Below are 114368 nucleotides of genomic sequence, written 5' to 3'. Positions count from 1 at the left end.
ACAACCCCGAGGGCACGATCGTCGACTTCCTCACCGATGTGGCGCTCGTGGCGGATGCCGATGACCTCGACGACGAGTCGGGCACGGTGTCGCTCATGACGATGCACACCGCTAAGGGCCTCGAGTACGACGCGGTCTTCGTCACGGGTGTCGAGGAAGACCTCATCCCGCACCGCATCTCGGCCGGCGAGCCGGGTGGTCCGCAGGAGGAGCGTCGGCTCTTCTACGTGGGCATCACCCGTGCTCGCAAGCGCCTGCACCTGTCGCTCGCGATGACCAGGGCGCAGTTCGGCGAGGTGACCGTCGCGATGCCGAGCCGTTTCCTGCAAGAGATCCCGGTCGCTCTGATCGACTGGCGCCAGTCTCCGGGAGACGTCAACTCCCGTGGGGGCATGCAGTCGCGCGCCCTCAACGCGCGCCGTGCGGGCGGATTCGGAGGATCGGGGTCGGGTTCCGGCTCCGGCGATCGCTTCGGAGTCAAGCCGCTGCCGGGCCGCGATTCGCTCAAGCCCCTCTCGACCGCCATGGACCGGTTCCCGAACCGCGTCACGGCCAAGGTGCGCGACAACGGCGACCTCGAACTCACCGCGGGGGACCGCATCCGCCACGTCGACTTCGGCGAGGGTCGCGTCGACGCCGTCACCGGTGAGGGCGCCAAGCGTATCGCGCACGTGCGCTTCGACACCGCCGGGCAGAAGAAGCTCCTCATCAAGGTCGCACCGATCGAGAAGATCTGACGGCACCGGCCCGGTGCTGCCGGGCCGGTGCCGCCGAGGGCGGAGCCGTGGAGGGTTAGGCTGGCTCATATGGCCCTCTTCTCCCGCCGCAAGAAGTCCGCTGACGACGCCGTCACCTCCGCACCCGACGCCGCCGAGGTGGTCGAGACGCCGGCGGATGAGGCTCCGTTCGCCGCGGCGGAGGAAGCCCCCGCCGCTCCGTCGATCGGCATCTCGGTGCAGGCTTTCCGCGGCGTCGGAGCGGAGGCGGGTCCCGAGGTCTCGCTGCCCGACCCCGACGCGAAGCCCGCTCCGGCCGTGCAGACCGCGCCTACGGCGCCGGCCGCCCCTGCCGCTCCCGCCGCCGAGCCGCGTCTGCCTCTCGCCCCCGCGTCGCCGCCCGAGCAGACCGAGTCCGTTCCCGGCATGAAGGACAACGTGCTGCTGCGCGAGGCCCTGAAGCAGGTCGAGAAGGGCGCGAGCAACGAGCAGCTGCTCGGCGTCATGCGGCAGGCGCTGCAGGGACACCTCTTCATTCGCGTGAACGGCGATGCCCGTGCGCAGATCGCCGAGGGCAAGCCCCTCGCCGTCGCCGTCGTGCGCGACGAGGAGCGCCAGTTCATGCTGGCCTTCAGTTCGGCCGCCGCTGTGCGCGACTCGGTGAAGCTCGAAGCCGACCCCTCCTCGACATCGGCCGTGGCGCAGCCCTCGACCTCCGTCATGCAGCAGGTCGTCGCCGGCGACTTCGCGGGCCTCATCATCGACAACGCCTCCGCGCCGCACCGGGTGGTGTTCCCGACCGAGCTGCTGCAGAAGACGCTCGAGCAGGCCGATGCCGAGATGACGGTCAAGGCCATCGTCGCGGCCCCGCGCGAGCAGGACTCCGCGACCCGTGCGGGCGAGGCTCTCGCCGAGACGCGCATGTGGGTGGCCGTGAACGACGGTGGCGCCGACGGCCAGGTGGGTATCGCCGAGGCGCAGACGACCGACGGCAAGCGCTTCCTGCAGCTGTTCTCGCACCCGCTCGAGGTCATCGCCCTCGGCCGCGGCGACCGACCGTTGCCGTTCGAGCCCGCGCAGCTCGCGAAGGTGCTCGCGGGGCACACCGAGATGGCGGGCGTCGTGATCGATCCGGCAGGTCCCACCCTCATCGTCGAACGCGATGCCCTCACGCGCGTGCTCGAACTCGCCCCCGCGACCGAGGACTGACACCACACGGCGGAGAGGTCGCGCTGCGGCGCGCCCTTCCGCGGGCGACAGCCGCGCTCTAGGGTCGTTGCATGGCCTCCGAACGTGTGCCCGTGACCGTGTCCGACCCCGAGGGGGAGCGCGAGGTCGTGCTCTCCAGCCCCAACCGGGTCGTGTGGCCGGAGGTCGGGATCACCAAGGCCGAGCTGGCCGACTACGTGCAGCGGGTCGCCGATCCCTTCCTCGCGTCGAACGGCGACCGACCGGTATCGCTCGAGCGGTTCCGTGACGGCGTGGGGAGCGAGGGCTTCTTCTCGAAGAATCCGCCGAAGGGCACTCCCGACTACGTCGACGCCGTGACGGTGACCTACAACAGTGGGCGGCGGCATCCGCAGATCGTGCTGCACCGACCATCGGCGATCGTGTGGGCCGTGCAGATGAACACGATCGTGTTCCACCCGTGGGCGTCGCTCGCGAGTGACCCCGACAACCCCGTCGAACTGCGCATCGATCTCGATCCGCAACCGGGCACGGACTTCGCGGATGCCGTCACCGCCGCCCACGGCCTGCGGGAGGTGCTGAGCGAGGCGGGCCTCGAGGCGTTCGCGAAGACGAGCGGCAATCGCGGTCTGCACGTGTTCGCGCCGATCGAACCCACCCACGAGTTCCTCGACGTGCGACACGCGGTCATCGCCGCGGGGCGCGAACTCGAACGCCGGATGCCCGATCGGGTCACGATGAGCTGGTGGAAGGAGGAGCGCGGAGAGCGCATCTTCATCGACTTCAATCAGGCCAACCGTGATCGAACGATGGCGGGCGCCTACAGTCCGCGTGCCCTGCCGGGTGCGACCGTGTCGACCCCGGTGCACTGGGACGAGCTCGACGGCCTCGATCCGACGAGGTTCACGGTGCGCAGCGTTCCGCAGCGCCTCGACGAGATCGGCGACCCGTGGGCCGACAAGCAGCAGAAGCCCGGACGCATCGACACCCTTCTCGCCTGGTGGGAGCGCGACGTCGAAGACGGATTGGGCGAGCTGTCGTTCCCACCCGAGTTCCCCAAGATGCCGGGGGAGCCCCCGCGCGTGCAGCCCAGCAAGAAGGTGGCGGCGCACTGGGATGCCGACGGGGAGCCTGCCGCGAAGGACTGAGTCAGCCGATCACGTCGGCGAGGTCGTATCCCGCGACCGAGTCGAGCTGCGCGTAGGTGCACGAGCGCGCCTCGCGATCGGGACGCCAGCGTTCGAACTGCACGGTGTGGCGGAAGCGCGCACCCTCGAGCTGGTCGTAGCGCACCTCGAGGACGCGCTCCGGACGCAGGCGCACGAAGGAGACGTCCTTCGATCCGGTGAAGCGCGATCGCTCGCCCTCGCCGGTGACGGCGTCTCCGGCTTCGTCGCGCTCGACCAGGGGCGCGAGCTCCTCGACGAGGTCGCGGCGGCGCGCGTCGCTCCACGCGGCGACGCCGCCCACCTGGCGCAGCGTTCCGTCCTCGTCGTAGAGGCCGACGAGGAGCGATCCGACTCCCGCGCCGGACTTGTGGATGCGGTATCCGAGCGCCACGACGTCGGCCGTGCGGGCGTGCTTGACCTTGATCAGGGTGCGCTTGCCGGGGGCGTAGGGCTGGTCGAGCGGCTTCGCGACGACCCCGTCGAGCCCGGCGCCCTCGAACTCCGCGAGCCAGCGCACGGCGGCATCGTGATCACGGGTCGTACGGGTGATGTGCACGGGATGCGCCACGTCCGCCAGAAGCGACTCCAGACGAGCCCGGCGCTCCGAGAACGGCCGGTCGAGCAGGTCGTCGTCGCCCTCCGCGAGCAGGTCGAACGCGATGAACATCGCCGGTGTCTCGGCGGCGAGGCGCGCCACGCGGGAGGCTGCGGGGTGGATGCGCTGGCTGAGCGCCTCCCAGTCGAGACGCTGCTCTCCTTCCGCGCCGGTCGCGACGACGATCTCGCCGTCGAGCAGGCACGGGCGGGGGAGCAGCTCCGGGATCGCCTCCACGAGTTCCGGGAAGTACCGGGTGAGCGGCTTGGCTCCGCGGGATCCGATCTCGACGGTCTCGCCGTCCCACGCGATGAGGCCGCGGAACCCGTCCCACTTGGGTTCGAAGAGCAGGCCGCCGGGCGTCTTCGCCGGATCGGGCACGGTCGCCGCGGCCTTCGCGAGCATCGGGGCGGGGATGTCGTAGCGCATGCCTCCATCCTGGCGAGCACGTGCGCGCGGCGGAAGGGGACGCGAGGAGTCACGACATGCCGCGCTGGCGCCGCGAGGCGCGGCGTGTCCTGACCCCTCACGGGAAAGGGGTGTCAGGGGAAGAGGTCGCCGAGCTCGTGCGGCTCGCCGGCATCGGCGAGGGCCGTGCGGGCGGCGAGCCATCCCGACATGCCGTTGACGCCGGGCCCGGGCGGGGTCGCGGCCGAGGCGAGATAGACGCCGGGCATCGGCGTGCGCCACGGGGCCGCGGAGAGCGTCGGCCGCTGCAGCGCCTGGCGCATCGTGAACGCCCCGCCGAGCACATCGCCCCGGATCTCGGCCGGGTTGACGGCCTCGCGTGCGGATGCCGGCACCGAACGATGCGCGAGGATCCGCTCGCGGAACCCCGGGGCGAAGCGCTCGACCTGACGCGTGATCAGCTCGGTCGCGTCGAGGTCCGAGTCGAGGGGAACGTGGATGTAGGTCCACAACACGGCCTTGCCCTCGGGTGCGCGGGTGGCGTCGAAGACGGAGGGCTGGACCGCGAGCACGTACGGGCGCTCGCTCACCCGCCCGCGGGCGACGGCGTTCTCACTCGCCCGCACCTCCTCACGGGTGCCGCCGAGGTGCACGGTCGGCGAATGCGCGACGTCGGCGTTCGCCCAGGGCACCGGTCCGTCGAGCTCGAAGTCGACCTTCGCCGCGGCCGGTCCGTACCGGTAGCGGGAGAGAGCGCGAGCGTACCCGGCGGGGATTCCGGGGTGGGTCAGGGCGAGACGCGGCGAGGTGTTCAGCAGGAGCAGGTCGCCGCGCGCGGGATCGCCCCAGTCGAGGATGCCGAGGTCGCGCACGTGCAGCCCCGTCTCGACGCGACCGCCGTGCGCCTCGAGGTCGGCGACCAGCGCGTCGGCGATCCGCTGGGCGCCCCCGCGCGGATACATCCAGCCCTGCGCGTGACCGAGGGCGGCGAGCAGAAGCCCGGCCGCCGCGCCGGGGAGCGAGGGAACGGGCGTATTGGCGTGCGCGAGCACGCCCGTGATCAGGGCCGCCGCCTCCGGGGTGCGGAAGGCGCGCGAGGCGAGCGGTGTGCCCTGGTCGAGCATCCGCAGGGCGTAACGCGCGGCGGTGAGCGGCTCGTGCGGCCAGCGCGGGATCTGATGGCCGGTGAAGTCGACGACCCCGTCGATGTGCTCGCTCAGCGGCCGCAGTCGGGCGAGCCATGCATCACGGTCGTCCCCGAGGGCGGCGGACGTCTTCTCGATGTCGCGCCAGGCGATCGCCGCACGGCCTCCGTCGAGCGGATGGGCGTAGGAGATCTCGGGACGGATCCAGTCGATGCGGTCGGCGAGGCCGAAGGCACGGAAGAACGGCGAGGCGAGTGCCGCCGGGTGCACGGCGGAGCAGACGTCGTGGCGGAAGCCGGGAAGGATGCCGTCGGTCGTGCGCACGCCGCCGCCGATCGTGTCGGACGCCTCGAGCACCCGCACCTCGTACCCCGCCCTGGCGAGCGACACGGCGCTCGCCAGGCCGTTGGGCCCGCTGCCGATGATCGTCGCCCGCACCATGCCGCCAGTCTTGCACGGCCCGCGCCGGGGGGCGGGGAGCGGAAGCGGTCGAGACGGCCCCGGGATCGTGCGATCCTGGAAGGGATGAACGAAGTACAGGGCCCGACCCCGACCGGCACCTCCCGTCCCTACCGCTCCCTCGCGGAGGCGCTGCGCGCGCACCGCATCGACCCGGTCAACCACGAGTTCATCGGCGCGATCGTCGATGCCGTGGGTGTGACCTCGTTCATCGACCGCGGCCGTTACATCGAGGCCCTGCGCCGCGGCGACCACGCCTCGCTCCACATCGGGCGCACCTACACGAACGGGTTCGCCGAGGACGAGACGATCGTCGTCGGCTCCACCCCGCTGCGCCTGCAGCCCAGCGAGGGGCGTGCGCCGTACTTCTACGTCACCCACCCGAGCGAGTACGCGCCCTCCGTCCCCGCGCGTGCGGCGAAGCGTTCCTCGACCCCGCGCACACCGTCGGTGCCGCGCGAGAAGGCGCCGAAGCCGGTGACCGAGCGCGACTACGGTGTGTGCGACGTGTGCTTCATGGTCAAGACGCCGTCGGGCGGCTGCGGCTGCGACTGAGGCCCGCCCGCAGGCATCCGTCCTCCACCGTCAGGCGAACGCGCTCATCCCGGTGATGTCGCGCCCGAGAAGCAGCGCCTGCACGCTCTCCGTGCCCTCGTAGGTGTGGATCGCCTCGATGTCGGCGAGGTGCTGCATCACGCCGTTCTCGAGCAGGATGCCGTTGCCCCCGAGCAGGTCGCGGGCGGTCGAGGCGATGCGGCGTGCGGCGCGGGTGTTGTGGAACTTCGCGAGCGACGCCTGCGTCGGGCGCAACGCGCCCGCCGTCTCGAGGTCGGCCATCCGGCGGCAGTAGAGCTGCATCGCGGTGAGGTCCTCGAGCATGTGGGTGAGGCGCTCCTGCACCATCTGGAACTTCGCGAGCGGCTTGCCGAACTGCACGCGCTGGGTCGCGTACGCCAGGGCGGCCTCGTAGCAGGCGGTGGCGTGGCCGAGTGCCGACCAGGCGACGCCGGAGCGGGTCGCGTAGAGCACGACCGACGCGTCCTTGAAGCTGTGCGTTCCGGGGAGCACGGCGTCGAGGGGAACGCGCACGTCGTCGAGGCGGATGTGCGCCTGGTGGATCGCACGAAGTGACGCCTTTCCGCGGATGACGGTGCCGGTGTATCCGGGAGTGTCCTGCTCGACGAGGAAGCAGCGCACGGCGCCGTGCTCGTCGGCGGACTCGTCGTCGACGCGCGCCCAGACGAAGGTGATCCCGCCGGATGCCCCGTTGCCGATCCACTTCTTCGTGCCGCTGATGACCCAGGCGTCGCCGCCGCGGCGCGCGACCGTCTCGAGCGAGACCGAGTCCGATCCGTGGTCGGGCTCGGTGAGGGCGAAGGACCCCAGCACGCTCGCGTCGGCGAGAGCCGTCAGCCATTTCTCCTGCTGCGCGGGAGAGCCGAACAGTGCGAGGGTGCGCAGCGCGAGACCGCCCTGCACCGCGAGGATCGTGCCGAGAGAGCCGTCGCCCCGCGAGACCTCCATGTTGACCAGTCCGGCGGCGAGAGGGGAGAGACGCGTGAGGGCGGGGTGCTCGACACCGTCGACGACCAGATCCATCTCGCCCAGGCGGCGAGCGGCGGTCAGCGGGTACTCGGCCCGGTCCCAGGCATCGGCCATCTGCGGGGCGACCTCGTCGACGTACGCCTGCGCGCGTTCCCAGGCGGCACGATCGGCATCCGGGATGTCGGCGAACACGGCGTAGTAGTCGCTGCCCTGCCGTCCCGTGACGTCGTACGACGAGACGCGCTCGCCGGGCAGGGGGGAGGAATCGATGCTCATGGGGCTCCTTCGTGGCACCAAGTATCGTACTCCTCGAAACTGAGTTCCACGACTCCGGGAGCGCGAAAGCGGAACCCTGCCCGAGGGCCCTGCCGCAGAGCGCTCAGTCGAGCTGCGAGCGCAGACGCCGGGTGACCTCGGCGACCGGCATCGACCGCGGGAACACGGCGACGACGACATCGTCGGGAGCGCTCGCCGTGGCATCCGCCGGCACGCCGTAGCGACGGCGCACGTCGGTCAGCGCCGCCTGCAGGGTCGCCAGAGGAACCTTCTTCGTGCCGCGCAGCAACTGGCGCAGCACGTGGTTGTGCACCGCGGTCACCAGGGCCGCGAAGCCGACCGCGTCGAGCGGGTCGACGCCGGGGAGGGCCCCGCGCAGGTACTCGTCGAACAGGCGCTCGTAGCGGAACACCGTGATGATCTCGCGCTCGCGCAGCACCGGGACCTCGCGCACGATCCGATAGCGGCGGCGGGCGAGCTCGGGGTCGTGGGCGAAGTGCGAGAAGACCGACTCGGATGCCGCGCACACCGCGCCCCACGGATCGTCGTGCCCCTCGGCGAGGAACACCCGGAGGCGCTCCAGCAGCGCCTCGTGGTCGGCGAAGACGACGTCCTCCTTACCGCCGAACTGGCGGAAGAAGGTGGATCGCGAGACGCCGGCGGCCTTCGCGATCTGCTCGACCGAGGTCTGATCGAAGCCCTGCGTGTCGAAGAGCTCGAGGGCAGCGGCCACGACGCCGGTGCGCAGTTCAGCGGATTCGTGCATGGCACGAGCCTAGACCTCGCGCTGTCGAGCATGCGGATGGTGTGACGCGGGCGGGCCCCGGCGGAGCATCCGGGCCCGCAGGAGCGTCCAGTCCGAGGTAGTAGGCTGGGGGACTGGTCGATGTCTCGACATCGAGAGAATTACCAGACAGCAGCCCAGTGAAGGAACCACAGTGGATCTGTACGAGTACCAGGCACGAGACGTTTTCGAGAAGTACGGAGTGCCGGTTCTCGCCGGCATCGTCGCCGACACCCCCGAGGAGGTGAAGGCAGCCGCGGAGAAGATCGGCGGCGTCGTCGTCGTCAAGGCGCAGGTCAAGACCGGTGGTCGTGGCAAGGCCGGCGGCGTCAAGGTCGCCAAGACCCCCGACGAGGCCTACGAGGCGGCCAAGGCCATCCTCGGCCTCGACATCAAGGGCCACATCGTCAAGCGCGTCATGGTCGCCCAGGGCGCCCGCATCGCCGAGGAGTTCTACTTCTCCGTGCTGCTCGACCGCGCCAACCGCTCCTACCTGAGCCTCTGCTCGGTCGAGGGCGGCATGGAGATCGAAGAGCTCGCCGTCGAGCGCCCCGAGGCCCTCGCCCGCGTCGAGGTGAACCCGCTCACGGGTATCGACAAGGAGAAGGCCGTCGAGATCGCCCGCGCCGCGAACTTCCCCGAGGGCCTCGTCGAGAAGGTCTCCGACGTCTTCGTGAAGCTCTTCGACGTCTACAAGGGCGAGGACGCGACGCTCGTCGAGGTCAACCCGCTCGTGCGCACCGAAGAGGGCGACATCATCGCACTCGACGGCAAGGTCACCCTCGACGACAACGCGTCGGAGATCCGTCACCCCGAGCACGAGGCTCTGGAAGACAAGGATGCCGCCGACCCGCTCGAGGCCAAGGCCAAGGCATCGGGTCTCAACTACGTGAAGCTCGACGGCGAGGTCGGCATCATCGGCAACGGCGCGGGACTCGTCATGTCGACGCTCGACGTCGTCGCCTACGCCGGTGAGAACCACAACGGCGTCAAGCCCGCCAACTTCCTCGACATCGGCGGCGGCGCCTCGGCCGAGGTCATGGCCGCCGGTCTCGACGTCATCCTCGGCGACCCGCAGGTCAAGAGCGTCTTCGTCAACGTGTTCGGCGGCATCACGGCGTGCGACGCCGTCGCCAACGGCATCAAGGGCGCGCTCGAGACGCTGGGTGCCACGGCATCCAAGCCGCTCGTCGTGCGCCTCGACGGCAACCGCGTCGACGAGGGTCGCGCGATCCTCGCCGAGTACGCGCACCCGCTCGTGACCCTGGCCGCCACCATGGACGAGGGCGCCGACAAGGCCGCCGAGCTCGCCAACGCTTGAGACTGAAGGACTAGAAGAATGTCGATCTACCTCAACAAGGACTCCAAGGTCATCGTCCAGGGCATCACCGGCGGCGAGGGCACCAAGCACACGGCGCTCATGCTCAAGGCCGGCACGCAGGTCGTCGGTGGCGTCAACGCCCGCAAGGCCGGCACCACGGTCTCGCACACCGACAAGGACGGCAACGCCGTCGAGCTGCCCGTCTTCGCCTCGGTCGCCGAGGCGATGAAGGAGACCGGCGCCGACGTGTCGATCGCCTTCGTGCCGGGCGCCTTCACGAAGAGCGCGATGGTCGAGGCCATCGACGCCGAGATCCCGCTGCTCGTCGTGATCACCGAGGGCGTGCCCGTCGGTGACTCCGCCGAGGCCTGGGCCTACGCCCAGAGCAAGGGCAACAAGACCCGCATCATCGGGCCGAACTGCCCCGGCATCATCACCCCCGGCGAGGCGCTCGTCGGCATCACGCCCGCGAACATCACGGGCAAGGGACCGATCGGCCTCGTGTCGAAGTCGGGCACCCTGACCTACCAGATGATGTTCGAGCTGCGCGACCTGGGCTTCTCGACCGCCATCGGCATCGGCGGAGACCCGGTCATCGGCACGACGCACATCGACGCGCTCGCCGCGTTCGAGGCCGACCCCGAGACGAAGGCCATCGTCATGATCGGCGAGATCGGCGGCGACGCCGAGGAGCGTGCGGCCGAGTACATCAAGGCGCACGTCACCAAGCCGGTCGTCGGCTACGTCGCGGGCTTCACGGCTCCCGAGGGCAAGACCATGGGTCACGCCGGTGCGATCGTCTCCGGTTCGGCCGGAACCGCTCAGGCCAAGAAGGAGGCCCTCGAGGCCGCCGGGGTCAAGGTCGGCAAGACGCCGTCCGAGACCGCCGACCTGATGCGCGCGATCGTCGAGTCGCTCTGACGCGTTAGACTGTAGGAGAAGGCCCCGGGCTCCACCCCGGGGCCTTCTTTCATGCCCGGGGCGCGCTGTCAGCGGTCGCGGGCAACGAAAAGAGGGGCGGATGCCGCAGCATCCGCCCCTCCGTCGACTCGCTCTCAGATGCCGATGCCGAACAGTGCCTCGATCGGCCCGCGGGCGAAGAAGATCACAAAGCCCGCGCCGACCACCCAGAGCAGCGGGTGGATCGTCTTGGCGCGACCGGAGAAGGCGTTCACGACGATCCAGCTGATGAAGCCGGCGCCGATGCCGTTGGCGATCGAGTAGGTCATCGGCATGACCGTGGCGGTGAGGAAGACCGGAAGCAGCACGCGGAAGTCACTGAGATCGATGTTCTTGATCTGAGCGAGCATCATCGCACCGACGAGCACGAGTGCGGCGGCCGCGACGGCGCCGGGCACGAGCGAGGTCAGCGGGGTGAAGAACATCGCGACCAGGAACATCGCACCCGTGATGAGCGTGGCGAATCCGGTGCGTGCGCCCTCGCCGATGCCGGCGCCCGACTCGACGAAGACCGTCGCCGACGACGAGGAGGTGCCACCACCGGCGATCGCGCCGATGCCCTCGACGACGAGCGCCGACTTGATGCGCGGGAAGTCGCCCTTCTCGTCGGCGAGGTCGGCCTCCTTCGCGAGGCCCGTCATGGTGCCCATGGCGTCGAAGAAGTTCGAGAACAGCAGCGTGAACACGAACATCACGAGGGCGACGATGCTGACCTTCTGCAGGTCGAAGCCGAAGTCGACCTGGCCGACCAGGCTGAGGTCGGGCAGGCCCACGATCGAGCCGGTGAAGCCGAAGTCGAGGCCGAACGGCCAGATGAGGTTGACGATGCCGCCGAGCACGGTGCCGCCGACGAGGGCGATGAGGATCGCACCCTTGACGCGCAGCGCGGTCAGCACGCCGCCGATGAGCAGCGTGACGACGAAGAGCAGGGTCGGGATGGAGGCTACGGAGCCGCCGATGCCGAGGTCGACGGGCGGCGAGGCGTTGCCGGTCGCCGTCACGAAACCGGCGTTCACGAAGCCGATGAAGGCGATGAAGAGGCCGATGCCGACCGTGATCGCGAGCTTGAGCTGCACGGGAACGGCGTCGAAGATCATCTTGCGCAGGCCGGTCGCGGCGAGCAGCACGATGATGACACCGTTGATCATGACGAGCGCCATGGCTTCGGGCCAGGTCACCGAGCCGACGACCGAGAAGGCGATGAAGGCGTTGATGCCGAGGCCGGCGGCGAACGCGAACGGCAGTCGCGTGATCACGCCGAACAGGATCGTCATCACACCGGCGGTCAGCGCGGTGGCGGCGGCGACCGCAGAGCTGGACAGCACGACGCCGTCGACGTCGGGCGTTCCGAGGATGATCGGGTTGAGGATCACGATGTACGCCATCGTGACGAACGTCACCAGGCCACCTCGGATCTCGGTGCCGAAGGTGGAACCGCGCTTGGTGATCTCGAAGAAACGATCCAGGGCGTTCTTCGGCTCAGCGGCGGTGGGTGCGGGGGACGGGGCAGTTGTCATTCGGGTGAACCTCCGGATGAGACGATATCGTCTCTCCCGCGCCGCGCGCGCCCACCGGCATCCGCCCGGATTCTCGTCGTAGTCTCGAAAGGCTATGCAACGCCTTCTCGTCGCCCTCCTCGCCGCGTTCGACGCCGCCATCGCGGCCGCCGTCGGACTCGCCGTGCTCCTGGCGCCGCTGACCCTGCTGTGGACCCTCGCCTTCGGCGCCGCGGCCGACTGGGGTGCGCTCTGGCCGCTGACGGGCACGCTGTGGGCATTCGGGCACGGGGTACCGCTCGACATCACGATCGCGGATGCGGCGCTGGTAGCGGTCGGTGTTCCGGCGGCGGCGGCGTCCTTCACCGTCTCGGTCGCCCCGCTCGCCCTCCTGGTCTTCACCCTGCTGTTCGCGGCGCGCTCGGGCGGGCGAGCCGCGAACGCCGGCTCGTGGGTGACCGGTGTGCTCTCGGGCACGGTCGTGTTCGCCGCGATCGCCGCCGGCGTCGCCCTCACCTCGCGTCTCGACGCGGCGAAGACCTCCCTGCTCCTCGCGATCCTGCTGCCCGCGGCCGTGTACCTCGCGGGTGCGGTGTGCGGAGCGGTGCGCGTGGTCTGGGAGGACGGCGACGGCGGGCCGATCGATGCGATCCACGACCGTCTGGACGCCTGGACCGAGTGGGCCCCGGTACCCGCGGCCATCGTGCGGGGAGCCGCGTTCGCCCTCGTCGCCGTGCTCGGCGTCTCGGCCGCAGCGCTCGCCCTCCTCACGCTGTTCCGCGGCGGTGAGGTCGTCGCCCTCTTCCAGGCCGCACGTGTCGACGTGCTCGGCGCGGTCGTGATCACCCTCGCCCAATTCCTCTACCTGCCGACGCTCCTCGTCTGGACGGCGTCGTGGATCGCCGGACCCGGATTCGCCGTGGGCGTCGGCACCGCGGTGTCTCCGGCGGGCACGCAGCTCGGCGTCGTGCCCGGCATCCCGGTGCTGGGGCTGCTGCCCGAGAACAGCTCGATCTGGATGCTCATCGTCGTGCTGCTGCCGGTCGCCGCCGGTGCCGTGGCCGGATGGGCCGTGCGCTCTCGCCTGGTGTGGGAGGGGACACCGCTCCGGATGCTGCCGCGCGCCGTGATCGCGGTCGGCATGGGTGCCGTGACCGCCGGTGTCGCCGCCCTCGCCGCGCTGCTCACCAGCGGGTCGATCGGTCCGGGGCGTCTCGCCGAGACCGGCCCGTCGGTCGGCGCCTTCGCGCTCGCCCTCGGGGGAGAGGTGCTGCTGGGCGCCGCGATCCTGCTGCTGTCGCCGCGCAACCGCGACGAGCTCGCCGAGGAGCGCACCGATCGCTGGGTCGCCGAGATGACGGCATCCGATCTCGACGATCTGATCGGTGACGCGACGTCGTCGTCGCCATATGCCGGATCCGCCGATTCACCAGCGGATGCCGCCCCTCTGCCCTTCGCGGAGACGGCTCCGCTCGACGATGTCACCGGGGAGGGGCGCCCTCCCGCGCCCCGGTAGACTGGGCGCGTGCTCACGGTCGCCGTTCTCATCTCGGGCACCGGCTCGAATCTTCGTGCCCTCCTCGAGGCCGCCCGCCACCCGGACTTTCCCGCGCGGGTGGTCGTCGTGGGCGCCGACCGCGAGGCCGACGGCCTGGCCCACGCCGAGGAGTTCGGCATCCCCAGCTTCACCGTGCCGTGGCACGAGCACGAGAGCCGCGAGGCCTGGGGCGAGGAACTCGGCCGCCAGCTCGCCGTCTGGAACCCCGACCTCGTCGTGCTCAGCGGTCTCATGCGCCTGTTGCCCGCATCCCTCGTGGCGCGGTTCTCCCCGCGTCTCGTGAACACCCACCCGGCCTACCTGCCGGAGTTCCCGGGCGCGCACGGGGTGCGCGATGCGCTCGCCGCCGGCGTCGCCGAGACGGGCGCCAGCGTGATCGTCGTCGACGACGGCGTCGACACCGGACCGATCCTCGCGCAGGAGCGCGTGCCGATCCTCGACGGCGACACCGAGCACACCCTGCACGACCGCATCAAGCCCGTCGAGCGCCGCCTGCTGATCGATGTCGTGCGGCGCATCGCGACCGGCGAGCTCGCGCTCGACGCCGCTTCCTGATCCTCTTCCTCCCCTCTCACGCCCGACGCACGAAGGAGCATCACCATGGCCGGCCCCCGCCACGACCCCTCGCTGTACCGCGATCGCGACACGGTGCCGATCCGCCGGGCGCTCGTCTCGGTGAGCGACAAGACCGATCTGCTCGTCCTCGCGAAGGCGCTCGCCGACTCCGGCGTGCAGATCGTGTCGACCGGTTCGACGGCCGCGACCATCCGCGAGGCCGGCTTCGAGGTGACCGACGTCGCCGCGGTGACCGGTGTCGCCGAGATGCTCGACGGTCGCGTCAAGACCCTGCACCCGAAGATCCACGGCGGCCTGCTCGCCGATCTGCGCCTCGAGGACCACGAGCGTCAGCTCGCCGACCTCGACATCGCACCGTTCGAGCTCGTCGTGGTGAACCTGTACCCGTTCGTCGAGACCGTCGCCTCGGGCGCCCAGGGCGACGACGTCGTGGAGCAGATCGACATCGGCGGGCCCGCCATGGTGCGCGCCGCCGCCAAGAACCACGCGAACGTGGCCATCGTCGTCTCGCCGCAGTCGTACCCCGGGATCATCTCGGCGATCGCCGAGGGCGGCACCTCGCTGTCGCAGCGCCGCGAGCTCGCGGCCCGCGCGTTCGCGCACACCGCCGCCTACGACACGGCCGTCGCGTCGTGGTTCGCCGAAGGCACCCTCCAGGACGACGGCGACCTGCCGGCGCACCTGACGATCCAGGCCGAGCGCCTCGCGACGCTCCGCTACGGCGAGAACTCCCACCAGCGCGGTGCGATCTACACGCGCGCGGGCGGTCACGGCATCGCCCAGGCCACGCAGCTGCAGGGCAAGGAGATGTCCTACAACAACTACGTCGACGCGGATGCCGCCCTGCGCGCCGCCTACGACATGATCAAGCCGGCCGTCGCGATCATCAAGCACGCCAACCCGTGCGGCATCGCGACGACCGCTCCGAACGCCCTCGACCCGATCGCCAGCGCGCACCTGCGCGCGCACGAGTGCGACCCGGTCTCGGCGTACGGCGGAGTGATCGCCGCGAACGGCACCGTCACGCTCAAGATGGCCGAGAACCTCAAGGACATCTTCACCGAGGTCATCGTCGCCCCCGCGTTCGAGCCCGCCGCCCTCGAGGTGTTCAAGGCGAAGAAGAACCTGCGTCTGCTGCAGCTGCCGGAGGACTGGCAGCAGGAGCGCATGGACGTGCGCCTCGTCTCGGGCGGTCTCCTGCTGCAGGACGCCGACCGGTTCCCCGACGACATCGTCTCGGTCGCCAAGAACTGGGAGCTCGTCTCCGGTGAGCGACCGAGCGACCTCGAGATGGAGAACCTGATCTTCGCGTGGAAGGCGTGCCGCGCCGTCAAGTCGAACGCGATCGTGCTCGCGAAGGACAACGCCACGGTCGGCGTCGGCATGGGCCAGGTCAACCGCGTCGACTCGTGCCGCCTCGCGGTCGAGCGCGCGGGCGAGCGCGCGGCCGGTTCGGTCGCGGCATCCGACGCGTTCTTCCCGTTCGCCGACGGCGCCCAGGTGCTCATCGATGCCGGTGTGACCGCGATCGTGCAGCCGGGTGGCTCGGTGCGCGACGAGGAGGTCGTGGATGCGGCCCGCAAGGCCGGCGTCACGATGTTCTTCACGGGAGAGCGCCACTTCTTCCACTGAGCATCCGCAGCTCCCTCGAGGCCCTCATCCGCAGACCGCGGGTGGGGGCCTCGGTCCGTCCGGTCTCTCGGCGATCGGCGATCGGCGATCGGCGATCGCGTGAGGAGTCACGACACGCCGTCTCGCGCCGCGCGGATGCGGCGTGTCCTGGCCTCTCACCGCGATGTCCGATTTCCGCCAGTCGATGTCGGAGGCCCGTGACAGCATGGAGTCATGAGCCTCCCCGTGACCGACTTCGACGAGCGGTACCGCGCGATCGACGCGCGAGACACCCGCTTCGACGGGCAGTTCGTGACAGCCGTGCGATCGACGGGCATCTACTGCCGGCCGAGCTGTCCGGCGCGCACGCCGAAGCCCGAGAACGTGACGTTCTACCCGACGAGCGCCGCGGCGCACGAGGCGGGCTACCGGGCATGCAAGCGCTGTCTCCCCGAGGCGGCGCCCGGGTCGCCGGCTTGGAATCTGCGCGGTGACGCCGCGGCCCGTGCGATGCGACTCATCTCCGCGGGCGTGGTGGAACGCGAGGGAGTGTCCGGCCTCGCCGCGCGGCTCGGGTACTCGAGCCGGCATCTGAACCGAGTGCTGGTCAGCGAGCTCGGTGCCGGGCCGCTGGCCCTCGCCCGGGCGCACCGTGCGCACACGGCGCGCATGTTGCTCGTCGGCACCGACATGCCCGTCTCCGACGTGGCGTTCTCGGCGGGGTTCGCCAGCATCCGGCAGTGCAACGACACGATCCGCGAGGTCTTCGCCCTCACGCCCAGCGAGCTGCGCGCGCGACGACGGATGCCGATGGCCGCAGCTCCCGGCACGATCGACCTCGTGCTGCCCTTCCGCGGGCCACTCGATGCCTCGGGCATCTTCGCCTGGATGGCGGCCCGCGCATTGCCCGGGGTCGAGGTGGCCACCGAGACGTCGTTCGCACGGCACCTGCGCATGAGCGGAGGGCCGGCGTGGTTCGAGGTGCGGCAGGATGCCGCCGAGCGACTGCATCTGCGCGCCCGGGTCACGCAGCTGGGTGATCTCGCGCCCCTGGTGGGCACGGTGCGGCGCCTGTTCGATCTGGATGCCGACCCGCGGGCCGTCGACGACGCGCTCGGTGCGCACCCCGAGCTCGCGCCGCTGGTCGCCGCGACCCCGGGGATCCGAGTGCCGGGAGCGGCCGATCCCCACGAGATGCTCATCCGCGCAATGGTCGGTCAGCAGATCACGGTCGTCGCCGCCCGGACGGCGCTGACCGCGCTCGCCGACGCCCTCGGAGAGCGCACCGACGACGGTGTGCTCTTCCCGACCATGACCGCGATCGCCGAGCACGGCGCCGAGGTGCTGCGGGGCCCGGCCGCCCGCATCCGTGCCATCACCGGCGCCGCTGCCGCGCTGGCGGACGGCTCGCTCACCCTCACGGTCGGTGACGATGGGGCCGAGCAGCGGGCCGCGCTCCTCGCGATGCCGGGTATCGGGCCGTGGACGGCCGACTACGTACGCATGCGGGTGCTCGGAGACCCCGACATCCTGCTCCCGGGTGACGTCGCGATGCGAGCCGGCGCCGCGGCCTCCGGTCTCCCGGGCGAACCGCGTGCCCTGACGGCGTGGGCGGAGCGGACGGCTCCGTGGCGGAGCTACCTCACCGCGCACCTCTGGCGCGCGGCCCCCGTCCGCTCGGCGAAGCGCGCGACGACGACACCGATCACGACGACACCGATCACGACGACACCGATCACGACGACACCGATCACGACGACACCGATCACGAAGACACCGATCACGAAGGAGACCCCATGACCGCCCTCATCCAGACCATCGACACTCCCGACGGGGCGTTCACCATCCTCGCCGACGACGAGCAGCGCGTGCTGGCGTCCGGCTGGACGGCCGACCGCGGGGCGATCCTCGGAAGGCTCGCGGCGGCGGTGCGCCCGGCAGAGGTGCGCGAGGGCGAGACCGAAGCAGCATCGGCCGTGCAGGCGTATTACGCGGGCGACCTCGCGGCGATCGACGCCGTGCCCGTGCGTCAGACGGGCACCTCGCTGCAGCTGTCGGGCTGGGCCGCGCTGCGGGAGATCGCCCCGGGCGCTCCGCTCACATACACCTCCTTCGCCGCCGTGCTCGACAACCCGCGCGCCGTGCGGGCCGCGGCGTCGATCTGCGCGCGCAACGCCCCGGCGCTGTTCGTGCCGTGCCACCGGGTGCTGCGTACCGACGGCACCCTCGGCGGCTTCGCCTGGGGACTCGACGTGAAGGAGCGCCTGCTCGCACGCGAAGAGATCGCACGCTGAGAGACCGGGGCCGACGGGTCGCGCGAGAGGAAAGGAGGAATTCCTCTTGCGCACAGCTTGTTCACAGCAATAGGCTGGAGGGCTGTCGCACCAACCGGACGACACCGCCGAGCCCTGAGGAGGACACCATGACCACGATCCTGGTCACGCAGATCGCAGCTCTCGGCACGACTCCGGTGCGCACGTTCCACTAGAGCCGCACCGCGCTCCGCGCCCCGCCTCTTCCCCGCCGGACGCCGGACTCGACGAGTCCGCTGCACTCACCGAGACCGCTCGGCGTCCGCCTGCTCCGCAACCTCTTCCGCACGAACCGTCTGAGAGACATGTCTTCCTCGCAGAATCCCCCCGCTTCCTCCTCCCTGTCGACCGCCGCAGCGCTGTGGCGTCTCAAGCCCTTCGTCCGTCCCGTCATCTGGCGGCTCGCCGGCGGTGCCGCCAGCGCGCTCGCCGCGGCGATCATCGCGCTGATGATCCCGATCGTCCTCGAGCAGATCATCCAGGGTCCGGTGCAGACCGGCGAGCTCGGAGCGATCGTCTGGGGCGCGGTCGCCGTTCTCGGCCTCGCCCTCGGTGAAGCCCTGATGGTGTTCCTGCGCCGCCAGTTCGTGCTCAAGCCCTCGACCGAGGTCGAGTACCGCATGCGCACCGATCTCTACGCGCGCCTGCAGACCCTGCCCGTGGCGTTCCACGACCGCTGGCAGTCGGGCCAGCTGCTGAGCCGCATGATGCAGGACATCGGCCTCATCCGCCGCTGGCTCGCCTTCGGTCTCGTGCTGCTCGTGGTGAACATCCTCACGATCATCATCGGAGCGGCACTCCTGTTCCGGTGGCACTGGCTGCTGGGCACGATCTTCATCGTCACAGCCATCCCGCTGTGGATCCGCGGCTACCTCTTCGAGAAGCGCTACGGCGCCCTCACCCGCCGGAGCCAGGACCAGGCGGGAGACCTCGCGACGAGCGTCGAGGAGAGCGTGCACGGCATCCGTGTGCTCAAGGCGTTCGGGCGCGGCAAGCATGCGCTGAGCCGTTTCAGCCGCCAGGCCGAGACGCTGCGCGAGACCGAGATGAGCAAGGCCGGCGCGATCGCCTCGATCTGGTTCTGGCTCGACCTCATGCCGCAGATCGCCTTCGGCCTCAGCCTCATGTCGGGGATCTGGCTCATCTCGCAGGGCGCGATCGACCTGCCCGAACTGTTCGCGTTCTTCGCGATGGCGACGGTGCTGCGCTGGCCGATCGAGTCGATCGGCTTCCTGTTCTCGTTCATGCTCGACGCCCGCACGGCGACCGACCGCGTGTTCGAGATCTTCTCCGAGACGAACACGATCACCGACCCCGAGAACCCCGTGCACATCGAGAACCCGCGGGGCGAGCTGGCGTTCCAGAACGCGCACTTCCGCTACCAGGACGCCGGCGCGCAGGAGCGCGACCTGCTCGACGGCATCGACCTCGTGCTGCGGCCGGGCGAGACCATGGCGCTGGTCGGTCTCACCGGCAGCGGCAAGACCACCCTCACGACGCTGCCGACCCGCCTCTACGACGTGACCGGCGGTTCCGTGACGCTCGACGGCGTCGACGTGCGCGACCTGCCGCTGGCCGAACTGCGCCAGCACATCGCGATGGCGTTCGAAGACGCGACGCTCTTCTCGGCGACCGTGCGCGAGAACGTGCTGCTGGGTCGCGCCGAGCTCGACGTGCACAGCGACGAGGCCGAGCGCGTCCTGCGCGAAGCCCTCGATGTCGCCCAGGCGTCGTTCGTCGACGCGCTGCCCGACGGCGTCGAGACGGTCATCGGCGAAGAGGGACTGAGTCTCTCGGGCGGTCAGCGACAGCGACTCGCGCTCGCGCGTGCGGTCGCCGCGAAGCCGAAGGTGCTCGTGCTCGACGACCCGCTCTCGGCGCTCGACGTCGACACCGAGGCGCTCGTCGAGGAGGCCCTGCGACACGTGCTCGCCGACACGACCGCGATGATCGTCGCGCACCGGCCGTCGACCGTCGCCCTCGCCGACCGCGTGGCGCTGCTCGAGGCCGGCCGCATCACCGCCGTCGGCACGCACAGCGAGCTGCTGCGCAGCAGCCGCCACTACCGTCACGTCATCTCCAGCCTCGAGGCCGAGGAGGCGGCGCGCACCGGCGCGATCCCCGTGATCCGCGACGACGAGGCCGACGAGGCTCACGACATCGAGGCCGGCATCCGCGCCCAGAACGGCGAGCAGCCCGACGAAGATCTGATCACCGAGAAGGAGGTGCGGTCATGAGCGCCCTCATCGGAACGCAGGACGAAGACCGCTCCCGGTACACCAAGGAGGAGAGCAGGGCCATCCGGCAGCGCTCGCTGCGTCTGCTCGGCTCGCTCGTGCGGCCGCTCAAGGCGCGCATCGTGCTGGCAGCCGTCGTGCTCGTCATCTCGACCGCGCTGCAGGTCGCGGGCCCCATCCTCATCAGCATCGGGCTCGACCGTGCGCTGCCGGCCGTGATCGAGCACTCCGACTGGATGCCGACGTTCATGATCGGCGGCGTCTACCTGCTCGCAGGGGTCGTCGCCGCGGTGATGATCGCCTGGTACGTCATCATCGCCGCCAAGCTGACGCAGGCGGTGCTGCTCGATCTGCGCAAGCGGATCTTCCTGCACACGCAGCGTCTGAGCCTCGAGTTCCACGAGTCGTACACCTCCGGGCGCATCATCTCGCGTCAGACGAGCGACCTCGACTCGATCCGCGAGCTGCTCGACGGAGGCCTCAACGAGCTCGTCTCCGGCGTGCTCTTCGGCCTGTTCACCTTCATCGCGCTGTGCATCTGGGACTGGCAGTCCGGTCTCATCCTCGCGATCGCGGGTGTTCCGCTGTTCTTCCTGATGCGCTGGTTCTACTCGCGGTCGCAGCTCGTCTACCGCGAGTCGCGCGTCATCAGCGCACAAGTGATCGTGCAGTTCGTCGAGACCATGACCGGCATCCGCGCGGTCAAGGCGTTCCGCAAGGAGCCCCGCAACGACGTCGCCTTCCAGAAGATCTCGGGGGAGTACCGCGACGTCAACCGCCGTTCGCTGATGCTGTTCGGCACCTTCGAGCCCGGCCTGATGGGCGTCGCGGCGCTCACGCTCGGCATCGTCGTGCTCTGGGGCGGCGTGCGCGTCGCCGAGGGCGCTCTGACCGTCGGCGTGCTGCTGTCGGCGGTGCTGTACGTGCGCAACTTCTTCGCGCCCATGCAGGAGATCGCGATGTTCCTCAACTCCTACCAGTCGGCCACCGCCGCGCTCGAGAAGGTGTCGGGCGTGCTCGAGGAGGTGCCGACGGTGCCCGACCCCGAGAAGCCGGTCGACCTGTGGGAGTCGCGCGGGCACATCGAGTTCGACGAGGTGACCTTCGGGTACAACGGTGAGAAGACGATCCTCCCGAACTTCTCGCTCGACATCCCCGCGGGGCAGACGATCGCGCTGGTCGGCACGACCGGTGCGGGAAAGTCGACGCTGGCGAAGCTCATCTCGCGTTTCTACGACCCGTCGAAGGGCACGGTGACGCTCGACGGCGTCGACCTGCGCTCGCTGCACCCGAAGGACCTCCGCCGCGCGATCGTCATGGTCACGCAGGAGGCCTACCTGTTCAGCGGTACCGTCGCCGACAACATCGCGCTCGGCAAACCCGACGCCTCGCTCGACGAGATCCGCGCGGCCGCCCGGGCCGTGGGCGCGGATGGGTTCATCGAGGCGCTGCCCGACGGCTACGGCACCGACGTCAATAAGCGCGGTGGCCGCGTGTCGGCCGGTCAGCGTCAGCTGATCTCGTTCGCCCGTGCGTTCCTCGCCGACCCCGCGGTGCTGATCCTCGACGAGGCGACGGCGTCGCTCGACATCCCCTCGGAGCGGCTGATCCAGGATGCCCTGCAGACGCTGCTCGCCGACCGGACCGCAATCATCATCGCGCATCGGCTCTCGACCGTCGCGATCGCCGACCGGGTGCTCGTGATGGAGCACGGCGAGATCATCGAGGACGACACCCCCGATGCCCTGATCGGCGGTACGGGCAAGTTCGCCCAGTTGCACGCGGCATGGCAGGAGACGCTGGTCTGACGCGACGAACCGTCGCACGGCACGATGCGGAACGGCGCACCCCGGGAGATCCCGAGGTGCGCCGTCTGCGTGTGGGGCGGCCGCGACTAGGCCTGGATGAACGCCAGGATGTCGGGGTTGATCACGTCGGCGTGCGTGGTGAGCATGCCGTGCGGGTAACCCTCGTAGATCTTGATCTCGGAGTTCGGCAGGAGCTCGTGCTGCTTCAGCGCGGCATCCTTGTACGGCACGACCTGGTCGTCGTCGCCCTGCAGCACCAGCACCGGAACGGTGATCGACTTCAGGTCCTCGGTCTGGTCGGTCTCGGAGAACGCCTTGATGCCCTCGTAGTGCGCGAGCGCGCTGCCGGTCATCCCCTGGCGCCACCAGTTGGCGACGACGGGCTCGGAGACGGCTGCGCCCTCGCGGTTGAACCCGTAGAAGGGACCGGAGGCGACGGCCTGGAAGAAGTCGGCGCGGTTCGCTGCGAGCGCTTCGCGGAAACCATCGAAGACCGAGATCGGCGTGCCCTCGGGGTTCGCCTCGGTCTGCACCATCAGCGGCGGAACGGCCGAGACGAGCACGGCCTTCGCGACGCGCCCCTGGGGCTGGCCGTACTTGGCGACGTAGCGGGCGACCTGGCCGCCTCCGGTCGAGTGGCCGATGTGCACGGCGTTCCGCAGGTCGAGGTGCTCGACGACCGCCGACGCGTCACTGGCGTAGTGGTCCATGTCGTGCCCGGTGCCGATCTGCGAGGAGCGTCCGTGACCGCGACGGTCGCTGGCGACGACGCGGAAGCCCTTCGACAGGAAGAACAGCATCTGCGCGTCCCAGTCGTCGGACGACAGAGGCCAGCCGTGGTGGAACATGATGGGCTGGGCGTCGCGGGGACCCCAGTCCTTGAAGAAGATCTCCGCGCCGTCTTCCGTGGTTACGAATCCCATGTGGGCCTCCATCGTCGGTGCCGCACCGAATCGTGGTGGGTGCGGCGGTGTGGGCTTGTGCGCCCATCGGGGAGTGATGAGCAGGATCAACGTACCCCCGTGCGGCCCCCCGGGACAGGGGTTTCCGGAAGGATTCGACACCTGTTCAGTGAGGTTCCCTCCCCGGTCCTGCCCAGCGCCCCGGCCAGCGGCTCGATAGCATCGGAGGATGGACCCGTTGATGCTCCTCGGGGAGTGGTGGTGGATCGCGGCGGTCGGCGCCGGCGGTGTCACCGCGGGCGCCGTCGGGCTGCGGCGTCGCAGCACGCGCAGTGGCCGACGCCTCGCCGTGGATGCCGCGCGCCACGACCTGCGGGCGGCGAAGGTCGCGGTGGTCGAGAAGCGCGCAGCCGTGAAGATCGCGCGCGCCGATCACACCCGCATCGCCGCCGAACGCACCGCACGCCGGGCGACGGCGGAGCACGTGGCCAGCGCGAAACGGATGCTGCGCGACGCCGAGCGCGATGCGAAGGCGGCCGCGGCCGATGTGCGCGCGAAGCAGGTGCGCCTGAATGCGGCCCGCGCCGCGCTCCCCGCGGCATCCGCCCCTCGCCCGCTGGAGCGGTTGCGCGCCGACCACGATGCGATCGTCGCGCGCTGGATGACCTACGAGACCGATCCCGGTCTGCAGATCGCCTACCCGGCGATGTCGGACGTGAAGCAGCCGGCGACGGCGGCCTACTTCCGCGCGGCGAATCGTGCGGCGGAGGCGCGGCGCACGGCGGGGGAGCGTCCGACTCCCGCGGAGTTCGCCGACTACCGCGACGCCGTCGACGCGCTCGCCCGTGCCTTCGAGATCGCCGAGCACACCGCGCGCGGGCGGGGGGACACGACGGCGAGCGTCGGATGGCAGGACGCCGCGCAGGACGCGATCTCGCGCTCCGCCGAGGCGATCGACCGGGCGGCGGGAGCGGCGGCATCCGCCTTCGCCGCGTGGTCGGCGCGCAAGCGCCCGCGCGGCGACGACCGGGAGGGCCGGGAGGGCCGGGACGACCGCGATCGGTGAGATCCCGCCAGGATCAGCGGGACCCCACCGCGCTCGCTCAGGGAGCGATCGTGCGGCTGCGCACCAGCTCGCGGTACCAGTGACCGGAGTCCTTCACGGTGCGCTCGAGCGTGTCGAAGTCGACCCGCACGATGCCGAACCGCTTGGCGTAGCCGTAGCCCCATTCGAAGTTGTCGAGCAACGACCAGACGAAGTATCCGCGCAGGTCGACGCCGCGCTCGAGAGCCCGGTGCGCCGCGGTGAAGTGCCGACGCAGGTAGTCGGTGCGCTCCGGGTCGGGAACGGTGCCGTCGGCCGAGACCTCGTCGTCGAACGCGGCGCCGTTCTCGGTGACCATGAGCGCCTGCTCCGGGAACTGCTCAGAGAGTGACACGAGCAGCTCCTCGAGTCCCTCGGGTGCGATGTTCCAGCCCATCGCCGTGTACGGGCCCGGCTGCTCGACGAACTCGACGAGTTGATCGCTGCCCGGCCAGGCGGTGCCGCCCTCGGTGCCCTTGTGGCCGTCGTTCTGCTGCTTCGGCGAGACGCCGTCCCAGAGCCGCACGGTCGCGGTCGAGTAGTAGTTGACTCCCAGCACGTCGATCGGCTGGTGGATCGTGGCGAGGTCGCCCTCCTGCACGAACGACCAGTCGGTGACGGAGGATGTGTCGTCGAGCAGATCGGCGGGGTACTCGCCGCGCAGCATCGGACCGGTGAACGCGCGGTTCGCGAGGGCGTCGATGCGACGTATCGCCTCGGCGGCACCGTCGCCCTGACCGCGCAGCACGTGGAAGTTCAGTGTGACCGAGTAGTCCGGGTCGCCCGTCGAGGTCGCTTGCAGCGCCTGCACCGCGCGCCCGTGCGCGAGGTTGAGGTGGTGCACGGCCGACAGGGCGGATGCCGGTTCGTGGCGCCCCGGTGCATGCCCGCCCTGACCGTAGCCGAGGTAGGCCGAGCACCACGGCTCGTTGAGCGTCGTCCACGTGTGCACACGGTCGCCCAGGGCCGTGCCCATGATCTCGGCGTACCGCTCGAAGGCGTCGGTCGTGGAGCGCGAGGTCCAGCCGCCGGCATCCTCGAGGTACTGCGGCAGATCCCAGTGGTACAGCGTGGCGACGGGACGGATGCCGCGGGCGAGCAGCCCGTCGACGAGGCGCGAGTAGAAGTCGACGCCGGCCTGGTTCACCCCGCCGGACACCGTGGGGACGATGCGCGGCCACGCGATCGAGAACCGGTAGGCCTGCAGCCCCAGGTCGGCCATCAGGTCGAGGTCCTCCTCGGTGCGGTGGTAGTGGTCGCAGGCCACGTCTCCCGTGTCGCCGTTCCACACCTTGCCGGGGGTCTTGCTGAACGTGTCCCAGATCGAGGGGGTGCGCCCGTCCTCGGTGGCGGCTCCCTCGATCTGGTACGACGCGGTCGCCGACCCGAACGTGAAGTCCGCGGGGAAGACGAGTCCCGAGCCTCGGTAGTCGTCGCGGGGGGTGAACAGCGTGGTCATGCGGTGATCTCCTCGAGGTCGGCCGTGTAGGTCTGGGTGCGACCGTCGGGATTCGTGACGGTGACGGCCGCGGTGCCGGTGCCGCCCGCGAAGACGCGCAGCTGCAATCCGTCATGGTAGTCGTAGTCCGGTCGATCGACCCGGGCGCCCCAGGGGAGCACGGTTCCGGGGCGCACGTACAGGGGGAGCGAATCGAAGCCGTGCCGCTCGCGCCGCCACCCGCCGCCGGTCACCGTCTCGCCCGTGAGCAGCGAGGTCCACTCACCGGCCGGCAGGTAGAACTCGACCTCGCCGTCCTCGGTGAACACGGGGGCCACGAGCAGGTCGGAGCCGAGCATGTACTGGCGGTCGAGGTACGCCGTCGCCGGGTCGTCGGGGAACTCGAGCACCATCGGCCGCATCAGCGGCACACCCGTGGCGGCCGCGTCGAGGCCCTGCGCGTACAGGTAGGGCATGAGGCGCATCTTGAGGTGCGTGAAGCGACGCGTGACCTCCACAGCCTCGTCGTCGAACGCCCACGGCACCCGATACGAGCTCGAGCCGTGGAACCGCGAGTGGGAGCCGAGGAGGCCGAACGCGGTCCAGCGCTTGTACACGCCGGCATCCGGCATCCCCTCGAACCCGCCGATGTCGTGGCTCCAGAAGGCGAAGCCCGAGAGGGCGAGCGAGAGGCCGCCGCGCAGGGTCTCGGCCATCGAGGTGTAGGTCGACGTCGAGTCGCCGCCCCAGTGCACGGGCATGCTCTGCCCGCCCGCGGTCGCCGAGCGGGCGAAGAGCACGGCATCGCCCTCGCCGCGCGCCTCGGTGAGCACGTCGTACACGGCGCGGTTGTAGAGGTCGGTGTAGAGGTTGTGCATGCGCTCGGGGTCGGCGCCGTCGGCCCAGACCACGTCGGTCGGGATGCGCTCGCCGAAGTCGGTCTTGAAGCAGTCGACGCCCTGCGCCACGAGAGCGCGCAGTTTCGACTGGTACCAGGCCGTCGCCTCGGGGTTCGTGAAGTCGACGAGCCCCATGCCCGCCTGCCAGAGGTCCCACTGCCACACCGAGCCGTCGGCGCGCTTCACCAGGAACCCCTGGTCGGCCGCCTCGCGGAACAGGGGGGAGCGCTGGGCGATGTAGGGGTTGATCCACACGCAGACGCGCAGGTCCTTGTCGTGCAGGCGGCCGAGCATGCCTTCGGGGTCCGGGAACACCCGCGGGTCCCACTCGAAGTCGCACCAGTTGAACTCGCGCATCCAGAAGCAGTCGAAATGGAAGACCGACACGGGCAGTTCGCGGGCCGCCATCTCGTCGAGGAAGGAGTTGACGGTCTGCTCGTCGTAGTCGGTCGTGAAGCTCGTCGACAGCCACAGTCCGTACGACCAGGCCGGCACCACGGGCGGGCGACCGGTGAGGGCGGTGTAGCGCCCGAGCACGTCCTTGGGGGTGGGCCCCGCGATCACGAAGTACTCCAGCTGTTCGCCCGACACCGAGAACTGCACGCGCTCGACCGCCTCCGAGCCGATCTCGTACGACACGTGTCCCGGGTCGTTGACGAGTACGCCGTAGCCCCTGCTCGAGAGGTGGAACGGCACGTTCTTGTACGCCTGCTCGCTCGAGGTGCCGCCGTCGGCGTTCCACACGTCGACCGTCTGGCCGTTCTTGACCAGCGGACCGAAGCGCTCGCCGAGTCCGTAGATCTGCTCGCCGACGCCGAGGTCGAGCTGCTCGTGCACGAAGACGGATGCCGCCGGCATCCCGCCGCCCTGACGCGCGTTGCTCACGATCCCCGGGTCGACCTGGGCGCCCTCGGCGAGCTGGACGTATCCCTGCGCCTTGTGCCCGCTGCCGGTGACCCGGCGTCCGTCGACCGCGAACGACAGGTCCCACGGGGCACCGGGGGTGACCGTCGCCACGAGGGAGCCCGCGTCGAGGACGCCGCCGGCGTCCGACACCGACACGGATGCCGTGGCACCACCGGCACCGGGGAGGGCGAAGCCGCCGTGCCACCGCCGGCCGGTGTGGTGGGCGATCCGCACCCGGATCACGCCCTCGGCGGGGGAGGAGAGGGTGGTCGTGAGCACGGGCCGGTTGAGGGTGTCGCCGCGCTTGGAGATCACCATCGTCGGAGCGGTGATGACGAGACCTGGGCCGTCGGGGGTCTCGGTGGTCTCGGCGATGTCGTACGCCTCCTGCGCGTACAGCGCGGTGACGCCGGGGCGCAGCTGCCAGAACCCGTCGGTGAACTTCATTACTTGACTGCTCCTGCCGTGATGCCCCGGGTGAGGGTGCGCTGGAAGATGAGGAAGAAGATGAGCGTCGGGATGATGCCCAGCAGGGCCGAGGCGCTCGTGGTGGTGACGTCCATGAGGCGGTCGCCCTGCAGCACGCTGATCGCGACCGGGACGGTCTGGTTGGCGTTCGACGCGAGGAACGTCAGCGGGATGAGGAACTCGTTCCACGTCCAGATGAAGAAGAAGATGAGTAGAACCGACAGCGTCGGGCGGCTGATCGGGAAGACGACGCGCCACAGGATCTGCCAGCGGGTCGCGCCGTCGAGCGAGGCGGCCTCGAGGATCTCCTTGGGGAAGGTGCCGTACACCGACGACAGCAGGTACGTGCCGAACGCGGCCTGGATCACCGTGAACACGATGATGACCGACCAGACGTTGTCGTACAGTCCGACCGATTTGAACATGTAGTACAGCGGGTACAGCAGCGCCTCCTGCGGCAGCAGGTTCGCGAGCAGGAAGAGCAGCACGATCCAGGAGCGTCCGCGCACGCGTCCGATCCCGATCGCGAAGGCGTTGAGCATCGAGATCACGACCGCGAGCACCGAGACGATGCCGGCGATGAAGATCGAGTTCCAGACCTTCTCGGGGAAGTTCACGCGCTCCCAGAACTTGATGATCCCACCGAAGTCGAGGGTCTCGGGGAAGGCGAGGGGGCCGGAGGTCGCGTAGTCGAGCGGCGACTTGAAGGAGTTCACGAGCACGAGGTAGAACGGCGCGATCACGAGCAGCGCGCCGACGATGACGAGCGCCAGCAGGAGCCAGTCGACGGGACGCTTCTTGGTCATGCCGCCGCGCGGACGGCTCGCGGCCTTCTTGCCGGTGACGATGGCGGTGGTGGCGTGCATCACAGACCCGCCCTTTCCTTGCGCTCGAGCGAGTTCTGGACGCGGATGAAGATGATCGACACGATGACCACGACGATCGTGAGCACGGTCGCGATCGTGGCGCCGTAGCCCACGTTCCGCTTGGTGAAGAACTCCTGGTAGGCGTAGTACGCCGGGACGAGGGTGGACCCCGCCGGTCCGCCGCGGGTGATGATGTACACCGGGCCGAACACCTTGAGCGCCGCGATGGTGCAGGTGAGGGTGACGACGAAGATCTCGGGGCGGATGATGCTCATCGTGATCGCCGAGAAGCGCTGGAACCAATTCGCGCCGTCGAGTTCGGCCGCCTCGTAGAGCTCGGGGTCGACGCGCTGGAGCGCGGCCATGAACACCACGACGGGGTAGCCGAGCTGCACCCAGACCATCACGACCATCAGCACGATGAGCGCGGAGGGCATCTGGCCGAGCCAGTCGTAGGCGGGGATGCCGAACCAGGCGAGGATCTGGTTGAGCGCGCCGTCGCCGCCGGGGCGCACGATCCAGCCGATCACGATGCCGGCGACGGCGATCGGAAGGATCTGGGGGAGGTAGTAGGTGGCCCGCAGGAAGCTGCCGACCTTGCCGCCGAACTTGCGTCCGACGACGTCGAACAGGAGGGCGGCGACCATGAGGCCGATGATCGTGGGCACGACGACCATCGCGAGGATCATCCACACCGAGTTGGTGAAGGAGGTCCAGAAGTCGCTGTCGGTGAGGATCTTCTGCCAGTTCTCGAGACCGATGAACTCCGGCGTGCGTACGCCCTTCCACTTCGTGAAGGTGAGGTACACGTTCCAGATCAGCGGGACGATGACGACCACGAGCAGCAGCACGAAGCCGGGGAGCAGGTACATCCAGTAGGCCCCGGTCCCACCGCTGCGCTGCGGGATCGACGGTTCTTCGGGCGGCAGCTTGGTGCGGCGGCCCTCGCGGGTGGCGAGTGACATGTTCATCTCCAGGAGGGTGCGGGGGCGGCGCCGGTCGGGCGCCGCCCCCGCGGGCGGATCAACGGAATTCGGCGGTGCCCTCGTCGTACTGCTCGCCGAGGTTCGCGTTCGTGGTCTCGGCATCCTGCACGCCGGTGACCAGACCCTGCAGCTCCTGCACGATCACGTCGTAGAAGCCGGGTGCGGGCCAGTCCGGGTAGAACGACAGGCCGTCGGCGTCGAGCACGCCGTTGAACGTCTCGATGAGCGCGGCGCTCTTCTCGTCGGTGATGTCGGCGGTGTCGGCGGCGACGGGGAGGCCGCCGTTGTTGCCGATGATCGCTTGGATCTCGGGGCGCATCGTGATGTCGATGAACTCGTACGCGAGCTCCTTGTTGGCGGCGTTCTCGGGAACGACCCAGAGGTTGCCCGAGGAGCCGAGCGAGAGATCGGCGCCCGGGAAGGCGTTCATCGTCCACTCGAAGCCGGTGGCCTCGGCGACGAAGCGGCCGAACCACCACGAGCCCGACACGAAGATCGGCGAGGTGCCGTTGATGAACGAGACACCGGCGTCCTCGGCCTTGACGGAGGAGACGTCGGAGGCGATGTAGCCCTTGTCGACGTACTCCTTCAGGGTCTCGGTCGCGGAGGTGATCTCCGGACCCTGCCAGTCGACCTCTCCGTCGTAGAGCTGGTAGGCGTCGACGAAGCTGCGGTCGCCCTCGAGCAGGGCGAGCTGGTACCAGAGCTGGCCGAGCGGGTACTCGGCGCCGGCCTCGGCCAGCGGGGTGATGCCCTGTGCCACGAAGGCGTCGAGCACGTCGACGAACTCCTCGTAGGTGGTGGGGATCTCGAGTCCCGCCGCGGCGAAGGCATCCTGGTTGTAGTAGACGCCGACGAACTCGCCGTAGTTCGGCACGCCGAACCAGGTGTCGCCGCCCATCACGCCGTCTTCGGAGTACTTGGCCGTGGTCTGCAGCGACGGGGCGAGCTTCTCGTCCCAGCCGTACTCCTCGACGGCGTCGGAGATGTCGGTGATGAGGCCGGTCGAGGCCAGGAAGCCCGCCGTCGCGTTGCCCTTGTTGAATTCCATCAGGTCGGGGGCTGCGTCGGTGTCGAGCACCTGGCTCGCGGTCTTCTGGATCTGCTCGAACGACTTCTCCTCGAACTCGACCGTCGCGCCGGTCTCCTCTTCGAAGATCTTGATCGCTTCATCCCAGGCCTTGCCCATGGCGCTGTCGGCGCCCTCGTAGTGCCAGAGCTTGAGGGTCTGGCCGTCTCCGCCGTCGTCGGACGATCCGGCGGTGCAGCCGCTCAGCGCGATACCGGTCGCGGTGAGAGCCGCCAGGGCGGTGAGCGTCTTCGTCCTGCGTGTCGTGCGTGCCATCGTCGGCACTCCTTTCTCGGTGGCCCCGGGGGGCCGAACACTGCATCGGTGGGGTGTTCAGTTGTGGCGATCGCGTGATCGTCGAAGCGTTTCGATCTCGGCGATACGGAAGGGAGGTGTGAGGGGGAGGTCAGTCCCGGGGTGGTCGGACGGAACCCGCGCCGTGGTACTCGGGCGCGATGAGGTGGATCTCGGGCGGCACGTTCGTCTCGTCGAGGTGGCGCACGGCGATGTCGACCGCGAGCTCGCACGACTGCTGCGGCACGAGCGGGATGGTGTCGATCGGCGCTGCGAGTACGGAGGTATCGAAGGATGCCGCGGCCGAGATGACCGAGGCGTCGACGCCGAGCGCGAGGCCGCGTTCGTCCAGCACCTCGAGGAGCACGTCGTGCACGTCGCCGACGGCGTGCATGACGAACGCACGGATGCCGTCATCGAGAGCCGCTTCGGCCGATCGGCGCACGAGAGCGGGGTCGGTGGCAGCGGCTCCGGTCGCGGTCCAGGTCAGGACGACGCCGCGGTCGGCAGCGCGCTCCTCGACTCCGCGGAGGAGTCGGCGGGGGAAGTTCGACTTGCGGTACGAGACCTCGGTCTGGCCGAGGAGGTGCACCGCGGTGTGGCCGGCGTCGGCGAGTCGATCGATCGCGAGGTGGCCGGCGGCCTCGAAGTCGAGGTCGACGCAGGTGAGGTCGCACTGATCGTCGGGGAGCCCGATGAAGATCGTCGGCGTGCGCACCGAGCGGGCGATGTCGACGCGCTCGTCGTCGGGCGCCACATCGAGCACGAGGATCGCATCGACGAGGTTCGACGCGGCGACGCGGTTCATCCCATCGGAGGTCTGCTCGTCGGTGAGGAGGAGGATGTCGTAGCCGCGGCGGCGCGCGGCGACGGCGGTGGCCAGCACGAACGCCATGTGCGTGGGGGCGTGCGTGTCGGCGCGCAGCGGCTCGGTGAGCGCGAAGATGTGGGTGCGGCGGCCCGCGAGCATCCGGGCGCCGGCATCGGGCTGGTACCCGAGCGTCTGCGCCGCGTCCTCGATGCGGCGGCGGGTCTTCTCCGACACGGGGCGCTTGCCGCTGAGCGCGTACGACACGGTGCTGATCGAGACACCGGCGGCAGCGGCCACCTCGTGGATCGTCGTCATCGTGACTCCATCGTCGCTCTGGATGAGATTGTCGAAGCGCTTCGCTCAGGCTTCTTCAGCGATGATAGACACGGTTTGTGGTCGAGCGCAACATATTTCTGTCACGCCGGGGGAGACGCGCGCGGGCACGGTCGCCCGACGCCCCGGCCGAAGGCGACGGGGTCTCGATGGGGGAGGGGATTCGAGACCCCGCCGCCGGCTTCAGGACGCGATGCGGATCGAGGCGATGACCTCGCCGTACTCCGTCTCGCCGACGGGCGTGAAGCCCACGCGCAGGAAGAACGCCTCGGGGCCGTCGTCTCCGGCCTCGTAGATCACATCGACATGGTCGAGACCGCGGGAGCGGGCTTCCTCAAGCAACTTCTCGACGGCGAACCGGCCGACGCCGCGACCCTGGTCGTCGGCGTCGACGTTGATGCGCCACAGCACCGAGCGGAAGTGATCCTCCGGGGCCTCGGGATCGAAGTTGGCGCTCACGAAGCCCACGACGGCATCGCCGTCGAGGACGACCCGCTGCCACGACGTGGCCGGGTTGATGACGGTCGCCGCGATCCCGTACGAGACCGGAGCGAGGAACTGCTCCTGCCCGGGCTTGAGCGACATGTTGTTCACGGCGACGATCGTCGCAGCGGAGAGTTCGACCATGCGCAGTTCGGACATGACCCCAGGCTAACCCCTCGCGCGCACGCGCACACTCGATCGGGTCGAGATTTCTCCCACAGCGTTGCGGGTATCTTGGTATCGAGACAAATCGCCCTTGTGAACGGAGATCATCCGGTGACTGACGACGCCATCATCTACACCTACACCGACGAGGCACCGGCGCTCGCCACCGCCTCGCTCCTGCCGATCATCACGGCCTACACCGGTCAGGCGGGCATCGAGGTCGAGACCAGGGACATCTCGCTCGCCGGCCGCATCCTCGCGGCCTTCCCGCAGAGGCTCACGCCCGAGCAGCAGGTGGGCGACGCGCTCGCCGAGCTCGGCGGCCTCGCCACGCTGCCCGAGGCGAACATCATCAAGCTGCCGAACATCTCGGCATCCATCCCGCAGCTCAAGGCCGCGATCGCCGAGCTGCAGAAGGCGGGATACGACATCCCGGACTTCCCCGACGACCCGACCTCGCTCGACGAGAAGGACGTGCGCGCGCGCTACGACCGCATCAAGGGCTCCGCCGTGAACCCGGTGCTGCGCGAGGGCAACAGCGACCGCCGCGCGCCCCTCGCGGTGAAGAACTACGCCAAGAAGCACCCGCACCGCAACAAGGCCTTCGCGGAGGGGTCGAAGACCCGCGTCGCGACGATGGGCCACGACGACTTCAAGTCCAACGAGAAGTCGTGGGTCGCGGCGTCCGACGACGTGCTGAGCATCCGCCACACGGCCGCCGACGGCACCGTCACCGTCCTCAAGGAGGGCCTCAAGGTCCTACCGCGCGAGATCATCGACGCGACCTTCCTCTCGGCCGCGGCTCTCGACGCCTTCCTCGCCGAGACCCTCGCCCAGGCCAAGGCCGATGACGTGCTCTACTCGGTGCACCTCAAGGCCACGATGATGAAGGTCAGCGACCCGATCATCTTCGGCCACGTCGTGAAGGCCTTCTTCGCCGACGTGTTCGCGACCTACGGCACGCAGCTCGCCGAGGCGGGTCTGCGTCCGAACGACGGTCTCGGCTCGATCCTGTCCGGTCTCGCCGATGTCGCCGACGGAACCGCGATCGCCGCGGCCTTCGACAAGGCCATCGCCGAGGGTCCGCGCCTGTCGTACGTGAACTCTGACAAGGGGATCACCAACCTGCACGTGCCCAGCGACGTGATCGTCGACGCCTCGATGCCCGCCCTCGTGCGCAACGGCGGCAAGCTGTGGGGACAGGACGGCGGCGAGGACGACACCCTCGCGGTCATCCCCGACTCGTCGTACGCCGGCGTGTACCAGGCCGTCATCGACGACGTGATCGCGAACGGCCCGCTCGACCCCGCCACGATCGGCACCGTGCCGAACGTCGGTCTCATGGCGCAGGCGGCCGAGGAGTACGGCAGCCACGACAAGACCTTCGAGATCCCCGCGGCCGGTGTCGTGCAGATCCTCGACGGCGAGGGCAACGCGCTCATCGAGCACGAGGTCGAGGCCGGAGACATCTGGCGCGCGACGCAGACCAAGCACATCGCGGTCATGGACTGGGTCAAGCTCGCGGTCACCCGCGCTCGCGCGACCGGCGACCCGGCGGTCTTCTGGCTCGATGCGAACCGCTCGCACGACGCCCAGATCATCGCCAAGGTGCACCAGGGTCTCGCGCTGCTCGACACGCACGGCCTGACGCTGACGATCCTCGCCCCCGAGGAGGCCACGCGCTACACGCTCGCGCGCATGCGTCACGGACTCGACACCATCTCGGTGACGGGCAACGTGCTGCGCGACTACCTCACCGACCTGTTCCCGATCCTCGAAGTGGGCACGAGCGCGAAGATGCTCTCGATCGTTCCGCTGCTGGCCGGTGGTGGGCTGTTCGAGACGGGTGCCGGTGGCTCCGCGCCCAAGCACGTGCAGCAGCTCGTCGAGCAGAACTACCTGCGCTGGGACTCGCTCGGCGAGTTCTTCGCGCTGGCGGCCTCGCTCGAGCACTTCGCCGACCGCACGGGCAACGAGAAGGCCCGCGTGCTCGCCGAGACCCTCGACGCCGCGACCGGAACCTTCCTCGAGGAGGACCGTTCCCCGGGTCGCGCGCTCGGCACGATCGACAACCGCGGCAGCCACTTCTACCTCGGCCTGTACTGGGCGCAGGAGCTGGCGAAGCAGACGAAGGATGCCGACCTCGCGGCGGCCTTCGCGCCCATCGCCGCGGCACTGACCGAGAACGAGCAGACCATCGTCGCCGAGCTCAACGCGGTGCAGGGTTCGCCCGTCGAGATCGCGGGGTACTACCGCCCCGACGACGCGCTCGTGGCGGCGGTCATGCGTCCGTCGGCCACCCTGAACGGGATCATCGACGCGCTGAACTGATCGCAGAGACGACGAAGGGGCGGATGCTTCGGCATCCGCCCCTTCGTCGTATCCGCTCGTGGTCGGGAGTGATCCCGGATCAGCCGTGGACCGCGTGGGTCAGTTGTGGACCGAGACCTCGAGGCCGACCGGCGACCAGTCGTAGACGTACTTCGCGAGGTCGATCGGCAGGTTGACGCAGCCGTGGCTCATCCGGTTGCCGTAGTTGTTGTGCCAGTAGGTGCCGTGGAACCCGATGTTGGTCGTGAACCAGGTGATCCACGGGACGTCCTCGGTGCAGTACGGGGCGCCCTCGTAGCAGCCCATGTCCTGCATGCGGGTGTGCGCGAAGACCTTGAACTCGCCCGTCGGCGTGGGCGTGCCGGGGAGGCCCGTCGACACCAGCCAACTGTTGACGACCTGGTCGTTCTCGTAGAGCGTGGCGCGCTGCGTGCTGAGGTTGATGTCGATGTGGCGGTAGAGGTTCACCGACTCGAACGGCACCTCGGAGACCGCGAGCGGGAACACTCCGTCGCCCGCCTCGACCTTTGCGGCGACGTCGTCGGCGATGCCGGTCGTCTCGCCGATCGTGCGGCCGGTGACGCCCTCGGTCTCGGCGCGGAGCACATTGCCGGCCGAGTCGACGATGTTGCTCGCGTTCACGGGTGCGCGGTCGACGATCCCGGGCAGCAGGTCGACGGTCTTCTGGATCTCCGCGGCGTCGGCCGAGACGGCCAGCTGGCCGCCCTCGTCGGTGACGGTGAGCCACGAGGCGACGACGTCGGCCGTGAGCGGCACGGTGCGCTCCTCGCCCACGTAGAACCCGGCGGTGCCGAGCAGGGTGTTCAGCGAGGCGGCGGTGGTCGCGGCGTCGTCGTCGGTGACGGCGGCCGCGGCCTCGGTCGGGTCGCCCGAGAACTCGACGTTCGAGCCGCCGGCGGCGACGGTGTCGATGATCGCGGCTGTGAGGGCGTCGACGTCGATCGCGGTGCCGGCCTCGGCGGGGGTCGTGACGTATGTTCCGCTGGCGGCGTCGAAGGTGACGCCCGCATCGGTGGGGTCGACGAAGCTGGAGGGCACGGCGTCGCGCAGGGCGCTGGTGGCCGTCGCAGCGTCGAGCGTGATGTCTCCGGCGATCGGCTCGCCCATCCAGGCGCCGAGGTTCCACATCGGACGCTCGGCGAAGGCCTGGTTGCTGAGCGCTTCGCCGTCGAGGGCGATGCCCAGATCGCTGCCGGTGAGCACCGTGCCGTCGCCTGCTCCGGTGAGAGTGATCTGCGTGTCGGCGAGGTGCGACTCGATCGCGTCGTTCGCCGCTCCGGGCGTCATCCACCCGACGTTGATGCCGGCGACCGTGGTGCCGGGGGCGATGAGGATCATCGAGGCCGCACCGGCGCCGATGGCCACGACGCCGAGGCCGAGGCCGATCCAGAGGCCCAGGCGGCGCTTCTTGGGGGCCGGTTCGTTCGGAGCCCACGCGAGGGGCTGCTCGCCCGTGGGCGGCTCGGACTCCGCCGCGGTCGGCGCTCCGTCGAGCGCTTCTGTCGCAGCCTCGTGAGTCGAGATCACATCCGTCACGAACTTCACCCCCCGGTTATCTAACGTGCCGTCTTTGACAAGAGTACCGGAGAGCATATAACGGGGAGGCAACGGTCGCCCGTGGCCTCCCCGTGAGAATCAGTCGACGATCGCGATGCCGTCGATCTCGACGAGCATCTCCTCGCGCGGCAGGCCCGTGAAGACCGTGGTGCGCGAGGGCAGCACACCGCTCGTGGTGTGCGCTTCGACGAATGCGCCGTAGGCGTCGTTCATGATCGGGAAGTCCTCGCGCTTGGTGAGGTACACGCGCAGCATGACGACGTCATCGAACGTCGCGCCGGAGGCCTCGACGATCGCCTTGACGTTCTCGAGCGTGCGGGTCGTCTGCGCCGCGACGTCACCGGGGTAGAGGTACTCGTTGGTCACGGCGTCGACCGGGCCCTGGCCGGAGACCTGGACGAAGGGGCCCTTGCGCACGCCCTGCGAGAAGGTGTGGGCGGGAGCGGGGGCGGCGTCGGTGGAGATACGGGTCTTCGCAGTCATGAGGCCAGCCTAGTAGCCTTGTTAGATGCCTCAACAAATTGCGGATGCCGTGGACGGAGCCCCCGGAGAGGCCCTGGTGCTCAGCGCCGACAAGGCCGCGCAGGGTCGAGTGCGCGTGTACCGTGGGGCGACCCTGGTCGACGGCACGGGTGCGGATCGCTTCGTCGCCGACGTCGCGGTCGAGGGCGCGCGCGTGGTCGCGGTGGTGCGGGAGGGCGCGGAGTCGCCGACCCTCGTGCTGCCCGAGGGGGCGATCGAGGTCGACGCCCGCGGACTCGTGCTCGCACCGGGGTTCATCGACATGCACGCCCACAGCGACCTCGCGGTGCTCGCCGGCGCCGCGCACGACGCGAAGATCCTGCAGGGGGTCACCACCGAGGTCATCGGCCAGGACGGACTCGGCTACGCGCCGCTCGACGACGCGACCGCACCCGTGATCGCCGCGCAGATCGCCGGCTGGAACGGGCCGACCACCGCGCCGTGGCGAACCGTCGCCGATCTGCTCGACGCGATCGATCAGGCGTCCGTCGCGAATGCCGCGATGCTGGTGCCGCAGGGCAACCTGCGGATGATCGTGGTGGGTCACGAGAACCGTCCGGCGACGAGCGACGAGATCGCTCGGATGTGCGCGCTGCTCGCCGACTGCCTCGACGCGGGCGCCTTCGGCATGTCGAGCGGTCTCACCTACACGCCGGGGATGTACGCCGACACCGACGAGCTCGAGGCGCTGTGCCGGGTCGTGGCCGAACGCGGCGGATACTGGGCCCCGCACACGCGCAGCTACGGCGGATCCGCGCTCGATGCCTATCGTGAGGCGCTCGACATCGGCCGGCGCACCGGGTGCCCGATCCACCTCACGCACGCGACCATGAACTTCGCCCCGAACCGCGGGCGCGCAGGCGACCTTCTCGAACTCATCGATCAGGCGATCGCCGACGGCGTGGATGCGACGCTCGACACCTATCCCTACCTGCCGGGGGCGACGACGCTCGCTGCGCTCCTTCCGAGTCGGCTCTCCGAGACCGGCTCGCTGCTGCGCACGCTCGCAGACCTCGACGACGCCGGACGCGAGCGCGTGCGGGTCGAGCTCGAGGAGATCGGCTGCGACGGGTTCCACGGGGAGCGGGCGGACTGGACGCAGATCCAGATCTCCGGCACCGCCAACCCGGAGCTGGGCGACCTCGTGGGACGCACCATCGCCGAGATCGCCGCGACCGAGGGTCGTCGCGCGGTCGACGTGGTGCTCGACACGATCATCGCGGATGCCGGAGCGACGGGCATCCTCATGCACATCGGCGACGAGGCCAACGTGCAGGCGATCATGCGCCATCCGCGGCACACGGCGGGGAGCGACGGCATCCTGATCGGTGCGCGACCTCACCCGCGGGGACGCGGCACCTTCGCCCGCTATCTGGGTCACTACGTGCGCGAGCTCGGCATCCTCACGCTCGAGGAGGGCGTGCGGCATCTGTCGGGTACACCCGCGCAGCGCCTCGGCCTCGACCGCGGCGATGCGCCCCGAGGCGTGATCCGCGAGCGGGCGACCGCCGACCTCGTCCTCTTCGACGCACGGACGATCGCCGCGGGGGCCACGTTCGAGTCTCCTCTCCACCCGCCCGTGGGCGTGGTCGAGGTGCTGGTCGGGGGAGTGCCGGTCGTGGCGGACGGCGCGGTCACGGGCGCCACCCCCGGTCGGGCGCTGCGCATGCCGCCGGCGCCCCACCGCGCGACCGTGCCCCGGATCGCCGCGCGCATCGACGAGAACGCGCCGGGGTTCCGGTGGTCCACGCGCACGCCGGTCGTCGGAGCGGACGACCTGGTCGCCGCGATCCGCCGGCTCGGCGGCGGCGAACGGGCGGAGGACCGGGGTGAGGCGGTTCCCGCCATCCGACTCCGCGTCGATGCCGCGCTGGCCGAGGCTCCCGATTCCGAGGGGCGCATCGGCGCCGAGGCCTTCCGCCTGTCGGTCGATGCCGGGGGGATCGAGATCGTCGGCGCGACACCGGCCGGCGTCTTCCGCGGCGCGACCGTGCTGCGTCAGCTGCGCGATCCCGATGCGGAGGCGGAGGCGGACGCCGTGATCCCGGCCGGCGTCTGGCAGGGCTCGCCGGCGTACGGCTGGCGCGGGGCGATGCTCGACGTCGCCCGGCACTTCCGTCCGGCCGACGACGTACGCCGCCTCATCGACCTCCTCGCCGATCACCACCTCACCGTGCTCCACCTGCACCTCACCGATGACCAGGGCTGGCGCTTCGAGGTGCCGGGATATCCCCGTCTGACCGGGATCGGCGCACGGCGCGAGGCCACGCAGCGCGGCCATGGCCCGCTCGCGACCGTGGAGCCGGGCGTGCACGAGGGCTTCTACACGCAGGCCGAGCTGCGCGAACTCGTCGCCTACGCGGCGGAGCGCTTCGTCACGCTGGTGCCGGAGGTCGAGCTGCCCGGTCACATCCAGGCGGCTCTCGCGGCCTACCCCGAACTCGGCAATGTCGACGTGGGCGAGCCGATCACCGGCCCCTGGCAGCGCTTCGGCGTGAACCCGCGCACGCTCGCGCCGACCGAAGCGTCGCTCGCCTTCGGGCGGGCGGCCATCGATGCGCTCTGCGACGTGTTCGACGCGGAGTGGATCGGCATCGGCGGCGACGAGGTGCCGGTCACCGAATGGGCGGAGAGCCCGGCGGCGCAGGCGCGCATGGCCGAGCTCGGTCTCGCCGACCCGCACGACGTGCAGCCCTGGTTCACCGCGCACTTCGCCGCTCACGTGCGCAGCCGCGGTCGCACCGCGCTCGCCTGGGACGAGGTGCTCGAGGGCGATGTTCCCGAGGGAGTGCGCATCCTCGCCTGGCGCGGCCCCGTGGCGACGCGCGAAGCGGTGCGCCGCGGCATCCCGGTCATCGCCTGTCCCGACCTCGAGGTGTACCTCGACTACGCGCAGGCGGATTCGGTCGAGGAGCCCATCCGCGTCGGGCCGCCGCTGACCATCGAGCGCAGCTACACGCTGCGGATCGAGGAGGGCGCGGTCGGCGGGCAGGCGAACGTCTGGACAGAGCACCTGCCCACGCGCGACCGTGTGGACTTCGCGATGTTCCCGCGCCTCGCGGCGATCGCCGAGCGGCTCTGGGAGGGTGGGGATCCCGCGCCGTTCGACGACTTCGCGCGCCGGCTCCCCACGCACCTGCGGCGCCTCGCGGCCGCCGGGGTGCGGTACCGTTCCCCTGACGGTCCCTCGCCGGTGCAACGGCGACCCGGCGTGCCGGGCAAACCGATGACGATCGAGGCCCGCGAGCAGATCGTCGCGGGCCTCGTCGCACGCCTCGTCACGGGGGCGGAAACGGCTCCCGACGAGGCCGTCACACAGAAGTAACGTTTCGGTAACCTCGCGGACTCGCTCGGCGAGCGGGGTTGCGTAAATTATGTTCGTAAGGTCTACTAACAAACATGTCCGTGTCGGATGAACAGCGCCCCGCATCGTCGTCGGAGTACGTCGATGCGAATACGCACGCCTTCGGACCCGGCCGCCACCTGCGCTCGCGGTCGAAGGTCCTCCCCGAGCACGCGCGCGGGCACAATCGCGCCCTCGTGCTGCAGACGCTGTACCACGCCGGCGCGATGAGCCGAGCGGACCTCTCGCGCGAAACGGGCCTCACGCGGGTCACCATCTCCGACCTCGTGGCCGAGTTCATCGCCGACGGGATCGTCATCGAGATGGGCGTGCGCGAGACCGCCGGTCCCGGCAAGCCGCCGATCCTCATCGACATCGACCGCGTCGGTCACCAGATCCTCGGACTCGACCTCTCGGGGCCGCACGCGTTCATCGGAGCCGTGCTCAGCCTCGACGGCGACGTGCTCGAGCGCCGCGAGGTGCCCCGGCCCGAGTCCGCCGACGGCGACGCGGCCTACGCCGCCACGCTCGAGCTCGCACGTTCGCTGGTCGCCGCCTCGACGCGCCCGCTGCTCGGCGTCGGCATCGGCACCCCCGGTGTCGTGCGCCCCGACGGCATCGTGCTGAGCTCGCCGAACCTGGGCTGGACGAGCTTCCCCCTCGAGGCCAAGCTCGGCGCCGACCTCGACCTCCCTGTGCTCGCCCGCAACGACGCCAACGCCGCCGTGCTGGCCGAGTACACCTTCGGCGAGGCGAAGGCAGACTTCATGCTCATCAAGATCGGCCGCGGTGTCGGCGCCGGTCTCATCACCGGCAGCCAGCCGCTGCTCGGCAGCCGCTTCGCCGCCGGTGAGATCGGTCACGTCACGGTCGGCACCGACGGGGGGCCGCGCTGCGCCTGCGGGAAGGACGGATGCCTGGAGGCATGGCTGAGCGAGACGCGCCTGAGCGAGGCCGTCGCCGCCGACCCGTCGGCCCGCGACGAGATCCTCCGCGACGCCGGCACCCGCATGGCGATCGCCATCGCCCCGATCGTCGCCGCCCTCGACCTCTCGGAGGTCGTGCTCTCGGGTCCCGCCGACCTGCTCGACGGCATCCTCATCGACGCGGCCGTCGAGACCCTGCACGCCCGCACGCTGGAAGGCGTGTTCGAGGACGCTCTCATCCGCCTCACCGTGCAGGACGACATCGTCCTCCGCGGAGCCGCGGTGATGGTGCTCTCGGGCCAGCTGGGAGTCTCGTGACCCGTACGACCCCGAGCCCCGGCATCCCGGAGCTCGCGACTCGTCGAGGCGCCGGCGAGTCCGCGGGCGGCGCCGTGCGCGTCGGACTCGACGTCGGCGGCACCAAGATCGATGCCGTCGCGGTCTCGCCGTCGGGCGAGATCATCGGACGCCTGCGGCGCCCCACCGGGTGGGGCGATGACGCCGTGGTCGAGAGCATCGTGCTCGCCGTGCGCGCGCTGGCCGCGGAGAACGCGATCGCGATGGCCGACATCGGCTCGGTGGGCATCGGCATCCCCGGGCTCGTCGACGTCGAGAGCGGGCGGGTCCTGCACGCGGTCAACCTCGGCGTCGAGTCGCTCGACCTCGCCGCCCGCGCCCAGGCCGAGCTCGGCATCCCCTTCCGCGTCGAGAACGACGTCAAAGCCGCAGCGCTCGGCGCCGCCGTGCTGCGCGGAGCGACCGGATCCATGGCCTATCTCAACCTCGGCACGGGTGTCGCCGCCGGCATCGTGATCGACGGCCGCATCCACCGCGGCTCCCGGGGCACGGCCGGGGAAGTGGGGCACATCTCCGTCGACCCCCGCGGACGCGTGTGCGGGTGCGGGCAGCGCGGCTGCATCGAGACCCTCTGCGGCGGCGGCGCACTCGCCAAGGCCTGGGGCAGGCCCGGCGCGCTCCCGGTCAAGGACATCATCGAGGCGGCCGACGCCGGCGACGCCGACGCGATCCGCCTCCGCGCCGATCTGCACCACGGGGGAGCGGCCGCCGTGCGCGTGCTCGTGCTCTCCGCGGATGTCGACACCGTCATCATCGGCGGCGGACTCACCGCTCTCGGCCCACGCCTGGAGGACGGCATCCGCTCGGCCCTGCAGGCGGATGCCGAGACGTCGCCGTTCATGCGATCGCTCCACCTCGATGAGCGCATCGAGATGCTTCCCGCGGGGTCACCCGCTGCCGCCTTCGGTGCCGCACTCGTCGGCGCCGCCGTCCCCGAGAAGGAGATCGTCTTCCATGGCTGAGGTCGTCATCGTCGAGAGCAAGGAAGCCGCCGGCTCCCTGGTCGCCACCGAGATCGTCGAGCTGCTCGACGCACGCGCGGACGCCGTGCTGGGTCTCGCGACCGGGTCGACCCCGCTCCCCGTGTACGAGGCGCTGCGCGTGCAGCTCGCCGGTCGCGACCTCTCGCAGGTGCGCGGCTTCGCGCTCGACGAGTACGTGGGCATCGACCCGCAGCACCCCGAGAGCTACCGCTCGGTCATCACGCGCGAGGTCGTCGAGCCGCTCGGCCTCGACCCCCGCCGCATCCACGTTCCCAACGGCGCGATGGAGACGATCCAGCACGCCGGCGACGACTACGAGGCCGCGATCGCCGCCGCGGGAGGCGTCGACCTGCAGATCCTCGGGATCGGAACCGACGGTCACATCGGCTTCAACGAGCCCGGCTCGTCGTTCGCCTCGCAGACCCGGGTGAAGACGCTCACGGCACAGACCCGCGAGGACAACGCGCGCTTCTTCGACTCGATCGACGACGTTCCGATGCACTGCATCACGCAGGGACTCGGCACGATCCTGAAGGCACGCCACCTCGTGCTGCTCGCGTTCGGTGAGGGCAAGGCCGAGGCCGTGGCCGCCGCGGTCGAGGGCCCGCTCACGGCGTCGCTGCCGGGCTCGGCGATCCAGCTGCACCCGCACGCGACCGTCGTCGTCGACGAGGCCGCCGCATCGCGTCTCGCGCAGGCGGACTACTACCGCTACACGTTCGCGAACAAGCCGGCCTGGCAGGGCATCTGAGCGCGCTCGGACGAGCAGCGGGCGCGCGTCAGGGCTGAGGCGTCACTCCACGCGGAGCGGGCCACGCCTCACTGAGGAGCGGGCCACGCCAGCGGCAGCAGGTGCTCGACGCTGAGGGGAGCGAGGGGGAGCGCCGACACGTCGTCGGGCGTGATCCAGCGCAGCTCCTCGAGTTCGGCCTGCACGCTGACCTCGCTCGGATCGATCGTCGTGCGGAACGCGTCGGCGACCACCTGGTGGCCCGGTTCGTTCGCTGCCGCCGATACGAACCGGCCGAGGGGTTCGATCGCGTTCTCGTCGAGCTCGAGTCCGAGTTCCTCGTGCAGCTCGCGCAGCAGCGTCTGCGCGGGCGTCTCGCCGTGCTCGGGTTTGCCGCCGGGCTGCATGAACCGGGTGGTGCCGCGCTTGCGCACGACGAGCACGCGTCCGGCGCCGTCGTCGATGATCGCCGCGCTCACGTGGATGTCAGGCATCGGGGGCGAACACCTTTCCGGGGTTGAGGATGCCGAGCGGGTCGAACACCCGCGCGATCTGCCGCTGCAGCTCCCACTGGTCGTCGCCGAGTTCGTCGGCGAGCCAGCGGCGCTTGAGGGTGCCGATCCCGTGCTCGCCGGTCAGTGTGCCTCCGAGGGCGATCGCCGCGCGGAACAGGTCGTCGGCCGCCTGCCACACGTGCGCGGGCGTCTCGGCACCCGCGAACAGGAAGTTCGGGTGCAGGTTGCCGTCTCCCGCGTGCGCGACGGTGGGGATCGTGAGTCCGTACTGCCGCTCGATGCGCGCGATCTCGTCGAACATCGCCGGCATCGCACTGCGCGGCACCGAGACGTCTTCGATGAGGGCGGTGCCCAGCGATGCCATCGCCTGGTGCATCGACCGGCGGATCGCCAGCAGGCGCTCGCCCTCGACGGGGTCGTGCGTCACGGCGACGGTGCCCTGGTGGACGCGCAGGATCTCGGCGATCGCATCGGCCTCCGCCTCGGAGGCGGGCCCGTCTGTCTGGATCGTGAGCTGCGCGGCACCCGGCGTGGGGGCGGGGAGGTCGAGGACGGTGTGCACGGCGGCGAGGCTCGCGGCGTCCATCAGCTCCATGATGGCGGGCTGCGCGCCCGAGGCCGTGACGGCGGCGGAGGCGGTCGCGGCGCTGCGGACGTCGGGGAACGTCGCGGCGATCGTGCAGACCGTGCCGACGACGCGGCGGCGCAGCTTGAGCGTGGCGCCGACGACGACGCCGAGGGTGCCCTCCGAGCCGATCACGAGCGAGGTCAGGTCGAGACCGGTGACGCCCTTCACGCTGCGATGGCCGAGATGCAGCAGGCGGCCGTCGGCCAGGACGAGGTCGACCGCCAGTACGGCATCCCGCACCACACCGTACTTGGCGCACAGCAGCCCGCCCGCGCCGGTGGCGATGTTGCCCCCGACCGTCGAGATCTCTCGGCTCGCGGGATCGGGCGCCCACCACACGCCGTGCTCGGCGAGGAGACGGTTGAGATCGGCGTTCAGGATGCCGGGTTCGACGACCGCGAGAAGGTCGTCGGGACGCACTTCGAGCACCGCGGTCATGCGGGCGGTGGAGAGGACGATCTCCCCCTCGCCGGCGTTCGCGGCTCCGGCGAGGCCGGTGCCGGCGCCCCGCACGACGACGGGGGTGCGGGTCGCGGTCGCGATGCGCATCGTCTCCTGCACGTGCGCGACGGTCTCGGCGTGCACGATGGCGAGGGGGCGCCCCTCGGCGGCATGTCCGGAGCGGTCGGCCCTCGCCTCCTCGAGCGCAGCCGCGCGCGTGTCGACGAGATCGCCGAGGGCCGCGGTCAGCTGCGCGAGGACGCTCATCCGAGTGCGCGTCGTCCGCTGATGAGGCCGGTGACGATCGCGACGAGGGCGAAGGCCGACCCGACCAGGGCCTGATCCATCGACCACCAGGCGATCGTGACGCCCACGTAGATGAGCAGCTCGACGGCGGCGCGCAGGAACGGGTGCACCCGCAGCACGGGGCGCGGCGAGAGGAACAGCGCCCAGACGAGGATCACGACGACCGGGGCGCCGATGCCCACCACGATGCTCCAGGGGAGATCCCAGGTGGCGAAGCCCCAGAGCGCGAGAGAGGCGACGGCCACCACCAGCACGACGGCACGGATGACGTCGATGACCGTGATGACGGGGCGCTCGACGCCGGGTACGGGGGTGGGATCCTGGGGCATGGATCCAGTCTATTCGGCGGGAACCGGCTCCTCGTCCGGTACCACGACGACCTCGGGCGTCACCGCGGCGTCGACCCGGGCATCCGTCTCGGCGGGAGCGGTCTCCACTGCGGGCTCGTCCTCGACGGGTGCCGGGGCGGGCTGCTCGACCGGGGCTTCCTCGACGACTGCCGGCTGGTCCGCGGGCGCGGACTGCTCAGTCGTTACGTCGGCCTGACTATCCTCAACCGGCTGTTCGTCGACTGACACGGGGTCGATCTCACCGGGAGCCTCCACGAAACCACACGGCACGTTCTCGGGGTTGACCAAGTCAGCGAGGAACACTGGTTCGGACCGGTCTCCACTCTTGACTTCCTTGTCGTTGTTCACAATGAAGTAGGAAATTGACACCTTGCCAAACACGATCTCGAGAACGGACGGTTGGAACTCGATCGTTCCTGTTCCCTCTGCATCGATCGTGGCGGAGTCTGTCTGACGTTCAGCGTCGAGCAGCCCGAGGTACGGCTGAACTTGAGCGCCTGGCGCGCCCTCCACCTGAAGGGTATAGACAGTGATCTCGAGGTTTCCGCGCTCAGGGGGCAGGCACCTGACCGACGCTGAAAGGATGCTCGGCTCGCCCTCCGGAAGAACGGCCTCGACGGGCGGCTCTTCTTCTTCCTCGTCCGGAGGCGTCGTCGGAGTGGGGGTAGGAGTGGGCGTGGGCGTAGGCGCAGGGGTGGGAACCGTCCCGGGACCCGAATCGCCGCCGGAGCCCGGAGCCGGATTCGCCGGAGTCGTGACGACGGGGGCCGCGGGGACGTCCGTGCCGGTGTCGGCATCCGTCTCGTCGTCGGCCACCGGGGGAACGGTCTCGTCCTTCGGCTTCTCGACGGGCTCGTCGAGCTCGTCATCCACGGGTTCGGTGCTCATCGACGCGTCCGGTCCGACGTCCGAGGAGATCGACGACGAATCGGAGTCGCCGGCACTCGGCAGCGACGTCGACGGGTTCGCCCCGGCCAGGCCGGGGATGATCGTCGCCGCGGCGACGACACCGGCCACCACGAGAGCGGCCGAACCGGCGCCGACGAGGGCGCCCATGCCCGACAGCATCCCGCCGGATGCTCCGGCCGAACCGCCGGCAGACCCGCCGGCACCACCGCCGGCCGACCCGCCTGCTCCGCCGGCACCGCCGGCTCCCGCACCGCCGGCGGTCGAGCCCGCCGCGAGGGCGCCGGATCCGCCGTCGCCGGCGACCACGCCGCCGGGGACGCTGGAGGGCATGGCCGCGAGAGCGACGATCGGTGCGCCGCCTCCCTGCAGGGTCGCCAGGTACCCCGCGGCGCCCGTGACGCCGAGCACGAGGGGGAGCAGCACGAGTGCGAGGCGCTTGGAGACGTCCTTCGCCTCGGCGGCCACGATCATGCAGCGGGCGCACTCGTCGAGGTGCGCCTCGATGCGACGGTGGTCACGCGATCCGAGATTGCCGCGCGAGTAGGCGCCGAGGTGCTCGATCGTCCACTGGCACTCCGAGCCCGGGGCCGAGCTGCGCAGGTGCGCCTGGATCCACGCCTCGCGCAGACCCTCGCGGGCGCGGAACGCGAGCTGCGAGACCGCGCCCGACTTCATTCCCAGGAGCGGAGCGACCTCCTGCGGCCGCATCTGCTCGATCTCGGTGTACCAGAGCACTTCCTGCCAGCGCGTGGGGAGACTGCGGAACGCCTGCGCGGTGAGGCTGCGATCGAGGGCGTCGTTCGATGCCTGGTCGGTGCTGTCGGGGTCGGCGACCGCGTCGAGCTCGTCCATCGCGTCTTCGCGGCGCGAGCGCCCCCAGGCGGCGGCCGTGTTGCGGATGCTGGTGAAGAGGTAGGCGCGGAACGAGCCGTTGGGCCCGCCGCCCTTCACGATCGCCTGGTAGATGCGGGTGTACGACTCCTGCACGAGGTCGTCGGGGTCGATCGACGAGGTGACCGAGCGTGCGACCGCGATCCCCGAGGGGTAGTGGCGACGCCAGAGTTCTCCGAACGCCCCCGTGTCACCCGATCGGGTGCGGAGGATGAGGTCTGCGTCGGCGATCGTGTCGTCGATGTGAGGAGTGTTCTCTTCGTGCACTGTGATCCCTCGGTCGTGGGGCACGGGTATGTGCCTTCACAGAGTGAGACGCGCGATGGGCCGGATCATCACGCGAGTTCTCCATTCTCTCTCGGAACTCGCCCGAGGGCCAGCCCTCGCCGGAGTTCGCCGGCGAAAAAGTCTGGAAAAGAAAAGCCTGTTCAGAAGCAAATATTCACGAGTCTCAGAACTTTTCTCAGATTTTTTCCCAGGTTCGCGTAATGAATCGGGCTGCACGTCGTCTCATCTGTAGAGACAGCCACGACGAACTCCACCGGGGGGCGGGGTTCGGGCTCCGATGCAGGGGGTTCACGCATCGGTCGGGCGGGTCGGGAGCCTCGGGGGAGGAGTTCTCGGCCCCCCTCTCTACGTGGGGGAACCCGAGGGTGCCGATCCGGGGGGATCGGCACCCTCCACTCCCTCCGCGCGAAGGGACCGGAGCCGCCTGCGCTGCGCGTCGGCGCGCGGTGGAAGGATCTAGGCCCTGCGGGGTCGCGCCCCGACCCACACGCGCGCCACGCGCAGTTCTGCATCGAGCAGCACGGCATCGCCCACCATTCCGGTGCGCAGCGCACCCAGCTCCGAGGCGAAGCCCACGGCTCCGGCCGGGGTCTCGGTCAGCGCACGCACCGCGTCGACGAGCGCGACGCCCGCGGCGACCGCGCGCCGCAGAGCCTCGTCCTGGGTGAGCGTCGAGCCGGCGATCGCCCCCGTCTCGACGGTGCGGGCGATGCCGTTCTCGACCGTCACGCTCACCGCGCCCAGGTCGTAGCGGCCGTCCGCGCTCCCCGCTGCGGCCATGGCATCCGTGATCAGGGCCACGCGCCCGGGAGCGGCGTCGAACACGAGCTTGACGACGTGCGGATCGAGGTGCACGTCGTCGGCGATCGCCTCGAGCACCACGCGGTGATCGGCCGCGGCGGCGAGCACGGGCCCCGGAGCGCGGTGGTGGATGCCGGGCATCGCGTTGAACGCATGGGTGAGGATCGACGCCCCCGCCTCGAACGCGGCGACCGACATTGCGGCATCCGCATCGGTGTGGCCGACGGCGGCCGCGGAGCCTGCCGCGACGATCCGGCGGATCGCGTCGAGTCCGCCGGGAAGCTCCGGGGCGATCGTGATCTGACGGATCGTTCCGCGACCCGCGGCGAGCAGCCGGTCGACGTCATCGGGCAGCGGTGCGCGCAGGAGCGACGGGTCGTGGGCACCGTGGTGCCCCGGATCGAGGAACGGCCCCTCGAGGTGCGAGCCGAGGATGTCGGCATCCGTGTGCACGAGGTCGGCGATTTGCGCGGCGCTGTGTGCGAGTTCATCGAGCGGAGCCGTCACCAGCGACACCACGGCGCGGGTCGTGCCGTGCGCGCGGTGCAGGTCGCGCGCGGTGCGGATGGAGTCGACGCCGTCGTCGAACGATGCGCCGGCCCCGCCGTGCCCGTGGATGTCGACGAAGCCGGGCGTGAGAAGCGCACCGGGGCCGGCGACGGATGCCGCGTCGACGACCTCGTCGGCGGGCGCCCAGTCGGCGCCCGTTCCGCGTGCGGCGACCCGGCCGTCGTCGAAGCGCACCCAGGCGTCGTCGACGATCTCGCCGCGATCCACGACGCGCGCGGAGTGGACGACCAGGCTTCCGGTCGCTGCAGGGTGGACGCTCATCAATCGCTCCAGGGGATGTCTGCGACGGGGTGGAATCGGGTCCCCTCAGCCTTCCACAGCGGCGCGAGGGCGCCGAGCCGCTCGCGGAACGACGACCATTCGCGTCCCTCTCCATGCTGCGGCGACCAGGCGATCTCGGCCTCCGCGGCGGCGCGCGGGAAGACGAGCAGCTCGACGTCGTCGATCGTGCGCGTGGTCTCCGACCACAGCGGTGCCTCGGTGCCGAGGACCGCCGCATCGGGCACGTCGAGCACGGCGGTCGGCTCCCACTCGTACGCGGTTCGCACGTCGATCACGGCGGCCCAGGTGAGGCCGAGGGGGAACTCCTCGTCGTACTTCATGTCGAGGTACGTGGCATCCGCGGCCGACATGATCAGCGCCCCGCCGCGTTCCACGAAGTGCGCGGCCTCGGCGGCGTGCGAACCGGTGGGGACCTTCATGCCCCAGTACTGCCCGATCGTGCCCTCGGCGATGCCGTCGGCGGCACCCATCTCGTGCCAGGCGACGGGGATCTTCCCGGCATCCACGACGATCTGCGTCGCGCGCTCGGCGAAGTGGTCGAAGTCCTCCTGCGACGTGCCCAGCGACTCGTCGCCGCCGATGTGGAGGTACGGGCCCGGGGTCATCTCGGCGAGCTCGCGCACGACGTCGCGCACGAAGTCGTAGGTGCGCTCCTCGCGGATGCGCACGCTCGAGTGGCCGACGCCCCAGCCGAGGTACGTCTCTCCCGCGACGGGCAGGGGCTGCCCCAGAGTCTCGGACTGCGCGACGAGGGCGTCGTTGAGCACCGGCGCCTCGACGAGCTCGGGGTAGGCGACGCCGACCGCGTGGGTGTGACCCGGCAGATCGATCTCGGGGATCAGCACCATGTGCCGCGACGCCGCGTGGGCGACGATCTCGCGGTAGTCGTCCTTCGTGTAGAAACCGCCGGGGTCGCCGCCGGCCGACGTCGCCGATGACCGCTCGGTGAGCAGCGGCCAGGAGTCGATGTGCACCCGCCACCCCTGATCGTCGGTGAGGTGCAGGTGCAGGCGGTTGAACTTGAGTGCGCTGGTGGCGTCGATGAACCGCTTCACCTCGGCGACGTCGAAGAAGTGGCGGGCGACGTCGAGCATCACTCCGCGATGCGCGAAGCGCGGGGCGTCGTCGATCTCGACGTACGGCAGGCTCCAGCCCTCGTCGTCCTCGCGGAGCAGCTGCAGCAGGGTCTGCACGCCGTAGAACAGGCCGGCCTCGTCGGCGCCGATGATCTCGACGTGCGTGCCGACCGACAGTCGGTAGCCCTCGGATGCCGCGTCGTCGGCGTCGATGCGCAGCACGATGTCGCCCGGGGCCGGGGTGTGCGCCGGCTCGTCGACGGAGGTGAGGGGAGGGGCGCCGCGCCGTGCGGCCGAGGCCGTCAGGACGTCGGCGGCGGAGGAGGAGCCGTGCACGCGCGTCGTCGCGGTGATCGGCATCCGTCCTTCGTGCACGACGGCTGCGGCGGGCACCGGGACGAGCGGAAGCTGATGTGTAAAGACCATGAACAAACCCTAGCCGCCCGGCGGGGAGTCGACCAGGGGGAATCCGGTATGCTCGTTCTGTCGCGACTGGCGTCTGGGTGGGTTACCACCGGGGAGCGACCGACCACGGAATTCGACCGCGCGCCTGGGCCGATGAGAACACCCTTCGAATCCGTCGTCAGAGGAGCCCGTCATCATGACCGACCGTTACTTCAACGCCCCGCTCGCCGAGGTCGATCCCGAGATCGCCGAGGTGCTCGACCGCGAGCTGAAGCGTCAGCAGACCTTCCTCGAGATGATCGCGTCCGAGAATTTCGTGCCCGTCTCGGTGCTGCAGTCGCAGGGCTCCGTGCTCACGAACAAGTACGCCGAGGGCTACCCCGGCCGTCGCTACTACGGCGGCTGCGAAGAGGTCGACGTCGCCGAGGAACTCGCGATCTCGCGTGCGAAGAGCCTGTTCGGCGCCGAGTTCGCGAACGTCCAGCCGCACTCCGGCGCCTCGGCCAACGCCGCCGTGCTGCACGCGATCGCGCGCCCCGGCGACACGCTCCTCGGCCTCTCGCTCGACCAGGGCGGCCACCTCACGCACGGCATGAAGATCAACTTCTCGGGCCGTCTCTACGACATCGTCGCTTACGGCGTGAACCCCGAGACCTCGGTCATCGACATGGACGAGGTGCGTCGCCTCGCGATCGAGCACAAGCCGAAGGTCATCATCGCCGGCTGGTCGGCCTACCCCCGCACGCTCGACTTCGCGGCGTTCCGCGCGATCGCCGACGAGGTCGGCGCACTGCTCTGGGTCGACATGGCGCACTTCGCCGGCCTCGTCGCCGCGGGCCTGCACCCGAACCCGGTGCCCCACGCCCACGTCGTCTCGTCGACCGTGCACAAGACGATCGGCGGCCCCCGCTCGGGCTTCATCCTCACGAACGACGCCGACATCGCCAAGAAGATCAACACGGCCGTGTTCCCGGGCCAGCAGGGCGGCCCGCTCATGCACGTGATCGCCGCCAAGGCGACCGCGTTCAAGCTCGCCGCGACCCCCGAGTTCGCCGAGCGACAGGAGCGCGTGCTGCGCGGTGCCGCGCTGATCGCCGAGCGCCTCTCGCAGCAGGACGTCAAGGACGCCGGCATCGCCGTGCGCTCCGGTGGCACCGACGTGCACCTCGTGCTGGTCGACCTGCGCGAGGCCGAGATCGACGGCAAGCAGGCCGAAGACCTGCTGCACGACATCCACATCACGGTCAACCGCAACGCCGTGCCTAACGACCCGCGTCCGCCCATGGTCACCTCGGGTCTGCGCATCGGCACCCCGGCGCTCGCCACCCGCGGGTTCGGCGACACGGAGTTCACCGAGGTCGCCGACATCATCGCGCTGGCGCTGCAGCCGGGTGCCGACGTCGAGGCTCTCCGCGCCCGCGTCGACGCGCTCGCCGCCGGCTTCCCGCTCTACCCGGACCTGCAGCAGTGACCGCGGTCGTCCTCGACGGCAAGGCGGCATCGGCCGAGATCAAGGCCGAGCTGACCGAGCGCGTCGCTGCGCTGCGCGCCCGCGGGATCACCCCGGGCATCGCCACGGTGCTCGTCGGTGCGGACCCCGCGTCGCAGCTGTACGTGGGCATGAAGCACCGCCAGTCCGAGGCGATCGGGATGAACTCGATCCAGCGCGAGCTGCCGGCCGATGCCACGCAGCAGCAGGTCGAGGCGCTGATCGACGAGCTCAACGCCGATCCCGACTGCCACGGCTACATCGTGCAGCTGCCGCTGCCGAAGCACCTCGACACCGATGCGATCCTCGAGCGGATCGACCCGGCGAAGGATGCCGATGGCCTGCACCCGACGAACCTCGGTCGTCTGGTGCTCAACGTCAACAGCCCGATCCACACCCCGCTGCCGTGCACGCCGCGCGGCGTGATCGAGCTGCTGCTGCGCAACGACTACGACCTGAAGGGCAAGCACGTCGTGGTCGTCGGCCGCGGCGTCACGATCGGCCGCTCGATCGGACTGCTGCTCACGCGCCGCGACATCAACGCGACCGTGACGCTCACCCACACCGGCACGGTCGACATGCCGCGCTACCTCCGCGAGGCCGACGTGATCGTGGCCGCCGCGGGCGTCGCGCACCTCATCCGTGCCGAGGACGTCAAGCCCGGTGCCGCCGTGCTCGACGTGGGTGTGACCCGCACGACCGACCCCGAGACGGGCAAGAGCGTCGTCTCCGGCGACGTGCACCCCGACGTGGCCGAGGTCGCCGGCTTCCTCTCGCCGAACCCGGGCGGGGTCGGCCCGATGACCGTCGCGCTGCTCATGACGAACGTGGTCGAGGCGGCAGAGCGCCTCGCCTGAACGAAGACGCTGACGGCATCCCGCTCGACGGATGCCGTCAGCGTCGGCGCACGCGCGCCTGCACGCTGTCGTAGACCTCGGAGGCCTTCGCCTGCAGCTTGTCGTCGACCTGGTCGTAGATCATCCACCCGACCAGCAGCAGGAGCGGCGGGATCACGTAGCCCCAGAATCCGCGGGCGTCGACGCCGCTCAGCCACACCGTGAGCGCCCAGACGATCAGTTCGACCAGGTACACGAGCACGTACTGGACGACCTTCTCGCCCGCCTTCGTACGGTCGGCGGCCGACTTCGCGGCGGATCGGCGGAAGGCGGCTGCCAGCGTCGGCTTCACGAACAGCGCGGCGAGGGTGAGGATGATCGCCGCCCAGAACGCGTGCCATCCCACCGAGACGCCTCGCAGCAGCAGTCCGATCAGCAGCAGAACCACCACGTTGAACACGTAGAGCGAGCCGAATCGCACGATTGCCTTCTTCATGGGATCAGAATCCCACAGCCCGCGCGGAGTGCGCATCCCCGGAGCGACCGGGGACGATGTCAGCGCTGGCCGCCGAGCGAGCTCTGCACGTTCGAGATGCGGGCGTGCTCGTCGAAGCTGAAGGTGGCGGATCCCGTCGCGTCGACGACGGTCGCACCCGAGAAGGCCTCGTCGGTCCAGGTGAGGGTCCAGCCGGCGAGCCGGGCGAGATCCCACACCGAGGTGCGCGCGTCGGGCAGGGTGAAGCTCGCGAGCATGCGCGGCATGACGATCATGGCGTCGGCCACGGTGAGCTGCGGCAGCGGCGCGTCGAGGAGGAAGACGGCGCGTGTGCCGCCGCCGACGGGAGCGGAGTAGTACGGGGAGCGGCCGGTGAGCTCCACGGCGACGCCGCCGACGGTGTGCGCGGCCGCGGCGATCCAGTCCTCATCGCCCGAGGCATCCGCGGGGAACGGCACCTCGGCCGAGGTGAGTTCGGCGATGCCGTGCTCCTCTCCGTAGGCGCGCAGCTGCGCGGCGACGCCCTGCGGGTCGCCCTGCGGGTGCGCCCAGGCCCAGAGCATCGAGCGCGGCCCCGGGGCGATCGTGGCGATCAGGTGCGCACGCGTGACGAGCTGACGCGAGGGGTCGGCGTTCGCGGTGAAGGTGAGGGTGCCCGCCGTCATGTCGGCGTCCCAGCGATGCTCGCCCAGCGCATCGGCAGCGGCCGAGAGCTGATCCTGGCGGATCACGGAGTAGAGGGCGGCACGATCGGCGAGAGGCTGGAGCGCAGCGAAGGTCATGCGAACAGTTTCGTGGCTGAGCCTATGAATCCGCCAGTCAGTAGCTCTGTTTCTCACCCCGGTCCGGAGCATCCGAACCACCCGAGGCGATGAAACGCGCGGCGAGAGCCTCGGATGCCCGCGCGAGCAGCGCCACGTCGGCACCGACGGCCACGAAGTCGGCGCCGACGGCGAGGTAGGCCTCGGCAGCCACCGGATCGAAGGCGTTCACCCCGACCGGGGTTCCGGCCGCCTTCGCCGCGGCGAAGACGCGCTCGACGGCGGCGACGACATCCGGATGCGTCTGCTGACCCAGCAGGCCCATCGAGGCCGAGAGGTCTGACGGGCCCACGAACACGGCATCTACCCCGTCGACGGCCGCGATCTCGCCCGCCGCCTCGACGCCCGCCGCGGTCTCGATCTGCACCGTGAGCGACGTGTGCTGCGCCGAATCGCGCAGGTAGCCGTCGACGCGGTTCCAGCGCGCACTGCGGGCGAGGGCGCTGCCGACGCCCCGCACGCCCTCCGGCGGGTAGCGGGTGGCGGCGACCGCGGCCCGCGCCTCCTCGGCGGACGACACCATCGGCACGATCACGTTCTGCGCGCCGAGGTCGAGGATCTGCTTGAGGGCCACGACGTCGTTCGCGGGCGCGCGCACGACCGGTGTCACCGGATACGCGGCGACCGCCTGCAGCTGCAGGAGAACCGAATCGAGGGTGTTGGCGGAGTGCTCCATGTCGATCAGCAGCCAGTCGAGGCCGGAGCCCGCGGCGACCTCGGCGAGCAGCGGGCTGCCCGAGCACACCCACATGCCCACGAGCGGGCGATCGGATGCCGCGAGCCGGTCGCGGAAGGGGGGATCTAGATGAAGCGGCATGCGATCGTTCCCATCGGTCCGTAGTCGCACAGCACCTCGTCGCCGCGCGACACCCACATCGGGCGTGTGAACGATCCTGCCAGGATGATCTCGCCGGCCTCCAGGCGCGCGCCGTGCTGGTGGAACTTGTTCGCGAGCCACGCGACGCCGGTGGCCGGGTGACCGAGCACGCCCGCGGCGACGCCCGTCTCCTCGATCTCGCCGTTGCGCGACAGCACGCCGGGCACCCAGCGCAGATCGATCTCATCGGGACGCTTGCGCACCGAGCCGAGCACCATCGCCCCGTAGGCGGCGTTGTCGCTGATCGTGTCGACGATCGTGCGGCCCTCGAGCTCGATGTGCGAGTTGAGCACCTCGAGCGCGGGGACCGCGTAGTCGATCGCCGCGAGCGCGTCGTCGAGCGTGCAGTCGGGGCCTTCGAGCGGATGCTTGAGCACGAACGCGAGTTCGACCTCGATGCGCACGTTCGAGAAGTGGTCGACGGGGATCTCGGCGCCGGACTCGTGGACCGTGTCGTCGAACATCACCCCGTAGTCGGGCTCGGTGATGCCCGTCGCCTGCTGCATGGCCTTCGACGTCAGTCCGATCTTGCGGCCGACGAGCGTGCGTCCCGCGGCGACCTGCGTGTCGCGCCACACGCCCTGGATCGCATAGGAGTCCTCGATCGTCGCCTCGGGCCAGCGCGCCGTGATCCGGGGGATCACCGTGTGCTCCCGGTCGGCCCGGGCCAATTCTGCGGCGATCTGCGCGATGACCTCTGCTGACAGCATCCGTATCTCCTACAGCTGATGGCCGAGCTTGTACTCGCCCTGCTTGTACTCGGGCATCGATGCCTCGCCCTCGTCCGGCCGCGTGTACGAGAAGCCGTCGGCGCCGATCGTCACCGCCATCTCGCTGGAGTCGGTGCGGGCGATCACCGGCTGAGGGTTACCGTCGAGGTCGAGCACGAGCGACGCCTCGGTGTACCAGGAGGGCACGACGGGGTTACCCCACCAGTCGCGACGCTGGTTGTCGTGCACGTCCCAGGTGATGACGGGGTTGTCGGGGTCGCCGGTGTAGTAGTCCTGCGTGTAGATCTCGACGCGGTGTCCGTCGGGGTCGCGCAGGTAGAGGTAGAAGGCGTTCGAGACGCCGTGGCGGCCGGGGCCGCGCTCGATCGCGTCGGAGCGGCGGAGCGCGCCGAGCTTGTCGCAGATCGCGAGGATGTTGTGCTTCTCGTGCGTGGCGAACGCGACGTGGTGCATGCGGGGTCCGTCTCCGCCGGTCGCCGCGGTGTCGTGCACGGTGGGCTTGCGGCGCATCCACGCGGCGTACACGGTGCCCTCGTCGTCCTGGATGTCCTCCGTGACGCGGAAACCGAGGTCCTGGTAGTGGCGCACCGCGCGGGGCACGTCGGGGGTGACCTGGTTGAAGTGGTCGAGGCGCACGAGCTCGCCCGGGGTGTGCAGGTCGTAGCGCCATGAGAGGCGCTCGACGTGGGTGGTCTCGAAGAAGAACTCGTAGGGGAAACCGAGCGGGTCGACCACGCGCACCGAGTCGCCGATGCCCTGCACGAAGCCGTTCGGCTCGCGGCGCACGTCGCAGCCGAGCTCGGTGTAGAAGGCGACGGCGCGGTCGAGGTCTTCCGCGCTGCGCACCCGGTACGAGAACGCGGCGACGGCGGCGATCGGTCCCCGGCGCAGCACGAGGTTGTGGTGGATGAACTCCTCGGTCGAGCGCAGATAGATCGCGTCGTCGTCTTCGGCGGTCACGTACAGCCCGAGCACGTCGACGTAGAACTGACGCGAGGCGGCGAGGTCGGTGACCACGAGTTCCATGTAGGCGCAGCGCAGGATGTCGGGCGGCGTGCTGGTCGGCGTCGCGACCGGGTTGTCGGAGTGGATCGGTGCCTCCTGCGACACGTAGTAGCCGGAGGAGGTGAGAGTCTTCTGCGTCTTGTCGGTCATGTCAGCGTCCTTGCTGTCGATTCCTGCGTGACAGGAGGGGGTCAGTTCTTGCCGAAGGTGGGGTTGTGGGCACCGCCGAGTGTGATGTGCACGCTCTGCTGGTCGGTGTAGAAATCGATCGAGCGGTAGCCGCCCTCGTGGCCGAGGCCCGAGGCCTTCACGCCGCCGAAGGGGGTGCGGAGGTCGCGCACGTTGTTGCTGTTCAGCCACACCATGCCCGCCTCGACCGACTGCGCGAAGTTGTGGGCGCGCTTCAGATCATTCGTCCAGATGTAGGCGGCGAGGCCGTACTTCGTGTCGTTCGCGAGCGCGAGCGCCTCGTCGTCGGAGTCGAACGGGGTGATCGCGACCACGGGGCCGAAGATCTCCTCCTGGAAGATCCGGGCGTCGGGGGCGACATCGGCGAAGACGGTCGGGGCGACGAAGTTGCCCTCGTCGAAGCCCTCGGGGCGCCCGCCGCCGGCGACGAGCCGGCCCTCGGACTTGCCTACACGTACGTAGCTCATCACCTTGTCATAGTGCTCGGGGTGGACGAGTGCGCCCACCTCGGTCGTCGGGTCGTGCGGGTAGCCGACCTTCACGCGCTTCGCCTGCGCGGCATAGCGCTCGACGAACTCCTCGTAGATCGAGCGTTCGACGAGGATCCGCGAGCCGGCCGTGCAACGCTCGCCGTTGAGCGAGAAGACGCCGAAGATCGTCGCATCCACCGCGGCCTCGAGATCGGCATCCGCGAAGACCACGGCGGGCGACTTGCCGCCGAGCTCCATCGACAGGCCCTTGAGGAAGGGGGCGGCGTTGCCGAAGATGATCTGCCCGGTGCGGCTCTCGCCGGTGAACGAGATGAGGGGCACGTCCGGATGCTTCACCAGCGCGTCACCCGCATCCTCACCGAGCCCGTTGACGAGATTGAAGACGCCCTGCGGAAGGCCCGCCTCCTCGAAGATCCCGGCCCAGAGCGACGCCGACAGGGGCGTGAACTCGGCGGGCTTGAGCACCACCGTGTTGCCGGTCGCGAGGGCCGGGCCGAGCTTCCACGACTCGAGCATGAAGGGGGTGTTCCACGGGGTGATGAGCCCCGCGACGCCGATCGGCTTGCGGTTGACGTAGTTCATCTGGCGGCCCGGCACCTTGAAGGCATCGTCGGACTGCGCGACGATCAGGTCGGCGAAGAAGCGGAAGTTCTCAGCGGCGCGGCGGGCCTGGCCCAGCGCCTGCGTGATCGGAAGGCCGGAGTCGTACGACTCCAGCTCGGCGAGGCGGGCATCGCGCGACTCGACGATGTCGGCGATGCGGTGCAGCACGCGGGAGCGCTCGCGGGGGAGCATGCGCGGCCAGGGGCCCTCGGCGAACGCGCGGCGGGCGGCGGCGACGGCCCGGTCGATGTCGGCCTTCTTGCCCGCGGATGCCGTCGTGTAGGTCGTGTTCGTCACGGGGTCGAGCACGTCGAAGGTGTCGCCGTCGACCGAGTCGACGAAGGCGCCGTCGATGTAGTGCTGGATGTGGTCGGGCAGGTCGGCGGGAATGCGCGGATCGGTCATGACTGGTCTCCGGTCGTCGGGGCGGTGCGGGTGTGCAGTGCGTCGAGGAACGCGTCCATCGTGCGCCAGCGGTGGTTGCGGGCGGCGAGTTCGATCTCGAGCGGATCGGCGCCCGCTCGGATGAGGTCGAGGATCTCGGTGTGCTCCTCGACGGAGTGCTGGGCGCGGCCCGGGATCGACGCGAAGGTCGAATCGCGGATGCCGGAGAGCCGCGACCACCCGCGGTGCACGAGGTCGAGCAGATGCGGGTTGGGGCACGGCTCGAACAGCACGGAGTGGAACTGCCGGTTGAGCTCGGTGAAGGCATGGGCGTCGAGGTGGTCGAGCATCCGGGCCATGCGGTCGTTGATGCGGGCCGCCTCGTCGAGGGCGTCGTCATCGAGCAACGGGGCGGAGAGCGCGGTCGCCGACCCCTCGACGATGCCCAGCGTCTGCATCGTGTGGGCGTACTCGCTCTCGTCGACGAGTGTGACCCGGGCGCCGACGTTGCGCTCGAAGGTGACGAGTCCCTCGGCCTCGAGACGGCGGATGGCTTCGCGCACGGGCACGACGCTCATCTTCAGGTCGTCGGCGATCGAGCCGAGCACCAGGCGGTAGCCGGGACTGAACATGTGCCCGGTGATGCGCGAGCGGATCCACTCGTACGCGACCTCGGACTTGCTGGCGGCGGTGGTCGTCATGCGTTCGTGCCCGTCTCGGTGTGCGGGGCGGTCTCGTTCTGCCGGGCGGTCTCCGCCTCGTATCGGGCGCGCCATTCGGCGTTCAGGGGGAACAGGCCGTCGACGGGATGCCCCGCTTCGACCTGCGTCGCGATCCACGCATCCTCGTGCTCCTGGGCGATCGCGGCGTTCGCGATCTCCTCGGCGAGGGCGGGTGGGATCACGATCACGCCGTCACCATCGCCCACGACGATGTCGCCGGGCTGCACGGTCGCCCCGCCGCAGGCGATCGTGACGTCGACCTTCCAGGGCACGTGCCGGCGACCGAGCACCGAGGGGTGCGCGCCCTGCGAGAAGACGGGGAGGCCGATGTCGGCGACCTGGTCGAAGTCGCGCACGCCGCCGTCGGTGACGACCCCGGCCGCGCCTCGGGTGCGGGCGCGCAGGGCGAGGATGTCGCCGAGCGTGCCGGTGGTTGCATCGCCGCGCGCCTCGATCACGATGACCTCACCCTCCTCGACGGCGTCGAACGCGCGCTTCTGGGCGTTGTAGCCGCCGCCGTGGCTCGCGAAGAGGTCTTCGCGGAAGGGGACGAAGCGCAGCGTCTTCGCGGTGCCGACGATCTTCGAGCCCGGGATGTTCGCGGTGACGCCGTCGATGAAGCACGAGTGGTGGCCGCGCTTGCGCAGCTGGGCCGAGAGCCCGGCGGTCGGGGCCTCGAGGAGCTTCGCGCGGAGGGCGGAGGAGAGCGTGGGGGACGCTTCGACGAGGCCGGCGGCCTCGGCGGAGCCCCAGGCCTCGGTGCGCTGCAGGTCGTCGACCGCGGGGAGCGACCCGACCGTCTCGTCGAAGGCGACGTGGCCCTGCGTGACGGTCGTGACGAGCCGGCCCGAGGTGGGAGAGCCCGAAGCATCGGGAGCATCCACCTCGATCTCGACCACGTCGCCGGGGACGATGACGGATGACCCGGCCGGAGTGCCGGTGAGGATCACGTCGCCGGGCTCGAGCGTGAAGTGCTGCGACAGGTCGGCGACGAGCTGCGCGAGCGGGAAGATCAGCCCGGCCGTCGTGTCGTCCTGGCGGAGTTCGCCGTTGACCCAGGCGCGCACGCGCAGCGCCGTCGGGTCGACCGTGCGGGCGTCGATGAGGTGCGGCCCGAGGGGTGTGTAGCCGTCGCCGCCCTTCGAGCGCACGTTCGATCCCTTGTCGTTCGCTCGCAGGTCGTAGAGGCCGAGGTCGTTCGACGCCGTGACCCACGCGACGTGCGTCCAGGCATCCGCCAGAGCTACCCGCCGGGCGGGGGTGCCGATGACGAGCGCGATCTCGCCCTCGAACGCGAGCAACTCGGTGCCCGCGGGACGCTCGACCGTGCCGCCCGAGACCCCGACGGAACTGGACGGCTTGAAGAAGTACGAGGGGGCGGCGGGGCGACGCCCGCGCTGGTCGGCCCGGGAGGCGTAGCTCAGATGGATCGCGATGATCTTGCCGGGGCGGGCGATGGTATCCGTCACGGGGCGCCTCCTCGCGCATTCTCCGACACCTTGTGCGTCGTATCCGAAATCATATATCATCGCTTCCACCCCCGGCAAGCACCTCCGACCGAGACTCGGATGCACGCCGTGACAATGCAGTCACGAACAAAGGAGACACCGCATGAGCGGTCAGTCACAGGCGGGTTTCACACCCACCGGAACCATCGCGACGGCGGCCGACCGTCGCCGCGTCGTCTTCGCCACGGTGGTCGGGACCACCGTCGAGTGGTACGACTTCTTCATCTACGCCACGGCCGTCGGGCTCGTGTTCGGGCAGCTGTTCTTCGCGCCGCTCGGCGCCGACAGCGCCCTGATCGCGTTCGCCACGGTCGGTGTGAGCTTCCTCTTCCGCCCGCTCGGAGCGTTCCTCGCCGGCCACTACGGCGACAAGCTCGGACGCAAGACGGTGCTCATGTGGACGCTCATCCTCATGGGCCTCGCGACCGCACTTATCGGTCTGCTGCCGACATACGAGACGATCGGCATCACCGCCCCGGTGCTGCTCGTCCTGCTGCGCATCCTGCAGGGCATCTCGGCCGGCGGGGAGTGGGGAGGCGCGGTGCTCATGGCCGTCGAGCACGCCCCGCGCGCCAAGCGCGGCATCTTCGGCGCCTCGCCGCAGATCGGTGTTCCGCTCGGTCTGCTGCTGGCCTCGGGTGTCATGGCGCTCATGACGGTGATCGCGCCGGGCGACCAGTTCCTCGCGTGGGGCTGGCGCGTGCCGTTCCTGCTCAGCGTCGTGCTGATCCTCGTGGGCTACTACGTGCGTCGCCGCGTCGAGGAGAGCCCGGTCTTCGCCGAACTCGCGGAGCGCAAGGAGAAGGCGAAGATGCCGATCGTGCAGCTGTTCCGCAAGCACGCGCTGCTCGTAATCATCGCCGCGCTCGTGTTCGCGGGCAACAACGCCGTCGGCTACATGACCACCGGTGGCTACATCCAGGGATACACGACCAACCCCGAGGGTCCGATCGGACTCGAGCGCGGTCCGGTGCTGTGGGCCGTCGCAGGATCGGCGGTCACCTGGCTGATCAGCACGCTCGTCGCGGGGTGGATCTGCGACCGCATCGGCCGCCGCACGACCTACATCGTCGGCTGGGTGCTGCAGCTCGGCGGCGTGTTCGCGCTGTTCCCGCTCGTGAACACCGGGGAGATCGGGCTCGTCTTCGCGGGCCTCGCGATCCTCACGATCGGCCTCGGCTTCACGTACGGCCCGCAGGCGGCGCTGTACACGGAGCTGTTCCCGGCCAGCATCCGCTTCTCGGGCGTCTCGATCTCCTACGCGATCGGTGCCATCGCCGGAGGCGCCTTCGCCCCGACCATCGCGACGGCCATCGTGGCGGCGACCGGTTCGACGCAGGCCGTCACCTGGTACCTCGCCGGTATGACCGTGATCGGACTCATCGCGACGCTGCTGCTGCGTGACCGTTCCGGCATTCCGCTCGGCCCGGATCACGAGGAGGAGCAGGCCGTGAGCCCGATCCACGGACTCGCCCGGGCCTGACCCGCGGATCCGTCCCATCGCAGTTTCCGTCGGCTCGGTGCACCCGGGCCGACGGAAAAGTGCGACGGGAGCGCAGAAGCCGCGCACAATGAGAGAAGTTCGGAAGGAATCGACGACGATGCAGTTCCACCACCACGGCTATGTCTCCGGCGACCCGCGCGTGCAGGATGCCGCGGGCACGGGTATCGAGCGACCCGACGACCTGCCCGACGAGGTTGACGTGCTCATCGTCGGCTCGGGGCCGGCGGGAATGCTCCTCGCGGCGCAGATGTCGCAGTATCCGGGCGTGACGACCCGCATCATCGAGAAGCGCGACGGACGGCTTGTACTGGGTCAGGCCGACGGCATCCAGCCGCGCAGCGTCGAGACCTTCCAGGCGTTCGGGTTCGCCGAGCGCATCACCGCCGAGGCCTACAACATCGGCTGGATGAACTTCTGGGGGCCCGATCCCGACGACGCCGCCGGCATCGTGCGCACGGCGCGCACCGCCGACTACGCCTACGACATCTGCGAATTCCCGCACCTGATCGTCAACCAGGCGCGCGTGCTCGACTACTTCGCAGAGGCGGCCGCCGACGGGCCCGCACGCATCGTGCCCGATTACGGCGTCGCATTCGAGGGGCTGACCGTGCACGACGAGGGCGAGTACCCGGTCGAGGTGCGCGTGCGGTACGTCGCAGGAGCGCGGACAGGGGAGGAACGGGTCATCCGGGCGAAGTACGTCGCCGGATGCGACGGTGCTCGCAGTCGTGTGCGCGAGGCGATCGGTCGGATCCATGTGGGCGACGTCGCGGCGCACGCCTGGGGCGTCATGGACGTGCTGGTGAACACCGACTTCCCCGATTGGCGCACCAAGTGCGCGATCAACTCGCGCGCCGGGAACATCCTCCACATCCCGCGGGAGGGCGGCTATCTCAGTCGCATGTACATCGACCTCGGCGAGGTCGCGGACGATGACGACCACCGTGTGCGGCAGACGCCGATCGAGGAGATCATCCGTCGGGCGAATGCGATCCTGCACCCGTACACGCTCGACGTGCGCGAGGTGGCGTGGCACAGCGTCTACGAGGTCGGCCATCGCGTGACCGACGGATTCGACGACGCCCCCGAGGATTCCGGGCGCTCGCCGCGGGTGTTCCTGACCGGCGACGCCTGCCACACGCACAGCGCCAAGGCCGGGCAGGGCATGAATGTCTCGATGCAGGACGGCTTCAACCTCGGGTGGAAGCTCGGTTCGGTGCTCACCGGCCGCGCGCCCGAGGCGCTGCTCGCGACGTACGGCGCCGAGCGGCGACCCGTCGCGCAGCAGCTCATCGACTTCGATCGCGAGTGGTCGAGCCTCATGGCGCGCAAACCGGAGGAGATCTCGGACCCGCAGGAGCTCGCGACGTACTACCTCGCGACGGCCGAGTTCCCGTCGGGGTTCATGACGCAGTACTCGGCATCGATGATCACCGGATCGGATGCGCATCAGGGATTGGCTACCGGCTTCCCGCTCGGGAAGCGTTTCCGATCTGCGGAGGTCGTGCGGGTGGGCGACGGGAACGTGGTGCACCTCGGACACCACGCGCGCGCCGACGGGCGGTGGCGCGTCTACGCCTTCGGCGACGCGTCCGGTGAACGGTTGGCTGCGTGGGCGCAGGCTGCGGCACCGCTCTTCGAGCGATTCACCCCGGCGGATGCCGACGCGGATGCCGTGTTCGATGTGAAGGCCGTGTATCAGCAGCCCTTCGAGGACGTCGAGGTGACGACGACGCCGGCGCTGTTCCAGCCGCGGACCGGGCCGCTCGGTCTCGTCGATTGGGAGAAGGTGTACGCGGCGGGGCCCAGCAAGTGGACCGACGTCGACATCTTCGCCGAGCGGGGACTGTCGCGCGACGGCGTCGTCGTGGTGGTGCGGCCCGACCAGTACGTCGCCGCGATCCTGCCGTTGGATAAGGCGGGCGTGCGGGAGCTGGCGGAGTTCCTGGCTGAGGGGATGCTGCCGGCGCGGTGAGGCTGACATTCTCTCCCGCCTGCTCCGGGGTCTGATCTGGCGAATGTCGGAGGCGCGGCCTACCGTGGATGCGGACGGGCGATGACGCCCGCCGTGACCTGAGGAGTGGCGTGATGGACTGGAAGATCGAACTCATCTTCGTGCCGGTGTCGGATGTCGACCGCGCGAAGGACTTCTACGTGAAGATCGGCTTCAACGCCGACCACGACCAGACCCCGACCGAGGGTCTGCGGTTCGTGCAGATGACTCCGCCGGGCTCGGCGTGCTCGATCGCGTTCGGCACCGGGCTGGGTCTGGATCTCGAGCCGGGTCAGCAGAACTCGATCCAGGTCGTCGTTCCGGATGCCGACGAGGCTCTCGCCCACCTGCGGGGCCTCGGGGTCGATGCCCGCGGCGTCGAAGATCTCGACTGGGGGCGGTTCGTGTCGTTCGACGACCCGGACGGCAACACCTGGACGCTGCAGGAGCTGCCCGACTACGGCGCGCAGGGCTGAGGATTTGGGTGGCGCGGGGCTGAGGGGCGCGGTCAGGCTCTTTCCGCGACGATCTCGACCTTGAAGCCTGCGGCGTTCTCCAGCCATCCGGCGTAGTGGTCGGGGCCGCCCGCGTGGGGGTAGCGGTCGTGGTACAGCGGGCGCCAGCCGTTCTCCGAGGCGAGTGACATGATCGCGTCGACGGCCGTTGCGGTGCCTCCTTGGAAGGCGAGGTGGTTGACGCCCGGGCGACGGCGGTCATGGCCTCGATCGTCGACGCCCGGTGGAGTCGTGATCGTGAGGTACGGCCCGCTGTCGGCAGCCCAGGTCTGACCCTCCGGCCATTCCTGCTGCAGCGAGAAACCCAGCCGCGGGAGGAGCCATCCCCAGTCGCGGCGAGCGGAATCGGGGTCGGCGACCCATACTTCGACGTGGTGGAGACCGGGCATGGCATCGATTCTCGCAGGGGCAGGCGCAGGCGCAGGCGCAGGCGCAGGGGCAGGTGCGGGCACAGGGGCGGGGGCAGAGGCAGGCGCAGGGGTGCTGGGGCAGGGGCAGGGCGACGGACACGGTCCTCAACGGGAACACCCTTCTGCTCGACCGTGTTCATGCGCGGATCGGTGTTCGTGTCCGGTGTGTCGCTGGCGCTCTCGAGGTCGCGGTCGCGGTCGAGGTCGAGCTCGCGGTCTCGGTGGCGGTGGCGGTGGCGGTGAGTGGTGCGGGTGCGGGTCGGGGTGTTCGCCATTTTTGGTGGCGGTCCCACCAGGCGGGTCCGCGGATGTGGGGTGTGCCTTTGTGCATGCGTATCTCCCAGCCGGACGTGTCGAGGGTGCGGTGGTGGTGCCAGCAGAGGGTGACGCCGTTGTCGGTGTGGGTGGGTCCGCCGCGGGAGTGTTCTGTGACGTGGTGGATCTCGCACCAGGCGGCGGGGACGTGGCAGCCGGGGATGAGGCACTCGCGGTCACGGAGGGTGATCGCGCGGCGTTGGTGGACGGTGAACACCCGGTCGGTGGTGTCGATGCCGATGATGCGCCCGGTGGGGTCGGAGGTGACGCGTTGGATGCTGCCACCGCACGCGGTGTGTCGGGCGGTGGCGAAGGAGACCGGGGTGTCGGTGCCATCGACGCGCGCCCACCCGCGGCCGGTCGCGTAGTCCTCCGCGGTCACGGAGACGACGAGGGTCGGGGCGGCACCGCCGAGGGAGGGCATGTCACTGTGGCGGGCGGCGATTCCGAGGGCGGCGGCGAGGGCATCGTGTTGCTTCTGCGCGCGGGAACGGTCATCGACCATGCCGCTGGGATCACCCGAGGGCAGGACACCGTCGGGCGGGAAGACAGCGTCGTCCAAAGAGGCGAGGCCGTCGGGCGGGAGGGCGTCGTCAGCGAGGCAACCATGCGCCTCACCAGCCAGCGCGTGCTCATCCGTGCCGAACATCGTCTCGTCGGCGGAGGTAACGAACCGCACCCCACTGGCCATGCCCACAGCAGGCTGCGGTGCCGCGGGGATGGGTGGTCCGTCGACTTTCGGATTCAGATACGCATCCCAGATGCGTTGCAACTGCCCCGCCGTCTCCGGCAGCAGCGACCCGCGGATCGGGATCACCCCGTCCTTCACTCGTCCGAGGACGATCCCGCGGGCGCGCATCGCGCGCTCTTCGGCAGGTTCCGCACCGTCCGGGTCGAGGTAGGTAACGATCACCCGCGACAACAGCTTCAAGTCTTCCGGGGTGGCCGGCGGGCCCGAATCGAACTCGCGCTCGGCATCGGCACCACGGTCTCCGTCCATAGCCTCGTCGCCCTCGACGGCCACTAGTCCCCGGGCGTACTCCGCCAACTCGGTGTCCGCCCGCAACCGGTCCGCCACACCGATCCGCGCCCCGGCCTCCTCCACCGGCCCGGTCGCCGCGAGCAGCCCCGCGACCCCGACCGCCCCGTCCAGCAGCGCTTCCCGCAGGGTGGGCCATCGGGCGGGCAGCATCGCCCCCGAGGAGAAGTCCACCTCCCGCCGGACGACCTTCCCGGCCTTCACGACCCGTGCCGCCCCCGCCGCGTCCGTGCGGAGCACTCGTTCGACGAGTTCGTTCATCGTCCGGCATCCGAACCGACCGCAGAACGCCAACTCGCCCGATCTCGCCGGGCGCTGATCGACCGATCCGACCGTCTCCACCACGACGGCGTCGACGAGACGGGCGAGCTCACCCGCGGCGCGGAGCACCTGCATCTTCCCCGCATCCGACAGCCCCGCCAGCGCGTCCGCGCGCAGCACCGCGGCCAGGTCAGCGGCGACCCGGTCCAGGACTTCGGCGGTGCTGTTCATACGTCCCAGTCCACCAGTAGCCACCGACATTCGGAAGCGAAAAGACCAGGCCAGAGGCAGTATCGGCGTGAATGGTGGAGAACTTGGGGCAACACGACACCGGTGCAGAACGAGTGCATGCGGGGCGGGGCCCTTCGACAAGCTCAGGGACCCAGGTCGTGCGGCAATGCCGCGGCCCTTCGTCTCGCTGCGCTCGCTCAGGAACCGGGAGGCTCGCTGCGCTCGCTCAGGAACCGGGAGGCTCGCTGCGCTCGCTCAGGAACCGGGAGGCTCGCTGCGCTCGCTCAGGAACCGGGAGGCTCGCCGCGCCCGCTCAGGAACCGTCGGCGGGAAGCGGGAAGGCGCCGCCCGCCACGACGATGCCGCCGGACTCCGGGATCGTCACGATCAACTCACTCGGCCGACCGACGTGCGCGCCCTGGCGGATGCGAATCGTCTCTCCCGCGTATCCGTGCTCCCGCAGATACGCGCCGGTCGAAGCCGCCGCGGATCCCGTCGCCGGATCCTCGGTGATGCGTCCGACCGGGAAGAGATTGCGAGCCTCGAACGCGGTCGAATCATGTGCATGCAGCACCGTCACCGTTCCGAGCCAGCCCTGCGTTCGCATCAGATCGGCGACGTCGGCGGGACGGAAGCGGAACTGATGGAACAGCTCCCGATCGGCGACGAAGACGATCGGATGCCAGTTGCCGGCGAACGACTCCTGCACGGGGAACCGCGCATCGACATCGGCCACGGTGAGACCCAGCAGGTCCAGCAAGCGATCGCGCACCGCCGGGTCGAGCTCGCGCACCTGCGGCTCGACGCTCGTGAAGGACACGGTGATCGCGCCCGCGGCATCCGCCACCGACTCCAGGGTCACCGGCCCCGCCGCGGTCTCGAACACGACCGTCCCCGTCCCGACGCGTTCGGCGAGGGCCACCGCCGTCGCCACCGTGGCGTGACCGCAGAACGGCACTTCAGCTCCCGGCGAGAAGTACCGCACTCGGTGATGCGGCACCCCGTCGACCTCGGAACGCTCCGTGACGAAGGCGGTCTCGGAGTATCCGACGTCGGCGGCGATTCGCAGCATCCGCTCGTCGTCGAGACCTGCGGCCTCGAGCACGACGCCCGCGGGGTTGCCGCCGTCGGGCGTCGCGGCGAACGCGCTGTAGCGCAGGATCTCGGGGTTTTCGGGCATGGATCGGAGCCTAACGGACAGGAACGAACGGACAGGAACGAACGGACAGGAACGAACGGACAGGAACGAACGGATGCCGCGCCTACGAGTTCACGCGGATGATCTCCTGCTGGTACGGCGCGATCACGTCACCCGAGATGCGCAGGTCGAGCAGCAGGAAGCGGCGGGTCGCGGGGTCTTCGGCAGCCCACGATTCCAGGCGATCGAGATCCGCGAGCGTGCGCACGACCACGCCCTCGGCGCCGACCGCCGCGGCGAAGGCGGCGAAGTCGACCTCGGGAATGCGCATCGGCGCCTCGGCGAGCCCCTTCAATCCGTACAGGTTGACCTCGGCACCGTAGGCGGCGTCGTTCCAGATCACCGCCGCCCCGCGACCGGCGGCTGCACGCACCGCGGACTCGAGATCGGCGATCGCCATGAGTCCGCCGCCGTCGCCCGAGGTGAGCACGACGGTGGCGTCGCGCCGGGCGAGAGCGGCACCGACGACGCTCGGCCAGCCCTGTCCGATCGACTGGAAGGCCGTGCCGATCATCATCATCCGGTCGGGCGCGGCGACCGGCCAGTACATGTTCGCCCAGCCGATGAAATGCCCGCCGTCCGAGACGACCACGCGGTCCTCGGGCAGCAGCGCGGCGATGCGCCGGGCCGCGGAGCGGGGGTCGAGACGCCCGTCGGGGGCGAGATCGTCGCCGTGGTCGTACGCCCGTGCGGCGGCGACGTCGACGCTCTCACGCCACGGCGCACCGATCGAACCCGTCACCCGCTCCACCAGCGCTTCGGCCGCGAGACGTGCGTCGGCCCGGACGAAGCCACCGACGTGGGCGTGCGTGGCCGCCGGGGCGATGTCGATCTGGAACACCTTCGTGCCGGGCGCGAACAGCGCGCCGAAGCGCATCGTGAACTGGTTCAGTCCCGCGCCGAACACGACGGCGACGTCGGCCTCGCGGATCAGCTCCATCGCCCCCTCGGCCCCGAAACCGCCCGTGACGCCCAGGTCGAAACGAGTGTCGGGGAAGACTCCGCGGCCGAGGGCGGTGGATGCCGTGAGTGCGCCGGTGGACGCGGCGAGCTCGCCCAGCGCCGTGCTCGCTCCCGACAACCAGGCGCCGCGGCCGGCCAGCAGGAACGGCCGCTCGGCCGTGGACAGAGCGGCGGCGATCTCGTCGAGCATCCCCTCGGCGAACTCCCCGCTCGGTGCCAGCGCTGCCGGCACCCGCGGCTCCGGGGCCGGCGGCACGGGGCCGGCCTCCCGCGCCGCGACGTCGTAGGGGATCGCGAGCACGACGGGTACGCGGTAGGTGAGCGCGTGCTCGATCGCGATGACGGTCGTCGCCGCCGCGTCGGCGCGGCCGACGGTATAGGTGCGCGCACCGACCGCCGAGGCGAGGGCGATCTGGTCGACGTCCCACGGACGCGGCCCGGACGTCGGTTCGTCGCCGACCACGAGCACGAGCGGCACGTGCGCCTGCACCGCCTCCGCCAGCGCCGTGAGAGTGTTCGTGAATCCGGCGCCGTAGGTGGAGGTGCCCGCGGCGATCCGGCCCGAGGCGCGGAAGTGCGCGTCGGCGGCGACCACGGCACCCTGTTCGTGGCGTACGGCGGTGAAGACGGCATCCGTCTGCGTCTCGATCGCGTCGAGGAAGTAGGCGTTGCCGTTTCCCATCACCCCGAAGACGGCGTCGATGTGCTGGGCGAGGGTGAGCGCGACGTGCGCGGAGACGGAGGGCATGGCGAAGCCTTTCGAGACAGGGACGGAGAACGAGGTTCCGTATGTGTCTCGCACCCGCGTCGGCGAGGAGTGCTTCGTGCCTCTTTTTCAGGCACCGGTCGCAGGGCGGCCGGACGTGGTCAGTCTATCGCCGCGATGGAGGACAATGGATCGGGTGACTGATGCATCGAACGAGCGCGAGACGCTCACCTGGGACGGCTTCGGCGCCGCCACCCGCGACCTTGCCCGTGACATCCTCGCCAGCGGTTTTGAGCCCGAGGTCGTCGTCGCGATCGCCCGCGGAGGGCTCCTGCCCGCCGGCGCCATCGCGTACGGTCTCGGCGCGAAGAACTGCGGCGCGATCAACGTCGAGTTCTACACCGGCATCGGCACCGTGCTCGACGCCCCCGAGGTGCTCCCGCCCGAGCTCGACATGGCATATCTCGACGGGCGCCGCGTGCTGCTCGTCGACGACGTGGCCGACTCGGGCCGCACTCTCGCCCTCGCGGTTCAGTTGCTGAAGGACAAGGGCGCCGACGTGCGCTCGGTCACGATCTACACGAAGCCGTCGACCATCATCCAGCCCGACTACGCCTGGAAGGACACCGATCTCTGGATCAACTTCCCGTGGTCGTTCCAGGGAACCGTGCGCGAAGAGGACCTCGGGCTCGCGCCTTCGGCCTGAGCGGATGCCGTAGCCGGCGCTCTCGATGCGTGATCACTCCCGCAGCAGGGAGCGGAGCGTCTGGATCGTGTCGGCCTCGCCCGGCGCCTTGTCGGGGCGGTAGCCCTTGACGCGGGCGAAGCGCAGCGCGATGCCCCCGGGATAGCGCGGGGATCGCTGTACACCGTCGATCGCGATCTCGACGACCAGTTCGGGCCGCAGGAACACGGTGCCCTGCGTGCGTCGGGTCTCGAGCGTCGGGAACGTGGCGGTCTGCCAGCGCAGCAGTTCGTCGGTGAGCCCTTTGAAGGTCTTGCCGACCATGACGAGAGCGCCGGGTTCGCCGAATTCTCCGGCGGGATCGAGTGCCCCGAGATGCAGGTTCGACAGCAGACCCTGACGGCGCCCCGAGCCCCATTCGGCTGCGAGCACCACGAGGTCGTAGGTGAGTACGGGCTTGACCTTGACCCAGGACTTGCCTCGGCGACCCGCGGCGTACGGCGAGTCGATGGCCTTGGCGACGATGCCCTCGTGGCCGGCGGCGAGGGCATCGTGCGAGACCCGTTCGGCGGCCTCGGCATCGGCCGTCACCGTTCCCGGGATGCGCCAGGGGCCGGCGACCCGATCGAGCTCTGCGAGCCGCACGCCCAGCGGCTCGTCGATGAGGTCGCGCCCGTCGACGTGCAGCAGATCGAAGAACCACGGGCGCAGGGCGAGCTCGCGCGCGGCGTCGGCCCCGAACCGCGACATCGTCTCCTGGAACGGACGCGGCCCACCGTCTTCATCGAGGGCCAGCGTCTCGCCGTCGAGGATGAGGTCGTGCGCGGGCAGGGCACGCACGATCTCGACGAGCTCGGGCACGCGGTGGGTGATGTCGGCGAGGCTGCGGGTGTACACCGACACCTCGTCGCCGTGGCGGTGCACCTGGATGCGGGCACCGTCGAGCTTGTACTCGACCGAGGCCTCACCCGTGATGCCCAGGGCGTCGGTCGGGGTCGCGGCGGTGGCGGCGAGCATCGGCAGCACGGGACGACCGACGCGGAGCCCGACCTCGTCGAGCGATTCGGCGCTTCCGGTGAGTGCGATCAGCGCCGTCTCGCCGAGGTCGCCCGACAGCATGGCGGCCCGGCGTACGGCGGGCACCGGACGATCGGAGGCGCGGGCGATCGCGTCGAGCAGCACGCCGCCGAGCGCACCGGTGCGCAGCTCGCCGAGCATGGCCCGGGTGAGGAAATCCCACTCCGGCGCGGTCGCCCGCGCGGCCAGCGCCTCGAGGGTGCTGCTGCGCACGCTCGCTGAGCCGGTTCCGGATGCCGCGGCGAGACGCTCGAACGCCTGATCGACGTCGGTGATCGCGAGCGTCGAGGCGTCGGCGTGGGAGACCTCGAGGGTGCTCATTCCTCGCCATCCGACACCGAGGCGCCCCTGACGCGGTGTCGCGAGGAGGAGCCCGGTCAGCGGCGCGATCTCATCGGCGTCGGCCTGGACCAGCAGCCGGGCGAGCGCGTCGATCTTCGCCAGGCGCGAGGATGTGGCGGCGACCTCCTCGGTCGTCGAGACCAGCTGGGAGAGCATCATCTCCGAAGTGTGACACCGGGCACCGACATCCGGGGAGAGCGTTGACAACCCGGGGCCACCGGCTCAGGGGCGCCCCCGTTCACCAGCGTGCCGGCACGCGCTCCCGCCGCCTCACCGTCCGCCGCCTCACCGCCCGCGGAACCGCGGCTTCCGCTTCTGCTGGAACGCCGCGAATCCCTCGCGGTAATCATCGGTATCGCCGAGCTCCGCCTGGGCCGCGCTCTCGAGCTCGACCGACTCCCACAGCGCCAGCCGCTCGTCGCGGATGCGCGCCACGAGGCGCTTGCTGGCGACGAACGCGGCCGTCGGTCCGAGGGCGGCCGTGGCCGCGGCATCCCTCGTCGCTCCGTGCACCTCGTCGTCGGGCAGCACCCGCGAGAAGAGTCCCGCGGTCACGGCCTCGACGCCGGTCATCAGGCGTCCGGTGTAGATGAGGTCGAGGGTGCGGTGCGCGCCCAGGCGATCGAGGAAGAGGGCATGCCCGCCGGAGTCGAGGGTCGCGCCGAGAGCGGCGAACGGCGAGCCGATCTTCGCCGACTCCGCGACGTACACGACATCGGTGGCGATCAGCAGCCCGAGGCCGACGCCGAGACAGGCGCCGTGAGCAGCCGCGAACGTGGGAGCGGGAAAGCGCGACATCCGCTGCAGGAGGGGGGCGACGAGCCCGCCCAGGTACCCGATCACGTCGTCGTCGCGCGGATCCACGCCCGAGATGTCCCGTCCTGCGCAGAACGCGCGCCCCTCTCCGCTCAGCACGAGGGCGCGCACCCCCGCCGTCTCGGCCTCGGCGTAGGCGGCATCGAGGCCGTGGAGCGCCTGCTCGTCGAGCGCGTTCAGTCGCTCGGGAGCGCGCAGGGTGACGTGGGCGACGTCGTCGGCGATGCGGAGATCGATCATCGGTGCGTTCTCCCTCACACGTCGTAGTCGACGACGACGCGGTCGCTGGTCGGGTGGGACTGGCAGGTGAGCACGAACCCGCGCTCGATCTCGTCGGGCTCGAGCGCGTAGTTCTCGGTCATCGTGACGCTGCCCTCGACGACCCGGGCCCGACAGGTGCCGCACACCCCGCCCGCGCAGGCGAAGGGGGCGTCGGGGCGCACGCGCAGCGCCGCGTTCAGCACCGACTCGTGCGCATCCACGGGGCTCTCGACCGTCGACGAGACGCCGTCGAGCGTCACCTCGATCGTCGTCGTGCGCTCACCCGCCCGCACCTGCACCGGTCGTGCGGCACGGGCGGGCTCGTCGCCGGTCGTGAACAGCTCGAAGCGGATGTGCTCGCCGCCCACGCCGACATCGGCCAGGACCTCGCGGCAGAGGTCGACCAGGGCGAGCGGCCCGCACAGGAACCACTCGTCGACGTCGTCGGGCGGGAGGAGGGTCGTGAGGATCGTGCGCAGCTTCGGCTCGTCGATGCGGCCCGACAGCACGGGAGCGGTGCGCTGCTCGCGCGAGAGCACGTGGTGCAGGGTGAGGCGGGTGGGGTAGCGGTCCTTCAGATCGGCGAGATCCTCGAGGAACATCACGTCGAGCGTCGACCGGTTCGTAAACAGCAGGGTGAACCGCGCGGTGTCCGACCGCGACAGCACCGTGTGCGCCAGGGCCATCAGCGGGGTGATGCCGGAGCCGGCGGCGATGCCCACCACGTGCCGGTGATCGAGGTCGGGCAGGGCCGAGGTGAAGGTGCCCTGCGGACTCATCACGTCGATCTCGAACCCCGGCTTCAGACCGCTCTGCGCCCAGGTCGAGAACCGCCCGCCCTCGTCGCGCTTGACCGCCACGCTCAGCCGGGTGTCGGCGCCGTCGGCGCGATGCTCGGGAGCACGGCACAGGGAGTACGACCGCCGCACCTCGACCCCGTCGAGCACGGTGCGCAGCGCGACGTACTGGCCGGGCAGGTGGTCGTACTCGCCGGCGAGCGCGGCCGGCACCGTGAACGTCACCTCGACCGCGTCGTCGGTGAGCGGGCGCACGGCCTCGACGACGAGCGTGTGGAAGCGGGCGCGTCGACGCGCCGTCGGCACCTCGCGGGGCGGGGCCGGGGGAGCGGATGCCGTGGCCGGCGCGAACAGCGACATCAGTGCACCTTGAAATGGTCGAAGGGCTCGAGGCAGGCGCGGCACTCGAACAGCGCCTTGCACGCGGTGGAACCGAACCGCGACACCTCCCGGGTGTCGAGCGATCCGCATCGCGGGCAGCGCACGCTCAGCGTGAGAGGGATGGGTCTGTCGTGCACCGCCGCAAGACCGGTCGGAGGGGCGATGCCGTAGCGTTCGAGCTTGCGCTTGCCGGCATCCGACATCCAGTCCGTCGTCCAGGCCGGGGCGAGCACGAGCCGCACCTCGACCTCGCCGAAGCCCGCCGCGGTGAGCGCCAGGATCACGTCGTCGCGGATCGTGTCCATCGCGGGGCATCCGCTGTAGGTGGGGGTGATGTCGACGCGCACCCGCGCGCCGTCGGACTCGACCGCGCGCAGCACGCCCAGGTCCTCGATGGTCAGCACCGGGACCTCGGGGTCGGCGACGGCGGCGGCGATCCGCCAGGCATCCGTCGTCGTCATCGCCGTCACCATGTCGCCCCCGGATGCCGTCGCGCGAGCACCTGCATCTCGGCGAGGATGTGCCCCATCGGTGTGGCATGCGACCCCTGTCGTCCGCCCGCCGACGACGCCGCGACGTCGGGCATCGCGAGGTCGGCCCGGGCGAAGACCGTGTCGATCACGGCATCGAAGCCCGCGCGCAGCGATGACGGACGCGCAGCCGCATCGCCGAGCCGGTCGATCAGCGGGTCGTCGCGGAACAGCTCGTCGGCGAACGGCCAGACGTCGCGCAGGGCGCGGATCATCCGCGTGCGCGACTCCTCGGTGCCGCCCGCGAGCCGGAGCGTCCACTGCACGGCGTGGTCGCGGTGGTAGTCGACCTCTTTGAGCGCCTTCTCGGCGACGGCCGCGAGGGTCCCGTCGCCGCTCGATCGCAGCGCCGCGTAGAGCTCGACCATGTACGTCGAGACGACGAGCTGGCGCGCGATGGTCTGCGCGAAGTCGCCGTTGGGCTGCTCCACGATCCAGGCGCTGCGGAACTCCGGCTCGTCGCGGAAGAACGCCAGATCGTCTTCGCTGCGTCCGTCGAAGGAGCCGGCGTAGCGCAGCAGCGAGCGGGCGTGGCCGAGCAGGTCGAGGGCGATGTTGCCGAGCGCCACGTCCTCCTCGAGCTCCGGCGCACGCGAGATCCAGGCGCCCAGCTGCTGCGAAAGGATCAGCGCATCGTCGCCGAGACGCAGCGCGTACTCGGCGACGTCGGCGGATGCCGCGCGCTCGCCGGATCCCGCAAGTTCCTGCGCGAGGTGCAGCTCCTCGACGGTGACGTCACCGTGCCCGTCCACGGCGTTCACAGGTGCGGCACCCCTTCGGAGGCCGTGTAGTACACGGCGTGCCGGTAATTCTTGCCCGCGGCGCTCTCGAAGTACGCGCCCTTCGCATCGGGGTCGCTCGTGGTGATGGCCTCGGCGGGCACCGCCCAGATCGAGACCCCTTCGCCGCGCCGGGTGTAGAGGTCGCGCGCGTTGCGGATCGCCATCTCGGCATCCGGTGCGTGCAGGGACCCCACGTGCACGTGGCTGAGCCCGCGGTTCGCACGCACGAAGACCTCCCAGAGGGGCCAGGGCTCGCGGGGGTCGGTGCCGGGGCTCGCCATCAGGCCACATCCTTGTCGAGGGCCGAGGCGGCTGCCTGCCGGCGGGCGTACTCCGCCGCGGCCTCCCGCACCCATGCCCCGTCCTCGTGAGCGGTGCGCCGGCGCTCCAGCCGTTCGGTGTTGCACGGACCGTTGCCGCGGAGCACCTCGAAGAACTCGTCCCAGTCGATCTCACCCATCTCGTACCGCCCGGATGCCTCGTCGAAGCGCAGCTCGGGGTCGGGGAGGGTGACGCCGAGGATCTCTGCCTGCGGAACGAGCATCCCCACGAATCGCTGGCGCAGCTCGTCGTTCGAGAACCGTTTGATCTTCCAGGCCATCGACTGCGCGGAGTTGGGGGACTGGTCGTCCGGCGGGCCGAACATCGCCAGGCTCGGCCAGTACCAGCGGTCGACGGCATCCTGCGCCATGCGTCGCTGCTCCTCGGTGCCCTGCATGAGGGTGAGCAGGATCTCGAAGCCCTGGCGCTGGTGGAACGACTCCTCTTTGCAGACCCGCACCATCGCGCGGCCGTAGGGTCCGTAGGAGGCGCGGCAGAGGGGAACCTGATTGCAGATCGCGGCGCCGTCGACGAGCCATCCGATCGCGCCCATGTCGGCCCAGGTCGGGGTGGGGTAGTTGAAGATCGAGGAGTACTTCGCCCGCCCGTCGATGAGCTGCTGCATCATCTCGTCGCGGGTGATGCCGAGGGTCTGCGCCGCGGAGTAGAGGTAGAGCCCGTGGCCCGCTTCGTCCTGCACCTTCGCCATCAGGATCGCCTTGCGCTTGAGGCTGGGCGCGCGCGTGATCCAGTTGCCCTCCGGCTGCATGCCGATGATCTCCGAGTGCGCGTGCTGCGAGATCTGACGGATGAGCGTCCTGCGGTAGGCCTCGGGCATCCAGTCGCGCGGCTCGATGCGCTGCTCGTTCGCGATGAGCTCGTCGAAGAGGCGTTCCTCGTCGGAGACGCGTTGCTCGTCGGAGACGTCCGCGGTGATCGAGGGGTCTGCGGGGGCGTTCATCGTTGCTCCTCCCGGCCAGCATCTTTACTGACCGATCGTTAGGTAATTCTGTCACGACGGGACGGGATCCTCAAGGCCGGCGCGCGCCGGATCCTCGACTCACTGCGAGCGCGAGACCAGCTCCAGCAGCGCTCGGCCGTACGCCTCGGCGGGATCGGGGTGCTCGAACGAGAGGTCTTCCCCCGATATCCGCACCCGCACACGGAAGGTGTCATCGAGCCGCTCCAGCGAGCGGAAGGTTCCGCGCAGCAGCTCGCGCAACTGGTCCTCACGGGGGAGCCACACGGCATCCGCGAGGGTCACCGCGTCGAGCGCCCACTCGGTCGTGCCGTTGAAGGCGAGGTCGGTGCCGCTCGGCGTCTGCCGCGCCTCGATCGTCATGCCGCTGACGGTGAACACGTCGGCCTCGGACTCGAGCTCCACCTCGTTCGGGAGGTCGAGCTGGAAGCGGTCGCCCTCGATCGGATGCCACACCAGGCCGGCGGCTCGGAGGGCGACGGCGAGGTCTCGGGTGATCACGTCTCCACGCTAGACGACCGGTTGCACGGCGGGGCCGGTGCGCCTGTGCGCCGATCGCGGTGTCGGCGGGATGGGGCAGAGTGAGGGAATGATCTCCGCACCCTCCCTCGGCACCCGCGCGGCCGCTCTCGCCGCCCTCCGCGAGCTGGTCGGCCGCCCCGATGCCGACTTCCACGACGGGCAGTACGAGGCCATCGAAGCGCTCGTCGACGGTCGCCGCCGGGCGCTCGTCGTGCAGCGCACGGGGTGGGGAAAGTCCGCCGTCTACTTCGTCGCCACCCGCCTGCTGCGGGGCCAGGGGGCGGGGCCGACCGTCCTGGTCTCACCGCTGCTGGCCCTGATGCGCGATCAGATCGCGGCAGCCTCCCGGGCCGGGGTGAGGGCGGTCGCCATCGATTCGACGAACGCCCACGAGTGGACCGACGTGCTCGCGCAGCTCGACCGTGACGAGGTCGACGTTCTGCTCGTGTCGCCCGAGCGCCTCAACAATCCGGCCTTCCGGGAAGAGCGTCTGCCGGCGCTCGTGAGCCGCATGGGGATGCTGGTGGTCGACGAGGCGCACTGCATCAGCGACTGGGGGCACGACTTCCGCCCCGACTACCGACGGCTGCGCGATCTCATCGCCGAGATGCCGGCCGACGTCCCGGTGCTCGCCACCACGGCCACGGCGAACAGCCGCGTCATGGTCGACGTGGCCGAGCAGCTCGGTGCGAGCACGGCGGGAGGCGATCCCGGGGCCGGGGTGCTCACGATCCGCGGACCGCTCGCGCGCACCTCGCTGCGCCTCGGGGTGCTCCGGCTGCGCGACTCCGCGAGCCGACTGGCCTGGCTGTTGAGCCACCTCGACCATCTCCCCGGATCGGGCATCATCTACGCGCTGACGGTCGCGGCAGCGGTCGATACGGCGCGACTGCTGCGCGATCACGGGCACGACGTGCGGGCGTACACGGGGCAGACCGACACCGAGGAACGCGCCGAATCCGAGGGGATGCTCCAGCGCAACGAGGTGAAGGCGCTCGTGGCGACGAGTGCGCTGGGCATGGGGTTCGACAAGCCCGATCTCGGCTTCGTGCTGCACCTCGGCGCGCCCTCGTCGCCCGTGGCGTACTACCAACAGGTGGGTCGTGCGGGCCGCGCCAGCGAGAGCGCCGACGTGTTGCTGCTGCCCGGTGTCGAGGACCGCGACATCTGGCACTATTTCGCGACCGCGTCGATGCCCGACCGTGAACGTGCGGAGCGGGTGATCGGCGCACTCGGCGACGCGCCGATCTCGACACCGGCCCTCGAGGCGATGGTCGACATCCGTCGGACCCCGCTCGAACTGCTGCTGAAGGTGCTCGACGTCGACGGCGCGGTGCGCCGCGTGCAGGGCGGGTGGGTCGCGACGGGGGCGCCGTGGAGCTACGACGCCGAGCGATACGAACGCATCGCGGGGGAGCGCGTCGCCGAGCAGCAGCACATGATCGCGTACGAGCAGACCGACGGATGCCGGATGGAGTTCCTGCAGCGCGCCCTCGACGACGACACCGCGAAGCCCTGCGGGCGGTGCGACAACTGCGCGGGCGAATGGTTCCCGCGCGAGATCGGCGCGGCGGCCACCACCCAGGCCTCCCAGTCGCTCGACCGGGTCGGGGTACCGATCGAGCCCCGCCGCGCCTGGCCCACGGGCGCCGATCGGCTCGACGTCCCCGTCAAGGGGCGCATCGCCGCCGACGAACAGGCGGGCGAGGGGCGGGCGCTGGCGCGATTGACCGACCTGGGGTGGGGTGGCACGTTGCGCGCGCTCTTCGCCGCGGGGGCTGCGGATGAGGCGGTGACGCGACAGGTGCTCGACGGATGCGTGCGCGTGCTGGCCGGGTGGGGATGGTCGCAGCGACCCGTCGCGGTGGTCGCACTCCCGTCGCGCTCGCACCCCCGGCTCGTCGACAGCCTCGCCCGCGGGCTGGCCGAGATCGGCCGGCTGCCGTACCTGGGCGAGCTCGGTCTCGTCGGCGGCGGTCCGAGCGGTCAGCCCGGCGGTAACAGCGTCTTCCGCCTCGGCGGTCTCTGGGATCGGTTCAGCGCCGATCACCTCGAGATCCCCGACGGTCCGGTGCTGCTCGTCGACGATCTCGCCGACAGCCGGTGGACTCTCACGGTCGCCGCGCGCACGCTTCGGCGCGCCGGCGCGAGCGAAGTGCTGCCGTTCGTGCTCGCCCTGCGCGGGTGATACTGCGCGGGTGACACTGCGCGGGTGACACTGCGCGGGTGACACGGTGGCGTCGAAGAACGCCGAAGAAGAGAGTTCGTGGCCGGATCCCACGTTCGACCTTGACAAGACCAGCCGTCCCGAGCATGTTCGACAGTGACGGCGGTGTCGCCTGTTCCAGGTCGCCTGCTTTCGCGACGTCGGCCATGCGGCCGGCATCGACACCCGACGGAAGAGATCGAAGGAGATCGGACGATGAAGAAGCTCATCAACGCCCCGGAGGACGTGCTCGTCGAATCGCTCAAGGGAGTCGCGCTGGCGCATCCCGAGCTGTCGGTCGACCTCGAGACGCACGTCATCACGCGGGCCGAGCCGAAGGCGCAGGGAAAGGTCGCGATCGTCTCCGGCGGCGGATCGGGGCACGAACCCCTGCACGGTGGCTACGTCGGTGTCGGGATGCTCGACGCCGCGGTCGCAGGTGAGGTCTTCACCTCTCCGACACCCGACCGCGTGCAGGCAGCGACGAAGGCCGTCGACCGGGGTGCCGGCGTGCTGCACATCGTGAAGAACTACACCGGCGACGTGCTCAACTTCGAGATGGCCGCAGAACTCGCCTCGATGGAGGGCATCGAGGTCGGCACGGTCGTCGTCGACGACGACGTCGCGGTGCAGGACTCGCTCTACACGGCCGGACGACGCGGCGTCGGCCTCACCGTGCTGCTCGAGAAGATCGTCGGCGCGGCCGCGGAGGAGGGACAGGACCTCGCCGCCGTCGTCGCCCTCGCGCAGCGCGTCAACGGCCAGGGGCGTTCCATGGGCATGGCGCTCACCAGCTGCACGGTGCCGGCCGCCGGCAAGCCGACCTTCGACCTTCCGGACGACCAGATGGAGATCGGCATCGGCATCCACGGCGAGCCCGGGCGTCACCGGGAGCCCCTGGCGCCGGCGTCCGACATCGCCCGCCAGCTCGTCGAGCCGATCCTCGCCGACCTCGACTTCGCGGGACCCGCGATCGTGATGGTCAACGGCATGGGCGCGACCCCGCAGATCGAGCTCTACCTGATGTACGCCGAGGTCGCAGCGCTCCTGGAGGCAGCGGGCGTGCAGGTCGTGCGCAACCTCGTCGGCAACTACATCACCTCGCTCGACATGGCCGGCTGCTCGGTCACGGTGCTGAAGGCCGACGACGAACTGCTGCGGTTGTGGGACAGCCCGGTCGTGACCCCCGGTCTGCGGTGGGGCGCCTGATGGCCGCGGATACCGTTTCGATCGCCACCCTGCAGGACTGGGTCACCCGCTTCGGCGCGGCCGTCGCCGAGAAGCGCGAATGGCTCACCGAACTCGACTCCGCGATCGGCGACGCCGACCACGGCGCGAACATGGCGCGGGGGATGAGCGCCGTCACCGAGAAGCTCGCAGCGAGCGCGCCGGCCGCGGCGGACGACCTCCTGAAGACCGTCGGGATGACGCTCGTCAGCTCGGTCGGCGGCGCCAGCGGGCCGCTCTACGGCACGTTCTTCCTGCGGATGGGGATGACGACCGGCGCGGTCCAGGATCTCGACGCGACCGGCCTGGCCGCCGCGCTGCGCGCCGGGCTCGAGGGCATCGTCGCGCGCGGCAAGCCCGAGGCCGGGGACAAGACGATGTTCGACGCGATGTCGCCGGCGGTCGATGCGCTCGACGCGGCCATCGCGGGAGGTGCCGACCTGGCCGAGGCGACGCAGGCCGCTGCGGTCGCCGCCGCCACGGGGCGCGACGCGACGCTGCCGCTGGTGGCCCGCAAGGGGAGGGCCAGCTATCTCGGTGAACGCAGTGCCGGCCATCTCGATCCCGGTGCCGCATCGACCACGCTGCTCTTCGAGACGCTCGCCGCGGCGATCGCGGCGAGCTGATGATCGGCATCGTCGCCGTCTCCCACAGCGCACGACTCGGGGAGGCGGCGCTCGAGCTCGCCCTGCAGATGGTGCAGGGGGCCGGCGCGCGAGTGCGCGTGGCGGCCGGTGCGGGGACGGATGCCGACGGCACGCCGATCCTCGGCACCGATGCCCTGGCAGTCGCCGGAGCGATCGACGAGCTCGCCGGCGACTGCGACGGTGTGCTCGTGCTCATGGACCTCGGGTCAGCCGTGCTCAGTGCCGAGCTCGCACTCGAACTGCGCCTGAGCGACGTGCCGGTCAGGCTCGCCCCCGCACCGTTCGTCGAGGGTCTGCTCGCCGCCGTGGTGTCGGCGGCGGCCGGGGGAGATCTCGACACGGTCGCCGCCGAGGCGTCCGCGGCCCTCGGAGCGAAGACGGGGCAGCTCGGTGCGGAGGAACCGGTTCCGGAGCAGGTGGCTCCGTCCCGACCCGCCGGCGACGCGCAGACCCGCCGTGTGCTCGTGCGCAACCCGCAGGGCCTCCACGCCCGCCCGGCGGCCCTGATCGCCGAGGCTTCCGGCGGCGTCGACGTGCGTCTGCGGCGACTGCCCGACGGCCCGGAGGCGGCTGCGGCGAGTCTCTCGCGGCTGCTGATCCTCGGCGCGCGCCAGGGCGACGAGATCGAGATCTCGGCGCACGGGGCGGATGCCGCCGGTGCTCTCGATCGGATCGCGGCGCTCTTCGACGACGGGTTCGGGGAGGCAACGGACAGTCTCCCCGGCAACGGCAACGGCAACGGCAACGGCAACGGCACCGGCACCGGCACCGGCAACGGCAACGGCAACGGCACCGGCACCGGCGTCGGGACGGGCTCGGCGCCGGAACCGGTCGCGCCGCCTCGGGATGCTGCGGGTGCGGTGACCGCGGGCGATGTGCTGCGCGGACGAGGCGTGAGCCCCGGGGTCGCCGCGGCATCCGTCGTTCATCTCGCTCCCTCGCTGCCCGAGCCCGATGGCGGAGTCGTCGTCGCCGAGAGCGAGCGCGCCGCCGAGGTCTCGGCGGTCGAGCGGGCGACCGTCGCGGTCGCCGAGCACCTGCGTGCGCGCTCCGCGGAGTCGACGGGGGAGGCGCGGGAGATCCTCGATGCCGCACGCCTCATCGCGTCCGATCCCGAGCTACTCGCCGATGCCCGCGCGCTCGTGCTCTCGCAGGGCCGCACGGCCGCGCGCGCGGTATGGGAAGCGGCCCGATCGCACGAGACGGCCCTCGAGGCGCTCGGGGGGCGGATCGCCGAACGCGTCGCCGATATCCGCGACGTGCGCGACCGCGTGATCGCGGTGATCCTCGGACTCGACCTGCCGGGGGTCCCCGAGCGCGAGGAGCCGTTCGTGCTCGTCGCCGTCGACCTCTCGCCCGCCGACACGGCCGCCCTCGGCGGTGGTCGCTGCGTCGCGCTCGTCACCGAGCAGGGCGGTCCCACCTCGCACACGGCGATCATCGCCCGCTCGCTCGGGCTCCCGGCGGTCGTCGGCGTCACCGGTGCGACGGGCATCCGCGAGGGGGAGATCGTGCTCGTCGACGGTGATCGCGGCACCGTCGAGGTCGGCCCGGATGAGGAGCGAGTGGCGTCCGCGCGTGCCGCCGCGGTCGTCGTCGAGTTCGACGGGCAGGGCCGCTCGGCGGACGGCCATCCGCTCGCCCTGCTCGCCAACGTCGGAGGTGCGGCGGACGCCCTCGCGGCTGCGGAGGCGCGCGCCGAGGGTGTGGGACTGTTCCGCACGGAATTTTGCTTCCTCGGGCGCACGGATGCTCCCTCCGTCGATGAGCAGGTCATCGCGTACCGCGGGGTGCTTGCCGCGTTCCCCGGTCGCAAGGTGGTCGTGCGCACGCTCGACGCGGGAAGCGACAAACCCCTGCCCTTCGCGAACGTCGACGACGAGGAGAACCCGGCGCTCGGCGTCCGGGGTCTGCGGATCGCCCGTCGCAGCCCGCGTCTTCTCGACGATCAGCTGCGAGCGCTCGCCCTCGCCGCCGCGGCGGAGTCGGCCCTCGTCGAGGTCATGGCGCCGATGGTGGCGACCGTCGAGGAGGCGGCGGAGTTCGCGGAGCGGGCCAGGGGCGCGGGGATCGACCGTGTCGGCATCATGATCGAGACCCCGTCGGCCGCCCTGCTCGCCACCGAGATCTTCGAAGTCGTCGATTTCGTCAGCCTCGGCACCAACGATCTCGCCCAGTACACGCTCGCGGCCGACCGGCTCCTCAGCGAACTGGGCGACCTCAACGATCCGTGGCAGCCCGCGGTGCTGCGGCTCATCGGCGCGGTAGGCGCCGCGGGGCGCGCGGCGGGAAAGCCGGTCGGGGTATGCGGCGAGGCCGCGGCGGACCCCGCGCTCGCTCCGGTGCTCGCGGGGCTCGGAGTGACTTCGCTCTCGATGGCACCGCGCGCGCTCGGGCGGGTCGGCGCGGCGCTCGCGGCCGTCGATCAGGACGCGTGCCGACGTGCGGCCGATGCGGCCCTCGCAGCGCCGACCGCTTCGGCGGCGCGGGAGGCGGTGGGCGCTGTTCTGGCGGACGTGAGCGGGCTCTGACACCTTCCCTCGCGACATATATGCGCCCACGGGCATGCGATTCGTATCATTCTGATCTCGACCGGTCGTGGAGGCGGGCGGGATGTCCGGAGCAGCCGCTACGCTCGCCCCAGGGGAGGCGTCGGCAGGCGGCGCAGCGGATCATCGGAGGGTCATATGCCGCACGCGCGGTCGTTCACGAAGCTCGTCCTCGGCCTGGTCACGGCCGGGGCATTGTTCGGACTCTCCGGGTGCGCGCCCGAACCCGACTCGACGCCGGATCCCACCCCGACGGCTGCCCCCGAGACTCCGGAGCCCGCGGCCTACGACGGGCCGCTCCACTTCGTCGGTGACGAGCTCGACTGGTTCCTCCCCTCGGAGGACGAGATCCGCGCGCTCCTGCCGGGCATCGCGGAGATGTCCGAACCGTCGAGCGCACTGGAGCAGATCTCCGACGGGGGTGGGCCGGTGCCCGTCCCCTCGATCTGCGGCGCGCTCTCCGCAGAGATGTCCTTGGGATCGGTCGCGGCGCGGACCCTCACGTGGACCCTCGAGGGAAGCGACAACGCCGTGGGACGGCTGCACGTGCTGCAGCTCGCCGACGAGGCGCAGGTCGCAGCGCGGATGGACCAGCTTCGCGCGGCGACGGAGCAATGCGCCTCCTACGTGCTGGAGCGGGAGTCCGGGTTCGACGCCGAAATGGTCGGCGACGGTGACGACGTGCAGGCGATCGCCGGAACGCTGACCGAGGGGTACGTCGATGGCGAGTGGCGGTATCACAAGGGCTACGCGTCGATGGGGAACGTCATCGTCGAGCTGTTCCAGACGGGGGTCGACGGATCGACGATCGACGCCGAGGCGGTGGCGGAGATGCTGCGAGAGCACAGCGGCTCCGCCCGCGACGCCCTCATCGCGGAGCTGACGGCCAATCCGCCGACTCCGTCGGAGACACCGACGGCGGCAGACCCGTCAACGCCGTGGAGTGCGTGGGAGATGAGCACCGCGGCCGTCGGCCCGATCGTGCTCGGCAGTGATCTCGATGCTGCCCTGGCCGCTGTACCGGGTGCTCGGGCGGTCGAGCCGGAGTGGGCGGGGAGCCCGTGGTGGCTGACCGCCGCCGATGGATCCTCATCGGTCGGGATCTGGACCGATGAGAGCGGCGAACTCGTCGAGAGCGTGACGGTCGGAGTGTCGAACGTCTACGGCGAACCGGTCCACCCGGGAGCCTCCTTGCCCTCGGCCGGCGGAGTGCGCGTGGGGGATCCCGTGAGTGCGGCCATCACGGCGTTCCCGCAAGGGACTTTCGTGACCGTCATCGCCTCCGGCGAGTACTTCTACGAGTCGGCCACACGAGACGGCGGGTTCGTGCGGTTCCGCTCCGACCGCGACCCCGCCGATCCGGCAGCGGTCGTGACGGGCATCGGTGTGGAGGATGCGACGTTGCGCGCGCCGTTGGTGTTCGGATGAGCGGGCGGGGGATGCCGCCGATGCGCTCGCTCATGAGACTTCTGGTCGGGATGGTCGCGGCCGGGGCGCTGCTCGGGCTCCCGGCGTGCGCGCCCGAACCCGACCCGACGCCGGACCCGACCCCGACGGCGGCCCCCGAGACTCCGGAGCCCGCGGCCTACGACGGACCGCTCCACTTCGTCGGTGACGAGCTCGACTGGTTCCTGCTCTCGGCCGACGAGATCGCGGCGGTCGTCCCCGGTGCGGCGGAGTTCTCGGAGCCGTCGGCCTCACTGCTGCAGGCCGCGGACGGGTTCGGAGCGACGTTCGATCCGGAGACCTGCGGCGTGTTCTTCCTGGAAGCCTCGCTCGGTTCGATCGGAGCGCGCAGCATCACCTGGCAGGCGGAGAACGAGCGGCAGGGGCGCTTGAGCGTGCTGCAGTTCGCGGACGAAGGACAGGCCGAGCGACGCATGGACGACTACGTCGCCGCGTCGGAGCAGTGCGCGACGTTCACGTTCGACCAGAGCGCGTCGTCGTTCGACAGCGCGGCGATCGACGAGGACGATGTGCGCACGGTCGTCGGATCGATCGAGCTGGGCACGCCCGACAGCGGCTTCCGGCACTACTTCGGGATCGCGTCGGTGGGCAACGTCCTGGTGGAGTTCTGGCACTCGTACACCGGGGACTCCGTCATCGATGCCGACGCGGCCGCTCGTGCTCTGCAGGCACGCGCCGCCCAGGCACGGGATCTCCTGATCGGCGAGCTGACGGCGAACCCACCGGCGACGCCGACCGATCCTCCCGCCGCTGACGCTGCGGCGGCCTGGTCGGACTGGGCGATCGGCTTCGACGGCGTCGGTCCGCTCCGCCTCGGGGAGGACATCGATGCGGCCGTGGCGACGGTGCCCGACGCCGATGTCTCCGCCTCCGAATGGCCCCCGGACGTTCGCACGCTGACGAACCCGGATGGATCCGCGAATCTGCAGGTCCAGGCTCAGGAGGGCGGGACGGCCGTCGCGACGATCCTCGCCGGGAAGATCGCGCTGTACGGTGAACCGCCCGTCGACGGCTCCGGGCTTCCGCGTGCCGGAGCCGTCGGGGTCGGAGATCCGATCGAGAGCGCCATGACGGCGTTCCCGGAGGGAACCTCGGTGCGCGTCGTCTCCGCGGGACTGTACTTCTACGAGGTGTCGACGCGCGAGGGCCGGGTCATGCTCTTCCACACCGATCGCGACATCACGACGCCGGGAGCCGTCGTCATCGGGATCACCGCCGAAGACGGCACCGCGCGTCGCGAGTACACCCTCGACGCTCTCCGGAATCAGGCGGGCACCGTCTCGCCCTGAGGTTGCTTGCTCACGAGCGTGAGCACGTCGTAGGTCGCGACGGTCTCGTCGCGCTGATTGCGGATGACGGCGTCCCAGCGCACCTCGCCGTAGTCGTCGGTCTCGCGCGGCGTGATCTGCTTCGCGGTCAGTTCGACGCGGATCTCATCACCCGGCGATACCGGCGTGACGAAGCGAAGGTCCTCGAGTCCGTAGTTCGCGAGCACCGGACCGGGCTCGGGATCGACGAAGAGCCCTGCTGCCCACGACACGAGCAGATAGCCGTGGGCGACCCGCCCCGGGAAGAACGGATTCGCCGCCGCCGCGGCCTCGTCCATGTGGGCGTAGAAGGTGTCGCCGGTGAAGCGCGCGAACGTCTCGATGTCGTCGAGGGTCACGGTGCGCGATCCCGAGGCCACCTGGTCGCCGACCCGCAGTTCGGCGAGTGATCGGCGGAACGGATGCCGTCCGTCGCTGCGCACCGCGGCGCCCGTGTGCCAGACACCGGTCAGGGCCGTGAGCATCTCGGGCGATCCCTGCACCGCGGTGCGCTGCATGTGGTGCAGCACCGCCCGGATCCCGCCCAGCTCCTCGCCACCGCCGGCCCGCCCCGGTCCACCGTGCACGAGGTTCGGGAGCGGGGATCCGTGTCCGGTCGACGAGCGCGCATCGTCGCGGTCGAGCACCAGCAGTCGACCGTTGAACGGCGCGATGCGGGTCGCGAGCGCCACCGCCTGCGCGGGGTCGTGCGTCGCGATGCTCGTCACCAGCGAACCGCCGCCGCGGGCGACGAGACCTGCGGCCTCCGCGATGGTCGAGTAGGTCAGCATCGAGGCGACCGGGCCGAAGGCCTCGACGCCGTGCACGGCATCCGCCTCGGCGTCGTCGAAGCGCAGCAGCATCGGCGCGACGAAGGCCCCCTCCGAGATCTGCCCCGTGGTTCCGTCGGCGCGACGCACCTCCGGCGTCGCGGTCGTGCCGATCACGATCCGTCCACCGGCATCCTGCAGCGCGGCGACCTGTCGCAGCACCTCGTCGCGCTGGGCGAGCGAGGCGAGCGGGCCCATGGTCACGCCCTCGGCGCGGGGGTCCCCGAGCACCGTGCGCTCCGCGAGGCGGGTGCGCACGGCGTCGATCACGGCATCCGCCGATCCTTCCGGCACGATGACGCGACGGATCGCCGTGCACTTCTGCCCGGCCTTCGTCGTCATCTCGGTGACGAGTTGGCGTACGTAGGCATCGAACTCGGGCGTGCCGACCGTGGCATCCGTGCCGAGTACCGAGGCGTTGATCGAGTCGGTCTCGGCCGTGAAACGCACGCCCCCGGTCTGCACCGCGGCGCTCCGCCGCAGCGACTCGGCGGTCGAGGCGCTGCCGGTGAATCCCACGATGTCGCCGAGGAGCAGGTGGTCGAAGAGATCGGGCACGCTCCCGCTCACGAGCTGCAGTGTGCCCTCGGGCACCAGGCCCGACTCGATGAGGATGCGCACCATCGCCTCGGCGAGGTAGCCGGTCGGGGTCGCGGGCTTGATCAGCGTCGGCATTCCCGCGAGGAAGGCGGGGGCGAACTTCTCGAGCGCACCCCACACGGGGAAGTTGAAGGCGTTGATCTGCACGGCGACGCCCGGCAGCGTGGTGTGCACGTGGCGGCCGAGGAAGGACCCGTCCTTCGAGAGGGGCTCGACCGGGCCGTCGATGCGCACGGTGCTGTTCGGCAGTTCGCGGCGTCCCTTGCCCGAGTAGGAGAAGAGCACGCCGATGCCGCCGTCGATGTCGACCCACGAATCGGCGGCCGTCGCACCCGTACGGGCCGAGAGCGCGTACAGCTCGTCCTTGCGGGCGGTCAGCGCCAGCGCGAACTGCTTGAGCAGCACGGCTCGCTGGTGGAAGGTGAGCGCGGCGAGGCTCGCCTGCCCGATCGTGCGGGCGTGCGCGAGCGCCGCCGCGAGGTCGAGACCCGTGGTCGACACGCGGGTCACGAGCTCGCCGGTCGAGGCGTCGCGCACCTCCGTCGAGGGTGATCCGGTCGAGGGCGTCCACCAGGCGCCCTCGATGTAGCTGGGCAGGTACTCGGTCATCGCGTCTCCTTCGGAGAGTCGGGGTCGGTCCAGTCGTAGAAGCCTGCGCCGCTCTTTCGTCCCAGCCGCCCCTCGGCCACCATCCGGCGCAGCAGAGCGGGTGGCTCGAAGCGTTCACCCAACTCGCGGGCGAGCTCCTGGGCGATCCCGAGACGCACGTCGAGCCCCACGAGGTCGGTCGTGCGCAACGGGCCCACCGGATGCCGGTACCCCAGCGTCATGGCGGCGTCGATGTCGGCAGCCGATGCGACGCGCTCCTCGAGCATCCGAATGGCTTCGAGGCCGAGCGCGACGCCGAGGCGCGACGACGCGAAGCCGGGGGAGTCGGCGACCACGATCGGAGTCTTGCCGAGCAGAGCGACCCACTCGCGCGCGGTATCGACGACGGCCGGGTCGGTGGCCGCTCCCCGCACGATCTCGACGAGCGCCGACGAGGGCACCGGGTTGAAGAAGTGGAGCCCGAGAAAGCGCTCCGGCAGTCGGCGGGCGAGCGCGAGGTCGTCGATCGAGATCGATGAGGTGTTCGAGGCGAGCACGGCCTCGGCCGGCAGCACCTGCTCGAGCCGCGCGAGCGCGTCCTCCTTGAGCACGCGGTCCTCGGGCACGGCCTCGACGACCAGTGCAGCCTCGCTGCACGCCTCGACATCGGTCGTGACCCGGAGGCGCGCGGCGCATTCGCCCGCATCGAGACCGGGGTCGCGGTCGGCGGAACGGCGGAGACTCTCGTCGATGCGCAGCGCCGCGGCATCCGCGCCCTCCGTATCGCGCTCGACGACGACCACTCGCGATCCGGCGAGCAGGAACGCGTGCGCGATGCCCGCGCCCATACGCCCTCCGCCCATCACGCCGACGACGGCCGGCGCGCTCACGAGCGATCCGTGCGATCGAGGAAGGCGGTCATGCGGCGCTCCTTCTCGAGGCTCTCGAACAGCTCAGCCTGCAGTTCTCCGTCGATGTGCGGATGCTCCGCACGCGGCGCGCGGAGGGCGCGCTTGGTGTGCCGGGTGGCGAGCGGGTCGTTCGCGGCGATGCGGTCCGCGAGCGCGTGCGCGGCGGGCAGCAACTGCTCGGGCGGATGGATCGCCGAGATGAGCCCCCAGGCGAGGGCGTCGTCCGCGCCCAGCGCACGGCCCGTGAGCAGGAGATCGGCGGCGCGGGCGTGGCCGACGATCTCGGGCAGGCGCCAGGTCGCGCCGGCAGCGGCGAGGATGCCGAGTCCGGTCTCGGGGTTGCCGATGCGGAGCGACGCGGTGGCGATGCGGATGTCGGCGGCGTAGGCGAGCTCCGCACCGCCGCCCAGCGCGTAGCCGTCGAGGGCGGCGATGACCGGCATCGGCAGTTCGGCCACGCGGAGGAAAGCCGTGGCGTTGATCCCGCGGCGCGCATCGTCGGCGCGGCGCTCGCGCAGTTGGGCGATGTCGGCGCCCGCCGCGAAGTCGCCGCCCGCACCCGTGAGGATCAGCGTGCGGGGGTCGGCTTCCAGCTCGGCGCAGAGCTCGTGCAGGGCATCGATCGTGGCGAGGTCGATGGCGTTGCGGCGCTCCGGTCGGTTGAGCGTGGCGAGCACGCGGTCGTCGCGCTGTTCGATCAGCAGCGGGTCGCTCATGCCACCCGCTCCAGGATCATGGCGGTGCCCTGCCCGACGCCCACGCACATCGTCGCGAGTCCGAGCCCCGCCCCCTCGCGCTCCATGCGCCCGAGCAGCGTGACGACGATGCGGCACCCGCTCGACCCGAGCGGGTGCCCGAGGGCGATCGCTCCGCCGTCGCGATTGACGCGCTCCGGGTTGAGTCCGAGCCGGCGGATCGAGGCGAGCGACTGGGAAGCGAACGCCTCGTTCAGCTCGACGGCCCCGATCGCGTCGACCGCGAGGCCGGTGCGCCGCAGTGCCTTCTCGGTCGCCGGCACGGGACCGAGGCCCATGATCTCCGGAGCGAGTGCGGCGGAGGTCGCCGTGACGATGCGGGCACGGGGTGTCAGGCCATAGCGGCGCACGGCCTCACCCGAGGCGACGATCACGGCGGAGGCCCCGTCGTTCAAGGAACTCGAGTTGCCGGCGGTGACGAGGCGGCCGCCCTCCACGACGGGGCGCAGCGACGCGAGCGCGCCGAGGTCGGTGTCGCGGCGCGGGCCCTCGTCGACGTCGACCTCGCCGGCGCGCGTGGGCACGGCGACGATCTCGTCGGCGAAGCGTCCCGCGTCGATCGCGGCGATCGCGAGCGCGTGGCTGCGCAGCGCGAACGCATCGGCGTCCTCTCGCGTGATCCCGTCGCGCCGGGCGACCTCCTCCGCGGTCTCCGGCATCGAGAGCGTGGTGCCTGCGCGCGCGGAGAGGCGCGGGTTCGTGAACCGCCAGCCGATCGAGGTGTCGACGACGGCGCCCGGTTTCGCCCACGCCCGTTCGGGCTTGGCCTGCACCCACGGGGCCCGGGTCATCGACTCGACGCCGCCCGCGACGAGCAGCTCGGCGTCCCCCGCGCGGATCGCCTGGGCCGCCAGGGCGATGGCCGACATCCCCGAGGCGCAGAGCCGGTTCACGGTCAGACCCGGGATGTCGTCGGGGAGCCCCGCGAGCAGCACGGCCATGCGCGCGACGTTGCGGTTGTCCTCCCCGGCCTGGTTCGCCGCCCCCAGGATCACCTCGTCGATCGCGGCATCCGGTACTCCGGCGCGATCGACGGCGGTGCGCACCGCGAGGGCGGCGAGGTCGTCGGGGCGGATGCCGGAGAGGGCGCCGCCGTAGCGCCCGATCGGGGTGCGGACCCCGCCGATGAGGAACGCCTCGGTCATGTCGGCCTCCTCACACGCGCCCGTAGGCGCGTAACGGCTGTTCGATCAGCGCGACCAGCTGCCGCAGGAAGCTCGCGGCGTAGCCGCCGTCGCACACGCGGTGATCGAACACCAGCGACAGCTGGGCGATGCGGCGGGCGACGACCTCGCCGTCGACGACCCAGGGGCGCTCGAGCACGCGTCCGATGCCGAGGATCGCCACGTCGGGGTGGTTGATGATCGCAGCCGACCCGTCGACGCCGAGTCCACCGTAGTTGTTGAGGGTGAAGGTCGAACCGCGCATCCGTTCGGGCGGCATCGCGCCGGCCCGGGCGGTCTCGGCGAGCTCGCGCAGCGCGGCGTCGAGTCGCGCGACACTCAGCTCGTGCGCGCGGGGGACGACCGGCACGAGCAGCCCGCGCTCGGTGTCGGTGGCGACCCCGAGGTTCACGCCCTCGAACGCGATGAGCTCCTCGCCGCCGTCATCCAGACGCGAGGCGAGCACGGGGTGGTCCTCGAGCGCGAGCAGGGCGAAGCGGGCGAACAGCGCGGTCAGCGACGGCGCGCGCTCGCCGGCCGCGGCGATCTCGCGCCGCAGATCCCAGAGACGCGTTGCGTCGACGTCCACCCAGACGGTCGCCTCGGGGATCTCGGCGCGACTGCGGCTCAGGCGGGCGCTCACGGCCCGACGCAGCGGAGACAGGCGGTCGCGGGCGCGCACGCGCAGGCCGTCGATCTCGTCGGCGGACGACGCCGGACCCGCGGATGCCGGTGCGTGCGCGCCGTCGACGGCATGATCGACCGCGGCCCGCAGCACGTCGGCGCGCGTCACGGCACCGTCGGCTCCGGTCGCGGGGATCGCGTGCACGTCGAGACCGAGGTCGCGGGCGAGCCGACGGACGATCGGCGAGCGCACCGCGACGGTGCGGGCGGAGGGTGCCTCCGCCGGTTCGGCGGGCCTCGCGGCGGAGTCGTGCACGGCCGACCGTCGGCGGCGTCCGCTCGCCGACCGTTCGCTCGTGCCGTAGCCGATGAGCACGTTGCCCGAGCCTGCGCGTTCCTCGACTCGGTAGTCCTCGTGCGCCGCGCTCTCGGGGAGGACGGCTTGGGATGAGGCGCTCGCCGCCGCGGCACCCGACACCTCCAGCACCGGGGCGCCGACGGCGATCGTGTCGCCGGCGTCGCCGTGCAGCGCGGTCACCACCCCCGCGAAGGGGGACGGCAGCTCCACGACGCTCTTGGCGGTCTCGACCTCGGCGATCGCCTGATCGACGGCGATCGTGTCGCCGACCGCGACGAGCCACTGCACGAGACCGGCCTCGGTGAGACCCTCGCCCAGATCGGGCAACCGGAAGACGTGCGCGGTGAGGGTGCTCACGATTCGTCCTCCCAGTGCAGCGTGTCGATCGCGTCGAGCACGCGGTCGACGTCGGGCAGGTACCAGTGCTCGAGCTTCGGCGGGGCGTAAGGGATGTCGAACCCCGTCACCTTGCGCACCGGTGCCTCGAGGTGCTCGAAGCAGCGCTCGAACACCCGGGACTGGATCTCGGAGGCGACGCTCGCGTAGCCCGGTGCCTCGGCGATCACGACCGCCCGACCGGTGGCGCGTACGGCGGCCGTGACCGTGGCGTCGTCGAAGGGCGAGAGCGAGCGCACATCGACGACCTCGACGCTGCGGCCCTCGGCGGCTGCGGCCTCGGCGGCTTCCAGCGCGAGCGGCACGGCCGCGCCGTAGGCGAGCAGCGTCACATCGGTGCCGGTGCGCGCGACCCGGGCGCTGCCGAGGCCGACGCGGTGCGCGGTGTCGACCTCGCCGCGCGTCCAGTACAGCTTCTTGGGCTCGAGGAACACGACCGGATCGGGCGACTCGATCGCCGCCCGCAGCAGCGAGTAGGCATCCTGCGGGGTCGACGGGCACACGACCGTGAGCCCCGGGGTGTGCGCGTAGTACGCCTCCGACGAGTCGCAGTGGTGCTCGACCCCGCCGATGCCGCCACCGAACGGGATGCGGATGACCAGCGGCATCCGCACCCCTCCGCGCGTGCGGTTCCCGTACTTCGCGACGTGGCTCACCACCTGCTCGAACGCGGGCAGCGCGAAAGCGTCGAACTGCATCTCGACCACGGGGCGCATGCCGTTCATCGCCATGCCCACCGCCGTGCCGACGATCCCGGACTCGGCGAGCGGGGTGTCGAAGCAGCGATCCTCGCCGAAGCGCGCGGAGAGTCCGTCGGTGACCCGGAAGACCCCGCCGAGCGCCCCCACGTCCTCCCCAAAGACGACGACCTCGGGGTCGTCGGTCAGGGCGTCGGCGAGTGCGAGGTTCAGCGCCGCGGCCATCGTGAGCGTCACCGGGGCCTGGCCGTCCGCATCGACGCCCGCGCCGATGCCGTCGAGATGCGTGCCGTCCTGCGCGATCGTCATCGGGATGCTCCTTCTCGAGAGGCGGACTCCGCCTGGCCGGATGCCGCCGCCGTGCGCTCGATCTCGCCCCGCAGCATCGCCCACTGCTCCTCGAGCTGAGGGGAACGGGTCGCGGTCACGAATCGGAAGAGATCCTCGGGATCGAGGTCGGCGTCGGTGTTCAATGCGGTGCGCAGCTCGGTCGCGAGGGTCTCGGCATCCGCCGCGAACCGGGCCTCGGTCTCGTCGTCGAGCGCTCCGACCGCGCGGAGGTGCGTGCGCAGCCGCCGCAGCGGGTCGCGTTCGACCCAGGCCTGCACCTCGGCACGCTCGCGGTAGCGGGTGTCGTCGTCGGCGTTGGTGTGCGCCTGCATCCGATAGGTGTGCGCCTCGACGAGCGTGGGGCCGTCGCCCGCGCGTGCTCGCCGCACGGCCGCGCCGAGCACCGAGAGCACCGCGGCGACGTCGTTGCCGTCGACCCGCTGCCCCGGCATCCCGTAGCCGATCGCCTTGTGCGCGAGCGAGGGGGCAGCGGTCTGGCGCGAGAGGGGCACCGAGATCGCGAATCCGTTGTTCTGCACGAAGAAGACCACCGGCACGCGGAAGACCGCCGCGAAGTTCATCGCCTCGTGGAAGTCGCCCTCGCTGGTGGCGCCGTCGCCGCACAGGGCGAGCACGACCGTGTCGTCGCCGCGACGCTTCGCGGCGTACGCGAAGCCGACCGCGTGCAGCAACTGGGTCGCGAGGGGCGTGGACTGCGTGGCGACGCGGTGCGCACGCACGTCGTAGCCCGAATGCCAGTCGCCGGCGAGCAGCACCATGGTCTCCGCCGGCGGGACTCCGCGTCCGATGATGGCGACGGCGTCGCGGTACGTGGGGAACAGCCAGTCAGCGGCGCCGTCGAGCACCCGCGCGGCTGCGACCTGGCAGGCCTCCTGCCCGTGCGACGAGGGGTAGACCGCGAGGCGGCCCTGGCGCACCAGTGCACTCGCCTGGTCGTTGAAGCGGCGTCCCTCGACGAGTCCGCGGTAGGCGTCGAGCAGCGCGCCGCGGTCGGGGAGCGGATAGTCCGCGTCCTCGGTGAGCGTGCCGTCGGGGGCGATGAGCTGCACCGCCTCGTCGCGGGGGAGCATGTCGTCGTTCATCTGGTCGCCTTCCTCGCCGAACCTGATGACGACAGCATGCGCTCTCGCGCGCAGTCGTCCAAGAGGTGCGGCCGAATGCTGGACGATTGCGCGCTCGTTGCGCTCGCGCTCGCCGAAGTGTCAGAATTCGACGCGGGACGAAGGAGTGCCATGACCACGCTGGATGAGATCGACCGGGCCATCCTCGACGAGCTGCGACGCGATGCGCGGGCGTCGATGACCGCGCTGGCGGATGCCGTGCACATCTCGCGGGCGGGCGCCCATGCCCGCATCCGACGGCTCACCGATGCGGGGGTGATCACGGGGTACACCGTGCGCACGGATCCCGCGAAGCTCGGCCATCACGCGAGCGCCTACGTCACGCTCGCGATCGAGCAGGCCAGTTGGCAGCTCGTGCAGGATCGGTTGCGGGCGATCCCCGAGATCGAGCACATGGCGTTGGTCGGCGGAGACTTCGACGTGATCCTTCTCGTGCGGGCGAACGATGCGCGCGATCTCCGCCGGATCGTTCTCGAGGACATCCAGGCGATCCCGTCGATCCGCACCACCCGCACGACGCTGATCTTCGAGGACTTCGAGCGCTGAGCGGCCACCCTCGCCGCGCGGCCCGCGTGCCAGACTGGGGCGATGAGCGCAGCCGACCCCGTCCGTCGCGGGCGCCCCGGGTACGACCGCCGGGGTCTGCTCGACGCGGCGGTGGCGGTGTTCAACGAGTCCGGGTACGACGGCACCTCGGTGGCGGCCCTCGCCGCCCGGCTCGGGCTGTCGAAGGCCGCGCTCTACCACCACTTCTCCTCCAAGGAGGAGATCCTCGACACGGCCCTCGACGAGGCGCTCGACGGTCTCGAGGGCGTGCTGGCGGCCACGGATGCCGTGCGCCCGGGCGACCGTCTGGCCGCGGTGCTCGAGGGTGCCGTCGGTGTGCTCGTGGCGCACCTGCCCTCGGTCACGCTGCTGCTGCGCGTGCGGGGCAACAGCGAGGTCGAACGGCGCGCGCTCGAACGTCGGCGCGCCTTCGATCAGGCCGTGACCGCGATCGTGCGCGCGGCGCAGGAGGAGGGCGCGGTGCGCGCCGATGTGGATGCCTCGGTCGCGACGCGCCTGCTCTTCGGCATGGTCAACTCCCTCGTGGAGTGGTATCGCCCGAGCGGTCCCGAAGGGGGCGAAGCCCTCGCCCGCGACGTTCTCGCCGTGGCCCTCGACGGGCTCCGTACGCGCTGAGCCGCGGCATCCGCCTCTCCGGCGTGCGGCGCGGGTCGTCAGCCGATCGTCAGCGTGAAGCCGTCGTCTGTCGCCGTCACGGCGACGCGGGTGAGGTCGTCGACCTGCACCTCGGGGTCATGCGCGTGGGCGTGCGGGCCGACGCCGACCACGCGCATGCCGGCGGCGTGCGCGGCCTGGATGCCGGCACCCGAGTCCTCGAACACGATGCAGTCGGCGGGATCGACACCGAGCTCCGCTGCGGCGCGGAGGAAGCCCTCGGGGTCGGGCTTCGAGGCCGAGACGCTCTCGGCGGTGATCGTCAGGGCGGGCAGGGGGAGCCCCGCCGCGCCCATGCGCGCGGTCATCAGTTCGACGTTCGCCGAGGTCACGATCGCGTGCGGGTGGGGGAGCAGCGCCTGCAGCAGTGCGGCGGCTCCGGTGATCTCGACGACGCCCGCGACATCGCTGCTCTCGTTCGCGAGCATGACGGTGTTCTCGTGCAGATTGATCGCGTGGTCGCGCTCGGGCAGCAGGATCGACATGCTCTGGTGGCCCTGGCGGCCGTGGATGACCCGCAGCACCGTGGCGGGGTCGAGCCCGTGCGGCTGCGCCCACTCCAGCCAGAGGCGTTCGACGACGGCCGTCGAGTCGACCAGGGTCCCGTCCATGTCGAGGAGGACGGCGCGGGCGTGGAGGGTCTCGGTCACCCCTCCAGGCTAACGGCGCGGCGCCGCGGCATCCGCCCCCATCGGCGAGCGCCGCGACCCTAGGATGGCGGCGGGAGGTGCAGCATGCACGCGATCGCCGAACGGGTCCGCCAGGTGCTCCGGCAGGTGCGGGGGCCGGCGCGCGACGACGCCGTGCTCGAGGCCGCCGCGCTCATCGTCGGGGCGCTGTTCCTCGTGATCGGTTTCCTCGTCGCCTTCCCCGTGTTCTTCGGCCATGAGATGGCGATCAGCGGCACGGGATCGATCGGCAACTTCGCGGCCTACGGGGGAGCGGCCACCGCGGCCCTCGCGTTCGCGCTCGGACGTCTCGTCGCCCGCCCCGAGGATGCTGATCCGGATGCCGTGCGCGACGGGTTCAGCGTGCCGGGCGACCGTCTGCGCTGGTACGACCTGCTCGCGATCGCCTTCGCCCACGCGGCGATCGCCTACCTCGGCTGGCTCGGGATCGCGAAGCTGCTCGAGCAGAGTTTCACGGATGCGCCGGTGTTCGCGTTCCCCGGAGCGGTGCTCATCGGTGTCGCCTTCGCACTCACCGCGTACGTGTCGTTCCTCAGCTCCGTCGCGCTCACCCCGATGACCCTGTCGCTCGTGCTCGCGGTGTTCCTCGTGATCGGCGCCTTCGCGAGCATGCTCGCCTCCAGCGATCCGCACTGGTGGCGCGACAACCTCTCGGCGCTGGGCATGAGCTCCAACAGCGCCTCGTACGCCTTCAACGTCACCCTGATCATCGCGGGCGTGATGGTCACGACGATCTCGCGCTACGCGACCGCGGGCCTTCCCTCGACCGACCCGATCGACCGGCGCGGCCGCACGATCGTGCGCACGGGTCTCATCCTCATCGGCATCTTCCTGGCGTGCGTGGGCATCTTCCCCGTCGACGAGTTCTTCGCGGTGCACAACACCGTCGCGACCGGGATGGCGGTGGCCTTCGCCGTGATCGTCGTCGGGCTGCCGTGGTTCCTGCGCACCATCCCGCGCGTCTTCGTGCTGCTGGGGTGGGCGTACGTGCTGGTGATCGTGCTGCTCGCGGTGTTCTTCGCGACCGGGTACTACAACCTGACCGCCGTCGAGCTGATCGCCGCGGTGCTCATCTTCAGTTGGATCATCGTGTTCCTGCGCACGGCGGGCTCGATCCATGAGCGGTCACCGGAGCCCGCGGCGGCGCCGGACGCCGTCGACACCGCCTGAGAACGGCTACTCGCCGCGCAGCGCCCGGGTCGCGGCGGCGCTGCGCTCGAGGGCGTCGACCGCGACATCGCGGCGCAACTGCGCCGCGCCGATGAAGAGGCAGTCGACGAGGGCGAGCTGGGCGATGCGGCTCACCATCGCGCCGGCGCGGAAGCGGGATTCGCGCGCGTGGGTGAGGAGGAGGTGATCGGAGGCGCGGGCGAGGGGAGAGGTACCGGCGCCGGTGATGCCGATCGTGGTGGCACCGGTGTCGCGGGCGGCCTGCAGGAAAAGCACGGCTTCGGGGGTCGTTCCCGAGTTCGAGAAGCCGATCGCGACGGTGGGCGAGGTGCGCAGGGCGGCGGCGGCGCTCGCCTCGTGCGCATCGTCGAGAGCGATCGCGTTGTGGCCGATGCGCAGCAGTTTGTGGCCGAGATCGGCGGCGGCCAGGCGACTCGCCCCGATTCCGAACAGCAGGATGCGCCCCGAGCCCTCGATGGCCTCGGCGGCGGCTCCGAGCGCGTCGTAGTCGAGGCGCTCGACGGTCTCCTCGATCGCGAGGCGTTCCAGGGCGGCGAGTTTGCGGGCGGCGTCACGCAGGCTGTCGTCGGCGGCGATCTCGGCGCCGAACCCGCTGTTGGTGCCGAAGTTGACCGATTCGCGCCCGAGCTCGGCGGCGAGGGTGCGACGCAGCGCGGCGTAACCGCTCACCCCGATCACGCGGCAGAAGCGCACGACCGACGCGACCGAGGTGTCGCACGACGCGGCGAGCTCGGTGATCGTGCTCTCGATCACCTGGGTGGGGTTGTCGGCGACGGCGCGGGCGATCCGGGCGAGGGAGGGCGGCAGCGTATCGACCGAAGCCGCGATCGTCGTCTGGATGCTCATTCATCTCCCTTTCCGGCTGTGAAGAATTCTTTCATGTCGCCGTCAATCTGCGTAGACTATTTTTATGATCTCGATGTCCCGCGTGCTCGCCGTCGACCTCGGCAAGTCGCGCTGCCGACTGGTGGTCGCCGATCCGACACGCCGGCCTGCACATGAGGGTACAGGTGCGCCGGGGCTCGCCGCCGCCGACGGTGTCAGTGCCGCGCTGGCCGCGGTCGAGACCGTGCTCGCCGAGGTACCGGACGGGATGATCTCGGCCCTCTCCATCGGGGCGGCAGGTGCGTGGGCCGCACCCGCCGCCGCGCAGCGCCTGGCCGGTCTCCTCGCCGCGCGCGTGCTGGCCCCCGTCGCCGTGACCTCCGACGTCGTCACCGCCCACGCCGGAGCGCTCGACGGCGGCCACGGCGTGCTTCTCATCGCCGGCACGGGCGCCGCCGCCCTCGGAACGGATGCCGAGGGCGCCCGTCTCGTCGACGGCTGGGGTCCCGACGTCGGCGACCTCGGAAGCGGCTCCTGGCTCGGCCGCGAGGTGCTCCGCGCCGTGCTGCGCGCCGCCGACGGCCTCGGACCCGTGACCTCTCTCACCGAGGCGATCGCGGCACCGGTGGGCACGGCATCCGACATCATCCCCTGGCTCGCGCACGGCGATCCACTCGCCCGACGTCTCGCGACCCTCGCTCCGCTCGCCCTGGATGCCGCCGAGGCCGGCGATGAGGCCGCCCGGGCGATCGCCGCCGAGGCGACCCGCCTGCTCACCTCTTCCGCCGTCGCGGCGTCCACGACGCCCGATGTCGTGCTGCACGGCGGACTCACCGACCACGCCTGGTTCCGTGCGCAGCTCACCGACGCGCTCGCCGCCGCCGGCCGCCGGGTCCGGCCGCCCGTCGGCGACGCGATCGACGGTGCCCTTCTGCTCGCCACCCGCTTCGATCTCCCTCACGAAAGGTTCGTGCACCGTGCCGAATGACGACACCCGACTCACCGCTCTGATCGAGGAGCTGTCGAAGCTCGACACCGAGGCCGCGACCACCGAGCGCGGCGACCTCGACCTGCTGACGAGCGCACAGCTCGTCGAGCGGATGAACGCCGAGGACGCCCGGGTGGCGGGAGCGGTGGCCGCGGAGGCCGCGCAGATCGCCGCCGCCGTCGACGGCATCACCGAGCGCTTCCGTCGCGGAGGGCGCCTCATCTACATCGGTGCGGGGACGGCCGGTCGCATCGGCGTGCTCGACGCGAGCGAGTGCCCGCCCACCTTCGGAACCGACCCGTCGCTCGTGGTCGGCATCATCGCGGGCGGTGAGACGGCGATCCGTTCGGCCGTCGAGAACGCCGAGGACGACGCCGACGCCGCGGCCGCATCACTGGCGGAACTGCAGCTCACCGCATCCGACACGGTCGTCGGCATCTCGGCCTCGGGACGCACGCCCTACGTGATCGGCGGACTCGACTACGCCCGCGGTCTGGGCGCACTCACGGTCGCGATCGCCTCGAACCGGGCCTCCGCGATCGGTGCCGCCGCCGACATCGCGATCGAGGTCGTGACGGGCCCGGAGTTCATCTCCGGGTCGACGCGCCTGAAGTCGGGCACCGCGCAGAAGCTCGTGGTCAACATGCTCACGACGCTCTCGATGATCAAGCTCGGCAAGACCTACCGAGGCGTCATGGTCGATCTGCTCGCCACCAACGAGAAGCTGCACGCGCGGTCGATCCGCACGGTGTCGCAGCTCGCCGGGGTCGACACCGACGAGGCCGCGCGCGCGCTCGCCGCCGCCGACGGATCGGTCAAGCTCGCGGTGCTCATCCTCGCGACCGGCGCGACGCCCGCCGACGCGGCCTCCGCCCTCGACGCGGCCGACGGTCTGCTGCGCGAGGCGATCTCGGCGCTGAGCTGAGCTCGCCCGTCTGCCGCGGGGGTCAGTGCCCGAACTCGATCAATGCGACGCCGACCGCGATGAGCGCGACGCCCGCGGCCATCATCGCCGAGAAGTGGTCCTTGAAGAGGATGCGGCCCATCACGGCCGTGATCGCCACGCCGGCGGCGGCCCAGATCCCGTAGGCGACGCCCACGGGCATGCCCATCGCCAGGATCGTACCCAGCAGCGAGAACGCGGCGAGGTAGCCGACGACGATCACGGGGATCCACCGGCGGCGGCGCAGGCCCTCCGAGGCACGCAGGCTCAGTGTGGCGGTGACCTCGCTGGCGATCGCGAGAACCAGCAGCAGCCAGATCACGAGACGACCTCCGTCGAGGTCGGGCGGGCGTGCGAGCCGAGCTCGACGAGCAGCACGCCGATCACGATCGCGCCGACACCGATGATCTGCACCGTGCCGAGGGCCTCACCGAACAGCACGGTGCCCAGCACGGCGGTGAGCACGACGCCGATCGCCGACCAGATGCCGTAGGCGACGCCCACCGGCATCCCCCGATCGAGCACGACCGAGAGCAACCACAGCGACCCGGTGTACCCGGCGACGACCACGATCAGCCAGAGCGGATGCGTGAAGCCCTCGGCCGCGCGCAGCGACAGCGTCGCCGATACCTCGAGCGCGATCGCGATCAGCAGGGGCGGCCACGGCGAGCGGTGGGGTCGGTCTGACATCGAGGGCCTTTCGGGAGCGGCGGTGCCGACGGCGGATGCCGGGGCTCGTGCGCCGCAGGGGAGAACGCGTCGGATGCTCGCAGGATTCCCTGTCCGGCAGGTGAACGGGTCTCGCGGGAACGGGTGTCGGGGGTACCGGGCATCATGGGGACATGAACCGCACGTCGTTGCGCCGCGAGCGCCTTCGCTCGCATCGGCTCACCGCCCGCGCCGCGTCGGTCGTCGAGGCGGCGCGGCACATGCTGGCGGTGCAGAGCCAGGATTTCACCGCCGGGCGATGGGCGCTGGCTGCCCGCACGCGCGGCGCCGTCGCCTGGGAAACGGTCGATCGCGCGTTCGATCGCGGCGACCTCGTGCGCGCCTGGACGATGCGCGGCACCCTGCACACGATCCCGGCACGAGATCTGGGGTGGGTGCTGTCGGTCACCGGGGCGCGTCAGTTGGCGGCCGCCGCGACGCGCCATCGCGATCTCGGTATCGACGACGAGCTGTTGCGGCGGGCGGCCGCGATCATCGACCCGCTGCTCCGCGACGGCGGCTGCTCCCGCGCCGAGGCCTTCGCGCGATGGTCGGATGCCGGGATCGACCCGCGGGATCAGCGCGGCGTGCATCTGCTCGGAGCTCTCGCGATGCGGGGCGAGATCTGTCAGGGCCCGGTCGTGCCCGCGACGACCTCCGCGGGGCTCACCCGCGAACAGCGCTTCGTCGCGACCGACGCGTGGATCCGTGATCCCGAGCAGCCGGACGATCCGCTCGCCGAGCTCTTCGTACGCTACGTCGACGGTCACGGACCGGTGCGCGTCGAGGACTTCGCGTGGTGGTCGGGGCTCACCCTCGGGGCATCGCGCGAGGCCGTGGCCCGCGCGGGCGTCCGCGTGGTCGAGGTCGAGGAGGGCACCTATGCAGCGGTCGCACCGCCGCGTCGCTCGCCCGGGGCGCCACAGGTGCAGGTGCTCGGAGCCTTCGACGAGTACTACATCTCCTATGCGGATCGCACGCTCGTGTGCCCGCCCGAGGGGCTGGCCGCGGTCGGTCCGGGCAAGAACGGCATGGTGCGCCCCGTCGTGGTCGTCGACGGCGAGGTGGTCGGGGTGTGGCGTCTGCCGCCGGCATCCGGACGCGGGGGCGGTGAGGCGGTCGTCGAGCTGTTCCCGGCGGGGGAGCGGCCGGCGCTCGATCCGAAGATCGACGAGCAGGTGCGCGCCGCGCTCGCGCGTCATGCGGCATTCCTCGGTGCCGCGGCCTGATCCGCGGAGCGACCCGCAGATGGACGCCGTGGATCACTCCTCGGCGTGACGCCCGAGGAACTCGTAGACCTCGCTGTCGTCGACGCCGGGGAAGGCGCCACGGGGCAGCGGCGAGAACATGTGCGTGTGCACGCGGGCGCTCGGCCATGATTTGCCGTTCCAGCGCTCCGTCAGCTCCGACGACGGGCGTCGGCAGCACGATTCGTCGGGGCAGTTCGACACCGCGCGATCGGTCGTCTCGCGACCGCGCCACCAGCGTGCGTCGTCGAAGGGGACGCCCACCGTGATCGAGAACTCGCCGTCGGCCGACGACCCGGTCTGGGTCGAGCACCAGAACGTGCCCGACGGAGTGTCGGTGTACTGGTGATGCTCGGTCGTGCGGTTCTGTTGCGTGAAGGCCGCCCGTGCCTGGAACTTGCGGCACACGCGCTGACCCTCGACGGCCCCGGTGACGTCCATGGGCAGGGGCAGGTCGTCGTTCTCGTAGACGCGAGTGATCGCGCCGTCGGAGTCCACGCGCAGGAAGTGCAGCGACATGCCCAGGTGCTGGGTGAGCAGGTTGGTCATCCGCATCCCCGCGGCCTCGTGCGTGACACCGAAGGCGTCGCGGAAGTCCTCGACGGCGAGGTTGCGATCCTTCTTGGCCTGCTGCAGGAAGGCGACGGATGCGGTCTCGGGCAGCAGGCAGCATGCACCGAAGTAGTTGATCTCGAGGCGCTGCTGCAGGAAGTCGGCGTAGTCGGTGGGCGGGGTGTGCCCGAGCAGGCGGTGCGCCATCGCCTGCAGCGCCATGGAGCGCAGGCCGTGGCCGCCGGGGATGGAAGCGGGCGGCAGGTAGATGCGCCCGTTCTCGAGGTCGGTGACCGAGCGCGTGGAGTGCGGCAGGTCGTTGACGTAGATGAGCTCGAACCCGAGGCGCTCGGCCATGATGCTCACGGTGCGGTGGCTGAGCGCGCCCTGCACGTGCCCGGCGGCCTTGAGCTGCTTCTCGGCGAGCTTCTCGATGTCACCCAGGTAGTTGTTCTGCGCCCGCATCCGCAGCCGGAGCTCGGTGTTGGCGCGGCGGGCCTCCTCCGGGGTCGCGATGGCCTCGCGCTCGCGGCGCTGGAGCTCGCGGTGCAGGCCCAGCACCGACTCGATCGTCTCGTCGCTCATGCCCTTCGTCACGCGCACGGGGGAGATGCCGAGCTGGCGGAACACCGGGCTCTCCTGCGCGCGGTCGAGCTCGATCTCGAGAGCCGCGCGGCGGTTCGGCGGTTCGCCCGAGATGAGGTCGGTGACCTCGGTGCCCGTGGCCTGGGCGATGGCCTGCAGCAGCGAGAGTTTCGGCTCGCGCTTGCCGTTCTCGATCAGGCTGAGCTGCGACCCCGCGACGCCCACGAGCGCGCCGAGCTCGTCGAGGGTGAACCCCTGAGCCTGCCGGTGGTGACGGATGCGATGGCCGAGGGTCGTGAGATGGATGCCGGAGGACGCCATTCCTTGATCTTAGACGAAAGAATCGCGATATTTACGACCGGGATCGTCGAAAAGTCCCGAGGAATGCCGAAGAAGATGGGTTCAACGCCCCACACTTCAAAGGAGCAGCCCATGGCCATCGCCGAAGTCTTCACCCCTCGCACCTCGCCCGTCGCCGCCGCGCGCACCTTCGGCGCGGTACCGGCCTATGACACTCCCGCGATGGCGGAGCTGGTGGCCTGGGTCGACGAGATGGCGGAGCTGACGCAGCCCGATTCCGTGCACTGGGTCGACGGGTCGCGCGCCGAGAACGACTGGCTGCTGCGCGGCCTCGTCTCCGAGGGCAAGCTCATCAAGCTCAACCCCGAGTGGCGTCCCGGCTCGTACCTCGCCCGCTCGCACCCCAGCGACGTCGCCCGCACCGAGGGGCGCACGTTCATCTCCTCCGAGAAGGAGAAGGACGCAGGTCCCACGAACAACTGGGCACCGCCCGCCGAGATGCACGAGAAGATGACGGACCTGTTCGCCGGGTCCATGCGCGGACGCACGATGTACGTCGTGCCGTTCTCGATGGGTGCGGTCGGCGGCCCGCTCTCGCACATCGGCGTGCAGATCACCGACAGCGCCTACGCGGTCGCCTCGATCGGCATCATGACCCGCGTCGGCGATGCCGTCACCCGGCAGATCGCCGACGGCGCCCCGTGGGTGCGCACTGCGCACACCGTCGGCGCCCCGCTCGCGCCGGGACAGGCGGATGCCGAGTGGCCGTGCAACGACGAGAAGTACATCGTGCACTTCCCCGACACCCTCGAGGTGTTCTCCTACGGCTCGGGATACGGCGGTAACGCGATCCTCGCCAAGAAATGCTTCGCGCTGCGCATCGCCTCGGTGATCGCTCGCGACGAGGGCTGGCTCGCCGAGCACATGCTGCTGATCCGCGTGATCGACCCGCAGGGCACGGCCTACCACGTGGCTGCGGCGTTCCCCTCGGCGTGCGGCAAGACGAACCTCGCGATGCTGCGCCCCACGATCCCCGGATGGAAGGTCGAGACGCTCGGCGACGACATCGCGTGGATCCGTCCGGGCGAGGACGGGCGCCTCTGGGCGATCAACCCCGAGGCCGGCTTCTTCGGCGTCGCTCCGGGTACGGGTGAGGCGACCAACGTCACGGCGGTCGAGACGCTGTGGGGCAACACGATCTTCACGAACGTCGCCCTGCGCCCCGACGGCGACGTGTGGTGGGAGGGACTGACCGACACCGCTCCCGCCGAGCTCACCGACTGGGAGGGCAATGCCTGGACGCCGGACTCCGGCCGTCCCGCCGCGCACCCGAACTCCCGCTTCACCGTCTCCGCGGCGCAGTGCCCGCAGATCGCCGAGGACTGGGAGGAGGCCGTGCCGCTCGACGTCATCCTGTTCGGCGGGCGTCGCGCCAGCAACGTCCCTCTCGTCGTCGAGGCGACCGACTGGACCCACGGCGTCTTCCTCGGATCGAACATCTCGTCCGAGCGCACCGCCGCGGCCGAGGGAACCCTCGGCGAGCTGCGCCGCGATCCCTTCGCGATGCTCCCGTTCTGCGGCTACAACATGGGCGACTACTTCGGTCACTGGTTGAAGGTCGGTCGCGGTCTGCGCTTCGATCGTGCGCCGCGCATCTTCCAGGTCAACTGGTTCCGCCGCGGCGACGACGGGCGCTTCCTGTGGCCCGGGTTCGGTGACAACTCGCGGGTCGTCGACTGGATCATCCGCCGGATCGCCGGCGAGGTGCCGGCCGTCGACAGTCCGATCGGGCGCCTGCCGCGCACACAGGACCTCAACCTCACGGGGCTCGACATCCCGCAGGCCGACCTCGACGAGCTGTTCGAAGTCGACCCCGCGGCGTGGCGGATCGAGGCCGATCGCACCGAGGAGTTCTACGACACGTTCGGTGACCGGCTTCCGGCCGCGCTGCGTGCCGAACTGGCGTCGCTCCGGTACCGCCTCGAGAAGGCGTAGCCGGAGCGCAGGGCCAGGTGCCGGTTCGGGGGAGCCGGCACCTCTGCGGGTCCTCATCGCAGGACGCGCGCACAGACCCGCGACGGCGGGATGTCGGAGACGAACCCATGGCTGAGTGGTCTCCGGTATCCCGCCGTCGCGTCTTTGCGTGCGCGTCGCGCCGTGTGACCGGGTGCAGCGGTCGGATCAGGCGAGCAGCTGGTGGCGGGCGAGGTCCCGGTACAGCGGTGTCGACTCGACGAGCTCCGCGTGCGTGCCCTGACCGACCACCGCGCCGTCCTGCAGCACGACGATGAGGTCGCTGTCGACGACCGTCGAGAGGCGGTGCGCGATCACCACGAGGGTGCGGTCGTTCGAGACGGCGTCGATCGCCTCGCGCATGCGCTGCTCGTTCACGCCGTCGAGCGAGGAGGTCGACTCGTCGAGCAGCAGGATCGGTGCGTCGGTGAGCAGGGCGCGGGCGATCGCGAGTCGCTGGCGCTCGCCGCCCGAAAGCATCACGCCGTCCTCGCCGACCGGTGCCGCAAGGCCCAGCGGGCTGCGCTCGAGCACGTCGCCCAGGTTGACCGCGCGCAGCACCCGTTCGCAGTCCGCATCGGATGCCGCGGGAGAGGCGAGTCGCAGGTTGTCGGCGAGCGTGCCGGCGAGGGTCGGAGCGTCCTGCTCGACGTAGCCGAAGTGCGCGCGCAGCTCGTCGCGAGGGTAGGTGCGCGCGTCGTGCCCGTGCACGCGGATCGATCCGCCCGTCGGGTCGTAGAAGCGCTCGACGAGCGAGAGGATCGTGCTCTTGCCGGCGCCGCTGGGCCCGACGAGAGCGACGCGGGCGCCGCGGGGAACGGCGAACGAGACGCCGCGCAGCACCTCGCGGTCGGGGGCGTCGGCTGCGGGAACGGTGACGAGGGTCGTCTCCGGCTTCTCGACGTGGGCGTCTTCGAGCAGCGTCCGGGCGGCCTTCGCCGCCGCCTCGCGCGCAGCGACCACGTTGTCGGGGTAGCGGAAGTGCACGTCGCGGAACTCGATCGCGGGAGCACCCTGTGCCGTCGCGGTGCGCACGATGTCGGCGGCGATCCGCTCGTCGTCCTGCGTCTCGGTCGGCAGGTCGAGCACCTCCTGGATGCGGCCGAGCGCGCCGAGCGCCTGGTTGACCGAGGTGATCGCCCCGAACGTCGTCGCGAGCGGCATGACCAGCAGGAACAGGAACATGATGAACGCGATCAGCGAGGCGATCGAGAGTGCACCGGCGGCGACCCGGAACCCGCCGACGCCGAGCACCACGATCAACGAGAGCTGGAGGGCGATGCCCGCGACCGGAACCACGAGCGAGGAGATCTTCGCGATCCGCACGCCGATGCCGTAGGCCTCGTCGGCCGTCTGCGACACGGTCGCGGTCTCGCGCTCGGTCGCGCCGGACGCGCGGATCGTGCGGATGGACCCCACCGCGCGCTCGACCCCGGAGGCCAGCTCGCCGACCTTCTGCTGTTGCGCGGTCGAGGCCGTGCGGATGCGGCCGCTGAGCGCCACCACGACGACGACGGAGACGCCGATCACCAGCACGATCAGCAGCAGGAGGATCGGGTCGATGACGAGCATCGCCACGAGGGCTCCCACGAAGAGCACGGCGCTGCCGACGGCATCCGCCAGTCCCTGCGTGAGCACGGCGTAGAGCAGGGTCGTGTCGGTGCCGACGCGCGAGACGAGGTCGCCGGTGCGGCGCGCGTCGAACTCCGAGGTCGGCAGGTGCAGGATGCGGGCGATGAGCTTGCGGCGGCTGGAGAGCACGACCGCGGTGCCGGTGCGCTGCAGCAGGTAGTGCTGGAAGCCGGAGATGATCGACGACACGATCACGAATCCGATCAGCAACCACACCAGGATCCCGAGCGTGCCGCCGGACTGCACGGCTTCGATGACCTGCCCGACGAGCAGCGGTTGCACCAGCGAGGTCGCGGCGCCGAAGACGCTGAGCACGGCCACGACGACGAGCGTGCGCTTGTGCTCGAAGAGGAAGGGGAGGAGCTGGCGGAACGTGGCGCGCGGACCATCCTGCTGCGCGCCGCGTCCGCGTCGGCGCGGTGTCGCCGTCCGGGACATGGAAGACCTCGTTCTGGGAAAAGGGGGTACTACGACCGTACTTCGTGCAGAGGGCGTCCGCGGTCGCTCAGGATCGCCCGAACCGGCGGTGCGCGGCCTGCTTCGATACGCCGAGGGCGCTGGCGATGGCCTGCCAGGAGTAGCCGCCGTTGCGCGCCCGGCGCACTTGAGCCTCCTCGGCGCGCGAGATCTCGCGGCGGAGTGCCGTGAGCCGGTTCAGCTCGGCGAGGGGCTCGCCTTCGGGGTCGGTCGCGATCGCGGTGCGGATGCTCATGCGTCAACGCTAGTTGACACCTGAGCCGGCGTCAAGCCGAATTGACGTTTCGAATCGCTCGCTTCGTCGATTCCGACCCCGCGAAACGGCGAAGTGAGCGATTCGAACCCGTGATTGGCAGACTGGGCGGATGCTCGACACTCCCGCACTCCGACCCGGCGACCGCGTCGCCGTGCTGTCTCCCGCCTTCGCCGCTCCGGCCACCGCACCCGAGATCCACGAGCAGGCGATGAGACGGCTCGCCGAGCTCACCGGACTCGTTCCCGTCGAGTACCCGACGACGCGCCTCCTCGGCGCGAGTCCGGAAGCACGGGCCGCCGACGTCAATGCGGCGTTCGCCGATCCGAGCATCCGAGCGATCCTGGCGACTATCGGCGGCGATGACCAGATCCTCGTCGTGCCGCACCTCGATCCCGCGCTGGCGCTCGCCGATCCCAAGCCGTTCCTCGGGTACAGCGACAACACGAACATCCTCAACTGGCTCTGGGGGCTCGGCATCCGCGGGTACTACGGCGGCTCGACCGCTGTCCACCTGGGGCCGGGCGCCGCCGTCGACGACGTGCACCTGCTGTCGCTGCGTGCGGCGCTCCTCGACCGCGGCACGGTCGAGATCACCGAACCGGGGGAGTCCGAGGACATCGGTCGCCGCTGGACCGATCCGCGTGCGTTGACCGAGTTCGGCGATCGGACCCCGACGGAAGCGTGGACGTGGGCGGGGCCTGCGCGCACGGTCTCGGGGCGGACCTGGGGCGGATGCCTCGAGGTCATCGACAGCCTCGCCCTCGCTGACCGCCTGCCGGTGATCGATGATCTCGCCGGGTCGATCCTGTTGCTGGAGACGAGTGAGGAGCGTCCGCCGGCGAGTTGGGTGCACCGATGGCTGCGCGGGCTGGGGGAGCGCGGCATCCTCTCGGCTGTCGCAGGGGTGGTGGTCGCGCGACCGCCGGTGAGCGACTTCGACTTCTCGCCGTCCGCCGAGGAGGCGCGCGCCCTGCGTGCAGCCCAGTGCGACGTCGTGATCGATGTCGTCGCGCGCTACAACCCGGAGGCGGTGGTGTGCGTCGGCCCGCCCTTCGGGCACACTCGCCCGCAGTGGATCGTGCCCTACGGCGGCACGATGACCCTCGACGGCGTCGCACACCGGATCTTCGCCGACTACTGACTCGCGACCGTCGGGGGAACGCGAGAACGCCCCCGGATCCCTGAGTTCGTCCCAGGGGCCCAGAGGCGTTCTGCGGTGACTGATGCCGTTACGGCTGCGGCGTCGCAGCCACGCCGAGGTCGTCCTCGTAGTCGACGTCCTTCGTCTCCTTCGAGAGCACCAGGGCGATGAACGTGAGAACACCCATCGACGAGAGGTACAGACCCACGAGCCACGGGGCGCCGCCGCCCGCCTGCCACAGCCACACCGCGATGAGGGGTGCGACGGCCGCGCCGAGGATCGACGAGACGTTGTACGAGATCGCCGAGCCCGAGTAGCGCACGTTCGTCGGGAAGAGCTCGGGCAGCAGGGCGCCCATCGGGCCGAAAGTGGCGCCCATGAGCATGAAGCCGAACACGAGGAACGCCTGGGCGAGAGCACCGGTGAACTTCGGGTCGACGGCAGGCAGCAGGAATGCGTTGAACGTCAGACCGAAGATGATGATGAGGCCCGTGACCCAGAGCAGCAGCTTGCGGCGGCCGATCTTGTCGGCGATCGGACCCGACAGCAGGGTGAAGATTCCGAAGAACACGACACCGATGATCTGCATGAGCACGAAGTCCGTGTAGCCGAAGCCGAGACCGGGGTAGAACTGGGCGGCGAACGCCGACGCGTCGAAGTCGTTGCCGGCGGCCTCCGCGGCGGCCTGTGCGGCGGCGGATGCCGTCTCGAGCGAGGCCGCCTTCGTGCCGTACGACAGCGTGAAGTTCGTCATCAGGTAGAACAGCACGTACGTGGCCAGCATGAAGAACGTGCCGAGGATGAGCTGCTTCCAGTGGTGGCGGAAGACGGTCGCGAGCGGGAGCTTGCGGATCGTGCCCTTGGTCTCGGCCTTCTTGAAGGTGTCGGACTCGACGAGGCGCAGACGCACCCAGAGGCCGATGATGACCATCACGGCGGAGAACAGGAACGGGATGCGCCAGCCCCAGGAGAGGAACGCCTCGGACTTCAGCGCCGGGTTCTCGGCGTGGGGGAGCAGCCAGTTGATGCTGAGGAACAGCAGGTTCGCGATGATGAACCCGAGCGGGGCGCCCAGCTGCGGGAAGGTGCCGTACCAGGCGCGCTTGCCCTTCGGGGCGTTCTCGGTGGCGACCAGGGCCGCACCCGACCACTCGCCGCCGAGCGCGAAGCCCTGCGCGAGACGCATGATCAGCAGCAGGAGGGCGGCCACCCAGCCGATCTGCTGGAAGGTGGGCAGGAGCCCGATGAGGAACGTCGCGATACCCATCGTGAGCAGCGAGGCGACGAGCGTCGCCTTGCGGCCGTACTTGTCGCCGAAGTGTCCGAAGACCACCGCGCCGATGGGGCGGGCGACCATCGCCGCGCCGAAGACACCGAACGAGGCGAGGAGGGAGGTGGTGTCGTTGCCGGTCGGGAAGAAGAGGACCGGGAACACGAGCACGGCCGCCGTGGCGTAGGCGTAGAAGTCGTAGAACTCGATGGTCGTGCCGACCAGGCTCGCGGTGATGACACGCGAGCGGGGATTCGCCGGCGCTGTGGTCGTACTCATGCTGCTCCTTAGGAATAAGTGCCTCGGTACACCGAGGCACTCGGGCGAGTTTACGCCTTCCTGAGTGTTCGCTGTACGCCGGGCGGGGTCAGAAGGCTCTGTGTGACGCGATGCGTAGAGTCGGGCCGACGAGGGGACATCTGCATGGCGACCGAAATGCCCGTCTACCGGGCCCCGATGCGTTCGCGCGATGACGCCGTGCCGCGGGGTGTCGGCGCCGAGCGGGGGCTCGCGCTCGGGATCTGCGGCATCGGCGGCCGGGTGTCGCCGTCGCCGACGACTCTGGAGTCCGCGCTCGCCCGCGCCGACGAGCAGAGCGGCATCCGTTTGGCGTGGAGGATCGAGCGCTTCGCCAAGGCGCCGATCGGGGCCTACGTCTGGACGCGCGACATCGACGGCCTGAGCTACCTCGGGCGGCTCACCGGCCCGTGGACCTACGACGCCACGGCGGAGGCGCTCGCCGCGGACCTCGTGCACGTGCGCCGCTGCGACTGGATCCTCGAGCCGATCGAGGAGAGAGTCGTCCCCGGTGCCGTGCAGGCCGCCTTCGGTCGTGGCGGACGCAACTGGCAGCGCATCCGTGCCGAGGGCGTCACGCCGCCCACGGCAGCGATCTGGCAGCAGCACCGCGGCAACGTCTGAGCTCTCGGCTTTCGCCGGGTACGGTCACTCCTCGGTGTCGCCCAGGCACAGTCCGCGCACGAACTCCGCACGCGGCGAGAGCAGTTCCTCGAGTTCGAGCACGACGACGCGGTTCTCCCCGGCGCGGGTCGCCGGCGCGGGAACGAACAGCGTGCGCTGCGGACCGTTGCGCCAGTAGCGGCCGAGGAAGAACCCGTTCACGAACGCGTATCCCTTGCTCCACGCGCCGGTGTCGAGGAAGAGGTCGGCCGGAGCATCCAGCACGAGGTCACCCGTCCAGGCGCGCGGGCCGTCGCCCGATCGGGGGGCAGTGCGGGTCGCGACCTCGTCGGCGATGGCCTGCACGTCGAGCGGAGTCGAGGTCCAGTCGCCGAGGGGCGCACCATCGAGCATCGGAGCGCCGATCAGGCCCTTCTCCTCGCCGAGACGATGGTCGTAGTTCACGCGACCCTGCTCCTCGACAAGGATGCTGAGGGCGCGACCGGCGGGGATCCGCAGCGCCTGGTCGTGCCGCGTGCGCGACAGGGTGCCGACGGGCAGGCCGTCGACGCTCACCCAGGCGAGGTCGCGCACCTCCTCGACCGTGAGCAGCCCGGGGCCTCTCATCGGAGGAAGGGCCAGGTCGTAGCGCACGAGGGCGCTGAGGTGCCCCAACTCATCGAATGTGGCCGGGAGTGGAGCAGGAGAAGCGGATGCCGCGGCATCCGTCCATGCGCCGGCGGGCGTGAGTTCGACGCTCGCGACCGGGGCGGATGCCCGGGGCGCGGGCAGCTCGTCGGGGACGGGTGCGTACTTCGCGATCACGTCGCGGAAGGCGAAGAACTTCTCCGTCGGATCGCCGGCCTCGTCGAGCGGGGCGTCGTAGTCGTACGACGTGACGATCGGGAGGTAGCGGCCCTTGTGGTTCGCGCCGTTCGTCAGGCCGAAGTTCGTGCCGCCGTGGAACATGTAGATGTTCACCGACGCTCCTGCGGCGAGCAGGGCGTCGAGATCGGATGCCGCGGCATCCACGTCGGTCGTGTGGTGCACTCCGCCCCACCAGTCGAACCATCCGTCCCAGAACTCGGAACACATGAGGGGGCCGGTGGGCTGGTGCGCGCGCAGGGTCGCGAGACGCTCGGTGCTGCGCGATCCGAACGAGCCGGTCTTGTGGAGCTCGGGCAGGCTGCCATCGGCGAGCATCTGATCGGTGGGCTGATCGACGGTCGTGAGCGGCACCGTGATCCCGGCCTCGCGGGTGAGGGCGACGAGGGCTTCGAGGTAGGCCTTGTCAGAGTCGTAGGCGCCGTACTCGTTCTCGATCTGCACGAGCACGACGGGACCTCCGCGGTCGATCTGACGCGGGGCGACGATCTCGTACACGCGGCGCAGGTAGGCGCTGATATCGGCGAGGAACGCCGGATCGGAGGAGCGCAGAGCGCGCTCGCCGGCGGTCAGCCAGGTCGGCAGGCCGCCGTTGTGCCACTCGGCGCAGATGTACGGTCCGGGGCGCACGATCGCGTCCATCCCCTCCGCGTGCACGAGGTCGAGGAAGCGGCCGAGGTCGTTCCATCCGGTGGCGTCCCACTCGCCGCGCCGAGGTTCGTGCGCGTTCCAGGCGACGTAGGTCTCGATCGTGTTGAGACCCATCAGGCGCGCCTTGCGGATGCGGTCCTGCCACTGGTCCGGGTGGATGCGGAAGTAGTGCAGGGCGCCGGCGATGACCTGGTGCTTCCGTCCGTCGCGGAGGAA

The 114368-nt window shown here is 70.6% G+C and carries 97 protein-coding genes and 1 riboswitch (2 of these 98 cut by a window edge); of the genes, 40 read left to right on the top strand and 57 right to left on the bottom strand.

The features are described from left to right. The 3 genes from WFJ97_RS06050 to ligD all read left to right on the top strand — a co-directional run. A protein-coding gene (locus WFJ97_RS06050) for an ATP-dependent helicase (RefSeq protein WP_336640817.1) crosses the window boundary here: on the top strand, positions 1–737 show its end. Its footprint begins 1726 nt before the window's first position; only the last 737 of its 2463 coding nucleotides appear in the window; its start codon lies beyond the left edge, outside the window; the stop codon is at positions 735–737. A gap of 69 nt (positions 738–806) precedes the next feature. After that, entirely contained in the window at positions 807–1925 is a 1119-nt protein-coding gene (locus WFJ97_RS06045) for an SseB family protein (protein ID WP_336640816.1), read from the top strand. 71 nt (positions 1926–1996) lie between these two features. Beyond that, on the top strand, positions 1997–3052 hold the full coding sequence (gene ligD, locus WFJ97_RS06040) for a non-homologous end-joining DNA ligase (RefSeq protein ID WP_336640815.1): 1056 nt from the start codon (positions 1997–1999) through the stop codon (positions 3050–3052). 1 nt (position 3053) lies between these two features. Here ligD and WFJ97_RS06035 read toward each other — a convergent pair whose 3' ends face one another. Beyond that, the gene (locus WFJ97_RS06035) at positions 3054–4097 is read right to left on the bottom strand and encodes an ATP-dependent DNA ligase (RefSeq protein WP_336640814.1); all 1044 of its coding nucleotides are present in this window, start codon (positions 4095–4097) and stop codon (positions 3054–3056) included. A 113-nt stretch (positions 4098–4210) separates the two neighbouring features. Continuing rightward, on the bottom strand, positions 4211–5662 hold the full coding sequence (locus tag WFJ97_RS06030; protein WP_336640813.1) for a phytoene desaturase family protein: 1452 nt from the start codon (positions 5660–5662) through the stop codon (positions 4211–4213). Positions 5663–5746: 84 nt separating this feature from the next. On the opposite strand from WFJ97_RS06030, the gene WFJ97_RS06025 reads away from it, so the two are divergent. Further along, positions 5747–6235, top strand: a complete 489-nt coding sequence (locus tag WFJ97_RS06025) for a hypothetical protein (RefSeq protein WP_247623142.1) — start codon at positions 5747–5749, stop codon at positions 6233–6235. A gap of 30 nt (positions 6236–6265) precedes the next feature. Here WFJ97_RS06025 and WFJ97_RS06020 read toward each other — a convergent pair whose 3' ends face one another. Together WFJ97_RS06020 and WFJ97_RS06015 are read right to left on the bottom strand one after the other, a co-directional pair. Beyond that, positions 6266–7501 carry an acyl-CoA dehydrogenase family protein gene (locus WFJ97_RS06020; protein WP_336640812.1) on the bottom strand — a complete coding sequence of 412 codons (1236 nt, stop codon included), beginning with the start codon at positions 7499–7501 and terminating at the stop codon, positions 6266–6268. 103 nt (positions 7502–7604) lie between these two features. After that, entirely contained in the window at positions 7605–8267 is a 663-nt protein-coding gene (locus WFJ97_RS06015; protein WP_336640811.1) for a TetR/AcrR family transcriptional regulator, read from the bottom strand. A 172-nt stretch (positions 8268–8439) separates the two neighbouring features. On the opposite strand from WFJ97_RS06015, the gene sucC reads away from it, so the two are divergent. Beyond that, complete coding sequence (sucC, locus tag WFJ97_RS06010) at positions 8440–9606, top strand: ADP-forming succinate--CoA ligase subunit beta (protein WP_336640810.1); 1167 nt, start codon at positions 8440–8442, stop codon at positions 9604–9606. 18 nt (positions 9607–9624) lie between these two features. After that, the gene (sucD, locus tag WFJ97_RS06005) at positions 9625–10527 is read left to right on the top strand and encodes a succinate--CoA ligase subunit alpha (RefSeq protein WP_247623138.1); all 903 of its coding nucleotides are present in this window, start codon (positions 9625–9627) and stop codon (positions 10525–10527) included. A 134-nt stretch (positions 10528–10661) separates the two neighbouring features. On the opposite strand, the gene WFJ97_RS06000 is transcribed toward sucD, so the two are convergent. After that, positions 10662–12083: an NCS2 family permease gene (locus WFJ97_RS06000; RefSeq protein WP_247623136.1), complete on the bottom strand. Its 1422-nt coding sequence runs from the start codon at positions 12081–12083 to the stop codon at positions 10662–10664. Positions 12084–12177: 94 nt separating this feature from the next. Here WFJ97_RS06000 and WFJ97_RS05995 point away from each other — a divergent pair, with 94 nt between their 5' ends. From WFJ97_RS05995 to WFJ97_RS05965, 7 genes are all read left to right on the top strand, one after another. Beyond that, positions 12178–13578 (top strand): cell division protein PerM, encoded by a 1401-nt coding sequence (locus WFJ97_RS05995; RefSeq protein WP_336640809.1) that lies wholly within the window; start codon positions 12178–12180, stop codon positions 13576–13578. Positions 13579–13587: 9 nt separating this feature from the next. After that, positions 13588–14175 carry a phosphoribosylglycinamide formyltransferase gene (purN, locus tag WFJ97_RS05990; RefSeq protein WP_336640808.1) on the top strand — a complete coding sequence of 196 codons (588 nt, stop codon included), beginning with the start codon at positions 13588–13590 and terminating at the stop codon, positions 14173–14175. Positions 14176–14220: 45 nt separating this feature from the next. Further along, positions 14221–15828 carry a bifunctional phosphoribosylaminoimidazolecarboxamide formyltransferase/IMP cyclohydrolase gene (purH, locus tag WFJ97_RS05985; RefSeq protein ID WP_247632718.1) on the top strand — a complete coding sequence of 536 codons (1608 nt, stop codon included), beginning with the start codon at positions 14221–14223 and terminating at the stop codon, positions 15826–15828. Between the two features lie 213 nt (positions 15829–16041). Next, on the top strand, positions 16042–17607 hold the full coding sequence (locus tag WFJ97_RS05980) for a DNA-3-methyladenine glycosylase 2 family protein (RefSeq protein ID WP_336640807.1): 1566 nt from the start codon (positions 16042–16044) through the stop codon (positions 17605–17607). After that, positions 17604–18101, top strand: a complete 498-nt coding sequence (locus tag WFJ97_RS05975) for a methylated-DNA--[protein]-cysteine S-methyltransferase (RefSeq protein WP_336640806.1) — start codon at positions 17604–17606, stop codon at positions 18099–18101. The genes WFJ97_RS05980 and WFJ97_RS05975 overlap by 4 nt, the downstream gene beginning before the upstream one ends. Before the next feature lie 323 nt (positions 18102–18424). Next, positions 18425–20356, top strand: a complete 1932-nt coding sequence (locus WFJ97_RS05970) for an ABC transporter ATP-binding protein (RefSeq protein WP_247623130.1) — start codon at positions 18425–18427, stop codon at positions 20354–20356. After that, complete coding sequence (locus tag WFJ97_RS05965; RefSeq protein ID WP_247623129.1) at positions 20353–22164, top strand: ABC transporter ATP-binding protein; 1812 nt, start codon at positions 20353–20355, stop codon at positions 22162–22164. Before WFJ97_RS05970 ends, WFJ97_RS05965 begins: the two co-directional genes overlap by 4 nt. 86 nt (positions 22165–22250) lie before the next feature. Here WFJ97_RS05965 and WFJ97_RS05960 read toward each other — a convergent pair whose 3' ends face one another. Further along, complete coding sequence (locus WFJ97_RS05960; protein WP_336640805.1) at positions 22251–23087, bottom strand: alpha/beta fold hydrolase; 837 nt, start codon at positions 23085–23087, stop codon at positions 22251–22253. Between the two features lie 208 nt (positions 23088–23295). On the opposite strand from WFJ97_RS05960, the gene WFJ97_RS05955 reads away from it, so the two are divergent. After that, entirely contained in the window at positions 23296–24132 is an 837-nt protein-coding gene (locus WFJ97_RS05955) for a hypothetical protein (RefSeq protein WP_336640804.1), read from the top strand. A gap of 37 nt (positions 24133–24169) precedes the next feature. Here WFJ97_RS05955 and WFJ97_RS05950 read toward each other — a convergent pair whose 3' ends face one another. The 7 genes from WFJ97_RS05950 to WFJ97_RS05920 form a co-directional block, all read right to left on the bottom strand. Further along, positions 24170–25609, bottom strand: coding sequence for a GH1 family beta-glucosidase (locus tag WFJ97_RS05950; RefSeq protein WP_336640803.1), 1440 nt, complete (start codon positions 25607–25609; stop codon positions 24170–24172). After that, positions 25606–27840: an alpha-xylosidase gene (gene yicI, locus WFJ97_RS05945; RefSeq protein ID WP_336640802.1), complete on the bottom strand. Its 2235-nt coding sequence runs from the start codon at positions 27838–27840 to the stop codon at positions 25606–25608. Before yicI ends, WFJ97_RS05950 begins: the two co-directional genes overlap by 4 nt. Beyond that, the gene (locus WFJ97_RS05940) at positions 27840–28727 is read right to left on the bottom strand and encodes a carbohydrate ABC transporter permease (RefSeq protein WP_247623124.1); all 888 of its coding nucleotides are present in this window, start codon (positions 28725–28727) and stop codon (positions 27840–27842) included. Before WFJ97_RS05940 ends, yicI begins: the two co-directional genes overlap by 1 nt. After that, entirely contained in the window at positions 28727–29692 is a 966-nt protein-coding gene (locus tag WFJ97_RS05935; protein ID WP_247624718.1) for a carbohydrate ABC transporter permease, read from the bottom strand. Before WFJ97_RS05935 ends, WFJ97_RS05940 begins: the two co-directional genes overlap by 1 nt. Positions 29693–29750: 58 nt before the next feature. Further along, entirely contained in the window at positions 29751–31058 is a 1308-nt protein-coding gene (locus WFJ97_RS05930; RefSeq protein WP_247623123.1) for an ABC transporter substrate-binding protein, read from the bottom strand. A gap of 130 nt (positions 31059–31188) precedes the next feature. Continuing rightward, positions 31189–32202: a LacI family DNA-binding transcriptional regulator gene (locus tag WFJ97_RS05925; RefSeq protein ID WP_336640801.1), complete on the bottom strand. Its 1014-nt coding sequence runs from the start codon at positions 32200–32202 to the stop codon at positions 31189–31191. A gap of 201 nt (positions 32203–32403) precedes the next feature. Continuing rightward, entirely contained in the window at positions 32404–32862 is a 459-nt protein-coding gene (locus WFJ97_RS05920; protein WP_247623121.1) for a GNAT family N-acetyltransferase, read from the bottom strand. A gap of 117 nt (positions 32863–32979) precedes the next feature. Here WFJ97_RS05920 and WFJ97_RS05915 point away from each other — a divergent pair, with 117 nt between their 5' ends. Then, complete coding sequence (locus tag WFJ97_RS05915; protein ID WP_336640800.1) at positions 32980–35199, top strand: NADP-dependent isocitrate dehydrogenase; 2220 nt, start codon at positions 32980–32982, stop codon at positions 35197–35199. A 99-nt stretch (positions 35200–35298) separates the two neighbouring features. On the opposite strand, the gene WFJ97_RS05910 is transcribed toward WFJ97_RS05915, so the two are convergent. Beyond that, the gene (locus WFJ97_RS05910; RefSeq protein WP_336640799.1) at positions 35299–36765 is read right to left on the bottom strand and encodes a L,D-transpeptidase family protein; all 1467 of its coding nucleotides are present in this window, start codon (positions 36763–36765) and stop codon (positions 35299–35301) included. Between the two features lie 90 nt (positions 36766–36855). Beyond that, positions 36856–37260 carry a RidA family protein gene (locus tag WFJ97_RS05905; protein ID WP_336640798.1) on the bottom strand — a complete coding sequence of 135 codons (405 nt, stop codon included), beginning with the start codon at positions 37258–37260 and terminating at the stop codon, positions 36856–36858. A gap of 25 nt (positions 37261–37285) precedes the next feature. Between WFJ97_RS05905 and WFJ97_RS05900 the strand changes: the two genes are divergently transcribed. The 4 genes from WFJ97_RS05900 (at position 37286) to WFJ97_RS05885 (ending at position 43659) form a co-directional block, all read left to right on the top strand. Continuing rightward, the gene (locus WFJ97_RS05900; RefSeq protein ID WP_336640797.1) at positions 37286–40624 is read left to right on the top strand and encodes a family 20 glycosylhydrolase; all 3339 of its coding nucleotides are present in this window, start codon (positions 37286–37288) and stop codon (positions 40622–40624) included. Positions 40625–40698: 74 nt separating this feature from the next. Continuing rightward, positions 40699–41886, top strand: coding sequence for an ROK family transcriptional regulator (locus WFJ97_RS05895; protein WP_247623116.1), 1188 nt, complete (start codon positions 40699–40701; stop codon positions 41884–41886). A gap of 74 nt (positions 41887–41960) precedes the next feature. Beyond that, a complete protein-coding gene (locus tag WFJ97_RS05890) occupies positions 41961–42887 on the top strand; it encodes an ROK family protein (protein WP_247633993.1) in 927 nt (308 codons plus the stop codon). Next, entirely contained in the window at positions 42880–43659 is a 780-nt protein-coding gene (locus WFJ97_RS05885; RefSeq protein ID WP_336640796.1) for a glucosamine-6-phosphate deaminase, read from the top strand. The genes WFJ97_RS05890 and WFJ97_RS05885 overlap by 8 nt, the downstream gene beginning before the upstream one ends. Before the next feature lie 68 nt (positions 43660–43727). On the opposite strand, the gene WFJ97_RS05880 is transcribed toward WFJ97_RS05885, so the two are convergent. The 6 genes from WFJ97_RS05880 to WFJ97_RS05855 form a co-directional block, all read right to left on the bottom strand. Further along, positions 43728–44132, bottom strand: a complete 405-nt coding sequence (locus tag WFJ97_RS05880) for an NUDIX hydrolase (protein WP_336640795.1) — start codon at positions 44130–44132, stop codon at positions 43728–43730. Then, entirely contained in the window at positions 44125–45489 is a 1365-nt protein-coding gene (locus WFJ97_RS05875; RefSeq protein WP_336640794.1) for an FAD-binding oxidoreductase, read from the bottom strand. The genes WFJ97_RS05880 and WFJ97_RS05875 overlap by 8 nt, the downstream gene beginning before the upstream one ends. Further along, positions 45486–45857, bottom strand: a complete 372-nt coding sequence (locus WFJ97_RS05870) for a YrdB family protein (RefSeq protein WP_247632700.1) — start codon at positions 45855–45857, stop codon at positions 45486–45488. The genes WFJ97_RS05875 and WFJ97_RS05870 overlap by 4 nt, the downstream gene beginning before the upstream one ends. Positions 45858–45866: 9 nt before the next feature. Further along, a complete protein-coding gene (locus WFJ97_RS05865; protein ID WP_336640793.1) occupies positions 45867–47945 on the bottom strand; it encodes a sigma-70 family RNA polymerase sigma factor in 2079 nt (692 codons plus the stop codon). A 477-nt stretch (positions 47946–48422) separates the two neighbouring features. Further along, positions 48423–49598 (bottom strand): N-acetylglucosamine-6-phosphate deacetylase, encoded by a 1176-nt coding sequence (locus WFJ97_RS05860; RefSeq protein ID WP_336640792.1) that lies wholly within the window; start codon positions 49596–49598, stop codon positions 48423–48425. Beyond that, entirely contained in the window at positions 49598–51121 is a 1524-nt protein-coding gene (locus WFJ97_RS05855) for a family 20 glycosylhydrolase (protein ID WP_336640791.1), read from the bottom strand. The genes WFJ97_RS05860 and WFJ97_RS05855 overlap by 1 nt, the downstream gene beginning before the upstream one ends. A 52-nt stretch (positions 51122–51173) precedes the next feature. Further along, positions 51174–51258, top strand: a riboswitch (ZMP/ZTP riboswitch). Between the two features lie 38 nt (positions 51259–51296). Between WFJ97_RS05855 and glyA the strand changes: the two genes are divergently transcribed. Further along, complete coding sequence (gene glyA / locus WFJ97_RS05850; RefSeq protein WP_247623108.1) at positions 51297–52571, top strand: serine hydroxymethyltransferase; 1275 nt, start codon at positions 51297–51299, stop codon at positions 52569–52571. Further along, a complete protein-coding gene (locus tag WFJ97_RS05845) occupies positions 52568–53446 on the top strand; it encodes a bifunctional methylenetetrahydrofolate dehydrogenase/methenyltetrahydrofolate cyclohydrolase (RefSeq protein WP_247955759.1) in 879 nt (292 codons plus the stop codon). Before glyA ends, WFJ97_RS05845 begins: the two co-directional genes overlap by 4 nt. Before the next feature lie 37 nt (positions 53447–53483). Here WFJ97_RS05845 and WFJ97_RS05840 read toward each other — a convergent pair whose 3' ends face one another. The 8 genes from WFJ97_RS05840 to WFJ97_RS05805 are packed head-to-tail and all read right to left on the bottom strand — an operon-like array spanning position 53484 to position 61213. Continuing rightward, on the bottom strand, positions 53484–53921 hold the full coding sequence (locus WFJ97_RS05840; RefSeq protein WP_247623106.1) for a hypothetical protein: 438 nt from the start codon (positions 53919–53921) through the stop codon (positions 53484–53486). A gap of 59 nt (positions 53922–53980) precedes the next feature. Next, the gene (locus WFJ97_RS05835) at positions 53981–54703 is read right to left on the bottom strand and encodes a DUF6882 domain-containing protein (protein WP_336640790.1); all 723 of its coding nucleotides are present in this window, start codon (positions 54701–54703) and stop codon (positions 53981–53983) included. A gap of 37 nt (positions 54704–54740) precedes the next feature. After that, the gene (locus tag WFJ97_RS05830) at positions 54741–55559 is read right to left on the bottom strand and encodes an HpcH/HpaI aldolase family protein (RefSeq protein ID WP_336640789.1); all 819 of its coding nucleotides are present in this window, start codon (positions 55557–55559) and stop codon (positions 54741–54743) included. After that, positions 55544–56329: a 2-keto-4-pentenoate hydratase gene (locus WFJ97_RS05825; RefSeq protein WP_336640788.1), complete on the bottom strand. Its 786-nt coding sequence runs from the start codon at positions 56327–56329 to the stop codon at positions 55544–55546. Before WFJ97_RS05825 ends, WFJ97_RS05830 begins: the two co-directional genes overlap by 16 nt. 9 nt (positions 56330–56338) lie before the next feature. After that, positions 56339–57505, bottom strand: a complete 1167-nt coding sequence (gene hpaD, locus WFJ97_RS05820; RefSeq protein ID WP_336640787.1) for a 3,4-dihydroxyphenylacetate 2,3-dioxygenase — start codon at positions 57503–57505, stop codon at positions 56339–56341. Positions 57506–57546: 41 nt separating this feature from the next. Then, positions 57547–59043 carry a 5-carboxymethyl-2-hydroxymuconate semialdehyde dehydrogenase gene (gene hpaE / locus WFJ97_RS05815; RefSeq protein ID WP_336640786.1) on the bottom strand — a complete coding sequence of 499 codons (1497 nt, stop codon included), beginning with the start codon at positions 59041–59043 and terminating at the stop codon, positions 57547–57549. Beyond that, positions 59040–59723, bottom strand: a complete 684-nt coding sequence (locus tag WFJ97_RS05810) for a GntR family transcriptional regulator (protein ID WP_247623100.1) — start codon at positions 59721–59723, stop codon at positions 59040–59042. Before WFJ97_RS05810 ends, hpaE begins: the two co-directional genes overlap by 4 nt. Continuing rightward, positions 59720–61213, bottom strand: coding sequence for a fumarylacetoacetate hydrolase family protein (locus WFJ97_RS05805; RefSeq protein WP_336640785.1), 1494 nt, complete (start codon positions 61211–61213; stop codon positions 59720–59722). Before WFJ97_RS05805 ends, WFJ97_RS05810 begins: the two co-directional genes overlap by 4 nt. Positions 61214–61355: 142 nt before the next feature. On the opposite strand from WFJ97_RS05805, the gene WFJ97_RS05800 reads away from it, so the two are divergent. The 3 genes from WFJ97_RS05800 to WFJ97_RS05790 all read left to right on the top strand — a co-directional run bounded on the left by WFJ97_RS05800 (position 61356) and on the right by WFJ97_RS05790 (position 65225). Beyond that, positions 61356–62735, top strand: a complete 1380-nt coding sequence (locus WFJ97_RS05800; RefSeq protein ID WP_336640784.1) for an MFS transporter — start codon at positions 61356–61358, stop codon at positions 62733–62735. Positions 62736–62853: 118 nt separating this feature from the next. Then, positions 62854–64731 carry an FAD-dependent monooxygenase gene (locus WFJ97_RS05795; RefSeq protein WP_336641861.1) on the top strand — a complete coding sequence of 626 codons (1878 nt, stop codon included), beginning with the start codon at positions 62854–62856 and terminating at the stop codon, positions 64729–64731. 113 nt (positions 64732–64844) lie between these two features. Further along, positions 64845–65225, top strand: coding sequence for a VOC family protein (locus WFJ97_RS05790; protein ID WP_247623096.1), 381 nt, complete (start codon positions 64845–64847; stop codon positions 65223–65225). A 32-nt stretch (positions 65226–65257) separates the two neighbouring features. Here WFJ97_RS05790 and WFJ97_RS05785 read toward each other — a convergent pair whose 3' ends face one another. The 4 genes from WFJ97_RS05785 to WFJ97_RS05770 all read right to left on the bottom strand — a co-directional run bounded on the left by WFJ97_RS05785 (position 65258) and on the right by WFJ97_RS05770 (position 70429). Next, positions 65258–65653, bottom strand: a complete 396-nt coding sequence (locus WFJ97_RS05785) for a VOC family protein (protein ID WP_336640783.1) — start codon at positions 65651–65653, stop codon at positions 65258–65260. A 157-nt stretch (positions 65654–65810) separates the two neighbouring features. After that, positions 65811–67520 carry an HNH endonuclease signature motif containing protein gene (locus tag WFJ97_RS05780; RefSeq protein ID WP_336640782.1) on the bottom strand — a complete coding sequence of 570 codons (1710 nt, stop codon included), beginning with the start codon at positions 67518–67520 and terminating at the stop codon, positions 65811–65813. 313 nt (positions 67521–67833) lie between these two features. Next, entirely contained in the window at positions 67834–68700 is an 867-nt protein-coding gene (locus WFJ97_RS05775) for a PhzF family phenazine biosynthesis protein (protein WP_336640781.1), read from the bottom strand. Positions 68701–68782: 82 nt separating this feature from the next. Further along, complete coding sequence (locus WFJ97_RS05770; RefSeq protein WP_336640780.1) at positions 68783–70429, bottom strand: thiamine pyrophosphate-binding protein; 1647 nt, start codon at positions 70427–70429, stop codon at positions 68783–68785. A gap of 145 nt (positions 70430–70574) precedes the next feature. Between WFJ97_RS05770 and WFJ97_RS05765 the strand changes: the two genes are divergently transcribed. Then, positions 70575–71093 (top strand): phosphoribosyltransferase, encoded by a 519-nt coding sequence (locus tag WFJ97_RS05765; RefSeq protein WP_247623091.1) that lies wholly within the window; start codon positions 70575–70577, stop codon positions 71091–71093. Positions 71094–71126: 33 nt separating this feature from the next. Here the strand turns inward: WFJ97_RS05765 and WFJ97_RS05760 are convergent, their stop codons facing one another. The 8 genes from WFJ97_RS05760 to WFJ97_RS05725 all read right to left on the bottom strand — a co-directional run bounded on the left by WFJ97_RS05760 (position 71127) and on the right by WFJ97_RS05725 (position 77859). Continuing rightward, a complete protein-coding gene (locus WFJ97_RS05760) occupies positions 71127–72650 on the bottom strand; it encodes an ATP-dependent DNA ligase (RefSeq protein ID WP_336640779.1) in 1524 nt (507 codons plus the stop codon). Positions 72651–72776: 126 nt separating this feature from the next. After that, on the bottom strand, positions 72777–73547 hold the full coding sequence (locus WFJ97_RS05755; protein WP_336640778.1) for an enoyl-CoA hydratase/isomerase family protein: 771 nt from the start codon (positions 73545–73547) through the stop codon (positions 72777–72779). Positions 73548–73561: 14 nt separating this feature from the next. Next, positions 73562–74725: a 1,2-phenylacetyl-CoA epoxidase subunit PaaE gene (paaE, locus tag WFJ97_RS05750; protein ID WP_336640777.1), complete on the bottom strand. Its 1164-nt coding sequence runs from the start codon at positions 74723–74725 to the stop codon at positions 73562–73564. Beyond that, positions 74725–75207, bottom strand: coding sequence for a 1,2-phenylacetyl-CoA epoxidase subunit PaaD (gene paaD, locus WFJ97_RS05745; protein ID WP_336640776.1), 483 nt, complete (start codon positions 75205–75207; stop codon positions 74725–74727). The genes paaE and paaD overlap by 1 nt, the downstream gene beginning before the upstream one ends. Before the next feature lie 5 nt (positions 75208–75212). Continuing rightward, a complete protein-coding gene (gene paaC / locus WFJ97_RS05740; protein ID WP_336640775.1) occupies positions 75213–76037 on the bottom strand; it encodes a 1,2-phenylacetyl-CoA epoxidase subunit PaaC in 825 nt (274 codons plus the stop codon). Continuing rightward, the gene (paaB, locus tag WFJ97_RS05735; protein ID WP_247623085.1) at positions 76034–76339 is read right to left on the bottom strand and encodes a 1,2-phenylacetyl-CoA epoxidase subunit PaaB; all 306 of its coding nucleotides are present in this window, start codon (positions 76337–76339) and stop codon (positions 76034–76036) included. The genes paaC and paaB overlap by 4 nt, the downstream gene beginning before the upstream one ends. Then, positions 76339–77340 carry a 1,2-phenylacetyl-CoA epoxidase subunit PaaA gene (paaA, locus tag WFJ97_RS05730; protein WP_336640774.1) on the bottom strand — a complete coding sequence of 334 codons (1002 nt, stop codon included), beginning with the start codon at positions 77338–77340 and terminating at the stop codon, positions 76339–76341. Before paaA ends, paaB begins: the two co-directional genes overlap by 1 nt. A gap of 99 nt (positions 77341–77439) precedes the next feature. Then, on the bottom strand, positions 77440–77859 hold the full coding sequence (locus tag WFJ97_RS05725; RefSeq protein WP_247632676.1) for a pilus assembly protein CpaE: 420 nt from the start codon (positions 77857–77859) through the stop codon (positions 77440–77442). An 88-nt stretch (positions 77860–77947) separates the two neighbouring features. Here WFJ97_RS05725 and WFJ97_RS05720 point away from each other — a divergent pair, with 88 nt between their 5' ends. From WFJ97_RS05720 to WFJ97_RS05695, 6 genes are all read left to right on the top strand, one after another. Continuing rightward, entirely contained in the window at positions 77948–80068 is a 2121-nt protein-coding gene (locus WFJ97_RS05720) for a RecQ family ATP-dependent DNA helicase (RefSeq protein WP_336640773.1), read from the top strand. 234 nt (positions 80069–80302) lie between these two features. Beyond that, positions 80303–81295 (top strand): dihydroxyacetone kinase subunit DhaK, encoded by a 993-nt coding sequence (gene dhaK / locus WFJ97_RS05715; RefSeq protein WP_336640772.1) that lies wholly within the window; start codon positions 80303–80305, stop codon positions 81293–81295. Then, on the top strand, positions 81295–81939 hold the full coding sequence (gene dhaL, locus WFJ97_RS05710) for a dihydroxyacetone kinase subunit DhaL (protein WP_336640771.1): 645 nt from the start codon (positions 81295–81297) through the stop codon (positions 81937–81939). Before dhaK ends, dhaL begins: the two co-directional genes overlap by 1 nt. Beyond that, positions 81939–84491 (top strand): phosphoenolpyruvate--protein phosphotransferase, encoded by a 2553-nt coding sequence (ptsP, locus tag WFJ97_RS05705; protein WP_336640770.1) that lies wholly within the window; start codon positions 81939–81941, stop codon positions 84489–84491. Before dhaL ends, ptsP begins: the two co-directional genes overlap by 1 nt. Before the next feature lie 156 nt (positions 84492–84647). Further along, positions 84648–85937, top strand: a complete 1290-nt coding sequence (locus tag WFJ97_RS05700; protein WP_336640769.1) for a hypothetical protein — start codon at positions 84648–84650, stop codon at positions 85935–85937. A gap of 32 nt (positions 85938–85969) precedes the next feature. Further along, entirely contained in the window at positions 85970–87265 is a 1296-nt protein-coding gene (locus WFJ97_RS05695; protein WP_336640768.1) for a hypothetical protein, read from the top strand. Here WFJ97_RS05695 and paaZ read toward each other — a convergent pair. From paaZ to WFJ97_RS05660, 7 genes are read right to left on the bottom strand one after another with little or no spacing between them, the layout of a single operon-like run. Beyond that, positions 87241–89322 (bottom strand): phenylacetic acid degradation bifunctional protein PaaZ, encoded by a 2082-nt coding sequence (gene paaZ / locus WFJ97_RS05690; protein ID WP_336640767.1) that lies wholly within the window; start codon positions 89320–89322, stop codon positions 87241–87243. The two genes, WFJ97_RS05695 and paaZ, sit on opposite strands and share 25 nt — an antisense overlap. Next, positions 89319–90164 carry a 3-hydroxyacyl-CoA dehydrogenase family protein gene (locus tag WFJ97_RS05685; protein ID WP_336641860.1) on the bottom strand — a complete coding sequence of 282 codons (846 nt, stop codon included), beginning with the start codon at positions 90162–90164 and terminating at the stop codon, positions 89319–89321. Before WFJ97_RS05685 ends, paaZ begins: the two co-directional genes overlap by 4 nt. Positions 90165–90187: 23 nt before the next feature. Then, positions 90188–90928 carry an enoyl-CoA hydratase/isomerase family protein gene (locus WFJ97_RS05680; RefSeq protein ID WP_336640766.1) on the bottom strand — a complete coding sequence of 247 codons (741 nt, stop codon included), beginning with the start codon at positions 90926–90928 and terminating at the stop codon, positions 90188–90190. Next, positions 90925–92112: a thiolase family protein gene (locus tag WFJ97_RS05675; RefSeq protein WP_336640765.1), complete on the bottom strand. Its 1188-nt coding sequence runs from the start codon at positions 92110–92112 to the stop codon at positions 90925–90927. Before WFJ97_RS05675 ends, WFJ97_RS05680 begins: the two co-directional genes overlap by 4 nt. Positions 92113–92122: 10 nt before the next feature. Beyond that, positions 92123–93469 (bottom strand): dihydrolipoamide acetyltransferase family protein, encoded by a 1347-nt coding sequence (locus tag WFJ97_RS05670; RefSeq protein WP_336640764.1) that lies wholly within the window; start codon positions 93467–93469, stop codon positions 92123–92125. Beyond that, complete coding sequence (locus tag WFJ97_RS05665; RefSeq protein WP_442928382.1) at positions 93466–94515, bottom strand: alpha-ketoacid dehydrogenase subunit beta; 1050 nt, start codon at positions 94513–94515, stop codon at positions 93466–93468. The genes WFJ97_RS05670 and WFJ97_RS05665 overlap by 4 nt, the downstream gene beginning before the upstream one ends. Continuing rightward, positions 94512–95639 (bottom strand): thiamine pyrophosphate-dependent enzyme, encoded by a 1128-nt coding sequence (locus WFJ97_RS05660; protein WP_336640763.1) that lies wholly within the window; start codon positions 95637–95639, stop codon positions 94512–94514. Before WFJ97_RS05660 ends, WFJ97_RS05665 begins: the two co-directional genes overlap by 4 nt. A 150-nt stretch (positions 95640–95789) precedes the next feature. Between WFJ97_RS05660 and WFJ97_RS05655 the strand changes: the two genes are divergently transcribed. Beyond that, positions 95790–96224, top strand: a complete 435-nt coding sequence (locus WFJ97_RS05655; protein ID WP_247623073.1) for an Lrp/AsnC family transcriptional regulator — start codon at positions 95790–95792, stop codon at positions 96222–96224. 42 nt (positions 96225–96266) lie between these two features. Then, entirely contained in the window at positions 96267–96860 is a 594-nt protein-coding gene (locus WFJ97_RS05650) for a TetR/AcrR family transcriptional regulator (RefSeq protein ID WP_336640762.1), read from the top strand. A gap of 38 nt (positions 96861–96898) precedes the next feature. Here the strand turns inward: WFJ97_RS05650 and WFJ97_RS05645 are convergent, their stop codons facing one another. Beyond that, entirely contained in the window at positions 96899–97549 is a 651-nt protein-coding gene (locus WFJ97_RS05645) for an HAD-IA family hydrolase (RefSeq protein ID WP_336640761.1), read from the bottom strand. An 84-nt stretch (positions 97550–97633) separates the two neighbouring features. On the opposite strand from WFJ97_RS05645, the gene WFJ97_RS05640 reads away from it, so the two are divergent. Continuing rightward, positions 97634–98758, top strand: a complete 1125-nt coding sequence (locus WFJ97_RS05640; RefSeq protein ID WP_336640760.1) for a DUF998 domain-containing protein — start codon at positions 97634–97636, stop codon at positions 98756–98758. 6 nt (positions 98759–98764) lie between these two features. On the opposite strand, the gene WFJ97_RS05635 is transcribed toward WFJ97_RS05640, so the two are convergent. After that, complete coding sequence (locus tag WFJ97_RS05635; RefSeq protein ID WP_247623069.1) at positions 98765–99625, bottom strand: MurR/RpiR family transcriptional regulator; 861 nt, start codon at positions 99623–99625, stop codon at positions 98765–98767. Positions 99626–99689: 64 nt separating this feature from the next. Here WFJ97_RS05635 and WFJ97_RS05630 point away from each other — a divergent pair, with 64 nt between their 5' ends. Together WFJ97_RS05630 and murQ are read left to right on the top strand one after the other, a co-directional pair. Further along, positions 99690–100592 (top strand): N-acetylglucosamine kinase, encoded by a 903-nt coding sequence (locus tag WFJ97_RS05630; protein WP_336640759.1) that lies wholly within the window; start codon positions 99690–99692, stop codon positions 100590–100592. Beyond that, a complete protein-coding gene (gene murQ / locus WFJ97_RS05625) occupies positions 100582–101517 on the top strand; it encodes an N-acetylmuramic acid 6-phosphate etherase (protein WP_247623067.1) in 936 nt (311 codons plus the stop codon). Before WFJ97_RS05630 ends, murQ begins: the two co-directional genes overlap by 11 nt. A gap of 22 nt (positions 101518–101539) precedes the next feature. Here murQ and WFJ97_RS05620 read toward each other — a convergent pair whose 3' ends face one another. Both WFJ97_RS05620 and WFJ97_RS05615 read right to left on the bottom strand, forming a co-directional pair. Then, positions 101540–101857 carry a DMT family transporter gene (locus tag WFJ97_RS05620; RefSeq protein ID WP_247623066.1) on the bottom strand — a complete coding sequence of 106 codons (318 nt, stop codon included), beginning with the start codon at positions 101855–101857 and terminating at the stop codon, positions 101540–101542. After that, entirely contained in the window at positions 101854–102225 is a 372-nt protein-coding gene (locus WFJ97_RS05615; RefSeq protein ID WP_336640758.1) for a DMT family transporter, read from the bottom strand. The genes WFJ97_RS05620 and WFJ97_RS05615 overlap by 4 nt, the downstream gene beginning before the upstream one ends. A gap of 152 nt (positions 102226–102377) precedes the next feature. Between WFJ97_RS05615 and WFJ97_RS05610 the strand changes: the two genes are divergently transcribed. Then, complete coding sequence (locus WFJ97_RS05610; RefSeq protein ID WP_336640757.1) at positions 102378–103472, top strand: winged helix DNA-binding domain-containing protein; 1095 nt, start codon at positions 102378–102380, stop codon at positions 103470–103472. A gap of 33 nt (positions 103473–103505) precedes the next feature. On the opposite strand, the gene WFJ97_RS05605 is transcribed toward WFJ97_RS05610, so the two are convergent. Beyond that, positions 103506–104948 carry an XRE family transcriptional regulator gene (locus WFJ97_RS05605; protein ID WP_247955793.1) on the bottom strand — a complete coding sequence of 481 codons (1443 nt, stop codon included), beginning with the start codon at positions 104946–104948 and terminating at the stop codon, positions 103506–103508. A 111-nt stretch (positions 104949–105059) separates the two neighbouring features. On the opposite strand from WFJ97_RS05605, the gene WFJ97_RS05600 reads away from it, so the two are divergent. Then, on the top strand, positions 105060–106922 hold the full coding sequence (locus tag WFJ97_RS05600) for a phosphoenolpyruvate carboxykinase (GTP) (protein ID WP_336640756.1): 1863 nt from the start codon (positions 105060–105062) through the stop codon (positions 106920–106922). 186 nt (positions 106923–107108) lie between these two features. Here WFJ97_RS05600 and WFJ97_RS05595 read toward each other — a convergent pair whose 3' ends face one another. Together WFJ97_RS05595 and WFJ97_RS05590 are read right to left on the bottom strand one after the other, a co-directional pair. Further along, positions 107109–109010 carry an ABC transporter ATP-binding protein gene (locus tag WFJ97_RS05595; RefSeq protein WP_336640755.1) on the bottom strand — a complete coding sequence of 634 codons (1902 nt, stop codon included), beginning with the start codon at positions 109008–109010 and terminating at the stop codon, positions 107109–107111. A 67-nt stretch (positions 109011–109077) separates the two neighbouring features. Then, positions 109078–109284: an AsnC family protein gene (locus WFJ97_RS05590; protein ID WP_247623060.1), complete on the bottom strand. Its 207-nt coding sequence runs from the start codon at positions 109282–109284 to the stop codon at positions 109078–109080. A gap of 130 nt (positions 109285–109414) precedes the next feature. Here WFJ97_RS05590 and WFJ97_RS05585 point away from each other — a divergent pair, with 130 nt between their 5' ends. After that, positions 109415–110446 (top strand): S66 family peptidase, encoded by a 1032-nt coding sequence (locus tag WFJ97_RS05585; RefSeq protein ID WP_336640754.1) that lies wholly within the window; start codon positions 109415–109417, stop codon positions 110444–110446. 88 nt (positions 110447–110534) lie between these two features. Here the strand turns inward: WFJ97_RS05585 and WFJ97_RS05580 are convergent, their stop codons facing one another. Then, positions 110535–111995, bottom strand: coding sequence for an MFS transporter (locus tag WFJ97_RS05580; protein ID WP_247623058.1), 1461 nt, complete (start codon positions 111993–111995; stop codon positions 110535–110537). 144 nt (positions 111996–112139) lie between these two features. On the opposite strand from WFJ97_RS05580, the gene WFJ97_RS05575 reads away from it, so the two are divergent. Beyond that, entirely contained in the window at positions 112140–112637 is a 498-nt protein-coding gene (locus WFJ97_RS05575; RefSeq protein WP_336640753.1) for a GAF domain-containing protein, read from the top strand. A 24-nt stretch (positions 112638–112661) separates the two neighbouring features. Here WFJ97_RS05575 and WFJ97_RS05570 read toward each other — a convergent pair whose 3' ends face one another. Next, on the bottom strand, positions 112662–114368 hold the 3' portion of the coding sequence (locus tag WFJ97_RS05570) for a glycoside hydrolase family 35 protein (protein WP_336640752.1). 30 nt of this gene lie beyond the right edge of the window; 1707 of the gene's 1737 nt are visible here — the last part of the coding sequence; its start codon lies off the right edge, out of view; the stop codon is at positions 112662–112664.

The sequence above is a fragment of the Microbacterium sp. USHLN272 genome (assembly GCF_037149655.1).
GTDB lineage: Bacteria > Actinomycetota > Actinomycetes > Actinomycetales > Microbacteriaceae > Microbacterium > Microbacterium galbinum.
Note: the sequence above shows the minus strand (reverse complement) of the source record. Positions and strands in the feature narration are given on the sequence as shown.

Coding starts and splice junctions, on each gene's coding strand:
- WFJ97_RS06045 (WP_336640816.1), top strand. CDS start 807: ATGGCCCTCTTCTCCCGCCGCAAGAAGTCCGCTGACGACGCCGTCACC.
- ligD (WP_336640815.1), top strand. CDS start 1,997: ATGGCCTCCGAACGTGTGCCCGTGACCGTGTCCGACCCCGAGGGGGAG.
- WFJ97_RS06035 (WP_336640814.1), bottom strand. CDS start 4,097: ATGCGCTACGACATCCCCGCCCCGATGCTCGCGAAGGCCGCGGCGACC.
- WFJ97_RS06030 (WP_336640813.1), bottom strand. CDS start 5,662: ATGGTGCGGGCGACGATCATCGGCAGCGGGCCCAACGGCCTGGCGAGC.
- WFJ97_RS06025 (WP_247623142.1), top strand. CDS start 5,747: ATGAACGAAGTACAGGGCCCGACCCCGACCGGCACCTCCCGTCCCTAC.
- WFJ97_RS06020 (WP_336640812.1), bottom strand. CDS start 7,501: ATGAGCATCGATTCCTCCCCCCTGCCCGGCGAGCGCGTCTCGTCGTAC.
- WFJ97_RS06015 (WP_336640811.1), bottom strand. CDS start 8,267: ATGCACGAATCCGCTGAACTGCGCACCGGCGTCGTGGCCGCTGCCCTC.
- sucD (WP_247623138.1), top strand. CDS start 9,625: ATGTCGATCTACCTCAACAAGGACTCCAAGGTCATCGTCCAGGGCATC.
- WFJ97_RS06000 (WP_247623136.1), bottom strand. CDS start 12,083: ATGACAACTGCCCCGTCCCCCGCACCCACCGCCGCTGAGCCGAAGAAC.
- WFJ97_RS05995 (WP_336640809.1), top strand. CDS start 12,178: ATGCAACGCCTTCTCGTCGCCCTCCTCGCCGCGTTCGACGCCGCCATC.
- purH (WP_247632718.1), top strand. CDS start 14,221: ATGGCCGGCCCCCGCCACGACCCCTCGCTGTACCGCGATCGCGACACG.
- WFJ97_RS05980 (WP_336640807.1), top strand. CDS start 16,042: ATGAGCCTCCCCGTGACCGACTTCGACGAGCGGTACCGCGCGATCGAC.
- WFJ97_RS05975 (WP_336640806.1), top strand. CDS start 17,604: ATGACCGCCCTCATCCAGACCATCGACACTCCCGACGGGGCGTTCACC.
- WFJ97_RS05970 (WP_247623130.1), top strand. CDS start 18,425: ATGTCTTCCTCGCAGAATCCCCCCGCTTCCTCCTCCCTGTCGACCGCC.
- WFJ97_RS05965 (WP_247623129.1), top strand. CDS start 20,353: ATGAGCGCCCTCATCGGAACGCAGGACGAAGACCGCTCCCGGTACACC.
- WFJ97_RS05960 (WP_336640805.1), bottom strand. CDS start 23,087: ATGGGATTCGTAACCACGGAAGACGGCGCGGAGATCTTCTTCAAGGAC.
- WFJ97_RS05955 (WP_336640804.1), top strand. CDS start 23,296: ATGGACCCGTTGATGCTCCTCGGGGAGTGGTGGTGGATCGCGGCGGTC.
- WFJ97_RS05950 (WP_336640803.1), bottom strand. CDS start 25,609: ATGACCACGCTGTTCACCCCCCGCGACGACTACCGAGGCTCGGGACTC.
- yicI (WP_336640802.1), bottom strand. CDS start 27,840: ATGAAGTTCACCGACGGGTTCTGGCAGCTGCGCCCCGGCGTCACCGCG.
- WFJ97_RS05940 (WP_247623124.1), bottom strand. CDS start 28,727: ATGCACGCCACCACCGCCATCGTCACCGGCAAGAAGGCCGCGAGCCGT.
- WFJ97_RS05935 (WP_247624718.1), bottom strand. CDS start 29,692: ATGTCACTCGCCACCCGCGAGGGCCGCCGCACCAAGCTGCCGCCCGAA.
- WFJ97_RS05930 (WP_247623123.1), bottom strand. CDS start 31,058: ATGGCACGCACGACACGCAGGACGAAGACGCTCACCGCCCTGGCGGCT.
- WFJ97_RS05925 (WP_336640801.1), bottom strand. CDS start 32,202: ATGACGACGATCCACGAGGTGGCCGCTGCCGCCGGTGTCTCGATCAGC.
- WFJ97_RS05920 (WP_247623121.1), bottom strand. CDS start 32,862: ATGTCCGAACTGCGCATGGTCGAACTCTCCGCTGCGACGATCGTCGCC.
- WFJ97_RS05905 (WP_336640798.1), bottom strand. CDS start 37,260: ATGACTGCGAAGACCCGTATCTCCACCGACGCCGCCCCCGCTCCCGCC.
- WFJ97_RS05900 (WP_336640797.1), top strand. CDS start 37,286: ATGCCTCAACAAATTGCGGATGCCGTGGACGGAGCCCCCGGAGAGGCC.
- WFJ97_RS05895 (WP_247623116.1), top strand. CDS start 40,699: ATGTCCGTGTCGGATGAACAGCGCCCCGCATCGTCGTCGGAGTACGTC.
- WFJ97_RS05885 (WP_336640796.1), top strand. CDS start 42,880: ATGGCTGAGGTCGTCATCGTCGAGAGCAAGGAAGCCGCCGGCTCCCTG.
- WFJ97_RS05880 (WP_336640795.1), bottom strand. CDS start 44,132: ATGCCTGACATCCACGTGAGCGCGGCGATCATCGACGACGGCGCCGGA.
- WFJ97_RS05875 (WP_336640794.1), bottom strand. CDS start 45,489: ATGAGCGTCCTCGCGCAGCTGACCGCGGCCCTCGGCGATCTCGTCGAC.
- WFJ97_RS05870 (WP_247632700.1), bottom strand. CDS start 45,857: ATGCCCCAGGATCCCACCCCCGTACCCGGCGTCGAGCGCCCCGTCATC.
- WFJ97_RS05860 (WP_336640792.1), bottom strand. CDS start 49,598: ATGAGCGTCCACCCTGCAGCGACCGGAAGCCTGGTCGTCCACTCCGCG.
- WFJ97_RS05855 (WP_336640791.1), bottom strand. CDS start 51,121: ATGGTCTTTACACATCAGCTTCCGCTCGTCCCGGTGCCCGCCGCAGCC.
- glyA (WP_247623108.1), top strand. CDS start 51,297: ATGACCGACCGTTACTTCAACGCCCCGCTCGCCGAGGTCGATCCCGAG.
- WFJ97_RS05840 (WP_247623106.1), bottom strand. CDS start 53,921: ATGAAGAAGGCAATCGTGCGATTCGGCTCGCTCTACGTGTTCAACGTG.
- WFJ97_RS05835 (WP_336640790.1), bottom strand. CDS start 54,703: ATGACCTTCGCTGCGCTCCAGCCTCTCGCCGATCGTGCCGCCCTCTAC.
- WFJ97_RS05830 (WP_336640789.1), bottom strand. CDS start 55,559: ATGCCGCTTCATCTAGATCCCCCCTTCCGCGACCGGCTCGCGGCATCC.
- WFJ97_RS05825 (WP_336640788.1), bottom strand. CDS start 56,329: ATGCTGTCAGCAGAGGTCATCGCGCAGATCGCCGCAGAATTGGCCCGG.
- hpaD (WP_336640787.1), bottom strand. CDS start 57,505: ATGACCGACAAGACGCAGAAGACTCTCACCTCCTCCGGCTACTACGTG.
- hpaE (WP_336640786.1), bottom strand. CDS start 59,043: ATGACCGATCCGCGCATTCCCGCCGACCTGCCCGACCACATCCAGCAC.
- WFJ97_RS05810 (WP_247623100.1), bottom strand. CDS start 59,723: ATGACGACCACCGCCGCCAGCAAGTCCGAGGTCGCGTACGAGTGGATC.
- WFJ97_RS05800 (WP_336640784.1), top strand. CDS start 61,356: ATGAGCGGTCAGTCACAGGCGGGTTTCACACCCACCGGAACCATCGCG.
- WFJ97_RS05795 (WP_336641861.1), top strand. CDS start 62,854: ATGCAGTTCCACCACCACGGCTATGTCTCCGGCGACCCGCGCGTGCAG.
- WFJ97_RS05790 (WP_247623096.1), top strand. CDS start 64,845: ATGGACTGGAAGATCGAACTCATCTTCGTGCCGGTGTCGGATGTCGAC.
- WFJ97_RS05785 (WP_336640783.1), bottom strand. CDS start 65,653: ATGCCCGGTCTCCACCACGTCGAAGTATGGGTCGCCGACCCCGATTCC.
- WFJ97_RS05780 (WP_336640782.1), bottom strand. CDS start 67,520: ATGAACAGCACCGCCGAAGTCCTGGACCGGGTCGCCGCTGACCTGGCC.
- WFJ97_RS05775 (WP_336640781.1), bottom strand. CDS start 68,700: ATGCCCGAAAACCCCGAGATCCTGCGCTACAGCGCGTTCGCCGCGACG.
- WFJ97_RS05770 (WP_336640780.1), bottom strand. CDS start 70,429: ATGCCCTCCGTCTCCGCGCACGTCGCGCTCACCCTCGCCCAGCACATC.
- WFJ97_RS05765 (WP_247623091.1), top strand. CDS start 70,575: ATGGATCGGGTGACTGATGCATCGAACGAGCGCGAGACGCTCACCTGG.
- WFJ97_RS05760 (WP_336640779.1), bottom strand. CDS start 72,650: ATGATGCTCTCCCAGCTGGTCTCGACGACCGAGGAGGTCGCCGCCACA.
- WFJ97_RS05755 (WP_336640778.1), bottom strand. CDS start 73,547: ATGATCGATCTCCGCATCGCCGACGACGTCGCCCACGTCACCCTGCGC.
- paaE (WP_336640777.1), bottom strand. CDS start 74,725: ATGTCGCTGTTCGCGCCGGCCACGGCATCCGCTCCCCCGGCCCCGCCC.
- paaD (WP_336640776.1), bottom strand. CDS start 75,207: ATGACGACGACGGATGCCTGGCGGATCGCCGCCGCCGTCGCCGACCCC.
- paaB (WP_247623085.1), bottom strand. CDS start 76,339: ATGGCGAGCCCCGGCACCGACCCCCGCGAGCCCTGGCCCCTCTGGGAG.
- paaA (WP_336640774.1), bottom strand. CDS start 77,340: ATGAACGCCCCCGCAGACCCCTCGATCACCGCGGACGTCTCCGACGAG.
- WFJ97_RS05720 (WP_336640773.1), top strand. CDS start 77,948: ATGATCTCCGCACCCTCCCTCGGCACCCGCGCGGCCGCTCTCGCCGCC.
- dhaK (WP_336640772.1), top strand. CDS start 80,303: ATGAAGAAGCTCATCAACGCCCCGGAGGACGTGCTCGTCGAATCGCTC.
- dhaL (WP_336640771.1), top strand. CDS start 81,295: ATGGCCGCGGATACCGTTTCGATCGCCACCCTGCAGGACTGGGTCACC.
- ptsP (WP_336640770.1), top strand. CDS start 81,939: ATGATCGGCATCGTCGCCGTCTCCCACAGCGCACGACTCGGGGAGGCG.
- WFJ97_RS05700 (WP_336640769.1), top strand. CDS start 84,648: ATGCCGCACGCGCGGTCGTTCACGAAGCTCGTCCTCGGCCTGGTCACG.
- WFJ97_RS05695 (WP_336640768.1), top strand. CDS start 85,970: ATGAGACTTCTGGTCGGGATGGTCGCGGCCGGGGCGCTGCTCGGGCTC.
- paaZ (WP_336640767.1), bottom strand. CDS start 89,322: ATGACCGAGTACCTGCCCAGCTACATCGAGGGCGCCTGGTGGACGCCC.
- WFJ97_RS05685 (WP_336641860.1), bottom strand. CDS start 90,164: ATGGGCGGAGGGCGTATGGGCGCGGGCATCGCGCACGCGTTCCTGCTC.
- WFJ97_RS05680 (WP_336640766.1), bottom strand. CDS start 90,928: ATGAGCGACCCGCTGCTGATCGAACAGCGCGACGACCGCGTGCTCGCC.
- WFJ97_RS05675 (WP_336640765.1), bottom strand. CDS start 92,112: ATGACCGAGGCGTTCCTCATCGGCGGGGTCCGCACCCCGATCGGGCGC.
- WFJ97_RS05665 (WP_442928382.1), bottom strand. CDS start 94,515: ATGACGATCGCGCAGGACGGCACGCATCTCGACGGCATCGGCGCGGGC.
- WFJ97_RS05660 (WP_336640763.1), bottom strand. CDS start 95,639: ATGAACGACGACATGCTCCCCCGCGACGAGGCGGTGCAGCTCATCGCC.
- WFJ97_RS05655 (WP_247623073.1), top strand. CDS start 95,790: ATGACCACGCTGGATGAGATCGACCGGGCCATCCTCGACGAGCTGCGA.
- WFJ97_RS05650 (WP_336640762.1), top strand. CDS start 96,267: ATGAGCGCAGCCGACCCCGTCCGTCGCGGGCGCCCCGGGTACGACCGC.
- WFJ97_RS05640 (WP_336640760.1), top strand. CDS start 97,634: ATGCACGCGATCGCCGAACGGGTCCGCCAGGTGCTCCGGCAGGTGCGG.
- WFJ97_RS05635 (WP_247623069.1), bottom strand. CDS start 99,625: ATGAGCATCCAGACGACGATCGCGGCTTCGGTCGATACGCTGCCGCCC.
- WFJ97_RS05630 (WP_336640759.1), top strand. CDS start 99,690: ATGATCTCGATGTCCCGCGTGCTCGCCGTCGACCTCGGCAAGTCGCGC.
- WFJ97_RS05615 (WP_336640758.1), bottom strand. CDS start 102,225: ATGTCAGACCGACCCCACCGCTCGCCGTGGCCGCCCCTGCTGATCGCG.
- WFJ97_RS05610 (WP_336640757.1), top strand. CDS start 102,378: ATGAACCGCACGTCGTTGCGCCGCGAGCGCCTTCGCTCGCATCGGCTC.
- WFJ97_RS05605 (WP_247955793.1), bottom strand. CDS start 104,948: ATGGCGTCCTCCGGCATCCATCTCACGACCCTCGGCCATCGCATCCGT.
- WFJ97_RS05600 (WP_336640756.1), top strand. CDS start 105,060: ATGGCCATCGCCGAAGTCTTCACCCCTCGCACCTCGCCCGTCGCCGCC.
- WFJ97_RS05595 (WP_336640755.1), bottom strand. CDS start 109,010: ATGTCCCGGACGGCGACACCGCGCCGACGCGGACGCGGCGCGCAGCAG.
- WFJ97_RS05590 (WP_247623060.1), bottom strand. CDS start 109,284: ATGAGCATCCGCACCGCGATCGCGACCGACCCCGAAGGCGAGCCCCTC.
- WFJ97_RS05585 (WP_336640754.1), top strand. CDS start 109,415: ATGCTCGACACTCCCGCACTCCGACCCGGCGACCGCGTCGCCGTGCTG.
- WFJ97_RS05580 (WP_247623058.1), bottom strand. CDS start 111,995: ATGAGTACGACCACAGCGCCGGCGAATCCCCGCTCGCGTGTCATCACC.
- WFJ97_RS05575 (WP_336640753.1), top strand. CDS start 112,140: ATGGCGACCGAAATGCCCGTCTACCGGGCCCCGATGCGTTCGCGCGAT.